Raw genomic sequence first — 94,003 nt, forward strand, 5'->3', positions numbered from 1 at the left:
CCGGCCATGACCCTCACCGACCGCGAGTACCAGCGCCTGCGCGACATCGGCATCGCGATCATCCGCGAGGTCGGCGTCGACACCGGCGGCTGCAACATCCAGTTCGCGGTGAACCCCGAGGACGGCCGGATCATCGTCATCGAGATGAACCCGCGCGTCTCCCGCTCCTCCGCGCTCGCCTCGAAGGCCACCGGCTTCCCGATCGCCAAGATCGCCGCGAAGCTCGCCGTCGGCTACACGCTCGACGAGATCCCCAACGACATCACCGAGCAGACCCCGGCCTCCTTCGAGCCGACCCTCGACTACGTCGTCGTCAAGGCCCCCCGCTTCGCCTTCGAGAAGTTCCCCTCCGCCGACTCCACCCTCACCACGACCATGAAGTCGGTCGGCGAGGCCATGGCGATCGGCCGCAACTTCACCGAGGCCTTCCAGAAGGCGCTGCGCTCCCTGGAGAAGAAGGGCAGCCAGTTCGACTTCGCCGGGCCCACCGGCGACAAGGACGCGCTGCTCCGCCTCGCCGAGCGCCCCACCGACGGCCGCGTCAACACCGTCATGGCCGCGATCCGCGCCGGGGCGACGCCCGAGGAGGTCTTCGACCACACCCGGATCGACCCCTGGTTCGTCGACCAGCTCTTCCTCCTCAAGGAGGTCGCCGACGAACTCGCCGGAGCCCCCGAGCTGACCCGCGAACTCCTCGCCGAGGCCAAGCACCACGGCTTCTCCGACCAGCAGATCGCCGCCGTGCGCGGCCTGCGCGAGGACGTCGTACGGGAGGTCCGCCACGCCCTCGCGCTGCGGCCCGTGTACAAGACCGTCGACACCTGCGCCGCCGAGTTCGCCGCGCGGACCCCGTACTTCTACTCCTCCTACGACGAGGAGAGCGAGGTCGCGCCGCGCGAGAAGCCCGCCGTGATCATCCTCGGCTCGGGCCCCAACCGCATCGGTCAAGGCATCGAGTTCGACTACTCCTGCGTCCACGCCTCCTTCGCGCTCAGCGAGGCCGGCTACGAGACCGTCATGGTCAACTGCAACCCCGAGACCGTCTCCACCGACTACGACACCTCCGACCGGCTCTACTTCGAGCCGCTCACCCTGGAGGACGTCCTGGAGATCGTCCACGCCGAGCAGCAGGCCGGGCCCGTCGCCGGTGTCCTCGTCCAGCTGGGCGGGCAGACCCCGCTCGGCCTCGCGCAGGCGCTCAAGGACAACGGCGTGCCCATCGTCGGCACCTCGCCCGAGGCGATCGACGCCGCCGAGGACCGCGGCGCCTTCGGCCGCGTCCTCGCCGAGGCCGGGCTGCCCGCCCCCAAGCACGGCACCGCGACGACCTTCGCCGGGGCCAAGGCCATCGCCGACGAGATCGGCTACCCCGTCCTGGTCCGGCCCTCGTACGTGCTCGGCGGGCGCGGCATGGAGATCGTCTACGACGAGACCCGGCTCGCCTCGTACATCGAGGAGTCCACCGAGATCAGCCCCTCGCGCCCGGTCCTCGTCGACCGCTTCCTCGACGACACCATCGAGATCGACGTCGACGCGCTCTACGACGGCGAGGAGCTGTACCTCGGCGGCGTCATGGAGCACATCGAGGAGGCCGGCATCCACTCCGGCGACTCGGCGTGCGCCCTGCCGCCCATCACGCTTGGCGGCTACGACATCAAGCGGCTGCGCACCTCGACCGAGGCGATCGCCAGGGGCGTCGGCGTGCGCGGGCTCATCAACATCCAGTTCGCGCTCTCCGGCGACATCCTCTACGTCCTGGAGGCCAACCCGCGCGCCTCGCGGACCGTGCCCTTCACCTCGAAGGCCACCGCCGTACCGCTCGCGAAGGCCGCCGCGCGCATCTCGCTCGGCGCCACCGTCGCCGAACTGCGCGCCGAAGGCATCCTCCCCGCCACCGGGGACGGCGGCACGCTGCCGCTGGACGCGCCGATCTCCGTCAAGGAGGCCGTCATGCCCTGGTCGCGCTTCCGCGACACCTCGGGGCGCGGCGTGGACACCGTCCTCGGCCCGGAGATGCGCTCGACCGGCGAGGTCATGGGCATCGACGCCGTCTTCGGCAGCGCGTACGCGAAGTCGCAGGCCGGCGCGTACGGGCCGCTGCCCCTCAAGGGCCGTGCGTTCATCTCGGTCGCCAACCGCGACAAGCGCGCGATGATCTTCCCCGCCCGCGAGCTCGCCCAGCGCGGCTTCGAACTGCTCGCGACCTCCGGCACCGCCGAGGTCCTCCAGCGCCACGGCATCCCCGCGACCGTCGTGCGCAAGCAGTACGAGGGCGAGGGCCCGGCCGGCGAGAAGACGATCGTCCAGCTCATCCACGAGGGCGGCGTCGACCTCATCGTCAACACGCCCTACGGCACCAGCGGCCGGCTCGACGGCTACGAGATCCGCACCGCCGCCGTCGCGCGCGCCGTGCCCTGCCTCACCACGGTCCAGGCGCTCGCCGCCGCCGTCCAGGGCATCGAGGCGCTCGGCAGGGGCACGACGGGCGTCGCCTCGCTCCAGGAGCACGCGGAGCGCCTGACGGCGGCCCGCGAGGAGTCGTAGGCCCCTGAAGCGGTACGAGGGGGACATCGTTTTTCGGGCGGTGTCCCCCTCTCCATGCCCGCCCCCCCCGCAAGCCGCCAGCCCCACGCCCCGACGCCAGCCGCCCCGCCGACCCGGACGGACTCCCGTGTACGCACTCTTCTTCCGCCTCCTCTTCCGGCGCATGGACCCCGAACGCGCCCACCACCTCGCCTTCCGCTGGATTCGCCTCGCCGCGCGCGTCCCGGTCCTGCGCACCTTCGCCGCCGCCGTGCTCGACCCGCACCCGGAGAACCTGCGCACCGAGGCCCTCGGCCTGCGCCTGCACAGCCCCTTCGGCCTCGCCGCGGGCTTCGACAAGAACGCCGTCGGCATCGACGGCATGGCGATGCTCGGCTTCGACCACGTCGAGATCGGCACCGTCACCGCCGAGCCCCAGCCCGGCAACCCGAAGAAGCGCCTCTTCCGCCTCGTCGCCGACCGCGCCGTCATCAACCGCATGGGCTTCAACAACGAGGGCTCCGCCGCCGTCGCCGCGCGTCTCGCCTCGCGCCGCCCCGTCCTGCGCACGACGGTCGGCGTCAACATCGGCAAGACCAAGGTCGTCCCCGAGGCGGAGGCCGTCGCCGACTACGTCGCCTCCACGCGCCGCCTCGCCGTCCACGCCGACTACCTCGTCGTCAACGTCTCCTCGCCCAACACCCCCGGCCTGCGCAACCTCCAGGCCACCGAGGCGCTGCGCCCGCTGCTCGGCGCGGTGCGCGCCGAGGCGGACCGGGCGGTCCCGGACCGCCACGTGCCGCTCCTCGTCAAGATCGCCCCCGACCTCGCGGACGAGGACGTCGACGCCGTCGCCGACCTCGCCGTCGAACTCGGCCTCGACGGCATCATCGCGACCAACACGACGATCGCCCGCGAGGGCCTCGGCCTGCGCTCCGCGCCCGCCCTCGTCCAGGAGACCGGCGGCCTGTCGGGCGCCCCGGTCAAAGCCCGCTCCCTGGAGGTCCTGCGGCGGCTGTACGCGCGGGTCGGCGACCGCCTCGTGCTGATCGGCGTGGGCGGCGTCGACACGGCCGACGACGCCTGGGAACGCGTCCTCGCCGGAGCGACCCTCGTCCAGGGCTACACCGCGTTCCTCTACCGGGGCCCCTTCTGGGCCCGGGGCATCAAGAAGGGCCTCGCGGCGCGCCTCGCCGCGAGCCCGTACGCCACGCTCGCCGAAGCGGTGGGCGCCGACACCCGGAAGGCCCGCGCATGACCACCCCCGAGCCCTTCGGCGCGCGCCTGCGCCGCGCCATGGACACCCGCGGCGCGCTGTGCGCGGGCATCGACCCGCACGCCGCGCTCCTGCGCGAGTGGGGCCTGAACGACGACATCGCGGGCCTGGAGCGCTTCACGCACACCGTCGTCGAGGCCCTCGCGGACCGCGTCGCCGTCCTCAAGCCGCAGTCCGCCTTCTTCGAGCGCTTCGGCTCGCGCGGCCTCGCCGTGCTGGAGCGCGCCGTCGCCGACGCGCGCGCCGCCGGGGCCCTCGTGCTGCTCGACGCCAAGCGCGGCGACATCGGCTCCACGATGGCCGCCTACGCCGCGACCTACCTCGACCCCGCCTCGCCGCTCTTCTCGGACGCCGTCACCGTCTCGCCCTACCTCGGCTTCGGCTCGCTGCGCCCCGCGCTCGACGCCGCCGCCGAGGCAGGCGCCAGTGTCTTCGTTCTCGCGCTCACCTCCAACCCCGAGGGCGCCGAGGTGCAGGGCGCGCGCGCGGCGGACGGCCGCAGCCTCGCGCAGGTGATGCTCGACCACCTCGCGGCCGAGAACGCCGGGGCGAGCCCGCTCGGCTCCTGCGGCGCGGTGGTCGGCGCGACCCTCGGCCGCACGGAGGCGGACCTCGCGATCAACGGACCGCTCCTCGCCCCCGGCATCGGCGCCCAGGGCGCGACCCCCGCCGACCTCCCCGCGCTCTTCGGCGCACAGGCGCGGAACGTCGTGCCGAGCGTGAGCCGCGGCATCCTGCGGGCGGGGCCCTCGGTGGCCGGTCTGCGCGAGGCGGCGGAACGGCTCACCGACGAGATCCGGACAGCTCTCGCCTGAGACGGGGCGGGGCGCACGCGGGTACGGGCGCGGGCGGGCCCGTACCCGCGCCGCCGCGCGAGGGAGGGCGCGCGGGGGCGGGGGGAGGGGCGCGGGGCGTGCGCCACGCACCCTCCGGGCCCTGCGACTTCGGCGCCGAGGCCCCGAATTCCGCAGCCGGAGCCTCGGACTCCGGTCCCGGCGCCAGGAAATCTTGGCGTCACACCCCGAAAAGTGACATGTTTTGCCCTAAATATCCCCGCCAACCTCAGCTGACCTGGACTTTTCCGCTGTTCTCGCTGACTCGGGCCCCTTGTGCCGCTAGTCTCCGTCGAGAGCGGACGAGCGCCGATTCCGGTTCGCCTGCTCACCCGGTGGTGAGACCGCCCGCGGTCGCACCGGTCCGTATCCGACAAGTTCGACATCCGAGGTGACGTAGGCGTGGCTCTTCCGCCCCTTACCCCTGAACAGCGCGCAGCCGCGCTCGAAAAGGCCGCCGCGGCTCGCCGGGAGCGGGCCGAGGTCAAGAACCGGCTCAAGCACTCCGGTGCCTCCCTCCACGAGGTCATCAAGCAGGGTCAGGAGAACGACGTCATCGGCAAGATGAAGGTCTCCGCCCTCCTTGAGTCGCTTCCCGGCGTCGGCAAGGTCCGCGCCAACCAGATCATGGAGCGTCTCGGCATCTCCAAGAGCCGTCGCGTGCGGGGTCTCGGCTCCAACCAGATCGCTTCCCTGGAGCGCGAGTTCGGCAGCACCGCGGCCTGAGCGCGGCGGAGTGCCGGGGGCCCAGGTCCCCGGCACTCCGGCACCTCCGTCCCCGGCATCCGGCCGGGACTGGAATAATCGCTTCATGGCTGCTTCAACCCCGGGGACGTCCCCCGCAGTACCCCCGGACGCTCGTCCACGGCTGACCGTGCTCTCAGGCCCCTCCGGGGTCGGCAAGAGCACGGTCGTCGCGCACCTGCGCAAGGAACACCCCGAGATCTGGCTCTCCGTCTCGGCCACGACCCGCAGGCCCCGCCCCGGGGAGCAGCACGGGGTGCAGTACTTCTTCGTCTCGGACGAGGAGTTCGACAAGCTCGTCGCCAACGGTGAGCTGCTCGAATGGGCCGAATTCGCGGGCAACCGCTACGGCACCCCGCGCGCCGCCGTCACGGAGCGCCTGGAGCGCGGCGAACCGGTGCTCCTGGAGATCGACCTCCAGGGCGCCCGCCTCGTGCGCGCCTCCATGCCCGAGGCCCGGCTCGTCTTCCTCGCCCCGCCCAGCTGGGAGGAACTCGTCCGCCGCCTCACCGGGCGCGGCACCGAGGAGCCGGAGGTCATCGAGCGCCGGCTCGCCGCCGCCCGGGTCGAACTCGCCGCGGAATCCGAGTTCGACGTGACCCTCGTCAACACGGCGGTCGAGGACGTCTCCCGCGAGCTGCTAGCCTTGACATCCGTCTCATAATTTTCTTTTCCCCCCGTCGGAAGGCAGAGCGTGTCCTCTTCCATCACCACGCCCGAGGGCATCATCAACCCGCCGATCGACGAGCTGCTCGAAGCCACGGACTCGAAGTACAGCCTCGTGATCTACGCGGCCAAGCGTGCTCGCCAGATCAACGCGTACTACTCCCAGCTCGGCGAGGGCCTGCTGGAGTACGTCGGCCCGCTCGTGGACACCCACGTCCACGAGAAGCCGCTCTCGATCGCTCTCCGCGAGATCAACGCGGGCCTGCTCACCTCCGAGGCCACGGAGAACCCGGTCCAGTGAGCCCCAGGCCCTCCGGCACCGACCGGACGGCCGTCCACCACGGGCCCGGCAGCACCGCTGCCGGGCCCGTGGTGTGTGATGGGTGAAGAGTGATCAGGCGGCGCGCACACCCGGCGCGCCGCGATCAGGTGGTGCGCTCCTGGACGCGTACCCGACCGAGCCGGGAGTGAGCGGTGACGAAGCCGAGGGTCGTGCTGGGCGTGAGCGGCGGGATCGCCGCGTACAAGGCCTGTGAGCTGCTGCGGCGGCTCACCGAGACCGGCCACGAGGTACGGGTCGTGCCGACCGAGGCCGCCCTGCACTTCGTCGGCGCCGCCACCTGGGCGGCCCTGTCCGGGCAGCCGGTGAGCACCGAGGTGTGGGAGAGCGTCCACGAGGTCCCGCACGTCCGCCTCGGCCAGGAGGCCGATCTCGTGATCGTCGCGCCCGCCACGACCGACCTGCTCGCGAAGGCCGCGCACGGCCTCGCCGACGACCTCCTCACCAACACCCTCCTCACCGCCCGCTGCCCCGTCGTCCTCGCCCCCGCGATGCACACCGAGATGTGGGAGCACGCGGCGACGCGGGAGAACGTCGCGACGCTGCGCCGCCGCGGCGTCCACGTCATCGAGCCCGCCTCCGGCCGCCTCACCGGCGCCGACACCGGCAAGGGCCGCTTCCCCGACCCGGCCGAGATCTTCGCGTACTGCCGCCAGGTCCTCGCCCGCCCCGACGCGCCCCAGGACCTCGCCGGACGGCACGTCCTCATCAGCGCGGGCGGCACCCGCGAGGCCCTCGACCCGGTCCGCTTCCTCGGCAACCGCTCCTCGGGCAAGCAGGGCTACGCGCTCGCGCGGACCGCCGCCGCGCGCGGCGCCCGCGTCACGCTCGTCGCCGCGAACACCGCGCTCGCCGCGCCCGCGGGCGTCGACGTCGTGCCCGTGTCGAGCACCGCCGAACTGCGCGAGGCGCTGCTCGCGGCCGTTCCCGACGCGGACGCCGTCGTGATGGCCGCCGCCGTCGCCGACTTCCGCCCCGCCACGTACGCCCCGGGGAAGATCAAGAAGAAGGACGACGCCGAGCCCGAGCCGCTCGCCCTCGTGCGCAACCCCGACATCCTCGCCGAGCTGTCCGCCGACCGCGCCCGCGCGGGCCAGGTCGTCGTCGGCTTCGCCGCCGAGACCGACGACGTCCTCGCGCACGGACGCGCCAAGCTCGCCCGCAAGGGCTGCGACCTCCTCGTGGTCAACGAGGTCGGTGAGTCGAAGACCTTCGGGGCCGAGTCCAGCGAGGCCGTCGTCCTCGGCGCCGACGGCAGCGAGACCCCTGTCCCGTACGGGCCGAAGGAGGGCCTGGCGCACACGGTGTGGGACCTCGTGGCCGCCCGGCTGGCGTAAGGGCGGCCCATGGGCCTCGTGTCGCGGTCGTGCGACAGGCGCCCGCCGAATGCGGCGCGGCCCCTGGCGCCCCGCGCGCCCGGCACCCGACAATGCCCCGACGACGCGGTGCCGCAGATCACAGCGCTCCCGAAAGGCGAGACACCCCGACCGGCGGCAACGCGTGACCGATAAACTGGCGGGGAACCGTCCCGGGTGCAGCTCCCGGACGGTTCACCCATGATCAGCCAGCAGCCGCTGCAACCCCAGGGAGCGTTGTGTCCCGTCGCCTGTTCACCTCGGAGTCCGTCACCGAGGGGCACCCCGACAAGATCGCTGACCAGATCAGCGACACCATTCTGGACGCCTTGCTGCGCGAGGACCCCACCTCGCGCGTCGCTGTCGAGACCCTCATCACCACCGGTCTCGTGCACGTGGCCGGGGAGGTGACCACCAAGGCGTACGCCCCGATCGCCCAGCTCGTGCGCGAGAAGATCCTGGAGATCGGCTACGACTCCTCGAAGAAGGGCTTCGACGGCGCCTCCTGCGGCGTCTCCGTCTCGATCGGCTCCCAGTCGCCCGACATCGCGCAGGGCGTCGACACCGCCTACGAGAGCCGCGTCGAGGCCTCCGCCGCGGGCGAGGGAATCGACGAGCTGGACCGGCAGGGCGCCGGGGACCAGGGCCTCATGTTCGGCTACGCGTGCGACGAGACCCCCGACCTCATGCCGCTCCCGATCCACCTCGCGCACCGCCTCTCGCGGCGGCTCTCCGAGGTGCGCAAGAACGGGACCATCCCCTACCTGCGTCCCGACGGCAAGACCCAGGTCACCATCGAGTACGACGGCGACAAGGCCGTCCGTCTCGACACCGTGGTCGTCTCCTCGCAGCACGCCTCCGACATCGACCTCGACCAGCTCCTCACCCCGGACATCCGCGAGTTCGTCGTGGAGCCCGAGTTGAAGGCGCTCCTCGACGACGGCATCAAGCTGGAGACCGAGGGCTACCGCCTCCTCGTCAACCCGACCGGGCGCTTCGAGATCGGCGGCCCCATGGGCGACGCCGGGCTCACCGGACGCAAGATCATCATCGACACGTACGGCGGCATGGCCCGCCACGGCGGTGGCGCCTTCTCCGGCAAGGACCCGTCCAAGGTCGACCGCTCGGCCGCCTACGCGATGCGCTGGGTCGCGAAGAACGTCGTCGCCGCCGGTCTCGCCGCGCGCTGCGAGGTCCAGGTCGCCTACGCGATCGGCAAGGCCGAGCCCGTCGGTCTCTTCGTCGAGACCTTCGGCACCGCCAAGACCGAGGTCGAGAAGATCGAGCAGGCCATCGCCGAGGTCTTCGACCTCCGCCCGGCCGCGATCATCCGCGACCTCGACCTCCTCCGCCCGATCTACTCCAAGACCGCCGCCTACGGCCACTTCGGCCGCCCGGAGCCGGAGTTCACCTGGGAGAAGACCGACCGCGTGGACGCCCTGCGGAAGGCCGCGGGCCTCTAGGCGACGCCGCTTCGGCCGTACGCGGCCCGGCTCCCCCGCTCCGGCGGGGGACCCGGGCCGCTCGGCCGTCCGGGCGATCCACATGTCCGAGGGGTCTGGTACATCTGAAGGCGTGAGCAGTGACGATCAGCCGAACGGGGCGGAGCAGCTGGCCCTGATCCGGGAGAGCGTGCGCAAGGCACGGCCGCCCAGGGCCAAGCCGCGTACGTGGCGGGATGCCGCCATGGCGGAGCGGCTGCCGGTCGCCCGCGTCCTCGTCAACAAGGGCGTCGTCCACCTCGACCGCACCTTCGACTACGCCGTGCCCGCCGAACTCGACGCCGAGGCCCTTCCCGGGGTGCGCGTGCGCGTGCGGTTCGGGGCCGGCAAGGGGCAGGTACGGGGCGGGCGCAGGGAGGGCGGGGGACTCGTCGACGGGTTCCTCGTCGAGCGCGTCGCCACCTCCGACTACCAAGGCCCCCTCGCCGCGCTCGCCCAGGTCGTCTCGCCCGAGCCCGTCCTGTCACCCCCGCTCCTCACGCTCGCCCGCCAGGTCGCCGAGCGCTACGCGGGCAGCCTCGCCGACGTCCTCCAGCTCGCCGTCCCCCCACGGCACGCGAAGGCGGAGGCCGTCGCCTCGTCCGCCGCGCCGCCCCCGCCCCCCGCGCCGGGGCCCGGCAGCTGGGAGCGCTACCCGCAGGGCCCCGGCTTCCTCACGGCCCTCGCGCACGGCGAGTCCCCGCGCGCGGTATGGACCGCGCTGCCGGGACCCCAGTGGGCCGAGGAGCTGGCCCGCGCCGTCGCGGCGACCCTCGCCTCGGGGCGCGGCGCCCTCGTCGTCCTCCCCGACGGCCGCTGCACCGCCCGCCTCGACGCCGCCCTCACCGCACTCGTCGGCCCCGGGCAGCACGCCGTGCTCACCGCCGACACCGGGCCCGAACAGCGGTACCGCTCCTGGCTCGCCGTCCACCGCGGCGCCGTGCGCGCCGCGATCGGCACCCGCGCCGCGATGTTCGCCCCCGTACGCGACCTCGGCCTCGTCGCGCTCTGGGAGGACGGCGACAGCGGTCACAGCGAGGACCACGCGCCCCAGCCGCACGCGCGCGAAGTCCTCGTGCTCCGGGCGACCCGCGAGGCGGGCGCCGAGGGAGCGCCCGCTCCCGCCTTCCTGCTCGGCTCCGTCGGCTGCACCGTCGAGGCCGCCCAGCTCGTACGGAGCGGCTGGGCCCACCCGCTCGCCGCCCCCCGCGAGACCACCCGCGCCCTCGCCCCCCGCGTGCGCACCATCGGCGACACCGAGGTGGCCCGCGACCCGGCGGCCCGCGCGGCGCGGCTGCCCTCGCTCGCCTGGGAGACCGCGCGCGAAGGGCTGCGGCACGGCCCGGTGCTCGTCCAGGTGCCCCGCCGCGGCTACGCACCACGGCTCGCCTGCGACCGCTGCCGCGAGCCGGCCCGCTGCCGCCACTGCTCCGGCCCCCTGGAGGCCCCCGACGCCGAGCGGCTCACGTGCGGCTGGTGCGGACGCACCGAAACGGGCTGGCACTGCGCGGCGTGCGGCGGCGGCCGGCTGCGCGCGCGGGTCGTCGGCGCGCGCCGCACCGCTGAGGAACTGGGGCGGGCCTTCCCCGCGGTCCCGGTGCGGACCTCGGGGCGCGAGCAGGTGCTCGACACCGTGCCCGGCGGCCCCGCGCTCGTCGTCTCGACACCGGGGGCCGAGCCGGTCGCCGAGGGCGGGTACGCGGCGGCGCTGCTCCTCGACGGCTGGGCGCAGCTCGCGCGGCCCGATCTGCGCGCCGAGGAGGAGGCGCTGCGCCGCTGGCTGGGCGCGGCGGCGCTGGTACGGGGACAGGGCGCGGGCGGCACCGTCGTGGTCGTCGCCGAGCCGGCCCTGCGGCCCGTGCAGGCCCTCGTCCGCTGGGACCCCGTGGGGCACGCGCTGCGCGAGCTGGAGGAGCGGGCCGAGCGGCACTTCCCGCCCGTCTCGCGCATGGCGGCCGTCTCGGGGCCGCCCGCCGCGGTCTCCGCCTTCCTCGCCGAGGCCGAACTGCCCCCCGAGGCCGAGATCCTGGGCCCTGTGCCGCTGCCCGTCACCCCACCGGGCCGACCGCGACGCCCGGGCGGCCCGCCGCCGGGGGAGCAGTGGAACCGGGCCCTCGTCCGGGTCCCGCTCGGCGGCGGCACCCGCCTCGCGCAGGCGCTCAAGGCCGCCCGCGCGGCCCGCACGGCGCGGCGGGGCGCCGGGGCGGAACAGGTGCTCGTGCGGATCGACCCGCCCGACATCGGCTGAGCCCCTTCCCCCGGGTCCGAGGGGGGAAGGGGCTCAGGGGTGCGGCCTGGGGCGGGGGCTATGCCTGTCGCGGGCCGGGGAGCGCCTTCGGGCGCGGCTCCTCGCGCACGTCCTGGCGCGACGCCGTCGGCTGCGTCGGCATGGTACGTGCGGCGGGAACGGTGGGCGTCGCCGCGCGCTCCGGTACGGCGGCGGTGCTTCGCTCGGGGCGCTCCTCGGCGGGGGCCTGGGCCGGGTTGGCCCGGCGTGTCCCGTACCTGCGGTGCACGGCCTGCTTCGTCACCCCGAGCGCCGAGCCCACGGCGTCCCAGGAGAAGCCGAGGGAGCGGTCGAAGTCGACGGCGGCGGTCACGAGGCTCTCGACGCTGTCCCGCAGCTCCTGGGCGAGCCGCACGGTCGGGGCGGGAGCGCGCCCGTAGACCACGAAACCGGTGGAGGGTCCCGTGCGGCGCGGACGGTAGACGTTGCCGAGCTGGGCGGTGAGCGTGCGGAGCGCGTCCACCTGCCTGCGGACCCGCTCGATGTCCCGTACCAACAGGTGCAGGCTGGCCCGTGCCTGGGCGTCGTGGGTGGCGTGGTCGGCCATGTGCAAGCCTCTCGAACCGGCGTTGACGGGCCCGCTGGCCCGCATCGGACTGTGAGAAAAGGACTGCTGAGACTGAGGGGACGCCGTCCTGGGCGGGTCGTCGCGTCCGCCCACGGTCAACGCTGCTTTGACAACGCGCCGCGCCGGAAGGGGTCACGGGGGAGGGCGCGGGACCTCGCCGCGCGCGCTCCCCGCGAACCACGAGTGCGCGGGGAATTGCGGACGTTTCGTCAGCATGTGCGGGGTTTGAGGTCCGTACGGGGCGAGCGCCCCCGGCCGCCCGCCGCGCCGGTGCCTAGGATGGGGGCTCTTGTCGGGCCGGGGTGTGAGGGAAGTTCAGGATTCATGAGGCTTGTGTTCGCAGGGACGCCGGAGGTCGCCGTACCCGCGCTCGACGCGCTGATCGCTTCGGAGCGCCACGAGGTGGTGGCCGTCGTGACCCGCCCCGACGCGCCCGCCGGGCGCGGGCGGCGGCTCGTGGCGAGCCCCGTCGCGCAGCGCGCCGAGGAGGCCGGGATCGAGATCCTGCGGCCCGCGAAGCCGCGCGAGGAGTCCTTCCTCGACCGGCTGCGCGAGATCGCCCCCGACTGCTGCCCCGTCGTCGCCTACGGGGCGCTGCTGCCCCGCGTCGCGCTCGACGTGCCGGCGCACGGCTGGGTCAACCTGCACTTCTCGCTCCTGCCCGCCTGGCGCGGTGCCGCGCCAGTGCAGCACGCCGTCCTCGCGGGCGACGAGATCACCGGGGCCTCCACCTTCCTCATCGAGGAGGGCCTCGACTCCGGACCCGTCTACGGCACCGTGACCGAGACCGTCCGCCCCACCGATACGAGCGGCGACCTCCTCACGCGCCTCGCCTTCGCGGGCTCCGGGCTCCTCGCCGCCACGATGGACGGCATCGAGGACGGCAGCCTCAAGTCGGTGCCGCAGCCCGCCGACGGCGTCTCGCTCGCCCCCAAGCTCACCGTCGAGGACGCCCGCGTCGACTGGACGGCGCCCGCGCTGCGCGTCGACCGCGTCGTGCGCGGTTGCACCCCGGCCCCGGGGCCCTGGACCCTCTTCCGCGGCGAACGCCTCAAGCTCGTCTCGCTCACGCTCGCGCCCGAGGTTCCGCACCTCGCGCCGGGCGAGATCCGCGCGGGCAAGAACAGCGTGCACGTCGGCACGGGTTCGCACCCCGTGGAGCTCGGCTGGGTGCAGCCGCAGGGCAAGAAGCCGATGCGGGCGGCGGATTGGGCGCGGGGTGTCCGGTTGGCGGTGGGGGACCGGGTCGGGGGCTGACGGGTGGCGTCCGGCCCGTCGGAGGGGCTGATCGTTCGCGGATCAGCGGCACCTTCCCGCCCCGTACCCTGGGGGCAGTTTCTTTTTCGGGTGGGCCCGTAGGGGCCTCACCGCACGCAGTGGAGCAAGCACCTTTGAACGACCAGCCTGTGGCCGCCACCGACAGCGGTCCCCGCCGGGGCAAGGGCCGCCCGCACCGGGCGCCGCGCAAGGACCCCGTCCGCGTCCTCGCCTTCGACGCCCTGCGCGCCGTCGACGAGCGCGACGCCTACGCCAACCTCGTCCTGCCCGCGCTCCTGCGCGAGGCCCGCGAGAAGGGCGGCTTCGACGCCCGCGACGCCGCGCTCGCCACCGAACTCGTCTACGGGACCCTGCGCGGGCGCGGCACGTACGACGCGATCATCGCCGCGTGCGTGGACCGCCCGCTGCGCGAGGTCGACCCGCCCGTGCTCGACGTGCTCAGCCTCGGCGCCCACCAGCTCCTCGGCACCCGCATCCCCACCCACGCCGCCGTCTCGGCCACCGTCGAACTCGCCCGCGTCGTCCTCGGCGACGGCCGCTCGCGCTTCGTCAACGCCGTCCTGCGCCGCATCTCCCGCAACGACCTCGACGCCTGGCTCGCCGAGGTCGCCCCGCCCTTCGAGGACGACCCCGAGGAGCACCTCTCCGTCGTCCACTCCCACCCGCGCTGGGTCGTCTCCGCGCTGTGGGACTCGCTCGGCGGCCCGCGCGGCGGCATCGAGGACCTCCTGACCGCCGACAACGAGCGCCCCGAGGTCACCCTCGTGGCGCGCCCGGGCCGCACCGACGCCGAGGCGCTGCTCGACTCGCTCGGCGAGGAGCGCGCGCTCCCGGGGCGCTGGTCCCCGTACGCCGTCCGGCTCACCGAGGGCGGCGAGCCGGGCGCGGTGCCCGCCGTGCGCGACGGCGAGGCCGGGGTCCAGGACGAGGGCAGCCAACTCGTCGCCCTCGCCCTCGCCAAGGCCCCCGTCGAAGGCCGCGACGCACTCTGGCTCGACGCCTGCGCGGGTCCCGGCGGTAAGGCCGCGCTCCTCGCCGGGCTCGCCGCCCAGCGCGGCGCGCGTCTCGTCGCCGCGGAGAAGCAGCCGCACCGCGCCGGGCTCGTCGCCCGCGCCCTCGCGGGGACCCCGGGCCCGTACCAGGTCGTCACCGCCGACGGCACCCGCCCGCCGTGGCGCCCGGAGACCTTCGACCGCGTCCTCGTCGACGTGCCCTGCACCGGGCTCGGCGCCCTGCGCCGTCGCCCCGAGGCCCGCTGGCGCCGTCGCCCCGAGGACCTCGACGGCTTCGCGCCGCTCCAGCGCGGCCTGCTCCACGAGGCGCTGCGCTCCGTGCGGGTCGGCGGCGTCGTGGGTTACGCGACCTGCTCGCCGCACCTCGCCGAGACCCGTGCCGTCGTCGCCGACGTCCTCGACGAGTGGGACGGCGTCGAACTGCTCGACGCCCCCGCGCTGCTGCCCGAGGTCCCGCTCACGGGCGAGGGCCCCGACCTCCAGCTCTGGCCGCACGTGCACGGCACGGACGCGATGTACCTGGCGCTGCTGCGGCGCACGGCGTAGTCGCGTCGCCCGGGCTCAGCGCCTCGTCTCGTACCTGCTCAGGACCACGCCCCCGGGGAACGTCCGCGTCTCGACCAGGTCCAGGCCGACCCAGCCGTCGAGCGCGGTGAAAAACGGCGTGCCGCCGCCCACCAGGACCGGGTGGGCGGCGATCACGTACTCGTCGATCAGCCCGGCGCGCAGGGCCGCCCCGGCGAGCGTCGCGCCGCCGATGCTCAGGAAGCCGCCGTCCCCGGCCTTGAGCCGGGCGATCTCGGCGACCGCGTCGCCGGTGACCAGGCGGGCGTTCCCGCTGACCTCGCCGATCGTCGAGGAGAACACGACCCTCGGCGTGTCCCGCCAGGCCCGTGCGAACTCGATCTCCGCCTCGGTGGCCTCGGGCCGCTGGTCGGCGGTGGGCCAGTAGGAGCTCATCGTCTCCCACAGCTTGCGCCCGTACAGCGACAGGCCGCTCGCCCGCTCGTGGTCGAGCCACCACTGGAACAGTTCGTCGCTCGGCGGTCCGCTCCAGCCGATGTCGTCGCCCACCGCCGAGATGTAGCCGTCCAGGGTGAGATTCATGCCGTAGATCAGTTTCCGCATGGCCAGGCCTTTCCGTGCGCGGGTGTCCGGCATCGAAGACCAGCCTGACGCGGGAAACCCATCGGCGCGCGACCCCGGCTCACCGGCGAAGCGGCACAAGAAGGGCCCGGGTGTGAGCCAGGGCACGAAACCATGGCAGGCTTGGGCCATGGCCGTGCAGATCAACCCCAGCATCCTGTCCGCGGACTTCGCGCGCCTCGCCGAGGAAGCGAAGGCAGTCGAGGGCGCCGACTGGCTCCACGTGGACGTCATGGACAACCACTTCGTCCCGAACCTGACCCTCGGCACCCCGATCGTCGAGGCGCTCGCGAAGGCCACGGACACGCCGCTGGACTGCCACCTGATGATCGAGGAGCCCGACCGCTGGGCGCCCGCCTACGTCGAGGCGGGCGCGGGCTCGGTCACCTTCCACGCCGAGGCCGCCGCCGCACCGGTCCGCCTCGCCCGGGAGATCCGGGCCAAGGGCGCCCGCGCCTCCATGGCGCTCAAGCCCGCCACCCCCGTGGAACAGTACGAGGACCTGCTCCCCGAGCTGGACATGCTGCTGATCATGACGGTCGAGCCGGGCTTCGGCGGGCAGGCGTTCCTCGACATCATGCTGCCCAAGATCCGCCGCACCCGTCAGCTCGTCGCCAAGCACGGCCTCGACCTCTGGGTGCAGGTCGACGGCGGCGTCTCGGCCGAGACCGTCGAGCGCTGCGCCGAGGCGGGCGCCGACGTCTTCGTCGCGGGGTCCGCCGTCTACGGGGCGAAGGACCCGGCCGCGGCGGTACGGGGCCTGCGCGGGCAGGCCGAGACGGCGCACGCGAGGGCCGGGTGGGCCACGGGGGCCTGAGCCGCGCGAGACACCGGTCCCCGCGCACGGGGACCGGCCGCGAGAGGGCCCGGACGGGGAACCGGGCCGCGAGAGGCCCGGGCGGCAACCGGGCCGCGAGAGGAGAGCCGTCCGGGACCGCACCCCAGACACCGTGCCCGGGACCGCACACCCGGACACAGAGGGAGACAAGGAGCCGCCCGGGACCGATCCGGGCGGACACCGGGATACGACTGGGCATCGGCTCCGTGAACCGGAGGCCGCGGGGCTGAGCACGCACCGTCGCGTCTGCGAGGATGAACGGCGAGTCCGGAGTATGTACAGCAGTGAGGAGAGCGCCGTGTCCGCGACGTCGGCGGGTCGGGCAGCCATGCGGATGGGACCCGCAGAGCTGGTCCAGGCGGCGGCCATGGCCCGCCGCTTCTACCTGGAGGGCAAGTCCAAGATCCAGATCGCCGAGGAGTTCGGCGTCAGCCGCTTCAAGGTGGCCCGGGTCCTGGAGACCGCCCTCGACCGGGATCTCGTCCGCATCGAGATCCGCGTCCCCGCCGAGCTCGACGCCGAGCGCTCGGACGCCCTGCGGGCTCGCTACGGGCTGCGGCACGCCGTCGTCGTCGAGTCACCGGCCGAGGCCGACGACTCGCCCGACCCGGAGAACCTCGGCGAGGTCGCCGCCGACCTCCTCGGCGAACTCGTCCACGAGGGCGACGTCCTCGGCCTCGCCTGGGGCCGCTCCACCATCCACATGGCGACCGCGCTGCACACGCTGCCCCCGTGCACCGTCGTGCAGCTCACCGGGGTCTACGACGCGGGCACCGCCGAGCGCGGCTCCGTCGAGGCGGTCCGGCGCGCCGCGCAGGTCTCCGGCGGCGAGGCGCACCCCATCTACGCGCCGATGCTGCTGCCCGACCCGGCGACCGCCGCCGCGCTGCGCAGCCAGACCGGCATCTCGCGGGCCTTCGACTACTTCGACAAGGTCACCGTCGCCGCCGTCTCGATCGGCTCCTGGGAACCGGGCGTCTCGACCGTGCACGACATGCTCGGCGAGGAGGAGCGCCGCCACTACGCCTCGCTCGGCGTCGCGGCGGAGATGTCCGCGCACCTCTTCGACGCGCGCGGGCGGCGCGTGGGCCGCGACCTCGGCGAGCGGTGCATCACCGTCGAGCCGGAGCGGCTGCGGCGCATCCCCGAGGTCGTCGCGATCGCGGGCGGGCACCGCAAGGCGGCGGCGATCGACGCCGTGCTGCGCTCGGGGCTCGTGACGAGCCTCGTCACGGACACGGCCGCCGCCGACTACCTCCTCACGGCGGGCGAGCAGCCCCGCCCGGCACTCGACCGGGCGGACCCGGACGACTGAGGCCTCCGCGGGCGGAACGGAAGCCGGTCACCCCCCGGGGCGGCCGGCTTCCCGCGTACGGCCCCCGTACCGGCTTCCCGCGCGCCCCGCCCCTCGTACGAACCCACCACGCCGTTGTCCGCATGCCGCCCCCGCCTTCGGGGAAAGCTCCACATTCGGTGGCCGTCATTGGTCAGTGCCCCCTCTGATCAGCGAGGATGGACAGAGGAGCCACTGCCCGGCCACCACGCACTGCGCATACTCCCCACCCCGCCGACCACTGTCGGCAGCGGACGAACAGCAGGTGAGAGAGCCAGAATGCGATTCCTCAACGACCTCGGGCCGAGCCACGACCTCACGTACGACGACGTCTTCATGGTCCCGCGCCGTTCGGCGGTCGGCTCCCGCATGGCCGTGGACCTCGCGGCCCCCGACGGGACCGGTACGACGATCCCCCTCGTCGTCGCGAACATGACCGCGATCGCGGGCCGCCGCATGGCCGAGACCGTCGCCCGGCGCGGCGGTCTCACCGTCATCCCGCAGGACATCCCGATCGAGGTCGTCGCCGACGTCACCTCCTGGGTCAAGCGGCGGCACCTCGTCCTGGACACCCCGATCGTCCTCGAACCCCACCAGACCGTGGGCGAGGCCCTGTCGCTGCTGCCCAAGCGCGCGCACAACGCCGGGGTCGTCGTGGACGCCGAACGCCGCCCCGTCGGCGTCGTCACCGACCAGGACCTCAGCGGCGTCGACCGCTTCACGCAGCTCTCCGAGGTCATGTCCCGCGATCTGCTCCTGCTGGACGACGGCATCGCCCCGCGCGACGCCTTCCACAAGCTGGACGCCGCCAACCGGCGCTACGCGCCCGCCGTCGACACCGAGGGCCGCCTCACCGGCATCCTCACCCGCACGGGCGCCCTGCGCGCCACCCTCTACACGCCGAACACCGACGCCTCGGGCCGGCTGCGCGTCGCCGCCGCCGTGGGCATCAACGGCGACGTCGCGGGGAAGGCCAAGCAGCTCCTGGACGCCGGGGTCGACACGCTCGTCGTCGACACCGCGCACGGTCACCAGGAGTCGATGATCGCCGCGCTGCGTGCCGTGCGCGCCCTGGACCCGCGGGTCCCGATCGTCGCGGGCAACATCGTCGCGGCCGAGGGCGTGCGCGACCTCGTCGAGGCCGGCGCCGACATCATCAAGGTCGGCGTGGGCCCGGGCGCGATGTGCACGACGCGGATGGCGACGGGCGTCGGCCGCCCGCAGTTCTCCGCCGTGCTCGAATGCGCCACCGAGGCCGCCAAGTACGGCCGCCACGTGTGGGCGGACGGCGGTGTCCGCCACCCGCGCGACGTCGCCATGGCCCTCGCGGCCGGCGCCTCCAACGTCATGATCGGCTCCTGGTTCGCCGGTACGTACGAGTCCCCGGGCGACCTCCAGCAGGCCGCCGACGGGCGCCTGTACAAGGAGTCCTTCGGCATGGCCTCGGCGCGCGCCGTGCGCAACCGCACCTCCGAGGAATCGGCCTACGACCGCGCTCGCAAGGCGCTCTTCGAGGAAGGCATCTCGACCTCGCGGATGTTCCTCGACCCGGCACGGCCCGGCGTCGAGGACCTCATCGACTCGATCATCGCCGGGGTCCGCTCCGCCTTCACCTACGCGGGCGCCGCCACCCTCGCCGAGTTCGCCGAGCGTGCCGTCGTCGGCATCCAGAGCGCGGCCGGCTACGCGGAGGGCAAGCCGCTCCACTCCAGCTGGAGCTGAGGCGCGGGGCGTACGGGGACGGGGCGGCTCTCGGCGCGAGGGCCGCCCCGTCCCCGTACCGCCTTCACGCCACCTCGGAGCTCCCGCGCCGCCAGCGGGCCTCCACGCGCTTGCCCTCGGGGAGCGGCAGGACGCTCACCCCGCCCGCCAGTTTCTGCACCAGGTGCCAGCCGAAGCCGCCGCCGCCCGCGAGGTCCGGGGCGCGGGGCACCGGCGGGGCGCTGCTCGTGTCCTCCACGCCGACCCGCAGCTCCCCGTGGTACGCCCACAGCGACAGCCGCCAGGGGCCCTCGGTGTGGCGCGAGGCGTTCGCGACGAGTTCGGCGACGACGAGGACGACCGCTTCGACGTCCGCCCACGGGCACACCCCGGCGACGAATCCGCTCGCGGCCTCCCTGGCCGCCGCACTGCTCACGTGCGAGCCCTCCAGAACGAGCAGGCGCGGCGTCGCGGGCATCAGCAGCCGGTCCCTGGGAGCAGCACTTCGTCCAGGCCGGTCATCCGCAGCAGCCGCGCGACCATCGGGGAGACCTCGGTGACGGCGAGTTCGCCGCCCCGCGAGAGCACCCCCCGGCGTATGGCGAGCAGCGCGCCGATGCCGCCCGAGTCGAGGTAGCCGACGCGCGAGAGATCGAGCAGGAACCGCCGCCCCGGCTTCGCCGCGACCCCGTCGAGCGCCCCGCGCAGGCGGCCCTCGGTCTCGTAGTCGAGCACCCCGTCGATCTCGACGAGGACCCGCTCGGGGCGTTCGCTCAGCGCGACCCGCAGACGCGAGGGGCCCTCCGCGACGGGCGCTTCGGCGCAGAGGACTTCGGCCGGGGACGCTGTGGTGGAGGGCGTCTCAGTGAAGGGCGCTCCGGTGAAGGGCGCTCCGGTGAAGGGCGCTCCGGCGGTGGGCGCTCCCGCGAAGGGCGCCTCGCCGGAGAGTGCGGGCTTCCGCCGTGTGCCGACGGGGTCGGGCACGTCGGCCACCGGCTCCGTGCCGGCGAGGGGGTCGTTCATGCGCCGGTCCTCCGGACGGTCAGGGCGAGGGTGTCGTCGGGGTGCAGGATCACCGTGTGCATCTCGGCGGCGAGCGCTCCGGGGACCTCCTCGGTGGGCAGCCCCCGGTGCCGCGCGGCGGCGAGGGCGAGGCGGCGCTCGCCGTCGCGCGGGTCGCGGCGCGACTCGGTGAGGCCGTCCGTGTAGAGGACGAGCAGGTCCCCGGGACCGAGCGCGTCCTCGCGCACCCGCTCGCTGCCCGGCAGCGGATAGCCGATGCCCCTGCCCCGCACCTCCAGGTACTCCGTCGCGCCGCCCGCCCGCGCCACGAGCGCGGGTGGATGGCTGCCGTTCGCGATCCGCACGACACCCGTCACCGGGTCGATCCGCACGAGCTGCACCGTCGCCATCAGCTCGCGGTCGAAGGGGAGCAGGATCTCGTCGGTGCGGCCCACGATCTGGCCGAGGGGGTGGCCCTCCAGGGCCAGGGTGCGCACCGCGTGCGTCACGTTGAGCGCGCTGCGGGTACTCGTCACGCCGTGCCCCAGCGCGTCCACGACCGTGATGTGGACAGTGCCGTCCGGCAGCCGGAACCAGTCGTAGAGGTCGCCCCCGGTCGGCGCGTCCGTGTCGGCGGGCGCGTAGTGGATCGCCATCTCCAGTCCGGGGACGGCGACCGGCGGCGGGCGCAGCGCGTCCTCCAGCTCGCGCAGCGTCTGCCCGTGCGCCCGGCGCAGCTGCTCGTCGCGCTCCTCCAGCTGTACGTAGAGGGCGAGGACCCCGCTGTTCGTCTCGGCCAGCTCCTGCGTGAGCCGCTGCCGGTCGTCGGTCAGTTCGGCGATCCGCGCCCGCGCCTCGCGCAGCTCCTCGGCGAGCAGCTCGCGCGCGCTCCCCTCGCTCGCCTGGCCGTCCTCCTCGCAGGGGCGGACGAGGCGCCAGCGGGCCCCGCGTCCCGCGGGTTCGGGCGGCAGCGCCGGGGTCTCGTCGGGGGCGAGCGCGGCGGGGCGCAGCTCGACCGTCAGTTCGCGCGCCCCGCGCCGCGTCGCGAGCGTCACGCTGCGTCCTTCGCGCAGCGGAGGCCCGGCGACCGCGGCGACCGACTGCGTGAGCCTGCCGCGCAGCTCCACGGGCAGCCGCCACTCCTGGGCGAGCAGCCGCAGGGCGTCCTCCAGGTCCGGCAGCGAGCGGTGCGTGGAGCGCGGGCCCGGGACGGCGCGCCGCGAGGCCGGGACCCGGGCCCGGGTGCCGGTCGTGTGTCTTTCGCCGCCGCTCGTCTCGCTCACCCTCTCGTTCACCCGTCTTCCCTCATGGGGACAGAACCAGGTCAGCGGATACCCCGCGCCCTCGTGTCCATGCTCCCACCTTCCGGGGGTCGCGGAGCGCCTTCGGCGGCAAGCCGCCCCCGGGCCCGTACCGTCCCCCTGCGCGCGTGCGCCCGCGTCCCCACCCGAGGAGAGCCCCGTGCCCCTGCCCGATGCCACCGCCCTGGCCCGCCGCACGCCCGTCGACCGGCTCGGCGGGGACGACAGCGGGCTGCGCCGCTCGCTGGGCCTGTGGCAGCTCACCATGATCAGCGTCGGCGCCACGCTCGGCACAGGCATCTTCGTCGTGCTCGGCGAGGCGGTGCCCAAGGCCGGTCCCGCCGTCGTCGTCTCGTTCGTCCTCGCCGGGTTCACGGCGCTCTTCTCCGCGCTGAGCTACGCGGAACTCGCGGGCGCCATCCCCGTCGCCGGTTCCTCGTACACCTACGCCTACGCGACGCTCGGGGAGCTGGTCGCCTGGGTCTGCGGCTGGTGCCTGATCCTGGAGTACGGGGTCTCGGTCGCCGCCGTCGCGGTCGGCTGGGGCCAGTACGTCAACGAGTTCCTCGACGGCACGCTCGGCGTCACGCTCCCCGCCGCGCTCTCGGCGCCCCCGGGCGACGGCGGCGTCGTCAACGTCGCCGCGCTCGCCGTCGTCCTCCTCGCCCTCGCCTTCCTCCTCGGCGGCGCCCGCGAGTCGGCGCGCGCCAACACCGTCATGGTGTGCGTCAAGATCGCCGCGCTCCTGCTCTTCTGCGGCATCGGCGTCACGGGCTTCCGCTCGGCGCACTTCGCGGACTTCGCCCCGTACGGCGTCAGCGGGGTCAGCGCGGCGGCGGGCACGCTCTTCTTCTCGTACATCGGCTTCGACGCGGCGTCGACGGCGGGCGAGGAGGCGCGCGACGCGCGGCGCGACCTGCCGCGCGCGATCATCCTCTCGCTCGGGCTCGTCACGGCGCTGTACGTCCTCGTGGCGTTCGTCGCCGTGGGGGCGCGGCCCTGGCGGGACTTCGCGGGCTCGGAGGCGAGCCTCGCGGGGATCACGCGCGACCTCACGGGGCAGGACGTGTGGCCCGTCCTGCTCTCGCTGGGCGCCGTCGTCGCCATCGCCTCCGTCGTCCTCACGGTGCTGTACGGGCAGACCCGCATCCTCTTCGCGATGTCCCGCGACGGCCTGATCCCCCGCATCTTCTCGCGCGTCCACGCCGCGAGCGGCACCCCGCGCGTGTGCACCCTGCTCGTCGCCGCCTTCTGCGGGCTGCTCGCCGCCGTCGTCCCGCTCGGTCAGCTCGCCGACGCCACGAGCATCGGTACGCTCTTCGCCTTCGGGCTCGTCAACGTCGCCGTCGTCGTGCTGCGCCGGATCAGACCCGGGATGCGGCGCACGTTCCGGGTCCCCTTCTCGCCCCTCCTGCCCGCCGTCGGGCTGGGGCTGTGCCTGTGGCTGATGACGAGCCTGTCGCCCGTGACCTGGCTCGTCTTCGGCTGCTGGATGGTCCTGGGGCTCGTGGTCTACTTCGGGTACGGCGTCCGGCACTCCCGGCTCGCCGCCGACACGCCCCCCGGGAAGAAGTGAACGAAGCACGGTGCTGGACGAACTCGACGAACGGATTGTGCGCGAGCTGACCTCGGACGCGCGGCGCAGCTACGCCGACATCGGCCAGCGCGTGGGGCTCTCGGCCCCCGCCGTCAAACGCCGCGTCGACCGGCTGCGGGCGAGCGGCGCGATCCAGGGCTTCACGGTGCGCGTCGATCCCGCCGTACGGGGGCGGCGCACCGAGGGCCTCATCGAGCTGTACTGCCGGCGGCAGACGACGCCCGAGATGATCCGCAAGGGCCTCGAAGGCTACGCGGAGATCGTCTCGGCCTCGACCGTGACCGGCGAGGCCGACGCCGTCGTGCAGGTCTTCGCCGCGGACATGGAGCACTTCGAGCGGGTGCTGGAGCGGATCGCGGGGGAGCCCTTCGTCGAGCGGACCAAGTCCGTGCTCGTGCTCTCGCCGCTGCTGCGCCGCGCGGGCTGAGGGCCGTTCGCGGCCTCTTTTCGGGGGGTTTTGTTCACTCTCGGACCATTAATGCGCGCCTGCGCCGGTATGGGCGCGCAAGGTGGTCGGGAGATGATCACCAAGCCTCGTTCCGCTCTTGTCTCCGCCGCCGCGGTCCTCGTGGTGGCGGCCGTCGTGCTGGGTCTCGCGCTGTCCGGGGCCTTCGACGGCGGCGGAGGCGGGAACCGCGAGACCGGGAGCGAGAGCGCCGCGAGCACCCCGCCCCCCGCCGCCGCCGCGCTGCGCCCCCGCTTCGTGAGCCGCGCGCGGTGGGGCGCCGATCCGCACCTGCTCGACCAGAAGCCGCACTACGCGGACTCCGTGCACGCCATCGTCATCCACCACACCGACACGCCCAACGGCTACTCCTGCGCCGACAGCGCCTCCTACGTCCGCGACATCTACCAGGCCCACGCGAGCGCCCGTGGCTGGGGCGACATCGGCTACAACTTCCTCGTCGACCGCTGCGGCACGATCTTCGAGGGCCGGCTCGGCGGCGTCGACAGACCGGTCATCGGCGCGCACACGGTCGGCCTCAACAAGGGCACGACGGGGATCGCCGCGATCGGCACGTACACCGCCGGAGTCCCCGTGCCCGCGCCCATGCGGCGCTCGATCGAGCGGATCATCGCCTGGAAGCTCGGCCTCACCGAGATCAGCCCGGCGGCCCGCACCCAGCTCGTCTCCACCAACAGCGAGTCCCGCTTCCCGAAGGACACCTCCGTCAACCTCCCCACCGTCCTCGGCCACATCGAGGCGTACGAGACGGACTGTCCCGGGCAGGCGCTCATGGACCTGCTGCCGGAGTTCCGGCGGGCCGCGGCCAAGCTCCAGGGCAAGGCGAAACTCCTCGCGGCGCGGCGTGCCTCGCGCAGCCCGGAGACCGCGGACCGGGGGCAGGACGGCGTCCCCGGGCCCCCGATGGAACCGCGCCGGGAGCCCGGCGCAACGAATCACCGCTCAGGGGCCCGCAGACGCAAGATCCTGCTGTGATGACGGCGGTGATGGTGTCTTGTTGCGCCGGGGCGGGCGCCCGTAGCGTCTAGGCGTCCCGGCACCTTTTCCCGCAAGGCCCCGCATGTCCCCCTCCGTCCCGCCCGCCCCACCGCTGCGCCTGGCGCTCGCCCAGTCCTCGGGCACCCCCGGCGACGTCCGCGCCAACCTCGACGCGCTCGACGCGCTCGCGGCCCGCGCCGCGGCGTCCGGCGCGCACCTCCTTATCGCGCCCGAGCTGTTCCTGAGCGGGTACGCGCCCGAGCACCGTTCTCCCGCAGCGGGTGTCGCGGGCAGCCGCTACGAGCCCGACGCGCCCCCGCTGGCCGCCCTCGCCCTGGAGCGGGCCGAAGCCGCGGCGGAACTCGGCGCCCTCGCCCGCCGCCACGGCCTCGCCGTCCTCGCCGGCTACCCCGAGCGCGCCGGCTCGGCCACGTACAACTCCGCGCTCCTCGTCGGCCCGGACGGCGCCCCGCTCGCCGCGTACCGCAAGACGCACCTCTACGGCCCCTACGAGCGGGACGTCTTCACGGCGGGGGACCGCGCCGTCGTGCAGGCGGAGCTGCGCGGGGTCCGGCTCGGGGTGCTGATCTGCTACGACGTCGAGTTCCCCGAGAACGTGCGGGCGCACGCCGACGCCGGCACCGAGGTGCTGCTCGTGCCGACCGCGCTGCTCGCCCCGTACGACTTCGTCGCCCGCTCCCTCGTGCCCGTGCGCGCCTTCGAGAGCCAGCTCTACGTGGCGTACGTGAACCGCACCGGGCCCGAGGGCGGCTTCGACTTCGTCGGGCTCAGCTGCCTCGCCGCCCCCGACGGGACCACACCCGCCCGAGCCGGGGCCGGGCCCGAACTGCTGCTCGCCGAGGCCGATCCGGCCCTCCTCGCCGCCTCTCGCACGGCCAACCCGTACCTCGCCGACCGGCGCACGGACCTGTACCGCTGACCCCTCGCATCACCCCTGGGAGCCCCCGCATGACCTCCACCGTGCCCACCGCCGTGCCCGGCGGCGACGCGCGCCCGCCCATCACCATGTGCGGCCCGGACTTCCCCTTCCCCTACGACGAACACCTCGCGCACCCCGCCGGGCTCGGCCAGGTCCCCGCCACCGAGCACGGCACCGAGGTCGCCGTCATCGGCGGCGGCCTCTCCGGGCTCGTCACCGCCTACGAGCTGATGAAGATGGGCCTGCGCCCCGTCGTGTACGAGGCCGACCAGCTCGGCGGCCGCCTGCGCACCGTCGGCTTCGAGGGCTGCGACCCGGAACTCACCGCCGAACTCGGCGCGATGCGCTTCCCGCCCTCCTCCACCGCGCTCCAGCACTACATCGACCTCGTCGGCCTGGAGACGGAGGACTTCCCCAACCCCCTCGCGCCCGTCACGCCGTCCACCGTCGTCGACCTCAAGGGCGAGTCGCACTACGCGCGCACCATCGAGGACCTGCCGCAGGTCTACCGCGACGTCGCCGAGGCCTGGCGCCGCTGCCTGGAGGACGGTGCCGACTACACCGCGATGAACGAGGCGCTGCGCACCCGCGACATCCCGCGCGTCCGCGAGCTGTGGGGGCGGCTCGTACGGGAACTGGACGACCAGACCTTCTACGGCTTCCTCTGCCAGTCACCGGCCTTCGCCTCCTTCCGGCACCGCGAGATCTTCGGGCAGGTCGGCTTCGGCACGGGCGGCTGGGACACCGACTTCCCCAACTCGATCCTGGAGATCCTCCGCGTCGTCTACACCGAGGCCGACGACCACCACCGGGGCATCAAGGGCGGCAGCCAGCAACTTCCGCTGCGGCTGTGGGAGCGCGAGCCGGACAAACTCGTGCACTGGCCGCGCGGCACCTCGCTCTCCTCGCTGCACGCCGGCACACCGCGCCCCGCCGTCACCCGGCTGCACCGCACGGCGGGCAACAGGATCACGGTGACCGACGCGGACGGGCGCATCCGCACGTACAAGGCAGCCGTCTTCACCGCGCAGTCCTGGATGCTGCTCTCCCAGATCGCCTGCGACGACGACCTGTTCCCGATCGACCACTGGACGGCGATCGAGCGCACCCACTACATGGAGTCCAGCAAGCTCTTCGTGCCCGTCGACCGCCCGTTCTGGAAGGACAAGGACCCGGTGACGGGGCGCGACGTCATGTCGATGACGCTCACCGACCGCATGACGCGCGGCACCTACCTCCTCGACAACGGCCCCGACCGCCCGGCCGCGATCTGCCTCTCGTACACGTGGTGCGACGACAGCCTCAAGTGGCTGCCGCTGAGCGCCCACGCGCGCATGGAGGTCATGCTGAAGTCGCTCGGCGAGATCTACCCGAACCTCGACATCCGGGGGCACGTCATCGGCGACCCGGTGACCGTCTCCTGGGAGGACGAGCCCTATTTCATGGGCGCCTTCAAGGCGAACCTGCCCGGCCACTACCGCTACCAGCGCCGCCTGTTCACGCACTTCGCGCAGGAGCACCTGCCCGCCGACCGCCGGGGCCTCTTCCTCGCGGGCGACGACATCTCCTGGACGGCGGGCTGGGCGGAGGGCGCGGTGCAGACGGCGCTCAACGCGGTGTGGGGCGTCATGCACCACCTCGGCGGCGGCACGGACCCGACGAACCCGGGCCCCGGCGACCGCTTCGGGGAACTGGCCCCGGTGGAACTGCCGGAGGACTGACCCCGTCCGGTGGCCGGGGGCGTCATCGCGGCTGTGCGGGGACGCGTCGCGGCCGTGCGGGGACGAGGGGAGTCACCAGCAGCCGTCCCACCAGCCCCACCCCTTCGTCCAGCCTCGCGCGCAGCTCCTCGGCCACCTCCGTCCGCTCCCGTACCGCCCACAGGGCCCGCGCGGCGACCCACGCCGCGCTCCGCGCCCGCTCGATGCTCCACGCGCCCGCCAGGTGCGTGAGCGGCTCGGCGCGTTCGAGGAGGTCGGGGCCCGGCATGAGGTCCTCGCGCACGCGTTCCTCCAGCGTCGCGAGCAGGTCGCCCACCTGATCGAACTCGTCGCGCAGGTCCTCGGGAGCGCAGGCGAGCGTACGGCAGGTGTCCACGACGGCGAGCGCGAGATCGTGCCCGATGTGCGCGTTGACGCCGCACAGCGCGAACTGCACGGGACGTACCCCCCGATGGTCGCGGGCGTGCAGGAGCGGTCGCCAGCAGGCGGGGACGCGGCCACCCCGCTCGAAGGTCTCGACGGCGCTGAGGTACCGCTCGGCGAAGAGCACGTCGAGCGTCACGGCGGCCCGCCGGTCGGGGAATCCGCCCCGGTCCACGAGGTGCCCGACCTCCTCGGTGACGCGTGTGTAGAGGCGGTGGAAGACGGCGACGCCGTCCCGCTCCGGCCACGGGGAGCCGAGGCCGCGCATCCGGGCGAGGACACCGTCCACTCCCTCGTCGACGCGGCGCGCGGCGCCGTCGAACACTTCGGTCGGCTGCTGCGAGTGGCCCATGGGAGCAGGCTCCCAGCCCTAGCCTGTGGCGCGTGCCGCCGTGCCGGGCACGTCCCCGCATCGGGGGACACGGGGGACAGGGGCGCGGCGGGGGAGGAGCACACGTGGGCGGGAACCGGGCGAGGCACCGGGCGGCGGGGAAGGGGTTCTTCGCGGGGCGCGGGGCACGGGAGGGTACGGGGCGGGGCGGACCCGCGTCCGGCGCGCGCACCGGGTCCTCGCGCGATACGCCGGCGCTCCTGCGCGGCGCGATGGTCACCGCCGCCTCGTGCGTCGTCCTCGCGGGCGGCCTGACAGGCCTGCTCACGGCGGGCGGCGGCAAGGACGGCGGCGAGCGCGTGGCCACCGCCCCCGCGCCCTCGCTCGCCCCCGCGCCCTCGTCCCCCGCGGCGGCCACGCCGTCCCCTGACGTCCCGCCCTCGCCGCGTACGACGCCACGGTCGTCCGCCGCGTCCCGTACTCCCGCTGCGGGCCCCTCGTCCCTCCCGGGAGCGCCCACGACGCCCGCGGGCCCGGACGGCGACGGCAAGGGCCGCGGGAGCCGCACGGGAGCCGGGAGCGGGACGGAGGCGGGGTCCGGCGCGGGCGCGGGGAAGCTCTTCCGCTTCCCCGACTCGCAGGTGGCCGACTGGGTCGACGCCCACCCCGGCGACCCGCGCGCCGACGCCATCGAGGACGGCATCGCGCGCCACCCCGCCGCCGTCTGGTTCGCGGACCACGGCCCGGGGACGATCACCGCGCGCGTCGCCGCCGTGACGTCCGCCGCCGTCCGCGCGGACGCCGTGCCGGTCCTCGTCGCGTACGACGTGCCCGACCGCGACTGCGGCGGCGCCTCGCGGGGCGGGGCACCCGATCTCGCGGCGTACGACGACTGGATCACCCGCTTCGCGCGCGGCCTCGGCGAGGGCGAGAACATCGTGATACTCGAACCCGACGCGATCGCCCAGTCGGATTGCCTCCCGGCCGCGGACCGCGCCGCCCGCTTCGCCTCGCTGGAGCGCGCCGCGCGCGTGCTCAAGGCCGCCGGGCCCCGTACCCGCGTCTACTTCGACGCCGGGCACTCCGGCTGGCTGGCACCCGGCCGCGCCGCCGCCCTCCTGCGCCAGGCGGGCGCGGCACGCGCCGGGGACGGTGTCTTCACCAACGTCTCCAACTTCCACCGCACCAGCGACGAGAGGGCCTACGCCCGCGCCGTGCTCGACGCGCTCGGCGGTCCCCCCGGCCTCGGCGCCGTCGTCGACACGAGCCGCAACGGCAACGGTGCCCCGCCCGGCGGCGCGTGGTGCGACCCGGCCGGACGCGCCCTCGGCACCCCGCCGACGCTGCGCACGGGGCAGGCGCGCATCGACGCCTACCTGTGGGTGAAGCTCCCCGGCGAGTCCGACGGCTGCTCGGCGGCCCCGGGCACCTTCAGCCCGGAGGCGGCCTACGCGCTCCTGCGCGGGTGAGAACGGGCCCGGGACGGACGGCGGCCCCGTACGAGATCCCGTACGGGGCCGTGCGCCACGCCCGCTCTACTCGCCCTTGCGGGCGTCGGCGGACTGCCCGTCGCCCGCCTCCGACGTGTCGTACGACGACGTTCCCGAGTCGAGCAGCGGCTCCTGCGTCTTGAGGTGGGCCGGGGCGAGGGCCCGCAGCGCGTGGTAGCCGGTGATGACCACGAGCGTGCCGAGCGCGATACCGCTCAGCTCGAAGTTGTCCGAGATCTTCAGCGAGACACCGCCGACGCCGATGATGATGCCCGCCGCCGTCGGCACGAGGTTGAGCGGATTGCGCAGGTCCACCTTGGCGCTGAGCCAGATCTGCGCGCCGAGCAGCCCGATCATGCCGTACAGGATGACGGTGATCCCGCCGAGCACCCCGCCGGGGACCGCGGCGACGACCGCGCCGAACTTGGGGCACAGGCCGAAGAGGAGCGCGAAGCCGGCCGCCGCCCAGTACGCCGCCGTCGAGTAGACGCGCGTCGCGGCCATGACGCCGATGTTCTCGGAGTACGTCGTGTTCGGCGGGCCGCCCACGGCGGTCGAGAGCATCGAGCCGAAGCCGTCCGCCGAGATCGCCGTGCCGAGCTTGTCGTCCAGGTTCTCGCCCGTCATCTCGCCGACCGCCTTGACGTGCCCCGCGTTCTCCGCGATGAGCGCGATCACGACGGGCAGCGCCACGAGGATCGCCGACCACTGGAAGTGCGGGCCGTGGAAGTCGGGCAGCCCGATCCAGTCGGCCTTGCCGACCGCGTCCAGGTTCAGCCGCCAGTGGTCGACGGTCTTGCCGCTGCCGTCCGCCGAGTGGATACGGCCGAAGATCCGGTCGAAGCCCCAGGAGAGGACGTACCCGAAGACGAGCCCGAGGAAGATCGCGATCCGCGACCAGAAGCCGCGCAGGCACACGACCGCGAGTCCCGTGAAGAGCATCGTGAGCAGCGCGACCCACTGGTCCTGCGGCCAGTACGTGGACGCCGTGACGGGGGCCAGGTTGAAGCCGATGAGCATCACGACGGCGCCCGTCACCACCGGCGGCATCGCCGCATGGATGATCCGCGCCCCGAAGTGCCGCACCGCGAGCCCGACGAGGAAGAGCAGCACGCCGACGGCGAAGACCGCGCCCGTCACGACCGCGCTGGAGCCGCCCTGGGCCCGGATCACCGCCGCCACGCCGACGAAGGAGAGGGAGCAGCCGAGGTAGCTCGGCACCTTTCCGCGTGTCGCGAGCAGGAAGATCGCCGTCGAGACGCCGGACATCATGATGGCGAGGTTCGGGTCGAGGCCCATGAGGACCGGGGCGACGAACGACGCGCCGAACATCGCGACGACGTGCTGCGCGCCGAGCCCGATCGTGCGCGGCCAGCTCAGCCGTTCGTCCGGCCGGACCACCGCACCCGGGGCCGGGGTCCGCCCGTCCCCGTGCAGTTTCCAGCGCACGCCGAAGTCCATGTGTCCCGCTCCTCGTCGCCTCAGCCCCCGCCGGTGCACGAGCCGGACACGCGACGGACCGCACGGATGTTCCCGTACTGGATTCCGGCACATGTTAATGGCAGGTAAGGATGGCTTCGCGCCAGGCGCGGTACGCGGCGCGGGGGCCCGAGGGGAGCGGGGGAGGCGGCGGAGAGTGGCGGAGGGGAGGCCGCTCGGGTGCGTTCGTCCCGGTAAACCCCCTGGTGGAGAGCCACTTGTCCCTGCTTACGATGAAGTGTTCGATTCCCTGGCAGAACAGGCACCCCCGCATGTCGCTCGCAGCCCCCGCCCCGGCCGAAACCAGTTCCCTCCCGTACGGGGTGCTCGTCCCTTCGTACGTGCACTTCGACGACCTCGACGCGCTCGGCCTGCTCCACAACGGCCGTTACCCGCTCCTCGTCGAACGGGCCTGGACGGCGTACTGGCGCGAGCACGGGCTGGAGTACCGCGGCGACTGGCACGAGGCGGCGGACGCCTGCAACGCCGTCCGCGAGTTCACTATCGGCTACGAGAGCCCCGTCACCCTCACCGGCGAGTACGCCGTCCACCTCTGGCTCGACCGTCTCGGCACGACCGGCCTCACCTACGGCTTCCGCTACTGCTCGACGGACGGCACCCGCACCCACGCCCGCGGCCACCGCGTCCTGGTCCGCCTCGACCCCGACACGCTGCGCCCCCGCCCGTGGAGCGAGGACTTCCGCACGAAGGCGCGGGGGCTGCTGCGGGCGGCCTGAGCGGTGCGGGGCGCGGGTGTGGGGTCAGGTACGGGGGCGGGGCGGCGCGCTCCGCGCGAAGTCCGCCCCGCCCCCGTAGCCCCGGCTGCCTCAGCTCTTGCCGCCCGCCGCCCGCAGGACGTTCGCGCCGGTCACGAGGCCGAAGGCGAGGACCGTCACCAGGACGAAGGAGCCGACCAGGCTCGTCGCGTCGGCGACCACGCCGATCGCCGAGGGGGCGATGAGCCCCGCGGTGTAGGTGATCGTGGCGACGCCCGCGATCGCCTGGCTCGGGTTCGGGCCGCTGCGCCCGGCGGCGGCGAAGCACAGCGGCACCACGACCGCGATCCCCAGACCCATGAGCGCGAAGCCGCCCATCGCCGCCACCGGATTCCCCGCGAGGACCACGAGCAGGCCGCCCGCTGTGGCCATCACCCCGCCGGTCCGCACCACGCGCTTCGCGCCGAAGCGGTCCACGAGCCCGTCCCCCGCGAAGCGCGCGAGCGCCATCGTCGCGGTGAACGCCGTCGTGGAGGCGGCGGCGATCCCGGCCGACGTGTCGAGTTCGCCGTGCAGGAAGACCGCCGACCAGTCCAGGCTGGCCCCCTCCGCGAAGACCGCGCAAAAGCCGATCGCGCCGATGAGCAGCGCCGAGCGGGGCGGCAGCGCGAAGCGGGGCGGCGCCGGCTCGTCCGCCTCGCTGCGCAGGTCGAGGACCCACCGGCACAGCACGAGCCCCGCCGCCGTCAGTACGAGCGCCGTCACGAGGTGGTGCAGCCGCGCGTCCGAGCCCAGGTGCGCCGCGAGCGTCCCCGCCGCCGAGCCCAGCAGCGCCCCCGTGCTCCACATGCCGTGCAGCCCGGACATGATCGACTTGCCCCAGCGGTTCTCCGTCTCGACACCGAGCGCGTTCATCGCGACGTCCGACATGCCCGAGCAGGCCCCGTACACGAAGAGCGCGAGGCACAGGACCGCGAGGTTCGGCGCGAGCGAGGGCAGCACGAGCGCGAGCGTCCACCCGGCGAGCAGGAGCCGCAGCGCCCTCCGCGAGCCCAGGCGGTGGCTGACGCGGCCCGCGAGCGGCATCGCGAGCGCCGCGCCGAGGGCGGGGAAGGCGAGCGCGAGACCGAGCTGACCGGCCCCGATGTCCGCGTGGTCCTTGATCCAGGGCACGCGGGTCGCGAAGGAACCCGTCACGCTCCCGTGCACGCAGAAGACCGCGGCGATCGCCCAGCGCGCGCGCCGCACCGCCCCCCGGTCGAAGCCGCCGACCGGGACGACGCCCGCGCCCCCGGCCGCCGCCACGGCGGCGCCCGTGGCCCGCTCTCCCGCCGTCTCGCTCATGTGGCCCCTCCCGCACCGCGCCGCACCGCTGGTGCGGAGGGCTGTCGAACACTTCCTGTGTGCCAGGCTTGAAACTATCAGGAAGCCTTCCTGATAGTGAATGATTATGATGCAGGCCGACCCGCGAGGGAAGGGGGACCAGCCCGTGACCACCTCGACCGCCTCGACACCCGTACCGGACCTGCCCGGAGAGGCGAAGCGCCCCGCGCCCGCCTCGCCCAGTACCGCCCGCGCCCTCAACGACCGGCTCGCGCTGCGCCTCCTCCAGGAGCACGGCCCGCTCACCGCCGCCCGCCTCAAGGAACTCACCGGGCTCTCCCGCCCGAGCGTCGCCGACCTCGTCGAGCGGCTCGGGGCCGCCGGGCTCATCGAGGTCGTCGGCGCCTCGGAACAGCGCAGACGCGGCCCCAACGCGCGGATCTACGGGATCGTCGCGGACCGCGCCCACCTCGCCGGGCTCGACGTGCGCACCCACAGCGTCTCCGTCCTCGTCACCGACCTGCTCGGCGCGACCCTCGCCGAGGCCTCCGCGCCGATCGACCCCGCCGCGAGCACCGGGGGTGCCGTGGCCCGCGCGGTGGACCTCCTCGCGGACACGGCGGCCCGCGCGGGGGTCCCCGAGCTGCGTGCCGTGGGCGTCGGCGCGCCCGGACTCGTCACGCCGGGCACGGGCGAACTGCGCGACAGCACGGGGCTGCCGCCCTGGCACCGCGCGCTCGTGCCCGTCCTGCGGGAGCGCTTCGCGGGCACCGTCCTCGTCGAGAACGAGACCAACCTCGCCGCCGTCGCGGAACTGCGCGCCGGAGCGGCACGCGATCGCGACACCTTCGTGCTCCTGTGGCTCGGCCACGGCGTCGGCGCGGCGGTCGTGCTCGACGGCGCGCTGCGCCGGGGCGCCTCGGGGGGTACGGGTGAGATCGGCTTCCTCCCCGTCCCCGGCACGCGGGCGCTCCCCGGGCGGGACAGCTGCGAGGGCGGCTTCCACTCCCTCGCCTCTTCGGCCGCGATCGAGGAACTCGCCGCGCAACACGACCTCGTGGCCGACGCGGCCCCGCACGAGCCACCCGCCGCGGCACTCGTGCGGCGCGCGGTCCGCGACGCGGAGGCGCGGGACGCGACGGTACGGGCAGCGGCCGGCGCCTTCCTCGACGCGCTCGCCGATCACCTGGTCCTCGGCGCCGCCTCCGTCGTCGCGATCCTCGACCCCGGCCGCGTCCTGCTCGGCGGCGAGACGGGCCGCGCGGGCGGTACGCACCTGGCCGCCCGCGTGGAGACCCGCCTCGCCGGCCTGACCCCGCTCGCGACGGAGGTGCGCGCGACGGCGCTCGGGGGAGGGGCGGTCCTGCGCGGGGCGCTACTGATGGCGCTGGACCACGCGCAGGAGGAGCTGTTCGGGGGGTGACGCGGCGCACGGCGGGGCGCTGATCCGGCGATGTGGGCGGGCACTCTCTCACGTGTGGGGCGGGGGTGCTGCCCCGGGGAAAATCGCGCCACTCCTTCGGGTGAGAGGAGTGACGGGTTTCCGGGAGTTATCCACAGATGGGGCGGATCGGGTGGGGGAGGGGGGCGGGTTGGGGGAGGATGGTATTGGGGTCGCCCCCCGGGAGGGAGGGGGCTGTCCCGCGCCCCCCGTCAGCTCACCCCCTCCACCCCCAACTGCCCCACCAAATACCCCAGTTTCTCCGGATTCAGCACCGCCCTGATCTGCGTGATCCCCTCCGCCCCGCCCGAGACCTCCAGGACTCCGCCGAGCCGCCCGTCCGCGAAGAAAAGCAGCGCGGGCGACCCGTTGATCTGCGCGGGCCGGAACTCCGCTCCCACGAGCCACTTCTCCAGCGCCATCCGGACCAGCCCCGCCACCGGTTCGCGGCCCACCACGATCTTCCGGGCCGCGGGCACCCTGCCGCCGCCGTCCGACCACCAGCTCACGTCCTCGGCGAGCAGCGACACCAGCTCGCTCACGTCGCCCGCGCGCGAGGCGGCGAGGAACGTCTCCACGAGGGCCCGCTGCCGCTCGCTCTCCACCGCGTACCGGGCGCGCTCCTCCGCGAGCCTCGCCCGCGCGCGCCGCAGGTGCTGGCGGGCGCCCGGCTCGGAGAGGCCGAGGATCGCGGCGATCTCCCGGTGGCCGTAGCCGAAGGCGTTGTGCAGCACGTACACCGCGCGCTCCGGCGGGCTCAGCCGTTCGAGCAGGAGCAGCAGCGCCGAGGACACCTCCTCGCGCTGCTCGGCGCTCTCCATCGGCCCGAGCGCCCCGCCCGAGGTCAGCACCGGCTCCGGCAGCCACGGGCCCACGTACCGCTCCCGCCGTACCCGCGCGGAGTCGAGGACGGTGAGGCACAGGCGCGTCACCGTCGTGGTGAGCCAAGCGGCGGGCGTCCGTACCGCCGCGCGATCCGTGCCCGCCCAGCGCAGGTACGCGTCCTGCACCACGTCCTCGGCCTCCTGCGCCGAGCCCAGCATCCGGTAGGCGAGCCCGAACAACCGCGGCCGCTCCGTCTCGAACTCCCGTACAGAATCCGTGCTCACAGCGCACAGCGTGCCACCGCGCGGACCCCCGTGTCCCGTAATCCCGATCTCGCTGTGAGTCATCCCACCCCGCGCACCTCTTCCCGGCGTGGCACACTGGTGCGCGTACCAGCAACAGCGCACTCCGGGGTCGGTGTAATTCCGAACCGGCGGTAACAGTCCGCGACCCGCTCGCTTCCAGTGAGCGGTTGACCAGGTGGAATTCCTGGACCGACGGTGAAAGTCCGGATGGGAGGCAGTGCGCGGCGGGTCGCACGCAGCAGTGCGCCGCCGTAGGCCGGGCCGTCGTCTTTTCGGCGTCCCCCGGTCCGCGTCCGGCGTTCCCTGTGCCCGTGTGCGCCCGTACCAAGCCTGTCCTCGCGACAGCGCCCCGGAGTCCGTGCCCGAGAGGCAGGAGGACCCGGTGGCCACCGCAGCCGAAACCGCCGCCATGCGCGAGGCGATCGCCCTCGCCGCCCGCGGCCTCGGCCGCACCCGCCCCAACCCCGTCGTCGGCTGCGTCGTGCTCGACGCCTCCGGCGAGGTCGTGGGCAGCGGGTGGCACCAGCGCGCGGGCGGGCCGCACGCCGAGATCCACGCGCTGCGCGCGGCGGGGGAGCGGGCCCGGGGCGGCACCGCGCTCGTCACCCTCGAACCCTGCGACCACACCGGCCGGACGGGCCCCTGCTCCCGCGCCCTGATCGAGGCCGGAGTCCGCCGCGTCGTCTACGCCGTCGCCGACCCCACCGACCAGGCCACCGGCGGTGCCGACACCCTCCGCGCCGCGGGCGTCGACGTCGCGCACGGGCTCCTTCAGGCCGAGGCCGCCGATGTCAACGCCGCCTGGCTCACCGCCGCCCGCCTCGGCCGCCCGCACGTCACCTGGAAGTACGCCGCGAGCCTCGACGGCCGCACCGCCGCCGCCGACGGCACGAGCCGCTGGATCACCTCGCCCGAGGCCCGCGCCGACGTCCACCGCCTGCGCGCCACCTGCGACGCCGTCCTCGTCGGCTCCGGCACCGCCCGCACCGACGACCCCCACCTCGCCGTCCGCGGCATCCCCGAGGCGCCCCAGCCGCTGCGCGTCGTCCTCGACACCGAGGGCACGGCGGTACGGAGCGGAGCGCGGGTCCTCGACGACGCCGCGCCCACTCTGATCGCCCTCGCCGACGACGCCCCGACGCCCGCGCACGAGGCCGAACTGCTGCGCCTGCCGCGCGCCGCGCACGGCGGGCTCGACCTCACCGCGCTCCTCGCCGCGCTGTACGCCCGCGACGTGCGCGGCGTCCTCCTGGAGGGCGGCGCACGGCTCGCCGGGTCCTTCGTCGCCGCCGGGTACACCGACCGCGTCGTCGGCTACCTCGCCCCCGTCCTGCTCGGCGCCGGGCCCGCCGTCCTCACCGAGGCGGGAATCCCCACCCTCGCCGCCGCGTTGCGGCTCGACGTACGCGACAGCACGCGGCTCGGGCCCGACCTGCGGATCACCGCCGTTCCCACCACCGCACCCAAGGAGCGCTGAAGTGTTCACCGGAATCGTCGAAGAACTGGGTGAAGTCGTCGCCGTCGAGGAACTCGCCGACGCCTCCCGCTTCCGGCTGCGCGGCCCCGTCGTCACCGAGGGTGCCCGCCACGGCGACTCCATCGCCGTCAACGGCGTCTGTCTCACCGTCGTCGAGCACGAGGGCACCGAGTTCACCGCCGACGTCATGGCCGAGACGCTCAAGCGCTCCAGCCTCGGCGCCCTCGCCCCCGGCTCCCGCGTCAACCTCGAACGCCCCACCCCGGTCGGCGGCCGCCTCGGCGGGCACATCGTGCAGGGACACGTCGACGGAACCGGGACGATCCTGCGCCGCGAGCCCTCCGAGCACTGGGAACTCGTCACCGTCTCGCTGCCGGGCGACCTCGCGCGCTACGTCGTCGAGAAGGGCTCCATCACCGTCGACGGCATCAGCCTCACCGTCGTCGACGCCACCGACGACACCTTCAGCGTGAGCCTCATCCCGACCACCCTCGCCCTCACCACGCTCGGCCTCAAGCAGCCCGGTGCCCCCGTCAACCTGGAGGTCGACGTCCTCGCGAAGTACGTCGAGCGGATGCTCCGGTACGGGACAGCCCCCGAACAGCCCGCACAGGAGGGGTGATGGTCGACCAGCTCAACGCCGAGGCGTTCACGCTCTTCGGACAGCACGTCATCTGGTCCGACGCGGTCGGCAACACGATCGGCCTGCTCGCCCTCGCCCTCGGCTGGCGCCGCTCGGTGTGGACCTGGCCCGCCCAGTTCCTCTCCGGCGTCGTCCTCGTCGCCGCCTACCTCTCGGCGCACCTCAGCGGAGGCGTCGGCAAACAGCTCCTCGTCATCGTCGTCGCCCTGTGGGGCTGGCGGCAGTGGACGAAGGGCCGCCAGGAGGCGCAGGACGGCACCCTCGCCGTGCGCTTCGCCACCTGGCGCGAACGCGGACTCCTCCTCGGCGGCACCGCGCTCGGCACCCTCGCGGTCGGCGGCCTCTTCGTCGCCGTGCCCGACCTCTCCTGGAACCCCTGGCCGGACGCCTACATCTTCGTCGGCACCCTCGCCGCGATGCTCGCCCAGGCCAAGGGCCTCGTCGAGTTCTGGGCCGCCTGGCTGCTCGTCGACGTCGTCGGCGTCCCGCTCGCCTTCACCAGCGGGCTCGCCTTCTCCGGCCTCGTCTACGTGATCTATCTCGCGCTCGTCCTGTGGGGCCTGCGCGACTGGTGGCTGCGCTCCCGTACGCACGCGGCCCCGGAAGTCGCCCCGGAAGGAGCCCCCGCATGAGCGGCACCCACGAACCCACGCCCGGCAGCACCCCCTGGACACCCCACGAGGGCCCCTGGCCGCACGACGAGGAACTCTCCCTCGCCCTCGACCCCGTCGCCCAGGCCGTCGCGGACATCGCCGCGGGCCGCCCCGTCGTCGTCGTCGACGACGAGGACCGCGAGAACGAGGGCGACCTCGTCCTCGCCGCCGAGAAGGCGACCCCCGAGATCGTCGCCTTCATGATGAGCGAGTGCCGCGGCCTCATCTGCGCCCCCCTCGAAGGCCCCGAACTCGACCGCCTCGACCTGCCCCAGATGGTCCGCCGCAACACCGAGTCCATGGGCACCGCCTTCACCGTCTCCGTCGACGCGACCCGCGAGCACGGCGTCACCACCGGTATCTCCGCCGCCGACCGCGCCACGACCCTGCGCCTCCTCGCCACCGCGAGCAGCGAGCCCGACGACTTCGTCCGCCCCGGACACGTCTTCCCGCTCCGCGCCCGCCCCGGCGGCGTCCTCACGCGCGACGGCCACACCGAGGCAGCCGTCGACCTCGCCCGCCTCGCCGGACTGCGCCCCGCGGGCGCCATCGTCGAGATCGCGGGCGAGGACGGCGTCATGCTGCGCCTGCCCGAACTCGTCCCCTTCGCCCGCAAGCACGGGCTGAGCATCATCTCGATCGCCGACCTCATCGCCTACCGCCGCGCCACCGAGGCCGCGCCCCTGGAGGCCGAACCCGCAGTGCGCCGCGAGGCGGAGGTGCGCCTGCCCACGGCGTACGGGGACTTCACCGCGTACGGCTACCGCGCCACCGCCGACGGCGTCGAGCACGTGGCCCTCGTCCACGGCGACATCGGCGACGGCGAGAACGTCCTCGTCCGCGTCCACTCCGAGTGCCTCACCGGGGACGTCTTCGGCTCGCTGCGCTGCGACTGCGGCCCGCAGCTCGAAGCCTCCATGCGACGCGTCACCGAAGAGGGCCGCGGCGTCGTCGTCTACCTGCGCGGCCACGAGGGGCGCGGCATCGGGCTGCTCTCCAAGCTGCGCGCGTACGAACTCCAGGAGCGCGGCCGCGACACCCTCGACGCCAACCTGGAACTCGGCCTGCCCGCCGACGCCCGCGACTACGGCGCGGGGGCGCGCATCCTCGACGACCTCGGCGTCCGCTCGCTGCGGCTGCTCACCAACAACCCCGACAAGAGCGAGGCGCTGGCCCACCACGGCCTCTCCGTCCTCGCCCGCGAACCCATGCCCGTCCAGGCCGGCGAGTACAACCTCCGCTACCTGCGCACCAAGCGGGACCGCATGGGCCACGACCTGCCCTGGCTCGACCAGGCCCCGGCCACCTGCGCCCAGCAGTGACCGGACACCCCTCCACCCGAACCCAACTACCGAGGAGCAGCGCGTGAGCGGTAAAGGCGCACCCGAGCTGAACGTCAAGAACTGCGGCGACCTCCGCGTCGCCGTCATCGCCTCGCAGTGGCACGAGCAGATCATGAAGGGCCTCACGGACGGCGCCCTGCGCGCGCTCGCCGAGCTCGGCATCAGCGAGCCGACGCTGCTCCGCGTCCCCGGCAGCTTCGAACTCCCCGTCGCAGCCAAGGCGATGGCCTCGCGCGGCTACGACGCCGTCGTCGCTCTCGGCGTCGTCCTGCGCGGCGGCACCCCGCACTTCGAGTACGTGTGCCAGGGCGTCACCCAGGGCCTCACCCAGGTCGCCGTCGACACCGGCGTCCCCGTCGGCTTCGGCGTCCTCACCGTCGACACCGAGGAGCAGGCTCTCGACCGCGCGGGCCTGCCCGGCTCCACCGAGGACAAGGGCCACGAGGCCGTCACCGCGGCGGTCGCCACCGCGACCGTGCTGCGCGGCGTCGTCGAGCCCTGGCGCTGAGCCCCCGCACACCCGTACCCGGACGTTCGCGTCCGCATGATGAGAGACGGCGGCCCCGGCTTCGCTCCGGGGCCGCCGCGGCGCGTATGGTGAGGAAACCATGTCCCAGAAGACCTTCGAAGAGCTGTTCTCCGAGCTCCAGCACAAGGCCGCGCACGCCGACCCGGCCACCTCCCGCACCGCCGAACTGGTGGAGAAGGGGGTCCATGCCATCGGCAAGAAGGTCGTCGAGGAGGCCGCCGAGGTCTGGATGGCCGCCGAGCACGAGAGCAAGGACGCCGCCGCCGAGGAGATCTCCCAGCTCCTCTACCACGTGCAGGTCATGATGGTCGCGCGCGGCATCTCCCTCGACGAGGTCTACGCGCACCTCTGAGCCGTACCCGCGCTCCCTCCTCGCGCACAGCCCCTCGCGCCCCGCGCGAGAGCGGGCCCCCTTGTCCGTCACCCCAGATCCGTCACCCACAGAAGGACGTCCCCGTCATGCTGCGCATCGCCCTGCCCAACAAGGGTTCCCTCGCCGGACCTGCGTCGGCGATGCTCCATGAGGCCGGCTACCGCCAGCGCACCGAGCAGAAGGAACTCGTCCTGGTCGACCCGGCCAACGAGGTCGAGTTCTTCTACCTGCGCCCCCGCGACATCGCCCTCTACGTGAGTTCGGGCCGCCTCGACATCGGCATCACCGGTCGCGACCTCCTGCTGGACTCGGGCGCCGACGCCGAGGAGATCCTGCCGCTCGGCTTCGCCCGCTCCACCTTCCGCTTCGCGACCCGCCCCGGCACCGCGAAGGGCCCCGAGGACTTCCCCGGGCTCACCATCGCGACCTCGTACGAGGGCATCGTCGCCAAGCACCTCGAAGAGGCCGGGATCGACGCCTCCGTGGTCCACCTCGACGGCGCCGTCGAGACCGCCGTCGAACTCGGCGTCGCCCAGGTCATCGCCGACGTCGTCGAGACCGGCACCTCACTGCGCAACGCGGGCCTCGAAGTCATCGGCGAACCGATCCTCACCTCCGAGGCCGTCGTCATCCGCCGCAAGGGCGCGGAGACCGACGACGCGCGCGTGGGCCGCTTCCTGCGCCGCCTCCAGGGCGTCCTCGTCGCCCGCAGCTACGTGATGATGGACTACGACTGCCGCGTCGAGCACCTGGAGCAGGCCGTCGCGCTGACGCCCGGCCTGGAGTCGCCGACCGTCTCGCCGCTGCACCACGAGGGATGGGTGGCGGTACGGGCCATGGTGCCGACCAAGGGCGCGCAGCAGGTGATGGACGACCTGTACGGGCTCGGCGCGCGGGCCATCCTGACGACGGCGATTCACGCCTGCCGGCTGTAGCGGCACGAGGGCGGGACCGTATGCCGGTTCACGCCTGCCGGCTGTAGCGGCACGACGGCGGGACCGTATGCTCGCAGCGCCACCTCCTTCCTTGAAAGACGAGTGCCCCGCATGAGCGCCCCCGCCGACCTCCCCCCGCTCCCGGCGACCTTCCGTCCCTCCCTCACCCGCGGGATTCTCATCGGGTGCGGCATCGGGATCTTCGTCGTCATCACGGCGGTCGCCTTCCTGCTCGGGATCGGCGGCGGGGAGGCGGCGAGCTTCGTGCTCACCGCCGCCCTGCTCGCCGGGGTGTGCTTCCTGCTCGCGCGGCCCAAGATCGTCGTCTCCGCCGAGGGCGTCACCGTCGTGAACCTCACCACGCGCCGTACCCTCGGCTGGGCGCAGATCGTCCGGGTGACGCTGCGCGGCGGCGACCCCTGGGCCTTCCTCGACCTCAGCGACGGCACCAGCCTGCCCGTACTCGGCATCCAGCCCGGTCTCGCCCGCGAGAAGGCCGTCGCCGACGCCAGGGCCCTCAGCGCGCTCGTGGACGCGCACGCCCCCGTACACGACTGAGCGCCCCGACCGCGCGCCGCACGGCGGCCCGGCGCGATCCGGGCCCTTGGGCCTGCCCGGCACGGCCGCATCGTGATTAATCTGGTAGGGCAGCACACGCCGAGTGCCGCCGCCCCCCGCGCCCCTTCCGGCACGGGTGACCCATCGAATAGAGGAGTGAACCTCTCCGGCAATGGACGGATCGTCCGGTAGTACTTGCGCCGCCCCCTTCCCTCACGGCACGGAGGCGGCGGTATGACCACATCGCTGCTGCTCCTCGGGGCGGCTTTCCTGCTCATCCTCGCCAACGGCTTCTTCGTCGCCGCCGAGTTCGGGCTCGTCACCGTGGAACGCGCCGAGGCCGAGCGCGCCGCCGAGGCCGGGGACCGCCGGGCCGGCGCCGTCGCCCGCTCCCTGAAGGAACTCTCCTTCCAGCTCTCCGGCACCCAGCTCGGCATCACCGTCACCTCGCTCGTCGTCGGCATGCTCGCCGAACCGGCGCTCGCCGACCTCCTCGAAGAACCCCTCACCGCCCTCGGCCTGCCCGAGGCCGCCGCGCCGGGGGTCTGCGTCGTGCTCGGCATGCTCCTCGCCTCCGCCGTGCAGATGGTCATCGGCGAGCTGGTCCCGAAGAACTGGGCCGTCGCCAAGCCGCTCCAGGTCGCGCGCTTCGTCGCCGGACCGCAGTACGCCTTCGCGCGGCTGCTCCGCCCCGTGATCGCGCTCCTGAACACCGCCGCGAACGCCCTCGTACGGCGCTTCGGCGTCGAGCCGGCCGACGAGATGGCCTCCGCCCGCACCCCGGGCGAACTCGTCTCCCTCGCCCGCCACTCGGCGCTCGCCGGGGCCCTGGAGAAGGACACCGCCGACCTCTTCGTGCGCACCCTCTCGCTGGAGGACCTCACCGCCCAGCAGGTCATGACCCCGCGCGTGAAGCTGAGCACCCTCCAGTCCTCCGCGACCGCGGAGGACGTCGTCAACCTCACCCGCGCCACGGGCCTCTCGCGCTTCCCGGTCTACCGCGAGCGCATCGACGAGATCACCGGCACCGTGCACCTCAAGGACGCGCTCGCCGTGCCCTCCCACCAACGGCTGCGCACCCCGGTCAGCCGCATCTCGCGCACCCCGCTGCGCGTCCCCGAGACGATGCCCGTGCGCACGCTGCTCGCGCTGCTGCGCACCGAGGAGCCGATGGCCGTCGTCATCGACGAGTACGGCGGCACCGCCGGGGTCGTCACCCTGGAGGACATCATCGAGGAGGTCGTCGGCGAGGTGCGCGACGAGCACGACGGGCAGGACCTGCCCGAACTCGCGGCGCTCCCCGCCGAGGAGGGCCGTCCCGCCTGGGAGGCGGACGGCGGCATCCGCGTCGACCAGCTCCGCGCCATCGGCCTCGACGTCCCCGAGGGCCCGTACGAGACGGTCGCGGGCCTCGTCGCCGACCTGCTCGGCCGCATCCCGGCCCCCGGCGACCGCGCCGAGCTGCCGGGCTGGCGGCTCGACGTGCGCCAGGTCGGCCACTACCGCGCCGAGCGCGTCCGCCTCGTGCGCACCGCGCCGGTCCTGGAGGCGGCCCGATGAGCGTGCTGCAACTCCTCCTCGCCGCCGTCCTGATCCTCGCCAACGGCTTCTTCGTCGGCGCCGAGTTCGCCCTTGTCTCCGTACGGCGCAGCCAGATCGAGCCCCTCGCGGCGGACTCCGCGCGCGCCCGCCGGGTCCTGCACGGCCTCGAACACCTGCCGAAGATGATGGCGGCGGCCCAGTTCGGGATCACGCTGTGCTCCCTGACCCTCGGCGCCGTCGCCGAGCCGACCGTCGCGCACCTCCTGGAGCCGGTCTTCACCGCCGTGCACCTGCCCGAAGGGCTCGTGCACCCGCTCGGCTACGTCATCGCGCTGCTCCTCGTCGTCTTCCTCCACCTCGTCATCGGCGAGATGGTCCCGAAGAACCTCGCGATGGCCGCGCCCGAGAAGGCCGCGCTGTGGTTCGGGCCCGGGCTCATCGCCTTCGCCCGCGTCTGCGGCCCCGTCACCCTCTTCCTCGCCGCCTGCGCCAGGCTCGTCCTGCGCGCCTTCCGCGTCGAGCCGAAGGACGAGGTCGAGGCCGTCTTCACGAGCGACCAGCTCAGCCACCTCGTCGAGGACGCCGGGCAGGCGGGACTGCTCGACGCGGAGGCCCAGGAACGCCTGGAGGACGCCCTCGAACTCGGTACCCGTCCCGTCACCGACGTCCTCCTCGACCGTTCCCGGCTCGTCACCGTCGATCCCGCCGTCACCCCGCGCCGCATCGAGGAGCTGACCGTCGCCACCGGCTACAGCCGCTTCCCCGTCCTCGGCACGGGCGGCGTCTTCATGGGGTACCTGCACGTCAAGGACGTACTCGATCTCGACGAGCCCGACCGCGCCGTCCCGCAGCGCCTGTGGCACCGCATGATCACGCTGCGCGCGGAGCTGCCGCTCGACGACGCCCTCACCGTGATGCGCCGCGCCGCGACGCACCTCGCGCAGGTCGCCGACGCGAGCGGCCGGGTCCTCGGCCTCGTCACCCTGGAGGACGCGCTCGAACTCCTCGTCGGCGAGGTCACCGACCCGGCCCACCGGCTCCCCGAGCCGGCGCCCGCGCGCCCCCGCGTGCAGGTCGAGCCCGTCACGGTCCAGCGCCAGCCCCGCCCCGGCGAGGAGGCACTGACCAGCTAGGCCCCGGTCCCGCACGGTGTGCCGCCGTTCCCGGACCGGGGCGGCGGCACACGGGTGTCCGGGCCTCAGAAGTCGTCCTCGGGCGTCGGCTCGTGCGGCCCCGGGCTGCGTCCCGACAGCACTTCCCCGTACGCCTGCATCAGGTCCGGCAGGCGCAGCGTCGCGAGGTCGTCACGGCTCGGCGGATCCGGGTAGCCCATCAGGCGCAGGTCGCGGTAGGCACAGGACTTCTCGTACAGCGTGCGCAGGAAGCGGCCGTTGCCCAACTCGTCGATCCAGCCCTCCTCGACGACGTGCCCCGCGATCGAGGCCAGCTCCTCGCGCGCCTCCTCGTCCCAGCGGTCCCCGTTCGCGCCCGCGAGCACCTCACCGATCCGGGTCAGCTCCGCCGGGCGGTACGAGGGGAAGTCGACGCGGCTCGTGAAGCGCGAGCCGAGCCCCGGATTGGCGGCGAGGAGCCGGTCCATGCCCTCCGGGTACCCGGCGAGGATCACCACGAGGTGCCCCCGGTTGTCCTCCGCGCGCTTGAGGAGCACTTGCAGCGCCTCGTCCCCGTACGCGTCCCCGCGCCCGTACCCGGAGTTGGAGAGGCTGTACGCCTCGTCCACGAAGAGGACCCCGCCGAGGGCCGAGTCGATCAGCTCGTTCGCCTTGACCGCCGTCTGCCCCAGGTACTCGCCCACGAGGTCGGAGCGCTGCGCCTCCACGAGATGGTCCCCGCCGAGCAGCCCCAGCGCGTAGAAGACCCGCCCCAGGATGCGCGCGACCGTCGTCTTCCCCGTGCCCGAAGGGCCCGAGAAGATGAAGTGCCGCTTCGGCGGCTGCACCGGCAGGCCCTGTTCCGCGCGCAGCCGCGCCATGTTCAACTGCGCGGAAAGCGCCCGCACCTGACGCTTCACCGGTTCCAGGCCGACCATCTGCTCCAGCTCGGCGAGCGCCGCCTCCAGGAGCGCGGGGTCGGCGGGACCGGCCGGCATCCGCTGGGGGCCCGGCTGGACGGGCAGCACCGCCTTCTCCCGTACGTCGTCGGCGGGACCGCCCGCCGGGGGCTCCCCGCCCAGGCGCGGCGGCTCGGCCGCCGCCGGCTCCGGGCCGAAGAGCGGCTCGCCGCCCCCATCGCGCGCCGCCGCCGTGTCCTGGCCCGCACCGCCCAGGCTCACCGCCGCGTAGTCGAGCGGCGAGGCGAGGTCCTGGAAACCATCGCCCTCGGAGATCGCCGCGAGCCGCGCCGAGGTGTCCATGAACCCCGCGTCGACCCGGTGCACCGCCCGGTACAGCGGCAGCGCCGCCGCGCTGCGACCGCTGCCTTCGCGGGCCCGCGCCAGCCAGTACCGCAACTCCTTGCGCTGCGGCTGCTCGCTGCGGCAGCGCATGAGCGCCGCCGAGAGCAGCGGCTCCGCCTGCCCGTACATCTCCAGGCGGACCCGCGCCATTCCGCCGAAGAGCCCCGCCTCGATGCCCAGGAGCGGGTCGTCGAGCAAGGGATCGGTGTGGCGGGCCAGTTGCTCCCAGTCCTTCACGAGATAGGCGCGGCAGGCGTGCAGGAAGCGCACCTGCCGGTCGCTCTCGGGCGGCGGGAGCGCGCCGAGCGCCCGGTCGAGGTCGGGGACGTGGCGTCCGTCGAGCCAGTGCGAGGCGTGCGCGAGCAGCAGATCGCGGGTCGTCTCCAGGACCGGCTGCACCCACCAGCCCAGCCAGTACCAGGAGTTGAGCGGGCGCCGGTGCCTGGCCCGCTGCTCGCCGAACCGGTCGCGGTGCTGGAACATGCGCAGCAGCGCGGCCGGGGTGTCGATGCGCAGGGCGTGCAGGCCGAGCCAGCCGTCCGCCATGCCGGGATCGAGGCGCACCGCCGTGCGGAACTCCTCCTCCGCCTGCGGATACGCGCCCATCGTGTAGGCGTCAACGCCGCGCAACCAGGCGAGATCGGCCGGGCCCGGTGCGCCGTGCGTGCCGAAGTCCATCACGTCCCCCACAAACCGTGCCCCCGTGGCCTTGCCGCCGGACCCGTCGTCGGCCGCGCGGCCGAATCGCCGCGCCGCGAGCGGCTCTTGCTCCCCCGTGCGGATGCCGCCCGCCAGGGGACGGGCCGCACTGCGGCATCGTACCTGCGGGGACGTGCCCGGCCGAAGGGTGTCGCGGGCGCCGCGGAGGCAGCGCCGGGCGCACGGGGCGCACGGGGAGGCGTCCACGTACGGTTACTCGTCGTGAGTGGACGAATGCGCCAAGCGGGGTCAAAGCGGGGGGTGCGGGACAGAACGAAGCCCCCGGTCACGGGGGAACAACCGGGGGCTTCGTGTCTGCGGTGCGGCCCGCCGGGCCGCACACCGTGAACGTAAGACCAGGGCGGGCCCCGGGTCAAGACGCTCCGGGGAAGTCACGGGGGCTGCTTTCGGCTTCTTTCCGCTTCGTCGGCGGGAGTTGACGCTGCGTCACCAAAGAGGGGGTCGCGTGCTCCGTCCCGGCTCACTTCCGCAGCACGTACCCCTCGCCGCACTGCCGTACCAGCGCGTCCGCGAAGGGGCGCGAGGGATCGGCGCGGAAGTGCGCGGCCTCTGCCGGTTCCCACTCGTCCCAGAAGTCCGCGAGGTCAGGACCGTCCCTTTCGCGCCCGCGTTCCCAGGCCGCCCCACTGGCCAGATCCATCCACCACAGCAGCGAGAGCCACGGCCGTAGCGCCCGCCGCCCCGCCCCGACCCCCTCCACGAGCACGACGGGCGCCGGGGCGGCGGTACGCGTGCGTCCGGGGCGGCGCGCGTGCCAGTCGTACGGCCGGAAGACGGCGGCCTCCCCGTGCGCGAAGGGTTCGAGCACCTGCGCGGCGAAGCGCCCCGTCCAGCCGAAGAAGCGCTCGTGCGAGGCGAAGTCGTCCAGGCGCAGCACGGGCGCCCCGCCGAGGGCCTCGGCGACCCCGCGCGCGAGGGTCGACTTGCCCGAGCCCGCGTGCCCGTCGATCCCGACGAGCCGCACCGGTCCGCAGGACGGGGCGAGGCCGCGCAGGCGCTCCGCGAGCGCGGCCGCGCTGACGGCGCCGCCGGGGACCGGGGACGTGGGCTCGGACGGCATCGCCGTCTCGTCCTGGGCGTTCACGGCGGCAAGCCTACGGGGAGCGCGCGCCGGGGCGTACACGCTCCACCACCCGCCTCGGGCGGCTCGCGCACCACTCCCCGGGCAACCCGGGCGCCGGACCGTCCGTTCCGCCGCTCGGAGCAGCCCCGTCCCCCTCAGAGGTCCAGGCCAATATTGGTGCCCGCACCCGCCCCGGAAAAGCTGGTCCGGAGGGCCCCCGGGGGCGATAGTGGCCCCTGACGTGCACCTGTCCGGCCGGGCCTTCCCCAGCACCGCGCCCGTACGGCGGACCGCACCGCCCACCGAGATGGACCCACACAGATGGGGGACCCCCGCCCATGACCGGCTCCACATCCCGTCGCACCGTCCTCACCGCGGCCGTCGCCGCCGCCGCGGGCGCCGCCGCGGCAGGCCCCGCCCTCGCCGCCCCCCGCACCGGCGGCGGCCACCACACCGCCCCCGCCGCGAGAACGGCCGAGTACCACGGCTTCACGAGCGCCGCCGACTGGCGCGCGGGCCGCGCCGAGGGCGTCCGCGTCCTCGCCGGGCGCCGCACCGGCCTCACCCTCGCCCACGCCATCGGGGAGCGCGACTACGCCGACCCCCACCTGAAGACCACGACGCGCTTCGAGTACGCGCGCTGGACCTCGCCACGCCACCGCCTCACGGTCCCCGCCACCGAGGTCATCGCCTCCTGGAACGCCCACACCCCCACCGGCACCTGGATCGAGGTGGAGCTCTCGGGCACCTACTCGGACGGTGCCGAGACCCCCTGGTACGTCATGGGCCGCTGGACCGCCGGGGACGACCCCGAGCAGGACATCCGCCGCACCTCCGTCGACGACCAGGGCGATGGCCGCAGCAGCGTGTGGACCGACACCTTCGCCATCGACGACGCGGCCTCCGGGCTCCGCCTCGCCTCGTACCGCCTGCGCCTGAGCCTCTACCGCCGCCCCGGCACCCGGTCCGCACCCACCGTCCGGCGGCTCGGCGCCATGGGCTCCGACGTCCCGGACCGCTACACCGTCCCCGCCTCCACGCCCGGCCTCGTGGCCGAACTCCCCGTCCCGCGCTACTCCCAGGAGATCCACGCCGGGCAGTACCCGCAGTACGACAACGGCGGCGAGGCGTGGTGCAGCCCCACCTCCTCGCAGATGATCATCGAGTACTGGGGCCGCGAGCCGAGCGCCGAACAGCTGGCCTGGGTCGACCCCTCCTACGCCGACCCGCAGGTGTGCCACGCGGCCCGGCAGACCTTCGACTACCAGTACGACGGCTGCGGCAACTGGCCCTTCAACGCCGCCTACGCCGCGACGTACCCCGGCCTCCAGGGCGTCGTCACCCGCCTCGGCTCGCTCACCGACATCGAGACCCTCGTCGCCGCCGGCATCCCGGTCATCACCTCGCAGTCGTTCCTCAAGACCGAGCTGACCGGCGCCGGGTACGGCACCTCGGGGCACCTCATGACGGTCATCGGCTTCACCGCCGACGGCGACGTCATCGCCAACGACCCCGCCTCGCCGAGCGACCCGGCGGTCCGCCGCGTCTACCAGCGCGCCGAGTGGGAGACGATCTGGCTCAGGACCAAGCGCAAGACCGCCACGGGCGCCGACGCGAGCGGCACGGGCGGCGTCTGCTACCTCTACTTCCCCGCCGAGCCGAGCCCGCGCCAGCGCCGGGCCCTCGCGGCGGTGGGGGTGCGCTGAACCAACTCGCGCCGGTACGGGGCGCGCCGCGCCGGGCGCGCCCCGTACCCGGGCCCCCACCGCGCCCGCGCGTACGCAGGTTCCACCCCGCCCCGGGCCCCCGTGACGTGCGGCGATTCTTCCGGCATACTGCCACCGCCCGGCCCGCCCCCGCCCGTTTCGACGGCGGGGGTGACGCACCCCTGCGGGACCCGGAGCGGCGCGTACGGCCCGGGCACCCACGAGGCAGCGCCGCCTCCACCCCCGGTGAGCGCTGCCCGCGCCCCACAGGGAGGGATGACACGCATGCCCGCAGAGATCCGGCGGTCCGTGGAACGGGACCTGCCCAGCGAGGAGTCCAGGGAGCTGATCGCTCTCGTGCGCGACATCGCGCGCAAGGAGATCGCCCCGCACGCGGCGGCCGAGGAGGAGAGCGGCACCTTCCCGCGCGCCGCCTTCCGCCTCCTGTCCGATGCCGGGCTCCTCGGTCTGCCCTACGCCGCCGAGTACGGCGGCGGTGAGCAGCCCTACACCGTCTACCTCCAGGCCCTCGAAGAACTCGCCGCCGCCCGCCTCACCGTGGGCGTCGGCGTCAGCGTGCACGTCCTGTCCTGCCACGCCCTCGCCGCGCACGGCACGAAGGAGCAGCGCGCCGCCTGGCTCCCCGGCATGCTCAGCGGCGGCCTGCTCGGCTCGTACTGCCTCTCCGAGCCCACGGCGGGCTCCGACGCCGCCGCGCTCGGCACGAAGGCCGTCCGGGACGGCGAGGACTGGGTCCTGACCGGTACGAAGGCGTGGATCACCCACGGCGGCGTCTCGGACTTCTGCACCGTCCTCGCGCGCAGCGGCGGCCCCGGTGCCAAGGGCGTCACCGCCTACCTCGTCCCGGCCGACGCGCCCGGCCTGAGCGCGGCCCCTCCCGAGCGGAAGATGGGCCTCAAGGGCTCCCCGACCGCGCAACTCCACTTCGACGGCGTACGGGTCGGCGACGAGCGCCGCATCGGCGCGGAGGGCGAGGGCTTCTCGCTCGCGCTCGACGCCCTCGACGCGGGCCGCCTCGGCATCGCGGCCTGCGCGGTCGGCCTCGCCCAGGCGGCGCTCGACGCGGCAGTCGACTGGGCCGCCGAGCGCCGCCAGTTCGGGCACCCCATCGGCGACTTCCAGGGCCTGCGCTTCCTCCTCGCCGACATGGCCACCGCCGTCGAGGCCGGGCGCGCCCTCTACCTCGCCGCGGCACGCCGCAAGGACGCCGGGCTGCCCTACACGCGGCAGGCGGCGATGGCGAAGCTGCTCTGCACCGACAACGCCATGAAGGTCACCACCGACGCCGTGCAGGTCTTCGGCGGCTACGGCTACACGAGCGACTTCCCCGTCGAGCGCTACCTGCGCGAGGCGAAGGTGCTCCAGATCGTCGAGGGCACCAACCAGGTGCAGCGCATGGTCATCGGCCGCCACCTGCTCGGTCCCGAGGCCCGCTGAACCAGGGCGCGGGCGGGGCCGCGAGGCGCTCCCACTCCGGGTCCCCGCGCAGCGGGAGCGTCGCCCCGCGCTCCGCCCAGCGGGCGAGCAGGGCGCGGTAGAGGGGCGGGTCCTGGCCCTCGGGCTCCCCGGCGCGGGGTCCCTGGGGCCGCGAACCGCCGTGCCGCCGCGGGCGCTGAGGGCTCTGCGGGCTGTGCTGCGGGTACGTGTCGTGCCGAACCGATTCTTCACGGTCCGGCGGGGCCGGGTCGGCGCGTACCCAGGCGCCCGCGCGCGGGGGCCGCGGAGCATCCGCGCGCGGCGGGCGGGGCTCGCCGGTACGGGGTCTCGCACTCTCACGTGACGCGCTCTCACGTGACGCGCTCTCACGTGACGCGCTCTCGCGCGCTGGGGCGAGCAGCGCGTAGCCATGGGTCGGCGCCTCCGGCTGACGGCGCCGCCCGGTGGGCTGTTCCAGGGGCGGGGGAGGGGACGTCATGCCCGGCCCAACGCGGGGCGCGCGGGCGGGTCACCGGGGTGGCGGTTCGCGCATCCGTTCTGGCCGTGCCCGGGGAACCCGGCGGGAGCCCCGGGCAGGACGTCTCGCCCCGGCGGTGCGGCGCCGGGGCCTTCGAGCGCGAGAGGTGCGGGGTGTGCGGGCTCAGGCGGCCCGGTGGTACGTGCTCAGCGGGCGGCGGGGCGCCTTGATGGGACGCGAGCCGGGGCCGCCGACGTGCGAGAAGGGCTGCGTGCGCCAGTCCAGGCCCTGCGGGAGCGTCAGGAGCACCCCGATCTCCTGCTCCTCGGCGCCGCCCTCGTCGGCCGGGCGGGCACTCGCGGCGGCGCGACCCGTACCGGCGCAGACGGTGAGCCCGAAGGGGTTCCACGGCGAGGCGCACAGCGCGTGCTCCGGCAGGACGTCCTCGTCCGCGAGCAGCGCGATGGGCTGGGCGCAGTCCGGGCACACGACCCGGTAGATCTCGAAGGTGTCGTACGCGTCGAACTCGTCCTCCTCGGCGGACTCGACGGGTTCGACGCCCTCCGGGGCCGGCGGCTCGGCGAGCTGACGGCGGGCGGCACGGGCGCGGCTGGACCGCTTGGGATTCTGCATTCGGGTTTCTCCCCCTCGGGTGGGCCGACAAGGCGCTGCGACCTCGACCACAGCAAGCACTTCCCCCGGGCCCCGCCCGGTAATCGCGACACCTGTGCGGACACGGCTCCCCCGGTGTGGTCTTCGTCACACGAGGGTGTGAACGTGGGGGTGCGGAGGCGTTCGGGGGGCGTACGGGGGCACGCGTGCCCGCGCTGTCCACGGTGCGAGACGAGAACCCCGCGCCTGTCCAGGTCCTGTCCCGGGCGGTAGGTTCAGCGGCATGGAGGACCTTGACCGGCAGATCGTGCGGTTGCTCGTCGCTGACGGGCGGATGAGCTACACCGATTTGGGCAAGGCCACGGGCCTGTCCACCTCGGCGGTGCACCAGCGGGTGCGGCGGCTCGAACAACGGGGCGTCATCCGGGGGTACGCGGCCGTCGTCGACCCGGAGGCCGTCGGCCTCGCCATGACGGCGTTCATCTCCGTCAAGCCCTTCGACCCCTCGGCCCCCGACGACATCGCCGAACGCCTCGCGCCCGTCGAGGAGATCGAGGCGTGCCACAGCGTCGCCGGTGACGAGAACTACATCCTCAAGGTCCGCGTCCAGAGCCCCCACGACCTGGAGAACCTCCTCGCCCGGGTCCGTTCCCTGGCAGGTGTCTCCACCCGCACGACGGTCGTCCTCTCCACCCCGTACGAGTCCAGGCCCCCGCACATCTGACACGTGCTCCGCCGCGGGCGTTCCTTCCGCGGGGCGGAACGGGTGGGCACGGCGCAACCCCGGCGGGCGGCGTCCCGGAGGGCCGCCCCGCCGCACCCGCTCCCCACGCGCCACACTGTCCCCATGAACCGCACGACACCCCCGCCACCCCCCACCGTCCTGCTCCGCGGTGGCGAGGTGCACAGCCCCGCCGACCCCTTCGCGACCGCCATGGTCGTCGAACGCGGTCACGTCGCCTGGGTCGGCTCCGAAGGCGCGGCGGACGCCTTCGCGGACGGCGTCGACGAGGTCGTCCACCTCGAAGGCGCCCTCGTCACCCCGGCGTTCGTGGACGCGCACGTGCACGCGACCGGCACCGGACTCGCCCTCACCGGGCTCGACCTGAGCGAGGCCACGAGCCTGGAGGAGGCGCTCGACCGCGTCGCGGCGTACGCCCGTACCCGTGCCGGGGACCGCGTCCTGCTCGGCCACGGCTGGGACGCGGCGCGCTGGCCCGGCGGCCGTCCCCCGAGCCGCGCCGAACTCGACCGCGCCACGGGGGGCCGCCCGCTCTACCTCTCGCGGATCGACGTGCACTCCGCGCAGGTCACGACCGCGCTCCTCGGCCTCGTCCCGCACGCGGCGGGCCTGCGCGGCTACGACCCCGAGGCACCCCTCACCGCCGACGCGCACCACGCCGTCCGCGCGGCCGCGTACGGCGCCGTGACGCCCGCGCTGCGCGAGGAGGCGCAGCGCACCGCGCTCGCGCACGCGGCCTCGCGCGGCATCGGGCAGGTCCACGAGTGCGGGGGCCCGGAGATCTCGGACGAGGAGGACTTCACGGGTCTGCTGCGCCTCGCGGAGGAGGGCGACGGCCCGCGCGTCGTCGGCTACTGGGCCGAGGCGGTCGCGGGCGAGCGGGACGCGGAGCGGGTCCGCGCCCTCGGCGCGCGCGGCGCCGCGGGCGACCTCTTCGCCGACGGCGCGCTCGGCTCGCACACCGCGTGCCTGCACACGCCGTACGAGGACGGGGCGAGCGGCCACCGCGGCACCCCCTACCTCGACGCCGAGGCCGTCGCCGAGCACGTCACGGCGTGCACCGAGGCCGGGCTCCAGGCCGGTTTCCACGCGATCGGGGACGCGGCGCTCGGCGCGGTCGTCGCGGGCTTCAACGCGGCGGCCGAGAAGACGGGCCTGGATCGGGTGCGGGCGCTGCGCCACCGAGTGGAGCACGCCGAGATGCTCGACGCCGAGGCGATCGCGGCCTTCGCCGAACTCGGCCTCACCGCTTCCGTGCAGCCGGCCTTCGACGCGCTGTGGGGCGGCGAGGACGGCATGTACGCGGCGCGGCTCGGCGCGGAGCGGGCCCGCACCCTCAATCCCTTCGCGGCCCTCCTGCGGGCCGGTGTCCCCCTCGCCCTCGGCTCGGACGCCCCGGTGACCCCGCTCGACCCCTGGGGCACCGTGCGGGCCGCAGCCTTCCACCACACGCCCGAGCACCGCGTCTCGGTACGGGCCGCCTTCACCGCCCACACCCGCGGTGGCTGGCGCGCGGCGGGCCGCGACGACGCGGGCACCCTGGTCCCCGGTGCCCCCGCGGACTACGCCGTCTGGCGGACCGGCGCCCTCGTCGTGCAGGCCCCCGACGACCGTGTCGCCCGCTGGTCCACGGACCCCCGCTCGGGCACCCCCGGCCTGCCCGACCTCACCCCGGACACCCCCCTTCCCGAGTGCCTCGTGACGGTCGTCGGGGGCCGGGAGGTCTTCCGGGCCGGGGCCTGAGGGCACGGCGGGGCCGTCCGGGTGGACCCGGGGCGGCGCGTACGGCCGCTGGGGTGATGTGCCCCGGTGCCCGTACGGGCCTGAGTCCGCAGGCCCCACCGGCCCCCGGGGGCCCCGGGGCTCGCCGCTGACCTGCGGGATCGCGCGACACTCCGCCCCGGGCCCCGGGCCACGGGTGTTGACAGGGTGCGGCGGTCGGCGGGTAGGTTCGGCCGGGTCCACCACCGGACAACCGATCGGCGACGTCCCGCGCATCCGCTGGGCGCGACTGGGCCACGGGGGGAACGCGCCGGAGTTCCTCCCCACGCGAGCCAGGTCCAGCGTCCGCGTCCACCGGACACGGGAACGATTCGTACGAGGAAGGGGTCCCTCCCCGCCAGCGGCGTGGGGGACGGTGTGACCCGGGTGGGGCCCGGCCGCTCAGTAGACAACGGTTCACGGTCGATCCGCAGCCAGCGGGTCCCTGGCCGGCCCGAAGGGCGCCGGGCCCTCATCCGCAGCGCTCCCGCACGCCTCGCGTCAGCCTCCGCCCGCACATCCCCCGGACGTGTGGTCGTCGTATCCCGTCCCCGCCTCCCCGTGTCGCCGCCGTGGCCACGCCCGCCGGTATGGGCAACTAAGGTGGTCACTCGCACGGATCGGCACGTAAGGGGCAGCAGTGAACGCAGGCGAGGGTCTGCCGGGCAGCCGGAACGGACAGCGCCCGCCGCTGGGCGAGGCACTGGTGATCATCCCGACGTACAACGAGGCGGAGAACGTCCGCACGATCGTCGGCCGCGTCCGCAAGGCGGTGCCCGAGGCGCACGTCCTCGTCGCGGACGACAACAGCCCGGACGGCACCGGGGCCCTCGCCGACGAACTCGCCGCCGAGGACACCCACGTCCAGGTACTGCACCGCAAGGGCAAGGAAGGGCTCGGCGCCGCCTACCTCGCCGGTTTCGCCTGGGGCCTCGACCACGGCTTCGACGTCCTCGTCGAGATGGACGCGGACGGCTCGCACCAGCCGGAGGAGCTTCCCCGGCTCCTGACCGCCCTGCGCGACGCCGACCTCGTCCTCGGCTCCCGCTGGATCGCGGGCGGTCGCGTGGTCAACTGGCCCAAGTCCCGCGAACTCCTCTCGCGCGGGGGCTCCACGTACTCCCGCTTCCTCCTCGACGTCCCGCTGCGCGACGTCACGGGCGGCTTCCGCGCCTTCCGCGCCGCGACCCTGCGCGGCCTCGGCCTCGCGGACGTCGACTCCCAGGGCTACTGCTTCCAGGTCGACCTGGCCCGCCGCGCCGTCCGCTCCGGCTACCGCGTCGTCGAGGTCCCCATCACCTTCGTCGAACGCGAACTCGGCAACAGCAAGATGAGCCGCAACATCGTCGCCGAGGCCCTGTGGCGGGTGACGGCCTGGGGAGTCACCTCCCGCGTCGACAAGGCGCTCGGAAGGGTGAAGCCGGCTGCTTCCGAGACGGGGAGATCAAGCCCCTCCGGCGTTTGAGGAGCGGGGCCCGGGGCGGAGCCCCGCGAGGCCACCCCGGCGCAAGGTGACCCCACGGCAAGGCCCGACCCACCCCCGCGCCCCCCGCAAGGGCACACTGGACGTATGACGCCCAGCACACCCCCGCCCCCCGCCAAACGCAGTGGTTTGCGCAGATGGCTCCCCCTAGGGGTCGCCGCCTGGATCGTGATCGAGATCTGGCTGCTGATCCTCGTCGGCGAGGCGGCCGGCGGCCTCGTGGTCCTCGCGCTGCTCGCCGCCGGGATCATCGGCGGCGGCGCGGTCGTCAAGCGTGCGGGCCGCCGCGCCTTCGGAGCGCTCACCCAGACCCTTCAGCAGCCTCCCACCGCGGCGGCCCCCCAGAACCGCGCCGAGGGCAACGGTTTCCTCATGCTCGCCGGGCTGCTCCTCATGATCCCCGGGCTGCTCTCGGACGTCGCCGGGCTCGCCCTCCTCGTCCCCGGCGTACGGGGCGCGCTCTCGCGCCGCGTCGAGCGCACGATGCAGCGCAAGCTCGACGAGGCGACGGGCGGCGCCTTCGGCACCGCGTACACCCGGGCCCGTACCCAGCGTCCCGACGGCAAGGTCGTCCAGGGCGAGGTCGTCCGCGAGGACACCCCCGCCAAGCCGCACGACGAGGACGAGGGCCCGCGCCCGCCCCTCACCCCCTGACCGCCGGGAGCACGGCGAAAGGCCGTGGGCCGGACACCGAGAAGGTGTCCGGCCCACGGCCTTCGCTTTATCGCGTGCGACCAGCCGACCGAGGACTCAGGCGGACTTACGGCTGTCGCGGGGGTGCACCGCGATGTTCATCGCACCGGAGCGCAGGACGGCCAGGCGCTCGGCCAGGACCTCCTCCAGCTCCTCCCGCGTACGCCGCTCCATGAGCATGTCCCAGTGCGTGCGCGCGGGCTTGGTCTTCTTCTCCTCCGGCCCGTCCCCGTCGACAAGGAGTGCCTGCGCACCGCACACCTTGCACTCCCACTCCGCGGGGATCTCCGCCTCGACCGAGAACGGCATCTCGAAGCGGTGTCCGTTCTGGCATGCGTATTCGACGGCCTGGCGCGGGGCCAGGTCGATGCCGCGGTCCGTCTCGTAGCTGGTCACCACAAGGCGTGTGCCGCGAAGCGCTCGCTCACTCATGAATCGTGCCTCCCGGGCTTGCTCGCCCACAGGACAGTCGTCGCTGTCGTCGTCATCCGGTCAACGTCCGGTCGGCGGTGAAGATTCCCGTGCAGGGTCAAAGCGTCGCCGTCGTAGCCGCCCCATTTCTACCCACCAGTGCCCGCTTTGTCACATCTGGCGACGTACGCACCGAAAATCTCGGGCTGTCTTCGCTGTTCAGAGGCGCAGGAACGGTACATCCGGATGGTCAAACGCGTACACTACCGCCCTTCGTGCCCGCGCGCGAAATCCGCGTGGTCCGTCCGGATCGCCCTTCGCGCGGACCGTTCCCCTGCTCGCCCGACGGATCGCCGGCGCTCACGTGAGGGATCGCGCCCGGCCCTCCACGCCCTCGGGGACGGTGTTCCCCGCCTCGCGCATTCCACGCGCGAGCGGCACCCGCAGCAGTACGCCGAAACCGAGCACGAAGAAGACCACCAGCGAGATGATCGCGTCCCGGTAGCTCCCCGTGACCTGGTAGGTGAGCCCGAAGAGGAGCGGGCCGAGCCAGCTCATGCCGCGATCGCTCATCTCGTACGCGGAGAAGTACTCGGCCTCCTTGCCCGCGGGCACCAGGTGGGAGAAGAGCGAGCGGGAGAGCGCCTGGCTGCCGCCCATGATCAGCCCGATGCCCGCGGCGAGGACGAAGAACCACACCGGGACCCCCGCGGGCAGGAAGTAGCCGCAGGCGACGATGACGGTCCAGGCGCCGAGCGAGGCGAGCACCGTCCGTTTCGTCCCGTACCGCAGCGCGAGCCGCCCCATCCCGAGCGCCCCGGCCACGGCGAGCACCTGCACGAGCAGGATCGCCACGATCAGCGTCGACTGGCTCAGCCCCAGCTCCTCGGAGCCGAAGACGGACGCCTGCGAGATGACCGTCTGGATGCCGTCGTTGTAGAGGAGATAGGCGAGCAGGAACCACAGCGTGACCGGGCGGCCGCGCATGTCCTTGAGCGTGGCACCGAGCTGGCGCCAGCTCCCGCCGACGACTCCCGCGCCCGGCAGCGCGGCCGGGCGCTCGCGCAGCCGCCGCAGCGGGACGAGCGTGAACACGCCCCACCACAGGCCCGCCGACGACAGACAGATGCGCACCGCCGTCGACTCGCTCACGCCGAAGGAGTCGTGCCCGAGGTAGAGGACGAGATCGAGGACGAGGACGAGCGCCCCCGCCGCGTAGCCGAAGGCCCAGCCGCGCGAGGAGACCGCGTCGCGCTCGTCCGGCGCGGCTATCTGGGGCAGGAAGGCGTTGTAGACGACCGTCGAGACCGCGATCGAGGCGTTCGCGACGACGAGCAGCACCCCGCCGAGCAGATACCGGTCCCCGTCCAGGAGGAACATCCCCGCCGTCGCCGCCGCGCCGAGATAGGCGGCGGCCCCGAGCAGCGGCTTCTTGCGGCCCGTACGGTCGGCGAGCGCGCCCGCGAGCGGCATGACGAGGACGGAGACGATCACCGAGAGCGAGACGCTGTACGCGAAGAAGGAGCCCGCGCGCACCGGCAGGCCCAGCGGGTGCACGTATCCGTCCGCGTCGGCCGCGCTCTTCGCCACCTCGGTGAGGTACGGGCCGAGGAAGACGGTGAGCACGCTCGTCGAGTACACCGAGCAGGCCCAGTCGTAGAAGTACCAGCCGCGCTGCTCCCGTTTGCGCGCCGCCGCCTCGTCCCCCGCCCCCGTGGCGATCGCCGCCCCCGCGGTCTGTGCGCCCATCCCGCTCCCTCGCCTCGTCCCGCGCGCGCCGCTCAGGCTCCCGGCCACCGCCCCCGGGCCCGCAGCACCGTGCGCAGTGCCTCGATGTGGTCGGTCATGATGCCATCAACACCGAGGTCCAGGAGCCGTTCCATCTCCGCCTCCTCGTTCACCGTCCACACGTGCACCTGGAGCCCCCGGGCGTGCGCGCTCCGGACGAAGGCGCGGTCGACGACGGTCAGCCGCCCGTGCCGTACGGGCACCTGCGCGGCGAGCGCGCCGCGCGGCGGGACGCAGGGCAGGCCCCAGGACCGCAGGCGCAGCGCGAGCGCGCCCCCGGTGCCGAGCGAGGTGGCGAGCCGGGGCCCCGCGAGGCGCCGCGCCCGCGCGGTGCGCCGCTCGCTGAACGAGCCGAGGCAGACCCGGTTCCAGGCGTCCCGGCGCCGGACCAGTTCGATGAGCGGCCGGAGCGCGGACTCGGTCTTGACGTCCACGTTCCAGCGCGCTCGCGGGAAGGCGTCCAGGAGGTCCGCGAAGCGCGGTACCCGCTCCGTGCCGCCCACGCGCGCCTCGCGCACCGCCGCCCACGGCAGTTCCGCGAGCGCGCCGCAGCGGTCCGTCACGCGGTCGAGCGTCGCGTCGTGGAAGGCGAGCAGTTCCCCGTCGGCCGTCGTGTGGACGTCCGTCTCCAGGTACGTGTAACCGAGGCCGACCGCCCGGCGGAACGCCGTCTCCGTGTTCTCCAGGCCGTCCGCCGCGCCGCCGCGGTGGGCGAAGGCGAGGGGGAGGGGATGGTCGAGGAACGGGTGCGGGGGAGGGGCCGGCTTGTTCACGCGCGCAGTATGGCACCGCGCGCGATCATGCCCGCGCGGGGTCCGGGGGCGGGACGGGGCGGGCGGCGGGAAGCGCGAAGACGCCGAGGAAGAACTGCGCGAGGGGGCCGATCGTCAGCGCGTACAGGACGGTGCCGAACCCGAGCGTCCCGCCGAGCGCGACGCCGACGAGACCCACCGCGACCTCCACGAAGGTCCGGCACAGCCGCAGCGAGCGGCCCGTGCGCCGGTGCAGCCCGGTCATCAGCCCGTCGCGCGGGCCGGGTCCGAACCGCGCCGAGATGTAGAGGCCGGTCGCCGCGCCGTTGAGCAGGACCCCCGCGAGCAGCAGCCCGACCCGCGCGGGCCAGGAGTGCGCGGAGGGCAGCACGGCGAGCGTTCCGTCCATCGAGAGGCCGACGAGGAAGACGTTCGACACGGTGCCGAGCCCGGGACGCTGGCGCAGCGGCCACCACAGCAGCAGCACGAGCGCCCCGACGATGATCGCCACCGTCCCGATGCTCAGCCCCGTGTGCCGGGATATCCCCTGGTGGAAGAGGTTCCACGGCTCGACGCCGAGGCCCGCGAGGACCAGGAGGCCGTCGCTGAAGCCGAAGAGGAGCAGCCCCGCGTAGAGATGGACGAGACGGCGCGGCAGCGAGGCGGCGGTCCCCGGCGCGGTAGCGGTGGTCATGAGGCCCCCGGGAGGTCGGAGTGGACTGATACGTGTCACCCTGGAAGCCGCACAGGTGCCCTCGACAGGGCCAATCGGAGAGAAGTGGACTGATTTCGATGGCGGAGCGGGGTATCGCGGTCATTCGCCCGGCCCAGTTGGCCCGGCTGCTCGCCTCGCAGCGAGCCACGGAGGGCGGAGGCGGCGACGCGACGAGGACGGGGACCGGCGCGGGAACGGGGACCGGGATCGCGGGGGCGACCCGGACCGAGGCGTCCGGGAGCGCCGGTCGGACCGGCCGGGAGCGTGCCCGGCACACCCCCGCCTACCAGGCCCTCGCCGACGGCATCAGGGTCCTCGTCCTGGAGGGCAGGGTCCCGGTCGGCGCCCGGTTGCCCGCCGAGCGGGAACTCGCGACGGCACTCGCCGTCAGCCGCACCACCGTCGCCACCGCCTTCGAGACGCTGCGCGAGGCCGGCTTCCTGGAGTCCCGCCGCGGCGCGGGCAGCTGGATCGCCTTCCCCGCCGGGGCCCCGCTCCCCGCGCGCGGACTCGGCCCGCTGCCCCCCGAGCGCGCCGGGCAGCTCATCGATCTCGGGTACGCGTCCCTGCCCGCGCCCGAGCCCTGGCTCACCCGGGCCGTGCGCGGCGCGACGGAGGCCCTGCCGCCGTACGCCCTGACCCACGGCGACTACCCGGCGGGGCTGCCCGCGCTGCGGCAGACGCTCGCCGAGCGCTACACGGCGCGCGGGGTCCCGACGATGCCCGAGCAGATCATGGTCACCACCGGAGCGATGGGCGCGACCGACGCGATCATCAGCCTCTTCGCGCCGCGCGGCGAACGCGTCGCCGTCGAGTCCCCGAGCTACGCCAACATCCTCCAGCTCCTGCGGGACGCGGGCGCCCGCCTCGTCCCGGTCGCGATGACCGAGGGGATCGGCGGCTGGGACGTGGCGCGCTGGCGGCAGGTGCTGCGCGAATCGGTGCCCCGGCTCGCGTACGTCGTGGCCGACTTCCACAACCCGACGGGGGCGCTCGCCGACGAGGAGAGCCGGCGCGCGCTCACCACAGCGGCGCGCGCGGCGGGCACGGTGCTGCTCGTCGACGAGACGATGGCCGAACTGCGGCTCGACGCCGACCTTGACGCGCCGGGCGCGATGCCCCGGCCGGTGTGCGCCTTCGACCCGGCGGGCTCGACGGTCATCACGGTCGGCTCGGCGAGCAAGGCGTTCTGGGCGGGGCTGCGGATCGGCTGGGTGCGGGCCGCGCCCGAGACGATCCGCCGGCTCGTCGCGGCGCGCGCGTACGCCGACCTCGGCACCCCCGTACTCGAACAGCTCGCCCTCAACTGGCTCCTCACGACGGGCGGCTGGGAGGAAGCGGTCGCGCTGCGCCGCGCGCAGGCGGCGGCGAACCGCGAGGCGCTCGTCACGGCGATCCGCGACCGGCTGCCCGACTGGGAGTTCGCGGTCCCGCGCGGTGGCCTCACCCTGTGGGTGCGCGCGGGCGGCCTCTCCGGCTCGCGCATCGCGGCGGCGGGCGAGGAGGCGGGCGTACGGGTCCCCTCGGGCCCCCGCTTCGGCGTCGACGGCGCCTTCGAGGGCTACCTCCGCCTCCCCTTCACCATCGGCGGCTCCCTCGCCGCGGAAGCCGCCGACCGCCTGGCCCACGCGACGGCCCTCGTCCGCGCTGGCGCGGGGGCGCACACGGCGGTGCAGCGGGGTCTCATCGCCTGAACGGGTGCCGCGGGGCGGGGAGCGCCGAGCGGTGCGACGCGGGGAGTGCCGTACCGCGAGGGCGAGGGTCTTGCTCAGGCCTCCGCCACCGACACCCGCACCGGCCGCGTCGTCGGCTCCTCGCACTCCCCGCTCTCCTCGGCCGCGCCCGCCGTCCCGACCGCGCCCGCCGTCCCGACCGCGCCCGCCGTCTCGACGGGGACCTCCTCGCCCGCGGGGCCCGCCTGCTTCGCGAGGTTCGAGCCGCCGCGCCGGGGGAGGAGCGCGAGGACCGCCTCGCGGTGCGTGTCGGCCGCCGAGTCGTCGTACGGATCGGGGGTCGCCGGGACCTGGAGGCGCAGGACGGGGCCCGTGCCCAGGCGGGCGTACCCGCGCCCGGGGGGCAGCTCGGCCGCCGGGGTGGACTGCGGGGCAGCGCCGAGGATCTCCGCCGCCTGCCGGGCACTCGCCGGGGCGAGCACGACGCGCGCCTTCGCGTACTGGGCGACCACCGGGTCGAGCCCGTCGACGCAGTCGTACTGCTCGGCCACGACGACCGTCACCTGTGCCGCCCTGCCGTGCCGCAGCGGTACGCGCAGGTGGCTCTGCGGGTCGGCGAGCCCCTCCGCGCGGGCCAGATGTCCGAGCACGGCGGGCCGGTCGACAAGCACCCACAGCGGCCGGCGCACGTCCTCGGGCGGCGCCTCGCCCGCCTGCCGCGCCCGGTTCGCGGCGACGAGCCTGCGCTCCGTCTCGCCGGCCGCCCACTCCAGGGCGCCCAGCGCCCCCGTGAGCCCGCACTCGACCCCGAGCACCCCGTCGCGTCCCACGAAGCACGTGTAGTCACCGGTCCCGCCGCCGTCCACGACGAGCACGTCACCCCCGCGCAGCGCCTGGAGCGCCACCGCGCGCAGCAGCGTGCTCGTCCCGCTCCCGGGGCGCCCGACGACCAGGAGGTGCGGCTCGGGAGCGCGCGTACCGGTGCGCCACACCACGGGCGGCACGTCGAGCGCGGCGCCCCCCGCGTCCACGAGCGGCACCGTGCGCCGCACCGCGAGCGCGTCGGTGAGCCCGAGCACCACCTCGCCGGGGCTCGTCACGAAGGGCTGCGCGGGGATGTCGGTGGGCAGCGGCGGGAGCGCCGTGAGCGTGAGCCGGTTCGCCTCCTCGTCCCAGGCGAAGTGGTACTCGCGGCCCCGCCCGCACTTCGCGTGCAGCAGCCGTTCGACCCGCGCGCGCGACTCCGGGTCCCCGTCCGTGAAGTACGCCGGGTAGGCGACGGTGAGCGCCGCGAGCCGCCCGTGCTCGTCGAAGCCGAAATCGCTGAGCGCCCGCGCCCACTCGCCGCCGTGCGCGTAGAGCGGCTCGGGAGCCTCGGGCACGGCGAAGTACGGGACGAGCGCCTCGTACAGCGAGGCGAGCCGCGCCGCCTGCTCCTCGCTCGGACCGCTCTCCTCGGTCGCGGCCGCTCGGTCGCGGCCGAGCCACGCGGCGGCGGTGAGCACGGCGGCGAGCGCGGAGACGGGCCCGTACGGCGCGAGCGCCACGGCGAGGACGGCCGCGGCGATGAGGAAGAGCAGCGCCCCGCGCCGCTCCCTGGGCGTCGCGGTCCACCGGCGCCGCCCTGCGGCGAGGAGCCGGACCAGGCCCCGGGACAGGATGATCAGGGGACGCAGCACGTCGGAGGCGCCGTCCGCCGCCGAACGTGCCAGGTCCCGGCCGCGCGCGAGGGACGCGCCGCCGTCGCGGAGGATGCGGGGGAGTGGTCGCCGTGCCACGTCGGTCTCCTGGAGAGTCGTACGAACAGCTGCCGGGCCCGCGCACGGGACCCGGGCCGTGCGCGGCGCCGCGCACGGGGAACACGCCGGGACCTGGGCCCCGGCGTGCGGGATCGGGCGCGGCGCCCTCAGAACTTCAGGCCGCCGAGGAGCGAGGCGAGGCTCGCGCCCCCGGCCTTGATGCTCGGGGCGATCGCCGTACCGGCGAGATAGAAGCCGAAGAGGGCGCACACGACCATGTGCAGCGGCTTCAGGCCGTCCTTCCGGCAGAACAGGAAGACGATGATGCCGAGCAGGATGACGCCGGAGATGGACAGGATCATGAGGTTCTCCTGGTTGAGGGGACAGTCACCATGAGTTCTTCCAGGCTCACAGCATGTATCTATACGACAAAAGGTGCAAATGAGTGATCAAGCGCTCATTTCGTCTTTATGTCGCGCGTGGTTCCCCCTACCCCGGCCCCCGCCCCGCCCCTCTACGCCTCTGATCGCGCGCCTCGCCGGTCCGCCGTCGATCTTTGCCCGGCGCCCCCCGGCTCGTGTACGCCTGAGGGCAGTACGCTGGCGATTCACCCGGACGGCGGCTGGGCCCGCCGGGCCGGGTGAGCTGCCCTGTCCCCTCCCCCTCCCGCAAGGCGGCCCTCCCGTGAACCCCACTCCCGGAACGACCCAGGACGAACAGCCGGAGCGCCCGGATACCCCCGACCCCGAGGTCGTGGAACTCGCCACGCGCCTCTTCGGCCTCGCCCGTTCCGGCGACTCGGAAGCGCTCGCCGCCTACGTCGACGCGGGCGTCCCGGTGAACCTCGCCAACGACAAGGGCGACACGCTCCTCATGCTCGCCGCCTACCACGGCCACGCCGAGACGGTCCGCGCCCTCCTGGAGCGCGGCGCCGAGCCCGACCGCCCCAACGACCGCCACCAGACCCCGCTCGCGGGGGCGGTCTTCAAGGGCGAGGACGAGGTCATGGAGGCGCTCCTCGCGGCCGGCGCCGACCCCCGCGCCGGCAGCCCCTCGGCCGTCGACACGGCCAGGATCTTCGAGAAGCACACGCTCCTCGCCCGCTTCGGAGCGGTCTAGAGGCGCGGCGCTCGTTCCCGCGTCACGGGTGGGGCCCGCGTGGCACATGAGACGCCCGCCCCTCCCGGGGCCACCCCCGCGGCCCCCCGCGCACGGCCCCCGTGTCAACGCCCGCCCCACCGCTCCCACCTGCGCGAACACCCGAAATCAGAGGGTGCTTCCACGCGTTTTGTCCCCCCGCCGTAAATGCGCTCGCCTGAGCATCGACGCCTGAGCCATCATGGCCACATGGTTCGGTTCCGGACGCCACGGGAAGAAGTGGCCCACCGCCCGGGCCGCGCAAAGGCCCGCTCCGGGCCACCGATCGAGAGGCAGAGGAAGATGGCTGAGCGCAAGCGGCACACGACGGGTCCACGGACGTGTCGGCGCCACAGGTGACCGTCCGCCCCCCGTTCGTACCCACAGCTTGATGTGAGGCCCCTGTCATGTTCGATCCGGTCATAGCGCCCAGCGGTACCCTGCTCGGCCTGCTCCAGCGCGGGCGCGGCGACGGCACCCTGCACGCCCTCACCGCCCCCCGCGAGGAAGCGCTCGCCGCCCTCGACACGTGCGTCCGTCAGGACCCGCGCGGCGACTGGCACCTGGAGAACCGCTCCCTCTACTACGCACGCCTCTACCGCGAACTCGACGGCCCGCTCGACGGCATCGAGGACCACCTCTTCGGCGCCGACGACCTCCTCGACCCCGAGGAGTCCCGCACCGGACTCGCCCTCGCCGTCCTCGGCCATCTCGGCTCCTACGGACGCCCCGAGGCCCTCGCCCTGCTGCGCCGGTACGTGGCGAGCGGCGCCAACTGGGCCTGGGCACTCGACGAACTCGCCGTCCGCGAGGACGACCACGCCCTGCGCGCTCTCGCCGCGCCCGTGCTCGCCCGCTTCCCCGAGACCCCCGAGGGCGAGGCCGAACTCACCGCCGCCGCGCGCGGCGCCTACGAGCCGCGCCCCTGGCACCTGTGGGCCTGCGACCCCGGCTCCCCGCACGCCGGGCGCGTGCGCGCCGCTCTCGAACGCGGCTCCTTCGACCGCTGGCAGCGACAACTGACCCCCACCGGCCCACGGCCCGGCTGGAGCGTCCCCGAGATCCTCGACTGGGCCCGGCGCGGCCTGGAGGAGAACGGGACCGACCTGCACGCCCCGGCCGCCCGCTGCCTCGCCGCCGTCGCCGGACCCGAGGACCGCGAACTGCTCCTCGCCACGGCACGCGAGGGCGCCGACGCGCCGCGCCTGGCCGCGCTGCGCCACCTGCGCGACAGCGGAGAGCCGCTCGCCCTCGACCTCCTCGCCGAAGCCACCGCGAGCACCTCCTCGCTCGTCGCCGACACCGCGGCGGCGCTCTTCGAGGGCACCGCCTCCGTCGCCGCCGTCGAGCGCGCCCGCGAGTTCGCCCGCGCCCCGGGCAGGCTCGGCGCCGCCGCTGGGCGCCTGCTCGCCCTGCGCGGCGCGACCCGCGACACCCACCTCGTCCTCACCGCGCTGCGCACCGCCGTACGCGACCAGGGCACGGCGGACCCCGCTCTCGCCCCGCTGCTCGACGGCTCCGGCCGGCTCGGCATCGTCTGCGCCGCTCCCGTCGTCCGCCACGTCTACCGCGAGACCTCCTCCTCGCACCTGCGGGGCCGCGCCGCCCGCGCCCTCGCCGCCATCGACCCCCGCTTCGCGGCCGGCTTCGCCGTCGAATGCCTGTGGGACTGCGAGGAGTCCACCCGCGAACTCGGCGCCCTCCACGCCGAGACCGCCGACAGCCGCGTCGTCACCCAGCTCCGCCGCCTCGCCGCCGACCCGGCCGAGGAGGACGAGGTGCAGACAGCGGTACGCGGCCGCATCGGCCCGGACACGGCGGCGGCGTGAGGGACTCCGCGGGGCTCGCCTTCGCCGCCCCCGCCGACACGGCGAAAGTGCCGCGCGTGCTCGATGGGGCCGCCGCCCGGGATGCGGAAGCACCCAGCACCGTCCCCCTCGCCTTCGACGACTCGCCGTGGACCGGCGGCCCCGCCCGCGCCGCTCCGCCGAGGGACTCGGCGCCACGTACACCCGACCGCGGGCGTCCGACGAGAGGCGCGGCCGCACCCACCACGGCGACGTACCCGTAGGCGGGGCGCCGGGTCGACGCGCCGACGAGCGCCCGATCACCCGGGCGAGCCACCGCGCACCGCACCTCGCGCCCCCGCCCACCCCGTCAACTCGCGCACCAGCCCCTGCGCGTCGCGCGTCACGCTGATCTCCGCACCGCCCCGTACCCGCTCGCGCCGCACCACCTCGTACCGCCCGTCCCCGAGCCGGCTCACGGCGGCCCACCACCGCGGATCGGGCTCCTCGGGCGCGAGCACGACGAAGCCGCTCCGCGCCCCTTCGAGCCCGCTGACCATCCGGAACAGCGCCTCCTCCGAGGGATCGTCGACGCGCCCGCTCCCACTGACGGCCCGGTACTGCCCCACACCCATGACTGCCCCCTCCGACCTGCCCGATCCGGTTGCGCCGAGCATGGCACGAGGGTCTGACAGCGACGCGGACGGCGGGGATCGGCGTGCACGGAGAGCGAGCCCGCGCCGCATCAAGCCCCGTGCCCCCGGCCCGCAACCCCCCGGCCACGACCGGGCGTCCCCCTTCCATGAAGGACGGCCACCGACCACCCGGGAGAGCACGTGGCGAAGAAGGACCGGACGACGGAAGCGGCGAGCGAGAAGGACCGCGAGAAGTGGATGGCGCGCTTCCAGGTGCGGCTGGCCAGGCAGCCGGGCGTGGACCGGGCGGTCGTGCTCCGGGCGGTCGAGGAGGTCACGACCCACTGCGCCACGACGGGTGAGCACCCGCGGACCGCCTTCGGCGAACCGGACCCCTACGCCGAGCAGACCGCCGCGCGGCTGGTGCCGAAGGACCGCGCGGCGCGCGCCAGGCGCCGCGACGCCGTCGTGGACGCGGTCGGCACCGTGCTCGCGAAGGCGGGGGACCTCGCCGGTCTGTGACCGGCGGTCGCGCCCGCCGGGGCCCGGAGCAGGGGCCCCGCGCCCGGCCCGGCCCGCGGCGCGTGCCGCCCCCGTCCGAGTGATCCGCCCCCGGCCGCAGGCGTCGTTGCCCCGCCCCGCTCTCCTCCCGCGCCAGGGTGGCGGACGTTCGCGGCGAAAGGGCGGTGCACGGTGGCGGAGAGCCCAGCAGACAGCGGCGGAGCGGGGGCGCGGCCGGGGCCGCCCGGGATTCCGCCCGCGCTGGTCAACGACGGCGAGGCACTGGAGATCGAGGCGCGCGGGCTGCGGGCGCGCGGGCCGCTCGGGACCGTCTTCCAGGGGGTGAACCTCCTGGCGCGCCCCGCCGGACTCACCGTCGTCGCCGGTCAGGGAGGTACGGGGCGTACGAGCCTGCTCCTCGCGCTCGGCGGCCGCTTCCGCACCAGCGGCGGCACCGTCACGGCGCGGCTCGGCGACACGCCCGTCGACCCGCTCCGGCACTCGGCCCTCGCCCGCGCCACGCCCGGCGTCGACCTCGTACCGCAGTGGACGGCCCACGAGCACCGGGCCGAACGCGCGGCCACCACACGCACGTTCAGCACGGCGGCCCTCGAAGCGGCCGGGGAACTCCTCGACTGCGCACCCCAAGCCCGCACCGTCGTGGGGCGGCTTCCCGCGCGCGACCGGCTGCTCTTCGCCGTCGCCCTCGCCGTCGCCGAGCGCCGGCCGGCCGTCCTCGTGGACGACGTGGACGCGGGGCTCGGCGGCACCGACCTGCGCGAGGTGTGGCTGCGACTCGCCCGGCTCGCCGAGGCCGGGATCACCGTGCTCGCCACCGCCGCCGCACCCCCGCCCCCCGACTGGGCGGTCCCGGTCGCCGCGTACACCACCCTGTCCCCGAGGACCGCGGCCGCCGACGTCGCGAGGAGGCCGTGATGCGCGTCCTGCGCCTCGCCCAGCTCGAATTCCGCCGCTTCCGGGGCCCGCTCTCCCGCCTCGTGCCGTGGGTGCTCGCGCTCGTCCCGCTGCTCTACGGCTCGCTCTACCTGTGGTCCAACTGGGACCCGTACGGACTCCTGCACCGCGTCCCCGTCGCCATCGTCAACGAGGACAAGCCCGTCGAGGTCCAGGGCCGCACCGTCGACGGTGGCGCACGCATCGTCCGCGCCGTGCGCGAGAGCGGCAGCTTCGACTGGCACACGAGCGACGCCGCCACCGCCCACGACAAGCTGAGGAGCGGCGACTACTTCTTCACCGTCACCGTCCCGCGCGGCTTCAGCGCCGACCTCGCCAGCAGCCTGAGCCAGAAACCACGCCGCGCCACCGTCCACCTCGAACTCAACGACGCCAACGGCTTCATCATCGGCAAAGCCGCCGACCAGGCACGCCTCGAACTCCAGAACCAGCTGTCCGCCGCCGCCCAGGAGGTCGAACTGCGGCAGGTCTTCGGACAGGGCAAGGAGCTCAAGGACGGACTCGACAAGTCGGCGGCATCCGCGAAGGAACTCGCGGGCGAGGCGGGAGACCCGGCAACGACCGGACCGGGCCTCCAGAAGCTCTCCCGGCAACTCGCCCGACTCTCCTCCGCCGTCCCCCAGGCCCCGCAGGGCCAGGCCGCGAAGGACCAGGCACGGCTCCTCGCCTCGCCCGTCGACGTCACCTCCGCCAACCTCCACCCCGCACACCTCTACGGGCGCGGCATGACCCCCTTCTTCTTCTCCATCGCGCTCTGGGTCTTCGGCCTCGTCGGCTACCTCGTGCTGCGTCCCTACAACCCGCGCGCCGTCGACGAGGGCAGACCCGCGACCGCGACTCTCGCGGGCTGGCTGCCCACCGCCCTCCTCGGCGTCCTCGGGGGCCTCGTCCTGTACGCGGTCGTCCAGCTCGGCCTGGACCTCGACGCCGAGCACCCCTGGCTCCTCGTCGCCCTCGTGACCGTCGCCGCGCTCTCCTTCGTCGCCCTCGCCCAGTTCTTCCGCACCCTGCTCGGCTCCACGGGCGACCTCGTCCTCCTCGTCCTGTTGATGCTCCAGCTCACCTCGTGCGGCGGCCTCTACCCCGTCGAGACCACCCCCGCCTTCTTCCGCGCCCTGCACCCCGCCATGCCCATGACCTACCTCGTCGACGGCCTCCGCGTCACCATCTCCGGCGGCCAGGGCTCCACCCTGGGCCTCTCCTTCGGCGTCCTGGCGGCGTACGGGGGCGCGGCGTTGCTCGCGACGGGACTCGTCCTGGCGCGGCGGAGGCGCTGGAGCATGAGCCGGCTGAAGCCGGAGATCCAGTTCTGAGGGGGCGAACATCCCGCGCACACCAGGAATCGCGCGCACGCCAGAACCAAGCCCCTCTGGGGCACCTCCCGGCCGAAGGCTGGGGAAGATTGAGGAGCGGGGCCCGGGGCGGAGCCCCGAAACCGGCCCACCGGGCGAAACGGTAACTTCCACACAACGCCCCGCGATACGCCGTTGTCCGCCCCACCCTCTACGCTGTTCCCCGTGACCTCGCCCGCCCACCCCGACCCCCCTTCCCCGCAGCTCAGCGCGGCCCCCCGCCCCGCTCCGGGCCCCGCCGCCGACGAAGGACTCGCGCGTCGCCTGCGCGCCCTCGCCTGCACCGCGCCCCTGCACGACCTCGACACCCGCAAGGCCAACCTCGCGGGCGAGTACACGCGGTACGCGATGGCCGAGGTCGCCCTCGCCGCGATCGATCTCGTCACCCTCCACATGGACTTCGACACGGGCGCGGACCACGAACAGATAGTGGCGAGACTCCTGCCGCGGGTCGGCGCCCAGGCCCCCGGCCGTCCCGTCGCCGAGCACGAACGGGTCGCCCGCTGGGTCCTGGAGAACCTCATCAACGTTGGCAGCGCCGACCGCGGTTTCCGCGCCGTCTACGGCACCTTCGCGCCCGACGGCAGCTACGTGCGCCGCGACTACGACTTCAAGCTCATCGAGGAGGTCCCCGCAGCCGGCGGCACCGTCTTCCTGCGCGCCACCGACGAAGCGGTCAACGTCCTCGTCGGCGCACTCGACACGGACGTCACGAGCGCGCAGATCGCCGCCGAGGTCAAGCTGGAGGTCCTCATCAGCAGGGGCCGCCTCGCCGACGCCCAACTCGCCGCCGAACAGGCCCGCTACCGCACCGTCCAGTACGCCGAATCGCTGCGCCGCGCCCTGGAGTCCACGCGCCGCGACGTCCGGGCCGTGGACTGGCTGCACACCGTCCCCGACCTCATCGACGAAGCGCTCGGCCACGTCGCCGACCGCTACCGGCACGAGAACGCGATCCTCACCAACATCCGCAAGGCCCGCGACGAGTCCGAGGAGCCCGAGAACAAGCGCCGCGCCGCCGAACTCGTCGACATCGTCAAGGACTGCATCCGCCGTCACACCCAGCTCCAGTCCCGCCTCCTCGAAGCGGGCCCGCTCTTCCGCGCCGAGCAGGACCGGCAAGCCTTCGCCGACCACTCGGGACGCCCGGGGCTCGACCTGTACGGGCAGCTCCTCGCGCCGGTCATCGCCCTCCCCGTCGAGGACGCGCTGCGCGTCACGGACGCGTGGTTCGCCCGCGGTACGGGGCTGCGCACCCCCGGGGCCGTACGCGTCGGCGACCTCGTCGAACTGCTGCTCACCCCGCCCGCCGAGCGCGAGCACCTCGGCGCCGAACTGCCAGAACCCGACCTCGTGGCGACCCCGGACGACAGCCGCTTCAGCGAGGAACAACTCGCCCTCGCCACCGAACTGCTCCGCCTGGAGCCCGAGGCCCCGCGCCGGCTCTCCGGGCTGCTCGCCGAGGCCCGCGGAAAGGCCCGCGAGAACGGCGGCGGCGACCACGAGGCACGGGAGCTCGCGCGCCTCGTCACCCTCCTCGCCTTCCACGCCGCGAGCCCACCGGTGGGCACCGCGCACCGCCAGGGCGAGCCGGGAGTTCTGTTCGCAGTGGACGACGGCACCGCACTCGACGACCCCGACTTCGGCGGCGCCGACCTCATCGTCGGCACGGCCCTCCTCGAGGCCGCCGGCGCGGCGACGGAGGCCGCGCCATGAGCGGCGGCGTGCGTACGGGCCGCGCCGCGGCCCCCGCCCGTACCCGTACCTCCCCCGCGCACCGAGCCGCCGGGCGCCCCGCAGCCCCGTCCCCGAAGGAAGCACGACCGTGACCGAGTACGCCGCAGAACCCCCGTACGGCGAGGAGCAGGCCGCCGAGCCGCGCTCCACGGCGGCAGCGCCTGTCACCCCGGCCGACGCCGCCGACGCGGCCCGGCTCGTCGCCTTCGGCCTCCAGCCCAAGCTCCAGGCCGCCCGCGACGGCGAGTACACCGCGCTGCTGCGCCGCTACCGCGAGGACCCCGCCTTCGCGCGCCTCGCCGACGCCGTCGCCACCGGGCTCGGCCTCGTCGTCCTCGAAGTCTCCGAGCGCGCCGGGATGGCCACCGCCGCGGCCGAGGACTCCGTCTTCGCCGTCCGCATGGGCGAGTACGCGCGCCGCGCCTCCACCGACACCGCCGACCGCTTCCTCCACGGCCTCGCCCACCTCAGCGTCGCCGCACTCGCCTTCCCCCGGCCCGAGGACCTCGCCGACGACGGCTACATCGGACGCATCAGCGTCAACGGCGTCGACGCCTTCGTCCGCCAGGCCTGCCGCCGCATCGAGGAACGCGCCGAACTCGCGGGCGAGAACACCGACCCCGCCACCGAGGCGCCGGGCCTCGAAGCCGCCTGGCGGGTCTGGGCGCGGCGCAGCGCCACGGGCGCCACCAAGGACGCCCGCCGCCTCGCGGGGTCCACGACCGGCATCGTCGCCAAAGCGGTCGGCTTCCTCACCGACTCCGGCTTCCTCCACCGCACCGGGGACGACGGCGGCGGCACCTACCGCACCACGCCGCGCTACCAGCTCCAGGTGCGCGACCTCGCGGGCGGCGCCGCGATGGCCGAACTCCTCGAACTCGGCGTCGTACCCGTCGGCGACGGCAGCCCGAGCCTCCTCCCCGCCGAGAACACGGACGACCTCGACCTCGTCGCGGACGCGGGACTCCCCTTCCACGGGTGACGTGCCGCCCCGCGTCGCGGCGGCGGCCCGGCCACCGCCGCCGGGCGGCCGCCCACTCCGCCACGTCACGCCGTCCGCCGACCGGGTTGTTCATGACCGCCCGATCCCGGCCGATACTTCCCTTGTCGCCACTCCACCGCTGCCGAAAGTCCGCACCATGTACGAGCTGTCCCGGGTCCGCCTCTACTCGATCGGCCCCGCCGGGGCCCGGTACGCCGACACCGTGCTCGATCTGCGCTCGGTCGGCGCCCCGGTCCCCGAACCCGCACCGGCCCAGGCGGAGTTCTTCGCGGACGAACCGAGCGGACCGCCCCGCAGGCCCGCCCCCGCCGGGGTCCTCTTCCTGGAGAACGGCGGCGGCAAGTCCGTCCTGCTCAAGCTGATCTTCTCGGTCATGCTCCCCGGTCACCGCAACACGCTCGGCGGCGCCAGCTCCGGCGTGCTCCGCAAGTTCCTGCTCGCCGAGGACTGCGGCCACGTCGTCCTGGAGTGGCAGCACACGCGGACCGGTGAGTGCGTCGTCGTCGGCAAGGTCAGCGAGTGGCGCGGCCGCCAGGTCTCCAACGACCCCCGCAAGTTCGCCGAGGCGTGGTACTCCTTCCGGCCGGGCCCGGGACTCAGCCTCGACTCGCTGCCCGTCGCGGAGTCCAACGCCGTCCGCCCGATCGCGGAGGGCATCTCCGCCGCGCGCGGTCGCCGCCGCACCATGAAGGGCTTCAGGGACGCGCTCGTCGAGGCCGGGAAGTTCTACACCCACCTCGACGTGCACTGGGAGGAGACCCACGAGCGCTGGACCGAACACCTCGGAGAACTCGGCCTCGATCCCGAACTGTTCCGCTACCAGCGCGAGATGAACGCCGACGAGGGCGAGGCCGCGGGACTCTTCGCCGTCAAGAAGGACTCCGACTTCACCGACCTCCTCCTGCGCGCCGTCACCGACACCCGCGACACGGACGGACTCGCGGACCTCGTCCACAACTTCGGCGGCAAGCTCGGCCGCCGCTCCGAACTCCTCGCCGAACGCGACTTCACCGCGGGCTCCGTCGACCTCCTCGGCCGCATCGTCGACGCCACCGCGCACCGCGAACGCGCCCGCGACATCCACGGCGCCGCCGCCCGCCGCGCCCGCGCGCTCGGCCGCCGCCTCGCGGCGCGCGCCGCCGGCGAACGCACCCGCTCCGCAGAGCTGTCGGACCGGCTCGACGCCGCCGCCGAAGCCGTCACCGAGGCGGGCACCGCCCGCGACCGCGCCGCCCTCGTCGCCGCCGAACTCGCCTACCGGCACGCCTCGCTCGCCCTCGCCGCCGGGGAGAAGGCCGCCACGGCACAGCGCCGCGAACTCACCGAGGCTCGCACCCTGCACTCCGCGTGGCAGGCCGCCGAGACCGTGCTGCGCGCCCGCGCCGCCGCCGACCGCTCGGCGCGCGTCGCCACCGCCATCCGCGAGGCGGAGCGCGACGCCGCCCCCGCCCTCGCCGCCCGCGCGGCCGCCGCCGCCGACCTCGTCCGCGCCCTCCAGGACGCCGCCGAACGCGCCGAGAACCACGCGGCCGAGGAGGAGGAGCGCTCCGCGCACCTCCAGTCGGCGGGTGAGAGCGCCCACCGCGACGCCACCTCGGCGGCCACCGACGCCCAACGCGCCCGCAGCGACGCCGGGCACCTGCGCCAGCGCCTCGCCGAGGTCGAGCAGGAGACGGAGGAGGCCGTACGGGCCGGCTGGCTCGACGGCTCCTCGCCCGACGCCGACCCGGCCCGCGCCGCGCTCGCCGCGAGCGACGCCGAGAAGGAGGCCACCGCCGCCTGGGCCGAGGCCCGCCGGCGCGCGGCCCGCGCGTCCGACGAGGCCGCCGAAGCGGCCCGTACCGCCTCCCAGGCCGAACTCACCGCCGCCCGCGCCTCCGACGCGGCCCGCGCCGCCGAACTCGCCCACCAGGCCGAGTACGCCACCGCCGCGCGCCTCGCCCACGAGGACCGCCTCGCCGCCCTGCTCGGACTCCCCACCACGAGCGGCACCGCGGTGCCCCAGCAGCGCGGCCCCGGCAGCGGCACGGGCGCGGACGACGGGACAGGCGCCGACCCCCTCGCGGACGCCGGGCACAGCACCCCCGCCGGTCTCGACGCCGAGACCCTCGACCAGAGCGCGGAGGCCCTGCGCACCCTCCTCGACGACGCCGTCACCGAGGCCGAACGCCGCCTCTTCGCCCTGCGCACGGCCGCCCAGGACGACGCCCGCATCCTTGGCGCCCTCGGCGACGGCGGCCTCCTGCCCCCGGGCCCCGACGTCCTCGCCACCGTCGAATACCTCGGCGAACAGGGCATCCCCGCGCTGCCCGGCTGGCGCTACCTCGCCCAGTCCGTCGACCCCGCCGAGCACAACCGCGTCCTCGCGGCCCGCCCCGAACTCGTCGACGGCGTCGTCATCACCGACCCCGCCACCCACCGCCGCGCCCGCGAAGTCCTCGCCCGGGCCGCCCTGCTGCCCCGCTCCACCGTCGCCGTCGGCACCACCTCGGCCCTCCTCGCCCCCGCCCCGGAGAACGCGGACGCGGAGGAGTCCGTCTTCCTCGTCCCGCCGAACCCGGCGATGCACGACGAACACGCGGCCGACGAGGAGCGGCAGCAACTGCGGGCCCGCGCCACCGCCCGCGAGGAGGAGATCCGCACCCTCGCGGCCCGCCTCGGCAAGGACCGCGAACTCGGCGCCCGGCTCGGCTCCTGGCGCTCCGGCTGCCCCGCGGGACGGCTCACCGAACTCGGTACGGCGGCGGCGGAAGCCCGTACGGCTGCGGCCGAGGCCGCCGCGGTGCTCGAAGAAGCCCGCGCCCGCCGGGCCGAGACCGAGGAGACGGCGAGCGCCGCCGCCGTCGCCCGCGAGGAACGCGGCGAGGCCGCACAGCGCGCCCGCCGCACCGCCGACGCCCTCGCCGGCCTCGCTCACCGCCTGCGCGAACGCGGCCGCTGGACCAGCCGCCTGCGCGAACTGGCCGAAGAGGCCACCGAGTCCGAGGCCCGCGCCCAGACCTGCCTCGAACGCGCCCGCGCCGCCGACGAGGACCGCCGCGCCGCGCAGCGCGCCGCCGACGACGCCCGCCGCACGGCCCGCGCCCTGCGCGCCGAACGCGCCGAGATCGCCGGCGCGCCCGAAGAACTGCCCGCGCCCTCCGACGAGGCCCGCAGCGCCGCCCTGCCCACCCTGCGCGAGGCCTACCGCGCCGCATCGCAGCTCTACGAGAAGGTCGGCGTCGGCGCCGACCTCCGCGCCGAACAGGCCCGCGCCGAGAGCGAGGAGACCTCCGCCCTCGCCGAACTCGAACGCCTCAGCAACAAGGTCCGCACCCGCGCCTCCGGCCTCCTCGAAGGCCCCGACGGCGCCGACGGCCCCTCACGGCAGGCCGCCGCCGGGCGCGCCGAGGAACTCGTGCAGATGCTGGAGGCCCGCGCCAACGCCGCGAGCGAACAGCTCGGCCGGCTGCGCGGCGAGGCCGAACGCCTCGCGCCCGAGGAGGGCGAGGCCCACACCGCGCTCCCCGAAGACCTCGTCCCCGCCGACGCCGAGCAGGCCCAGACCCTCCTGCGCACCGCGAGCACCGAACTCGCCGCCCGCACCGAGGCCCTGGAAGCCGCCCGCGCGACCCACACCGCCCTCGGCCACGACCACCGCGCGGCGGAGGAGGCGGCAGCGGGATTCGAGGAGACCACGACGCTCCTGCGCGACCTGCTCCGCGACAACCTCGCCCGCGAGACCACCGAACCCGAGCCCGGCACCCCGGCCCCCGAAGAGCCCGAGCCCTTCGCGGGGACGCTCACGGAGGCCCGCGGCGCCACCGCCGAGGCCCGCCGCTCACTGCGCGGCTGCGCCGCCGACCTGACGGCGGCCGAGACCGCCGTCCGCGAGGCGAGCGACATCCTCGTACGGCACGCCAACTCCACGCGCTACGAGCAGGTACGCACCCCCGCGCGCCAGCAGATCCGGGAACTGCCCGCCGCCGCGCTGCCCGAGCACGCCGCCCGCTGGGCCGAGGCGTTCGCGCCGCGCCTGCGGGTGCTCACCGACGAGCTGGAACAGCTCGAACGCAACCGCGACTCGATCGTCGACCGCCTGCGCGGCCTCGTGGAGTCCTCGCTCGCCACCCTCCGCGCCGCCCAGCGCCTCTCCCGCCTCCCCGAAGGGCTGGGGGAGTGGTCCGGGCAGGAGTTCCTGCGCATCCGCTTCGAGGAACCCGACCACGCGAGCCTCACCGAACGGCTCGGCGAGGTCATCGACGAGGCCACCCGCGCCGCCGTCCGCAAGAACGCCGACCTGCGCCGCGACGGCATGAGCCTGCTCCTGCGCGGCGTACAGGCGGCCCTCCAGCCGCGCGGCATCGCCGTCGAGATCCTCAAACCGGACGCGGTGCTGCGCGCCGAACGCGTCCCCGTGGGGCAGATGGGCGACGTCTTCTCGGGCGGTCAGCTGCTCACCGCGGCGATCGCGCTGTACTGCACGATGGCGGCGCTGCGCTCCAACGACCGGGGCCACGACAGGCGCCGCCACGCGGGCACGCTCTTCCTGGACAACCCGATCGGTCGCGCCAACGCCACGTACCTCCTGGAACTCCAGCGGGCCGTGGCCGACGCGCTCGGCGTCCAGCTCCTCTACACGACCGGGCTGTTCGACACGACGGCGCTCTCCGAGTTCCCGCTCGTCATCCGGCTGCGCAACGACGCGGACCTGCGGGCCGGGCTGAAGTACATCAGCGTCGAGGAGCACCTGCGCCCCGGGCTGCCGAAGGAACCGGACGCCGAGGGCGTGCACGCGCAGATCCAGGCCACGCGCTTCTTCGAGCGCCCGCAGGAACCGCAGGAACCCGCCGCGCCCCAGGCCCCCGCCGGGCACGCCGGATCTCAGGCCGCCGCCGCGTCCGTCCCGCGCCCGGCCGCCCCGGAGGCGGAACGCGGGGAGCGGCCCGTGTCCTGAGCGGGGACGCCGGGCCGGGCTGGCGGCGCGGTCGCGGTACGGGGGGTGGGGGCCTCGGTGACGGAGCGCCGCTCCGCCCGTGCCGCGAGCTTCGCCGCCTTCAGCGCCTGGCGCCGCTCCCTGCGCAACTGCCGCGCGGTGCTGCCCGGCTGGGACACGACTCCGTTGCGCTGCACCCACACCTGCCGGGTGACCCACACGTCGAGGACGCCCCACGTCGCCACCACCGTGCTCGCCACACTGCTCAGCACCATCGGGAAGGCGAGCCAGGAACCCGCGAGCGTGCACAGGAAGGCGGTCACCGCCTGGCACAGCGTCAGCGCCACGATGATGACGGCCCGGACCGCCGAGGTGCGCACCGCGTCCGGCAGCCGACGCCGTACCGCGGGCTCCTCCCTCCACAAGGAGTCCCGGCGCACCGCCTCACGCCGCCGCCGGGCGAATTCCGCGTCCTGTGCCGCCTCCTCGCCGTACTCCTCGATGCTCCACTGCGGCAGCGGGGTCTCCCAGGCGGCCGGCTCCCCGGCGGCGGCGCGTTCCGCCGTCCGCCTCTCGTCCTCGGTACCGCGCTCCACGATGCTCATCACGCAGCCAACTCCCCACCACTCGCCGAACGGACCACCACCCGGGGGACACGAGCGGCTCTCCTTCTCGCTGCCCGCCCCACGCCGCTTTAGTCGGCCCCGTGCGGCCGCACACGCGCGCGGGACCGCGGACCCGGCCCGCTTCCCACCCGTACAGACGAAGAAGCACCCACGAGGGTTTCCTCCCCTCGCCCCCGATTGACCCCTGATCCGCCGGAATTCACCGGCCCGTCCCACGATGCCCCCGCGCGTACCGTCCGCGCCGCTCCCGCTCCCGGGGGTGAAACCCGCCCCGTACCCGCTCAACAAGAAAACTATCCGGACATGTCTTCGAGTTGTAGCTGAGGCAGTAGTAGAGTCACGCCGATTCACGAGGCACGCGCACGCCCCCGCGGGGGCCGCCCGTGGACGCTCGCGCTCACCGGCGCGGACGGCCCCGGGAGCAGTGGGCGCCGACCCGTCCACCGGCGGTGGACGAAGAGCTTCGGGATCGGCCGACGGGGACACCACAGGGGGACGACACCATGCGCTTTCGCGGGAAATCGATCCGCCGGAAGATCGTGGCCCTGCTGCTCGTACCCCTCCTCTCGCTCGGCGTGGTCTGGGCCTACGCGACCGTCATCAGCGGGCAGGAGGCGTACCAGGTCCTCGGCGTGAGCCAGCTCATCGACCGGGCGGGCCAGCCCGTCAAGGAAGCGACCCGCGCCCTCCAGCAGGAGCGCACCCGCACCCTCGTCTACCTCGCCGACCCGCGTGGCTCCGACGTCTTCTCGGCGATGCGCCGCAGCTACTCCGCCACCGACGAAGCGGCCGGGAAAGTCCGCGACGTCGCCCGCGACAACGGCCTCCGCAACCGCATGAACGCCACCTCGCGCCGCGAACTCGACGCCGTCGTCGACTCCTTCACCGATCTGACGGCCCTGCGCCGCAGCGCCGAGGACAACCGCCTCTCGCGCACCTCCGCCCTCAAGCTCTACTCCGACCTCGTCGACCCCTGCTTCGGCTTCCTCACCGACCTGCGCTCCGTGAAGGACGTCGCGCTCGACAAGCGGGGCCGCGGCGTCGTCGGCGTCGACCGCGCCCGCGAACTCCTCACCCAGGAGGACGCCGTGGTGAGCGCCGCCCTCACCGGGCACCGCCTCGGCCGCGACGAGATCCAGAAGGTCTCCGACCTCATCGCCCAGCGCGAACTGCTCTACGACACCAACCTCGCCCTGCTGCCCGCCGACGAGCGCAAGGACTTCGAGCAGTACTGGAAGAAGCAGAGCACCTCCGTCCTCACCGACGCCGAGTACGGCGTCAGCCAGTCGACACCGAGCGCCGTCGCCGTCGTCGACGCCGCCACCTGGACCAAGGCGGCGAAGAACGTCCTCGCCGACCTCGCCTCCCGCGACGACGAGATGGAGACCGCCTACCGCGACGCCGTGACCCCGTACGCGCACGGCGTCCTGCTCCGCACCGGCGTCGCGGGCTTCCTCGGCCTCGTCGCGCTGCTCCTCTCCCTCTACCTCTCGGTCCGCATCGGCCGCTCCCTCGTCCGCGATCTCTCCGGACTGCGCCGCCGCGCCAACGAGACCGCCGGGGTCCGCCTGCCCGAGGTCATGCGCAGGCTCGCGGCGGGGGAGGAGATCGACATCGAGACCGAGGCACCGCGCCTCGCCCACGAACGTGACGAGATGGGACAGGTCGCCCTGGCGCTGGAGACCCTCCAGCGCGCCGCCGTCGAGGCCGCCGTGCGCCAGGCCGATATGCGCAAGGGCGTCTCCGAGGTCTTCGTCAACCTCGCCCGCCGCAGCCAGGTCCTGCTCCACAAGCAGCTCACCCTGCTCGACACGATGGAACGCCGCACCGAGGACACCGACGAACTCGCCGACCTCTTCCGCCTCGACCACCTCACGACCCGCATGCGCCGCCACGCCGAGGGCCTCGTCATCCTCTCCGGCGCCGCCCCGGCCCGCCAGTGGCGCCGCCCCGTGCCGCTCATGGACGTCGTGCGCGCCGCGGTCTCCGAGGTGGAGGACTACGAACGCGTCGAGGTGCGCCGGCTGCCCCGCGTCGCCGTCACGGGCGCGGCCGTCGGCGACCTCACCCACCTGCTCGCCGAACTCATGGAGAACGCCGCCGTGTTCTCGCCGCCGCACACCGCCGTGCAGGTGCTCGGCGAACGCGTCGGCCAGGGTTTCCTCCTGGAGATCCACGACCGCGGCCTCGGCATGACCAAGGAGGCGCTTCTCGCGGCGAACCAACGCCTCGCCGAGACGCCCGAGTTCGAGCTCTCCGATACCGACAGGCTCGGTCTCTTCGTCGTGAGCCGCATCGCCCGCCGCCAGGGCGTCAAGGTCTCGCTCCAGCCCTCCCCGTACGGCGGCACGACCGCCGTCGTCGTCCTGCCGGAGAAGGTCCTCACCGACGTGCCGGGGACCGACGGCACGGGTTTCCCCGCCGTCTCCCCGGACGGGCCCGTCGAGTTGGAGGCCCCCGTCGCGGCGCCCGGGCGTACGGCGGTACGGGAGCCGGTGCCCGCGGGCGCCGACGAGGGCCCGCGCGGCCCGCTCACCCAGCTCGGCGCGCTGCCCCGCCGCCCGGTCCCCAAGCTCGTCACCTCGCACGGCCGCCCGGTCGGCGACCACGCGCGGGACGAAGACCCCGAACCCGACGCCGAGCACAGCCGCCCCGCCCCGGCCCCGGGCCCGCTCCCGGCCCGCCGCCCCCGCACGCGGACCGGCGAGCGGGCCGATGGCACCTCCGGCGACAGGCAGGGCGCGAGGACGGCACCGGTGAGCTCGGCCGAGTCCACGAGCGTGGAGGCACAGGACGTACCGAACGCGCCGGACGCGTCCAGTACGCCGGCCACCTCTGGCACGCCCGACACGGCCGGTACATCTGTTACGTCCGGTACAGCCGCTACGTCCCGCCCGGATGAGGGCGGTGCGGGTAGGGGGGCGCGGTCAGCCCCCGCCGCGGGCCCCACGGGCCTGCCCCGTCGCGTACGCCAGGCAAGCCTCGCCCGTCAGTTGCGCGAGCAGCCCGGGCCGAGCGCACCCACCGGGCCCGAACCGGAGCGGGACGCGGACGCCGTACGGACCCGGATGGCCTCGCTCCAGCGCGGCTGGCGCCGGGGCCGCGAGGAAGAAGCCGCGGCGGACGAGCGACCCGGCTGGGCCGCCCGCGCCACCGAGGACGAGGACGGACCGGAAGCCACCGGGCCCGCCCCGCACAGCACAGCGCAAGGAAACACTCCGGAAAGGGACGGTCGATGACTGCGCCAAGGACCGCCGCGTCAACTCCGGGAGCCCCCGGCGGCACCCACGAACTCAACTGGCTGCTCGACGACCTCGTCGCCCGGGTCGCCAGCATCCGCAAGGCGATCATCCTCTCCAGCGACGGCCTGCCCACCGGGATGTCCGAGGACATCAGCCGCGAGGACAGCGAACACCTCGCGGCGGTCGCCTCCGGCTTCCACAGCCTCGCGAAGGGCGTCGGACGCCACTTCGACGCCGGCAGCGTCCGGCAGACACTCGTCGAACTCGACGACGCCTTCCTCTTCGTCTCGGCGGCGGGCGACGGAAGCTGCCTCGCGGTCCTCGCCGGACCCGACGCGGACATCGGCCAGATCGCCTACGAGATGACACTCCTCGTCAAGCGGGTCGGCGTCCACCTCGGCCAGGCCCCCCGCACCGACATCTCCGCCGGGGGATAGAGGCAGGCCATGATGAGCGACGCCGGTCACGAGACAGCCCGCTGGTACGACGACGAGGCAGGACCCGTCGTACGCCCGTACGCCATGACCCGGGGCCGCACGAGCGCCACCGGCGGCCACCGGCTCGACCTCATCGCCCTCGTCTCCGCCGTTCCGCCCCCCGGTGCCCCCGGTCCGGGCGGACCGGCCGGGACGGGGGCACCCGCCGAAACACGCGGAAGGGCGGCGGAGACCGGCAAGCAGGCCGGTACGGCCGCGGACGAGGTGACGAGTGGCGCGGGTACGGGGGGCGCGGGTACCGGTGGCGCGCGCACGGACGAGCCCGCGGCGCCCGCCGCCCCGCCCTGGCTCCTTCCGCCCGAGCAGGACGCCCTGCTGACCCCCGAACACGTCGAGATCCTCGCCCTGTGCGGCGGCGCCCCGCAGTCCGTCGCCGAGATCGCCGCGGGACTGGACCTCGCCATCGGCGTCGTGCGCGTCCTCGTCAGCGACCTCGCCGAAGCCGAACTCGTCACGATCACCCGCCCCGTACCCCCCGCCGAACTCCCCGACGAGAGCGTGCTGCGGGACGTCATCGAAGGACTGCGCGCCCTGTGAGGGAGCGGCGCCCCACCGCCGCCTCGCGCACCCCCTGTCCACACCGAACCCCCACGCCCGCCACCCGGCGGGGCCGCAGGAGAAGAGACCGAATGAACGCCCTCAGTGGCCGGCCCGACCGGCCGCTCACCCTCAAACTCCTGGTCGCCGGGGGCTTCGGGGTCGGCAAGACGACCCTCGTCGGTGCGGTCAGCGAGATCAGGCCGCTGCGCACCGAGGAGGTCCTCACCGAGGCATCCCGCCCGGTGGACGACATGCGCGGGGTCGAGCAGAAGCGCACCACCACGGTCGCGATGGACTTCGGCCGCATCACGCTGCGCGAGGAACTCGTCCTCTACCTCTTCGGGACCCCGGGCCAGGACCGCTTCTGGTTCCTCTGGGACGAACTCGCCCAGGGCGCGCTCGGCGCCGTCGTCCTCGTCGACACCCGCCGGCTCGCGGACTCCTTCGCCGCCATCGACTACTTCGAGCGGCGCGGCATCCCCTTCGTCGTCGCCGTCAACCGCTTCGACGGAGCCGAGGACCACCCGCTCGCCGAGATCCGCGCCGCTCTCGATCTCGACCCGCACGTCCCCCTCGTGCCCTGCGACGCCCGCGCACGCGACTCCGTCAAGGCCGTCCTCATCGAGGTCGTCGAACACGCCCGTCGCCACGCCATGGCCGGGCGCGAGAGCCGGACCGCCCACTGATCCGCACCGGGCGAAACGAGCCAGGGACGTGCCGTGACAACCCTTCAGGAGCCGGTCGAACGGTGCTCCGCGAGCCACTTCCGCGCGATCTCGCCGAGTTCGGCGTCCCGCCCGGCGAGCATCATCCGGATCATCGCCGCATCGCCCCGCAGCGACCACGCCGGGTGGCCGAAGGTCGCCGGGTTGTTCCGCTCGATGAGGAAGTGCGCCGGCCAAGCGGTCCCGTAGCCGATCACGGGCAGCGCGGCGAGGTACTTGACCCGCCCCCGCGCCAGCCCGTACGCACTCACCGCGAGCCCCGTCAGCGTGCCCGTCAGGTGCACCCAGCGGGTCGCCGCCTTGGAGTGCATGGCCACGTAGTACGGCCAGAACTCCTCGTAGCTCCCGAACTCCTGTGCCTCGTCGCTCATACCGGGCACGGTAACGGCTCCCCGGGCCGTACGGAACGTCCCCGCTCGTATGCGATCCGCGGGCGCCCTCTGGGAATCCCGCGCCCCCACTGCTAAACCCGTACCCCATGAGACGACGCACCCCCACAGCGCTCCGCTCCCTCCGTTCCCTCCCCGCTCTCCTCCTCGCCGTCCTCCTCTCTCTCACCGTCACCACGCCCACCGCCCAGGCATCCCAGACCTCCCGCGCTCCCCACCGCGACCCCAAAGCCCCCGCCTCCTTCGTCGAACTCCGCGACATCGATTCCACGATCATCGAAGACATCCGCTACGCCACCCCGCACAACTTCACCGGCGTCCCCGTCACCGGCTACGCCCAGCCGCTGTGCCTCCTCACCCGCTCCACGGCCGAGGCGCTCCACCGCGCTCAGCGCCAACTCCTGCGCCGGGGCTACTCGCTGAAGGTGTACGACTGCTTTCGCCCCCAGCGCGCCGTCGACCACTTCGCCCGCTGGGCCGAGGACCTCTCGGACCAGCGCATGAAGGCGGAGTTCTACCCGCGCGTCGACAAGACCCGCCTCTTCGCCGACGGTTACATCGCGGAGAAGTCCGGCCACAGCCGCGGCTCGACCCTCGACCTCAGCTTCGTCCGCCTCCCCGCGCACCCCACCCGCCCCTACGTCCCCGGCGAGACGCTCACCTCCTGCTACGGCCCCAAGTCCGAGCGCTTCCCCGACATGGCCGTCGACACTGGCACCGGCTTCGACTGCTTCGACACCCTCGCGCACACTGACGACCCGCGAATCACCGGTATCCAGCGCGCCCACCGCGAGCTCCTCACCACCACCCTGGAGCACGAGGGCTTCACCAACCTCCCCGAGGAGTGGTGGCACTTCACCCACCAGCCCGAGCAGTACCCCGACACCTACTTCGACTTCCCCGTCTCCCGCCACTCCCTGACCTCCCGCCACTGACACCTCCTCATCTCGCTGGGCCCGCCGGACCCTCCCCCTGTCACCCTCACCCCAGAGATCGGATAAAGTCCGCGCGTGTCCCGGACCCACTCCCACCCCGACGGCTCCGCCGATGCCCCGGCCCCCGCCGGTCCGCGGCCCTACTCGCACTGTTCGAGCTGCGGAGCCCCCTACGCCGAGGCGCGCTCCTGGCCGCGCACCTGCGCCGTCTGCGGAGCCACCGCCTACGGCAACCCGCTGCCGGTCGCGGTCGCCCTCCAGCCCGTGTACGACCGCGCCGGCACCGGACTGGTCGTCATCACACGCGCCATCGAACCCGCCAAGGGCACGGTCGCCCTCCCCGGCGGCTTCGTCGACCACGGCGAGGACTGGCGCCACGCCGTCGTACGCGAACTCCGCGAGGAGACCGGCATCGACGCGGAGCCCCGGGACGTCCGCCTCGCCGACGCCCTCAGCTCCCCGGACGGCCACCTCCTCCTCTTCGGCGTCCTGCCGACCCGCCCCGCCGCCGAACTCCCCAGCTCCGTCCCCACCGACGAGACCGACGGCCGCCACATCCTGCGCGAACCGGCCCGCCTCGGCTTCCCGCTCCACACCGTCGCCGTCAGAGCCTGGTTCGAGGGCCGCTACCAGTAACGCCACCCGCTCACCCAGGCCGCGCGCTCACGCAGGCCACCCGTTCACGCAGGCCACCCGTTCACGCAGGCCACCCGTTCACGCAGTTCGCGCGCTCACCCAGGCCACCCGCTCACCCAGGCCCCACCGGCTCCGCGGCCCCCAAGCCCCGCACCCGCACCGGCCGCCCCGCACCCCCCACTCCGCCCGGCCTCACGCCCGGCCCGCCGCTCCGCTCCACGACCACCTCCCCGTTGACCCCCAGCCTGCTCGTGTACCGCTCCACGAGGGGAGGCGACCAGCCTCCGCCCTCGTCGGGGATGTACAACCCCGCCCCGGGCCCGCTCTCCGGCAGCGGTGCCCACACCTCAAGAACCGTCCCGCCCGCCTCCCGCACCGGGACCACCGCTCCCGCACGGACCAGGACCGGGACCCGGTCGAGCGGCGCCGCGACCTCGACAGTGCTCTCCCCCTCGTACACCACCTCCGTTGCCGTGTCGTACCACTGCCCCTTCGGCAGCCGTACCCGCCTGCTCCGCGCCCCCGGCTCGCACACCGGCGCCACCAGGAGCGACTCGCCCACCAGGAAGGCGTCACCCACCCCGCGCAGCGCCCGGTCCTCCGGCGTGAACCACCACACCGGGCGTACCCATGGACCACCCCACAAGCCCGCGTGCCGCGCCAGTGTCGTCCAATAAGGTCCCCACCGCTCGCGCCCGCCCGACGCGGACCCTCCCGCCCCCTCTCCTTCCTCCCAGCCACCCCACGGCAGCCATCGCGTCAACTGATCCCACCGCACCACCCACTCCGCCTCCGCGCCTTCGGCCGCCGCCCGCGCCTCGGACGCCCGCGCCTCGGACGCCCGCACCCTCGACGCCCGCGCCTCGGCCCGCCGCACCTCCCCTCCACGCGCACCCCGCGCACCGCCCTCCGCCCCTCGCGCTTCCGGACCGCAGAACGGCACCCCGCACAGCCCCAGCCCCAGCACCCGCCCCACCGTGCGCGGCAACTCCGCCCAGTCGCCCACCTCGGGACCTGGCAGGAGCACCCCGCCGTACCGCTGCTGCCCGGCCCACACACCCGCCGCCAGCTGCAAAGGCCGTTCGCCCGGAAAGGCCCCGCGCAATGAGTTGAACACAGCCCGGGCCCTGCACAGTTCCAGAACGCCATCCATTCCTTCGAACGAGTGAACGAAGCCGTGCCGTCCCTGACCGGCGAGCCCCACGTACCGTTCACCCTCCCGTGTCCGTACCCCCGAATCCGTCCACAACGGCACCTCGGGACCCGCGTCCCGGCCCGCGCCCCCGCCGAACCACCGATCCCACCCGGCCTCCCCGCCGAACCACCGAGCCCACCCCGCGTCCCCGCCGAACCACCGCCCCCGCCCCGCGGCCGGGAGCACCTCCACCGCACCGGGCCCGCCCCCGCCCCGTACCCGCACGATCTCCCGCCCACCGCCGCCGAGCGCGTCCCCCGGCGGCGGCACCGGAGCCCCCGTCAGCGACGCCCAGCCGTAGGCGAGCCGCTGGGGCGAGCCGACCACCACCCAGGAGCGCACCGGGCCACCGCTCATCCGCAGCTCCGCGACCCCCGCCCGGTCGTGCCCCGACCCCGCGCCCTCCCGGCCGGGCCGCAGCAGCCATTCCCCCGTCTCCTCCGCGTCGTGGAAGACGAGATGACACCCCGCGTCCGCCTGCACCACCTGCACCGGCATCCGCAGACCGGGCCGCACCCCGCCCACCGTGTACGCGCCCTCCACCAGGACCGCGCCGTCCCGCCCCGCGCCCAGGAACACGGCGTCGGCGGCCACCTCGGCGCGCGACACCCAGCGCCCCCCGCTCCGCACCGATCCCGCCGCCTCCCACCACCGCGGCGGCGACTGCCTGCGCAGCACCACACCACCGGGGGTCCGCACCTCCACGGTGCCGTCCCGCGCCACCGTCAGACCGAGCCGCTCCGAGACGAGCCGCACCCCTCCCTCGGTGTCCGGCTCCAGCACGACCCGCTCGTCCGGCGCCACCGCCTCCGTACCCGATACGGCGTACGACGGCATCGGCGCGGCACCGTCCCAGCCCAGGAAGAGCGCCCCGCGCACCGTCACCCGCACGTACAGCTCCGAGCGCGCGAACCGCACCAGGCCGCCACCCGGGGCGGGCTCCAGCGCCGTCAGCGCCCCCGGCACCCGCGCCCGCACCGGCGCCACGGCGCCCCCGCGCCACGCCACGCGCCCGGCCCGCACCCACCGCCGCGCGACCGCACGCGACACCGCGCCGGGCCGGCCGCCACCGGCGCCGTCTCCCCGCGTCGCCGTCAGCCAACGCACCAGGTCACGAGGGATCATGACGCAAGAGTGTCATCCACTCGGCCGACCGGTGACCTCGTTCGACGGCCGTTCACCCAGACGTCCTCCCCACGCCACCCACCGCTCGCCGAGCGCCCCGCAAACCCCGCGCGTCCACGCCCGGAGCCCCGCTCCCGACCGGCCGGCGAACCGGCCACGCGGAGCATTCGCCCCGCACCCGAGCACACCGGATCTCTCCTGTCCATGTCTGCCGACCCCCCTTCCCACCAGCCCCTCACCCCTCCCTCACCCTGGTGCCGACGCCGGGTCCGTGGCATCGTCCTTCGCAGCGCCCGGTCCGCAGGCCCGGCGGCAGTCCGCCGAGGCCAGTACCCGGGACCCTCACCGACCCTGCGCGGCACAGCCGCCGCGCAGCGCCCCTTGGAGCCGCCCCGTGAGCACCGCAGCCCAGCCGCCCCAGCCCCTGTGGAAACCAGGACAGGAGCGCGCGGCGAGCGCCGCCGTCACCCGGTTCCAGACCTGGGCGGCCGAGCACCACGGAGCCCCCGCCGAGGGCGGCTACCCGGCCTTGCACCGCTGGTCGGTCGAGCACCTCGACACCTTCTGGCAGGCCGTCGCCGAGTGGTTCGACGTCCGCTTCTCGACGCCGTACGAGGAAGTGCTCGCCGACCGCTCGATGCCCGGCGCCCGCTGGTTCACCGGCTCCCGCCTCAACTACGCGGAACACGCCCTGCGCACCGCCGAGGACCCCTTCCTCGCGGGCGAGGCCGCCCTCCTGCACGTCGACGAGACCCACGGCCCCGAACCGATGACCTGGGCCGAACTGCGCCGACAGGTCGGCTCCCTCGCCGCGGCGCTGCGCGCGCGAGGCGTCCGGCCGGGCGACCGGGTGAGCGGCTACCTGCCGAACGTCCCGCAGGCGATCGTCTCCGTCCTCGCCACCGCCGCCGTCGGCGCCGTCTGGACCTCCTGCGCCCCCGACTTCGGCGCCCGCAGCGTCCTCGACCGCTTCCGCCAGGTCGAACCCGTCGTCCTCATCGCCGTCGACGGCTACCGCTACGGAGGCAAGGAACACGACCGTACGGACGTGGTCGCCGAACTGCGCGCCGAACTCCCCACCGTCCGCACCTTCGTCCACGTCCCGCTCCTCGGCACCCCCGCCCCCGAGGGCGCCGAGACCTGGGCCGACGTCGTCGCGGGCGATGAGGCCCCCGTCTTCGAACAGGTGCCCTTCGACCACCCCCTGTGGGTCCTCTACTCCTCCGGCACCACGGGGCTGCCGAAGGCGATCGTGCAGTCCCAGGGCGGCATCCTCGTCGAACACCTCAAGCAGCTCGGGCTGCACTGCGACCTCAGCACCAGCGACCGCTTCTTCTGGTACACCTCCACCGGCTGGATGATGTGGAACTTCCTCGTCTCCGGCCTCCTGACCGGCTCGACCCTCGTCCTGTACGACGGCAGTCCGGGCTTCCCGGACACGGCCGCCCAGTGGCGCGTCGCCGAGACCACCGGCGCGACCCTCTTCGGGACCTCCGCGGCCTACGTGATGGCCTCGCGCAAGGCCGGCCTGCACCCCGCCCGCGACTTCGACCTCAGCCGCGTCCGCTGCGTCGCCACCACCGGTTCCCCCCTGCCCCCGGACGGCTTCCGCTGGCTCCACGACGAGGCGGGAGAGGACGTGTGGATCGCCTCCGTCAGCGGCGGCACCGACGTGTGCAGCTGCTTCGCCGGAGCCGTCCCCACCCTCCCCGTGCACATCGGGGAACTCCAGGCCCCCGCGCTCGGCGTCGACCTCCAGGCCTGGGGCCCCGAGGGCGAGCCGCTCGTCGACGAGGTCGGCGAACTCGTCGTCACCCGCCCCATGCCCTCCATGCCCATCCGCTTCTGGAACGACCCGGACGGCAGCCGGTACCACGACAGCTACTTCGACACCTACCCCGGCGTCTGGCGGCACGGCGACTGGATCACCCTGACCGGACACGGCTCCGTCATCATCCACGGCCGCTCGGACTCGACCCTCAACCGCGGCGGCGTCCGCATGGGCTCCGCGGACATCTACGAGGTCGTCGAACGCCTCCCGGAGATCCGCGAATCGCTCGTCATCGGCGTCGAACAGCCCGACGGCGGCTACTGGATGCCCCTCTTCGTCCAGCTCGCCGAGGGCGCCGTACTCGACGACGCCCTGCGCACCCGGCTCGCCACCGCACTGCGCACCGAGCTGTCCCCGCGCCACGTACCGGACGAGGTCATCGAGGTACGGGCGATCCCGCACACCCTCACCGGCAAGCGCCTGGAGGTCCCCGTCAAGCGACTGCTTCAGGGAACCCCTCTGGAGAAGGCAGTCAACCCCGGCTCTGTTGACGATCTGGAACTCCTGCGGGGCTACGAACGTTTGGGGCGGGCACACTCCTGAATCCCTCGCCGCCGCCCCGGACCCGTCCCGAGGCGGCGGCGTCGCGACGGTTGTCCGGGGGCGTTGTCAGTGCCGTCGCCTACGGTGTGCGATCAAGTGAGGACACTCCGTGAGGGAGTGCCTCGATGACGCCTCAGGAGGCCCCCATGGCCCGCCAGCACACCGCCCCCCGCCACGACCGCCGCGGCCTGCGGCTCGACCGCATCGACCGTGAGCTGATCGGCGCCCTCGCCCTCCTCGCGGAGGAAGAGGACTACCACCGCATGACCCGCTACGGCGCCCCCCGCTTCCGCGACCACGCGCAGTACCTCGACTCGGCCGACGCCGTCCTCAGATCCCGTACGACCGAGGGCCGCCGAACCCGTGTCGGTCTCCTCGACCCCGAGGAATACGTGGCCTTCTGCGCCGGCTCGGGACTCGACCCGGGCAGCGCGGAGAGCCGCCACCGCTTCACCGAACACCTCGTCGAGACCGGCGCGACCCTCCCGTACGAGGGCCGCCCCCTCGCCGACCTCCTGCCCGACCTAGCCCATCTCGCCCTGCGCCGGGCCACCTTCGCCTACGCGGGCGAACTCCTCGACGCCGCGGGACGCTGCGCGGACTGCGGCGAGAGCCTCGCGAGAGCCGCCTTCGACCGGGCCTCGGAACTGCTCACGGCGGCCTGCCACGCCCTCGGCGCGGGCCGCCACCACCTGGTGTGCAGTACCAGCACGGAAGCCGGCCCCCTGCTCGCCGAATTCGACATCGACACGAGCCCGGGCACCTGGCCGCACCCGGAGGAGTCGGCGGCCCTGGACCTCACCACCGTCCTCGCCGCCGCACTCGCGGCGGGCCTGCCCTGCGGACTCGTGGCCCGCACGAGCGGACCGGACACCTGCGACGCGGTGCGGGGCTGGCGCTTGCGCGAGCACACCCTGCGCCCCCTCACCGCCGCCGAGGTCTTCGACGCCTACTGCACGGACACGGAGACCGGCGAGCCCATCCCGCCGGAGCCGGGCGTCGACTACCGTGCGGCGCCCGTTCTGACGCCGCCCCGCACCCCCCATCACGAGCACGGCCAGGACGGGGAGGACGCGCAGGAGTAACCCGTCGGCCCGCAGCCGAAGTGAGCGAAGGCTCTCCGGCGGACGCCTACTCGCCGGAGAGCACGGCTCCCGCCGCCCGTCGCGCCTCCTCGGCCCCGTCCTCGGCCCGCGCCGCGCCCGCAGCCCGCTCGCACTGGGCGCGCGTGTACTTGGCGAGCGTGGAACGGACGTAGGGGAGCGCGGTGGGGCTCATCGACAAGGAGGTGACGCCGAGCCCTGTCAGCACACACGCGAGAAGCGGATCGGCCGCGGCCTCGCCGCACACCCCGCACGTCTTCCCCGCTTCGGCCGCCGCCCGGGCGGCGGAGGCGATCAGGTCGAGCAGCGCGGGCTGCCACGGGTCCTGCCAGCGGGCCACGGCGCCCACCTGCCGGTCCGCCGCGAAGGTGTACTGGGCGAGATCGTTGGTGCCGAGCGAGACGAACTCGACCTCTCGCAGGATCGCCCCGGTCCGCAGCGCCGCGGCGGGAATCTCCACCATGGCCCCGGACTTCGCGTGCAGCCCCGCCGCCCGGCACGCCTCGGCGAAGGCCCGCGCGTCCGCCCGGTCGGCCACCATCGGGGCCATGACCTCCAGGTGCACGGGGAGCCCGTCAGCCGCGCGCGCCAGCGCGGTCAGCTGGTCCCGCAGCACCTCGGGACGGTCGAGGAGCGCCCGCAGCCCCCGCACGCCCAGCGCGGGGTTGGGCTCTTCGGAGGGATGGAGGAACGCCAGCGGCTTGTCCGCCCCCGCGTCCAGGACCCGGACCACGACCCGCCGGTCGGGGAACGCCTCCAGTACGGAGCGGTAGACCTCCGTCTGCTGTTCCACGGAGGGCGCCCGCTCGCTGTCGTCGAGATAGAGGAACTCGGTACGGAACAGCCCCACCCCCTCCGCACCGGCCTCGATGGCGGCGGCGACGTCGGAGGGGCCCCCGATATTGGCGAGCAGCGGCACCCGGTGGCCGTCCGAGGTGACCCCGGGACCCGTGCTCGCCGCGAGGGCCGCCTTTCGCTCGGCGGCAAGGGCCTCCAACTCCTCGCGCTTGCGTGCCCCCGGGGACACGAACACCTCCCCGGCGCTTCCGTCCACGGCCACCGTGGTCCCTTCGGCGAGCTGCGTCGCACCGGGGAGCGCCACGACGGCCGGCACCCCGAGGGCGCGGGCGAGGATGGCGCTGTGGCTCGTGGGGCCGCCCTCCTCGGTGATGAAGCCGAGTACGAGGGTCGGGTCGAGCAGCGCCGTGTCGGCGGGCGCGAGGTCGCGCGCGACGAGCACGTACGGCTCGTCGCTGTCGGGAACACCGGGCATCGGCACACCGAGGAGCCGCGCCACGATGCGGTTGCGCACGTCGTCGAGGTCGGCGACGCGCCCGGCGAGGTATTCGCCGGCTCCGGCGAGCAGGGCGCGGTAGGAGGCGAAGGCATCGTAGACGGCGCGTTCCGCCGTGGAGCCGACGGCGATCCTCCGCTCGACATCGGCGAGGAGCTCGGGGTCCTGGGCCATGAGCGACTGGGCCTCCAGGACGTCCTGCGCCTCACCCCCGGCGAGGTGCCCGCGCGCGGTCAGGTCGGCTGCGACGGCGTCCATGGACTGCCGCGCCCGCCCCTGCTCGCGCTCGGCCTCCTCCTCGGGGATCTGTTTCGCCGGCGGTTCGAGTACCGCCGTGCCCATGTGCCGTACCGCGCCGATCGCCACCCCGTGGCTCACTCCGACGCCCCGCAGCCTCGTCTCCATGCTCACTGTCTCCGCTCGCTCGGGTTCCGTGCCCGTTCCCTGTCCGTACCGCCTCGCGGCCGTCACTCCCAGCCGAAGAGCGTGTCGCCGGGCTGTACGGCGTCGCTCTCCCGTACATCGGAGAGCGCGTCCATCGTCGCTTCAAGGGCGATGACGGGACAGACCGGGGACTTCCCCTTCGCTTCGACGGCCGAGGGGTCCCAGCGCACGAGCGCCTGCCCCCGCCGGACGGTGTCCCCCTTGCTGACGAGCAACTCGAAGCCTTCACCGTTGAGCTGCACGGTGTCGATGCCGAGGTGGGTCAGGACCCCGTGGCCCTGCTCGTCGACCACGACGTAGGCGTGCGGGTGGAGGGAGACGAGGACGCCGTCGACGGGGGCGACCGCCTCGATCGGCTTCCGCTCGGGGTCGACGGCCGTCCCCGGGCCGACCATGGCACCGGAGAAGACCGGATCGGGCACGTTCGCGAGTCCGATGGCGGTACCAGCAAGCGGTGAGGTCACGAGGGTCATGACTTGCCTCCCTGGGCGGCGAGGTCCTGGGCCGCCCCACTGGGCGGGAACGGCACGGAGATCGTCAGACTAAGTCACCTTCTGTGCTGTTTTGAGTGGGCCGTGCCGAGGGGTCTGTGTGAGGGCACCACGGAATCGATTTGCACCCGTAGGGAGCAGAGCTGTACAGTCGTCATCCTGCCTGGGACCGGGCACGCCTCGCGGGGCGGCAGTTCCAGGTAATCCGACGAAGTCGAATCCCTTTCTTTCCGGCGGGGAACCCTCATGTCCGAGGGCCCGGTCAGGAGAGAGAAAAGGACCTGATAGAGTCGGAGACGCCGAAAGGGAAACGGAAAGGCCGAAAGGCCGGGCCGGGAACCGGAAAGCACCGAGGAAATCGGGCCCGAGAGAGTCTGATAGAG

Annotated in this window: 79 protein-coding genes and 1 riboswitch (1 of these 80 running past the window's edge); of the genes, 55 read left to right on the top strand and 24 right to left on the bottom strand. The window is 74.4% G+C overall.

Annotated elements, in window-relative coordinates; all coding sequences use genetic code 11:
* The 9 genes from carB to ACIP4O_RS21935 form a co-directional block, all read left to right on the top strand.
* On the top strand, nt 1–2,544 hold the 3' portion of the coding sequence (gene carB, locus ACIP4O_RS21895) for a carbamoyl-phosphate synthase large subunit (protein WP_361328026.1). Its footprint begins 771 nt before the window's first position; 2,544 of the gene's 3,315 nt are visible here — the last part of the coding sequence; its start codon lies beyond the left edge, outside the window; it ends in the stop codon at nt 2,542–2,544.
* Between the two features lie 127 nt (nt 2,545–2,671).
* Nucleotides 2,672–3,781 carry a quinone-dependent dihydroorotate dehydrogenase gene (locus ACIP4O_RS21900; protein ID WP_401576688.1) on the top strand — a complete coding sequence of 370 codons (1,110 nt, stop codon included), beginning with the start codon at nt 2,672–2,674 and terminating at the stop codon, nt 3,779–3,781.
* Nucleotides 3,778–4,614, top strand: a complete 837-nt coding sequence (pyrF, locus tag ACIP4O_RS21905) for an orotidine-5'-phosphate decarboxylase (RefSeq protein WP_401576689.1) — start codon at nt 3,778–3,780, stop codon at nt 4,612–4,614. Before ACIP4O_RS21900 ends, pyrF begins: the two co-directional genes overlap by 4 nt.
* Before the next feature lie 420 nt (nt 4,615–5,034).
* Nucleotides 5,035–5,358, top strand: coding sequence for an integration host factor (locus ACIP4O_RS21910; protein ID WP_007829338.1), 324 nt, complete (start codon nt 5,035–5,037; stop codon nt 5,356–5,358).
* Between the two features lie 85 nt (nt 5,359–5,443).
* Entirely contained in the window at nt 5,444–6,040 is a 597-nt protein-coding gene (gene gmk, locus ACIP4O_RS21915) for a guanylate kinase (protein WP_009063391.1), read from the top strand.
* A gap of 30 nt (nt 6,041–6,070) precedes the next feature.
* Nucleotides 6,071–6,343 (top strand): DNA-directed RNA polymerase subunit omega, encoded by a 273-nt coding sequence (gene rpoZ / locus ACIP4O_RS21920; RefSeq protein WP_008748975.1) that lies wholly within the window; start codon nt 6,071–6,073, stop codon nt 6,341–6,343.
* A gap of 173 nt (nt 6,344–6,516) precedes the next feature.
* Entirely contained in the window at nt 6,517–7,719 is a 1,203-nt protein-coding gene (gene coaBC, locus ACIP4O_RS21925) for a bifunctional phosphopantothenoylcysteine decarboxylase/phosphopantothenate--cysteine ligase CoaBC (protein ID WP_401576691.1), read from the top strand.
* A gap of 257 nt (nt 7,720–7,976) precedes the next feature.
* Nucleotides 7,977–9,200 carry a methionine adenosyltransferase gene (gene metK / locus ACIP4O_RS21930; RefSeq protein ID WP_401576693.1) on the top strand — a complete coding sequence of 408 codons (1,224 nt, stop codon included), beginning with the start codon at nt 7,977–7,979 and terminating at the stop codon, nt 9,198–9,200.
* 82 nt (nt 9,201–9,282) lie between these two features.
* Entirely contained in the window at nt 9,283–11,466 is a 2,184-nt protein-coding gene (locus tag ACIP4O_RS21935; protein ID WP_401576695.1) for a primosomal protein N', read from the top strand.
* Nucleotides 11,467–11,524: 58 nt separating this feature from the next.
* On the opposite strand, the gene ACIP4O_RS21940 is transcribed toward ACIP4O_RS21935, so the two are convergent.
* Entirely contained in the window at nt 11,525–12,052 is a 528-nt protein-coding gene (locus ACIP4O_RS21940) for a hypothetical protein (RefSeq protein ID WP_401576697.1), read from the bottom strand.
* Between the two features lie 345 nt (nt 12,053–12,397).
* Here ACIP4O_RS21940 and fmt point away from each other — a divergent pair, with 345 nt between their 5' ends.
* Both fmt and ACIP4O_RS21950 read left to right on the top strand, forming a co-directional pair.
* The gene (gene fmt / locus ACIP4O_RS21945; protein ID WP_401576699.1) at nt 12,398–13,330 is read left to right on the top strand and encodes a methionyl-tRNA formyltransferase; all 933 of its coding nucleotides are present in this window, start codon (nt 12,398–12,400) and stop codon (nt 13,328–13,330) included.
* A gap of 134 nt (nt 13,331–13,464) precedes the next feature.
* Complete coding sequence (locus ACIP4O_RS21950; RefSeq protein WP_401576701.1) at nt 13,465–14,910, top strand: RsmB/NOP family class I SAM-dependent RNA methyltransferase; 1,446 nt, start codon at nt 13,465–13,467, stop codon at nt 14,908–14,910.
* Nucleotides 14,911–14,925: 15 nt separating this feature from the next.
* Here ACIP4O_RS21950 and ACIP4O_RS21955 read toward each other — a convergent pair whose 3' ends face one another.
* On the bottom strand, nt 14,926–15,492 hold the full coding sequence (locus tag ACIP4O_RS21955; RefSeq protein ID WP_401576703.1) for a dihydrofolate reductase family protein: 567 nt from the start codon (nt 15,490–15,492) through the stop codon (nt 14,926–14,928).
* Nucleotides 15,493–15,640: 148 nt separating this feature from the next.
* On the opposite strand from ACIP4O_RS21955, the gene rpe reads away from it, so the two are divergent.
* The 3 genes from rpe (at nt 15,641) to ACIP4O_RS21970 (ending at nt 19,403) form a co-directional block, all read left to right on the top strand.
* Nucleotides 15,641–16,327 (top strand): ribulose-phosphate 3-epimerase, encoded by a 687-nt coding sequence (gene rpe / locus ACIP4O_RS21960; RefSeq protein ID WP_361328061.1) that lies wholly within the window; start codon nt 15,641–15,643, stop codon nt 16,325–16,327.
* Between the two features lie 295 nt (nt 16,328–16,622).
* Nucleotides 16,623–17,663: a sugar-binding transcriptional regulator gene (locus ACIP4O_RS21965; RefSeq protein WP_401576706.1), complete on the top strand. Its 1,041-nt coding sequence runs from the start codon at nt 16,623–16,625 to the stop codon at nt 17,661–17,663.
* A gap of 297 nt (nt 17,664–17,960) precedes the next feature.
* Entirely contained in the window at nt 17,961–19,403 is a 1,443-nt protein-coding gene (locus ACIP4O_RS21970; RefSeq protein ID WP_361328067.1) for a GuaB1 family IMP dehydrogenase-related protein, read from the top strand.
* Between the two features lie 64 nt (nt 19,404–19,467).
* Here ACIP4O_RS21970 and ACIP4O_RS21975 read toward each other — a convergent pair whose 3' ends face one another.
* From ACIP4O_RS21975 to ACIP4O_RS21985, 3 genes are read right to left on the bottom strand one after another with little or no spacing between them, the layout of a single operon-like run.
* Nucleotides 19,468–19,860, bottom strand: a complete 393-nt coding sequence (locus tag ACIP4O_RS21975) for an ATP-binding protein (protein ID WP_401576708.1) — start codon at nt 19,858–19,860, stop codon at nt 19,468–19,470.
* Nucleotides 19,860–20,405 carry an STAS domain-containing protein gene (locus ACIP4O_RS21980; protein ID WP_401576710.1) on the bottom strand — a complete coding sequence of 182 codons (546 nt, stop codon included), beginning with the start codon at nt 20,403–20,405 and terminating at the stop codon, nt 19,860–19,862. The genes ACIP4O_RS21975 and ACIP4O_RS21980 overlap by 1 nt, the downstream gene beginning before the upstream one ends.
* The gene (locus tag ACIP4O_RS21985) at nt 20,402–21,679 is read right to left on the bottom strand and encodes a PP2C family protein-serine/threonine phosphatase (RefSeq protein ID WP_401576712.1); all 1,278 of its coding nucleotides are present in this window, start codon (nt 21,677–21,679) and stop codon (nt 20,402–20,404) included. The genes ACIP4O_RS21980 and ACIP4O_RS21985 overlap by 4 nt, the downstream gene beginning before the upstream one ends.
* A 166-nt stretch (nt 21,680–21,845) precedes the next feature.
* Here ACIP4O_RS21985 and ACIP4O_RS21990 point away from each other — a divergent pair, with 166 nt between their 5' ends.
* From ACIP4O_RS21990 to ACIP4O_RS22010, 5 genes are all read left to right on the top strand, one after another.
* A complete protein-coding gene (locus ACIP4O_RS21990) occupies nt 21,846–23,261 on the top strand; it encodes an amino acid permease (protein WP_401576714.1) in 1,416 nt (471 codons plus the stop codon).
* A gap of 10 nt (nt 23,262–23,271) precedes the next feature.
* On the top strand, nt 23,272–23,709 hold the full coding sequence (locus ACIP4O_RS21995; RefSeq protein ID WP_164287029.1) for an Lrp/AsnC family transcriptional regulator: 438 nt from the start codon (nt 23,272–23,274) through the stop codon (nt 23,707–23,709).
* 93 nt (nt 23,710–23,802) lie between these two features.
* A complete protein-coding gene (locus ACIP4O_RS22000; RefSeq protein WP_401576716.1) occupies nt 23,803–24,723 on the top strand; it encodes a peptidoglycan recognition protein in 921 nt (306 codons plus the stop codon).
* Nucleotides 24,724–24,808: 85 nt separating this feature from the next.
* Complete coding sequence (locus tag ACIP4O_RS22005) at nt 24,809–25,666, top strand: carbon-nitrogen hydrolase family protein (RefSeq protein ID WP_401576718.1); 858 nt, start codon at nt 24,809–24,811, stop codon at nt 25,664–25,666.
* Between the two features lie 29 nt (nt 25,667–25,695).
* Nucleotides 25,696–27,387 carry a flavin monoamine oxidase family protein gene (locus tag ACIP4O_RS22010; protein WP_401576719.1) on the top strand — a complete coding sequence of 564 codons (1,692 nt, stop codon included), beginning with the start codon at nt 25,696–25,698 and terminating at the stop codon, nt 27,385–27,387.
* Nucleotides 27,388–27,409: 22 nt separating this feature from the next.
* On the opposite strand, the gene ACIP4O_RS22015 is transcribed toward ACIP4O_RS22010, so the two are convergent.
* Nucleotides 27,410–28,162 (bottom strand): DUF5995 family protein, encoded by a 753-nt coding sequence (locus tag ACIP4O_RS22015; protein ID WP_401576721.1) that lies wholly within the window; start codon nt 28,160–28,162, stop codon nt 27,410–27,412.
* Between the two features lie 251 nt (nt 28,163–28,413).
* On the opposite strand from ACIP4O_RS22015, the gene ACIP4O_RS22020 reads away from it, so the two are divergent.
* On the top strand, nt 28,414–29,610 hold the full coding sequence (locus ACIP4O_RS22020; protein ID WP_401576834.1) for a glycoside hydrolase family 6 protein: 1,197 nt from the start codon (nt 28,414–28,416) through the stop codon (nt 29,608–29,610).
* Nucleotides 29,611–29,676: 66 nt separating this feature from the next.
* On the opposite strand, the gene ACIP4O_RS22025 is transcribed toward ACIP4O_RS22020, so the two are convergent.
* Nucleotides 29,677–31,092, bottom strand: coding sequence for a uracil-xanthine permease family protein (locus ACIP4O_RS22025; RefSeq protein WP_401576724.1), 1,416 nt, complete (start codon nt 31,090–31,092; stop codon nt 29,677–29,679).
* Nucleotides 31,093–31,382: 290 nt separating this feature from the next.
* Between ACIP4O_RS22025 and ACIP4O_RS22030 the strand changes: the two genes are divergently transcribed.
* Complete coding sequence (locus ACIP4O_RS22030) at nt 31,383–31,847, top strand: acyl-CoA thioesterase (RefSeq protein WP_401576726.1); 465 nt, start codon at nt 31,383–31,385, stop codon at nt 31,845–31,847.
* Nucleotides 31,848–31,937: 90 nt separating this feature from the next.
* Here the strand turns inward: ACIP4O_RS22030 and ACIP4O_RS22035 are convergent, their stop codons facing one another.
* On the bottom strand, nt 31,938–33,170 hold the full coding sequence (locus ACIP4O_RS22035; RefSeq protein WP_401576728.1) for an MFS transporter: 1,233 nt from the start codon (nt 33,168–33,170) through the stop codon (nt 31,938–31,940).
* Between the two features lie 106 nt (nt 33,171–33,276).
* Here ACIP4O_RS22035 and ACIP4O_RS22040 point away from each other — a divergent pair, with 106 nt between their 5' ends.
* On the top strand, nt 33,277–34,572 hold the full coding sequence (locus ACIP4O_RS22040; RefSeq protein WP_401576730.1) for an ROK family transcriptional regulator: 1,296 nt from the start codon (nt 33,277–33,279) through the stop codon (nt 34,570–34,572).
* 230 nt (nt 34,573–34,802) lie between these two features.
* On the opposite strand, the gene ACIP4O_RS22045 is transcribed toward ACIP4O_RS22040, so the two are convergent.
* Nucleotides 34,803–35,699 carry an RNA polymerase sigma-70 factor gene (locus tag ACIP4O_RS22045; protein ID WP_401576732.1) on the bottom strand — a complete coding sequence of 299 codons (897 nt, stop codon included), beginning with the start codon at nt 35,697–35,699 and terminating at the stop codon, nt 34,803–34,805.
* 115 nt (nt 35,700–35,814) lie between these two features.
* A riboswitch (FMN riboswitch) is annotated at nt 35,815–35,945 on the top strand.
* Nucleotides 35,946–36,102: 157 nt separating this feature from the next.
* Here ACIP4O_RS22045 and ribD point away from each other — a divergent pair.
* The 10 genes from ribD (at nt 36,103) to ACIP4O_RS22095 (ending at nt 44,906) form a co-directional block, all read left to right on the top strand.
* Nucleotides 36,103–37,197, top strand: a complete 1,095-nt coding sequence (ribD, locus tag ACIP4O_RS22050; RefSeq protein ID WP_401576734.1) for a bifunctional diaminohydroxyphosphoribosylaminopyrimidine deaminase/5-amino-6-(5-phosphoribosylamino)uracil reductase RibD — start codon at nt 36,103–36,105, stop codon at nt 37,195–37,197.
* Between the two features lies 1 nt (nt 37,198).
* The gene (locus tag ACIP4O_RS22055; protein ID WP_361328113.1) at nt 37,199–37,819 is read left to right on the top strand and encodes a riboflavin synthase; all 621 of its coding nucleotides are present in this window, start codon (nt 37,199–37,201) and stop codon (nt 37,817–37,819) included.
* Nucleotides 37,819–38,472: a nicotinamide mononucleotide transporter family protein gene (locus ACIP4O_RS22060; RefSeq protein WP_361328116.1), complete on the top strand. Its 654-nt coding sequence runs from the start codon at nt 37,819–37,821 to the stop codon at nt 38,470–38,472. The genes ACIP4O_RS22055 and ACIP4O_RS22060 overlap by 1 nt, the downstream gene beginning before the upstream one ends.
* A complete protein-coding gene (locus ACIP4O_RS22065) occupies nt 38,469–39,815 on the top strand; it encodes a bifunctional 3,4-dihydroxy-2-butanone-4-phosphate synthase/GTP cyclohydrolase II (RefSeq protein WP_401576737.1) in 1,347 nt (448 codons plus the stop codon). The genes ACIP4O_RS22060 and ACIP4O_RS22065 overlap by 4 nt, the downstream gene beginning before the upstream one ends.
* Nucleotides 39,816–39,858: 43 nt before the next feature.
* Entirely contained in the window at nt 39,859–40,344 is a 486-nt protein-coding gene (gene ribH, locus ACIP4O_RS22070) for a 6,7-dimethyl-8-ribityllumazine synthase (RefSeq protein ID WP_009063338.1), read from the top strand.
* A 100-nt stretch (nt 40,345–40,444) separates the two neighbouring features.
* Nucleotides 40,445–40,717, top strand: coding sequence for a phosphoribosyl-ATP diphosphatase (locus ACIP4O_RS22075; protein WP_008749003.1), 273 nt, complete (start codon nt 40,445–40,447; stop codon nt 40,715–40,717).
* A 107-nt stretch (nt 40,718–40,824) separates the two neighbouring features.
* Complete coding sequence (gene hisG / locus ACIP4O_RS22080) at nt 40,825–41,673, top strand: ATP phosphoribosyltransferase (protein ID WP_401576739.1); 849 nt, start codon at nt 40,825–40,827, stop codon at nt 41,671–41,673.
* A 111-nt stretch (nt 41,674–41,784) separates the two neighbouring features.
* The gene (locus ACIP4O_RS22085; protein ID WP_401576741.1) at nt 41,785–42,231 is read left to right on the top strand and encodes a PH domain-containing protein; all 447 of its coding nucleotides are present in this window, start codon (nt 41,785–41,787) and stop codon (nt 42,229–42,231) included.
* A 234-nt stretch (nt 42,232–42,465) separates the two neighbouring features.
* Nucleotides 42,466–43,791 (top strand): hemolysin family protein, encoded by a 1,326-nt coding sequence (locus tag ACIP4O_RS22090; protein ID WP_361328130.1) that lies wholly within the window; start codon nt 42,466–42,468, stop codon nt 43,789–43,791.
* Nucleotides 43,788–44,906, top strand: coding sequence for a hemolysin family protein (locus ACIP4O_RS22095; RefSeq protein ID WP_401576743.1), 1,119 nt, complete (start codon nt 43,788–43,790; stop codon nt 44,904–44,906). The genes ACIP4O_RS22090 and ACIP4O_RS22095 overlap by 4 nt, the downstream gene beginning before the upstream one ends.
* A gap of 65 nt (nt 44,907–44,971) precedes the next feature.
* Here ACIP4O_RS22095 and ACIP4O_RS22100 read toward each other — a convergent pair whose 3' ends face one another.
* Both ACIP4O_RS22100 and ACIP4O_RS22105 read right to left on the bottom strand, forming a co-directional pair.
* Nucleotides 44,972–46,867, bottom strand: a complete 1,896-nt coding sequence (locus tag ACIP4O_RS22100) for an AAA family ATPase (RefSeq protein ID WP_401576745.1) — start codon at nt 46,865–46,867, stop codon at nt 44,972–44,974.
* A gap of 502 nt (nt 46,868–47,369) precedes the next feature.
* Entirely contained in the window at nt 47,370–47,993 is a 624-nt protein-coding gene (locus ACIP4O_RS22105; RefSeq protein ID WP_401576746.1) for a uridine kinase, read from the bottom strand.
* A gap of 317 nt (nt 47,994–48,310) precedes the next feature.
* Between ACIP4O_RS22105 and ACIP4O_RS22110 the strand changes: the two genes are divergently transcribed.
* Both ACIP4O_RS22110 and ACIP4O_RS22115 read left to right on the top strand, forming a co-directional pair.
* A complete protein-coding gene (locus ACIP4O_RS22110) occupies nt 48,311–49,678 on the top strand; it encodes a peptidase C39 family protein (RefSeq protein ID WP_401576748.1) in 1,368 nt (455 codons plus the stop codon).
* Nucleotides 49,679–49,963: 285 nt separating this feature from the next.
* Entirely contained in the window at nt 49,964–51,136 is a 1,173-nt protein-coding gene (locus tag ACIP4O_RS22115) for an acyl-CoA dehydrogenase family protein (protein WP_401576750.1), read from the top strand.
* A 640-nt stretch (nt 51,137–51,776) separates the two neighbouring features.
* Here ACIP4O_RS22115 and ACIP4O_RS22120 read toward each other — a convergent pair.
* Nucleotides 51,777–52,226 (bottom strand): hypothetical protein, encoded by a 450-nt coding sequence (locus ACIP4O_RS22120; protein ID WP_401576752.1) that lies wholly within the window; start codon nt 52,224–52,226, stop codon nt 51,777–51,779.
* 262 nt (nt 52,227–52,488) lie between these two features.
* Here ACIP4O_RS22120 and ACIP4O_RS22125 point away from each other — a divergent pair, with 262 nt between their 5' ends.
* The 4 genes from ACIP4O_RS22125 to fxsA all read left to right on the top strand — a co-directional run bounded on the left by ACIP4O_RS22125 (nt 52,489) and on the right by fxsA (nt 56,845).
* Complete coding sequence (locus ACIP4O_RS22125) at nt 52,489–52,929, top strand: Lrp/AsnC family transcriptional regulator (RefSeq protein ID WP_030996590.1); 441 nt, start codon at nt 52,489–52,491, stop codon at nt 52,927–52,929.
* 123 nt (nt 52,930–53,052) lie between these two features.
* Complete coding sequence (locus ACIP4O_RS22130; protein WP_401576755.1) at nt 53,053–54,690, top strand: amidohydrolase; 1,638 nt, start codon at nt 53,053–53,055, stop codon at nt 54,688–54,690.
* Nucleotides 54,691–55,348: 658 nt separating this feature from the next.
* A complete protein-coding gene (locus ACIP4O_RS22135) occupies nt 55,349–56,173 on the top strand; it encodes a polyprenol monophosphomannose synthase (RefSeq protein WP_401576757.1) in 825 nt (274 codons plus the stop codon).
* 105 nt (nt 56,174–56,278) lie between these two features.
* A complete protein-coding gene (fxsA, locus tag ACIP4O_RS22140) occupies nt 56,279–56,845 on the top strand; it encodes an FxsA family membrane protein (RefSeq protein ID WP_401576759.1) in 567 nt (188 codons plus the stop codon).
* A gap of 96 nt (nt 56,846–56,941) precedes the next feature.
* Here fxsA and ACIP4O_RS22145 read toward each other — a convergent pair whose 3' ends face one another.
* The 4 genes from ACIP4O_RS22145 to ACIP4O_RS22160 form a co-directional block, all read right to left on the bottom strand.
* Complete coding sequence (locus ACIP4O_RS22145) at nt 56,942–57,316, bottom strand: RNA polymerase-binding protein RbpA (protein ID WP_008749015.1); 375 nt, start codon at nt 57,314–57,316, stop codon at nt 56,942–56,944.
* A 339-nt stretch (nt 57,317–57,655) separates the two neighbouring features.
* Nucleotides 57,656–59,044, bottom strand: coding sequence for an MFS transporter (locus tag ACIP4O_RS22150; protein ID WP_401576761.1), 1,389 nt, complete (start codon nt 59,042–59,044; stop codon nt 57,656–57,658).
* Nucleotides 59,045–59,076: 32 nt separating this feature from the next.
* The gene (locus ACIP4O_RS22155; protein ID WP_401576763.1) at nt 59,077–59,856 is read right to left on the bottom strand and encodes a glycerophosphodiester phosphodiesterase; all 780 of its coding nucleotides are present in this window, start codon (nt 59,854–59,856) and stop codon (nt 59,077–59,079) included.
* A gap of 25 nt (nt 59,857–59,881) precedes the next feature.
* Nucleotides 59,882–60,529, bottom strand: coding sequence for a YitT family protein (locus tag ACIP4O_RS22160; RefSeq protein WP_401576765.1), 648 nt, complete (start codon nt 60,527–60,529; stop codon nt 59,882–59,884).
* 98 nt (nt 60,530–60,627) lie between these two features.
* Between ACIP4O_RS22160 and ACIP4O_RS22165 the strand changes: the two genes are divergently transcribed.
* Nucleotides 60,628–62,244 (top strand): PLP-dependent aminotransferase family protein, encoded by a 1,617-nt coding sequence (locus ACIP4O_RS22165; protein WP_401576767.1) that lies wholly within the window; start codon nt 60,628–60,630, stop codon nt 62,242–62,244.
* 74 nt (nt 62,245–62,318) lie between these two features.
* Here ACIP4O_RS22165 and ACIP4O_RS22170 read toward each other — a convergent pair whose 3' ends face one another.
* Nucleotides 62,319–64,001, bottom strand: coding sequence for a hypothetical protein (locus tag ACIP4O_RS22170; RefSeq protein ID WP_401576768.1), 1,683 nt, complete (start codon nt 63,999–64,001; stop codon nt 62,319–62,321).
* Between the two features lie 128 nt (nt 64,002–64,129).
* On the bottom strand, nt 64,130–64,324 hold the full coding sequence (locus ACIP4O_RS22175) for a hypothetical protein (RefSeq protein WP_037871955.1): 195 nt from the start codon (nt 64,322–64,324) through the stop codon (nt 64,130–64,132).
* A 322-nt stretch (nt 64,325–64,646) separates the two neighbouring features.
* Here ACIP4O_RS22175 and ACIP4O_RS22180 point away from each other — a divergent pair, with 322 nt between their 5' ends.
* Both ACIP4O_RS22180 and ACIP4O_RS22185 read left to right on the top strand, forming a co-directional pair.
* The gene (locus ACIP4O_RS22180; protein ID WP_401576771.1) at nt 64,647–65,081 is read left to right on the top strand and encodes an ankyrin repeat domain-containing protein; all 435 of its coding nucleotides are present in this window, start codon (nt 64,647–64,649) and stop codon (nt 65,079–65,081) included.
* 425 nt (nt 65,082–65,506) lie between these two features.
* On the top strand, nt 65,507–66,928 hold the full coding sequence (locus ACIP4O_RS22185; protein ID WP_401576772.1) for a HEAT repeat domain-containing protein: 1,422 nt from the start codon (nt 65,507–65,509) through the stop codon (nt 66,926–66,928).
* Nucleotides 66,929–67,206: 278 nt separating this feature from the next.
* Here the strand turns inward: ACIP4O_RS22185 and ACIP4O_RS22190 are convergent, their stop codons facing one another.
* Nucleotides 67,207–67,521: a hypothetical protein gene (locus ACIP4O_RS22190; protein WP_401576774.1), complete on the bottom strand. Its 315-nt coding sequence runs from the start codon at nt 67,519–67,521 to the stop codon at nt 67,207–67,209.
* A 201-nt stretch (nt 67,522–67,722) separates the two neighbouring features.
* Here ACIP4O_RS22190 and ACIP4O_RS22195 point away from each other — a divergent pair, with 201 nt between their 5' ends.
* From ACIP4O_RS22195 to ACIP4O_RS22220, 6 genes are all read left to right on the top strand, one after another.
* Nucleotides 67,723–68,043, top strand: a complete 321-nt coding sequence (locus ACIP4O_RS22195; RefSeq protein ID WP_401576776.1) for a hypothetical protein — start codon at nt 67,723–67,725, stop codon at nt 68,041–68,043.
* Nucleotides 68,044–68,214: 171 nt separating this feature from the next.
* Entirely contained in the window at nt 68,215–68,958 is a 744-nt protein-coding gene (locus ACIP4O_RS22200) for an ABC transporter ATP-binding protein (RefSeq protein ID WP_401576778.1), read from the top strand.
* Entirely contained in the window at nt 68,958–70,310 is a 1,353-nt protein-coding gene (locus ACIP4O_RS22205; RefSeq protein WP_401576780.1) for a YhgE/Pip domain-containing protein, read from the top strand. The genes ACIP4O_RS22200 and ACIP4O_RS22205 overlap by 1 nt, the downstream gene beginning before the upstream one ends.
* Nucleotides 70,311–70,514: 204 nt before the next feature.
* Nucleotides 70,515–72,065: a hypothetical protein gene (locus ACIP4O_RS22210; protein ID WP_401576782.1), complete on the top strand. Its 1,551-nt coding sequence runs from the start codon at nt 70,515–70,517 to the stop codon at nt 72,063–72,065.
* A 109-nt stretch (nt 72,066–72,174) separates the two neighbouring features.
* The gene (locus ACIP4O_RS22215; protein WP_401576784.1) at nt 72,175–73,068 is read left to right on the top strand and encodes a hypothetical protein; all 894 of its coding nucleotides are present in this window, start codon (nt 72,175–72,177) and stop codon (nt 73,066–73,068) included.
* A gap of 157 nt (nt 73,069–73,225) precedes the next feature.
* Complete coding sequence (locus tag ACIP4O_RS22220; protein WP_401576786.1) at nt 73,226–78,025, top strand: hypothetical protein; 4,800 nt, start codon at nt 73,226–73,228, stop codon at nt 78,023–78,025.
* On the opposite strand, the gene ACIP4O_RS22225 is transcribed toward ACIP4O_RS22220, so the two are convergent.
* Complete coding sequence (locus ACIP4O_RS22225) at nt 77,953–78,609, bottom strand: hypothetical protein (RefSeq protein WP_401576788.1); 657 nt, start codon at nt 78,607–78,609, stop codon at nt 77,953–77,955. The genes ACIP4O_RS22220 and ACIP4O_RS22225 overlap by 73 nt on opposite strands.
* A gap of 524 nt (nt 78,610–79,133) precedes the next feature.
* On the opposite strand from ACIP4O_RS22225, the gene ACIP4O_RS22230 reads away from it, so the two are divergent.
* From ACIP4O_RS22230 to ACIP4O_RS22245, 4 genes are all read left to right on the top strand, one after another.
* Nucleotides 79,134–81,869, top strand: coding sequence for a nitrate- and nitrite sensing domain-containing protein (locus tag ACIP4O_RS22230; RefSeq protein WP_401576790.1), 2,736 nt, complete (start codon nt 79,134–79,136; stop codon nt 81,867–81,869).
* Entirely contained in the window at nt 81,866–82,309 is a 444-nt protein-coding gene (locus ACIP4O_RS22235) for a roadblock/LC7 domain-containing protein (protein WP_010277239.1), read from the top strand. The genes ACIP4O_RS22230 and ACIP4O_RS22235 overlap by 4 nt, the downstream gene beginning before the upstream one ends.
* 12 nt (nt 82,310–82,321) lie before the next feature.
* Complete coding sequence (locus ACIP4O_RS22240) at nt 82,322–82,906, top strand: DUF742 domain-containing protein (RefSeq protein ID WP_401576836.1); 585 nt, start codon at nt 82,322–82,324, stop codon at nt 82,904–82,906.
* Between the two features lie 92 nt (nt 82,907–82,998).
* Complete coding sequence (locus ACIP4O_RS22245) at nt 82,999–83,595, top strand: GTP-binding protein (RefSeq protein ID WP_401576792.1); 597 nt, start codon at nt 82,999–83,001, stop codon at nt 83,593–83,595.
* 44 nt (nt 83,596–83,639) lie between these two features.
* Here ACIP4O_RS22245 and ACIP4O_RS22250 read toward each other — a convergent pair whose 3' ends face one another.
* Entirely contained in the window at nt 83,640–84,005 is a 366-nt protein-coding gene (locus ACIP4O_RS22250; RefSeq protein ID WP_361334680.1) for a DUF962 domain-containing protein, read from the bottom strand.
* Nucleotides 84,006–84,112: 107 nt separating this feature from the next.
* Between ACIP4O_RS22250 and ACIP4O_RS22255 the strand changes: the two genes are divergently transcribed.
* A complete protein-coding gene (locus ACIP4O_RS22255; protein ID WP_401576795.1) occupies nt 84,113–84,958 on the top strand; it encodes a M15 family metallopeptidase in 846 nt (281 codons plus the stop codon).
* Between the two features lie 75 nt (nt 84,959–85,033).
* Nucleotides 85,034–85,594: an NUDIX domain-containing protein gene (locus ACIP4O_RS22260; protein WP_401576796.1), complete on the top strand. Its 561-nt coding sequence runs from the start codon at nt 85,034–85,036 to the stop codon at nt 85,592–85,594.
* Nucleotides 85,595–85,706: 112 nt separating this feature from the next.
* Here ACIP4O_RS22260 and ACIP4O_RS22265 read toward each other — a convergent pair whose 3' ends face one another.
* Nucleotides 85,707–87,914: a TIM-barrel domain-containing protein gene (locus ACIP4O_RS22265; protein ID WP_401576798.1), complete on the bottom strand. Its 2,208-nt coding sequence runs from the start codon at nt 87,912–87,914 to the stop codon at nt 85,707–85,709.
* 394 nt (nt 87,915–88,308) lie between these two features.
* Between ACIP4O_RS22265 and ACIP4O_RS22270 the strand changes: the two genes are divergently transcribed.
* Both ACIP4O_RS22270 and ACIP4O_RS22275 read left to right on the top strand, forming a co-directional pair.
* Nucleotides 88,309–90,288, top strand: coding sequence for an acetoacetate--CoA ligase (locus ACIP4O_RS22270; RefSeq protein ID WP_401576799.1), 1,980 nt, complete (start codon nt 88,309–88,311; stop codon nt 90,286–90,288).
* A gap of 146 nt (nt 90,289–90,434) precedes the next feature.
* Complete coding sequence (locus ACIP4O_RS22275) at nt 90,435–91,373, top strand: hypothetical protein (RefSeq protein ID WP_401576838.1); 939 nt, start codon at nt 90,435–90,437, stop codon at nt 91,371–91,373.
* A gap of 46 nt (nt 91,374–91,419) precedes the next feature.
* Here ACIP4O_RS22275 and ptsP read toward each other — a convergent pair whose 3' ends face one another.
* Together ptsP and ACIP4O_RS22285 are read right to left on the bottom strand one after the other, a co-directional pair.
* Nucleotides 91,420–93,090, bottom strand: a complete 1,671-nt coding sequence (gene ptsP / locus ACIP4O_RS22280) for a phosphoenolpyruvate--protein phosphotransferase (RefSeq protein WP_401576801.1) — start codon at nt 93,088–93,090, stop codon at nt 91,420–91,422.
* 62 nt (nt 93,091–93,152) lie between these two features.
* The gene (locus ACIP4O_RS22285; RefSeq protein WP_361334663.1) at nt 93,153–93,602 is read right to left on the bottom strand and encodes a PTS glucose transporter subunit IIA; all 450 of its coding nucleotides are present in this window, start codon (nt 93,600–93,602) and stop codon (nt 93,153–93,155) included.
* Nucleotides 93,603–94,003 lie beyond the last annotated feature (401 nt).

The sequence above is a fragment of the Streptomyces sp. NPDC088923 genome, from assembly GCF_044749745.1.
Classification (GTDB): Bacteria; Actinomycetota; Actinomycetes; order Streptomycetales; family Streptomycetaceae; genus Streptomyces.

Bases quoted from the DNA above. Each gene is read 5' to 3' on its own strand.
- ACIP4O_RS22075 (WP_008749003.1), top strand. From the start codon at position 40,445: ATGTCCCAGAAGACCTTCGAAGAGCTGTTCTCCGAGCTCCAGCACAAG.
- ACIP4O_RS22285 (WP_361334663.1), bottom strand. From the start codon at position 93,602: ATGACCCTCGTGACCTCACCGCTTGCTGGTACCGCCATCGGACTCGCG.
- ACIP4O_RS22100 (WP_401576745.1), bottom strand. From the start codon at position 46,867: ATGGACTTCGGCACGCACGGCGCACCGGGCCCGGCCGATCTCGCCTGG.
- ACIP4O_RS22030 (WP_401576726.1), top strand. From the start codon at position 31,383: ATGTCGCTCGCAGCCCCCGCCCCGGCCGAAACCAGTTCCCTCCCGTAC.
- ACIP4O_RS22165 (WP_401576767.1), top strand. From the start codon at position 60,628: ATGGCGGAGCGGGGTATCGCGGTCATTCGCCCGGCCCAGTTGGCCCGG.
- hisG (WP_401576739.1), top strand. From the start codon at position 40,825: ATGCTGCGCATCGCCCTGCCCAACAAGGGTTCCCTCGCCGGACCTGCG.
- ACIP4O_RS22250 (WP_361334680.1), bottom strand. From the start codon at position 84,005: ATGAGCGACGAGGCACAGGAGTTCGGGAGCTACGAGGAGTTCTGGCCG.
- ACIP4O_RS22145 (WP_008749015.1), bottom strand. From the start codon at position 57,316: ATGAGTGAGCGAGCGCTTCGCGGCACACGCCTTGTGGTGACCAGCTAC.
- ACIP4O_RS22150 (WP_401576761.1), bottom strand. From the start codon at position 59,044: ATGGGCGCACAGACCGCGGGGGCGGCGATCGCCACGGGGGCGGGGGAC.
- ACIP4O_RS22090 (WP_361328130.1), top strand. From the start codon at position 42,466: ATGACCACATCGCTGCTGCTCCTCGGGGCGGCTTTCCTGCTCATCCTC.
- ACIP4O_RS22005 (WP_401576718.1), top strand. From the start codon at position 24,809: ATGTCCCCCTCCGTCCCGCCCGCCCCACCGCTGCGCCTGGCGCTCGCC.
- ACIP4O_RS22015 (WP_401576721.1), bottom strand. From the start codon at position 28,162: ATGGGCCACTCGCAGCAGCCGACCGAAGTGTTCGACGGCGCCGCGCGC.
- ACIP4O_RS21935 (WP_401576695.1), top strand. From the start codon at position 9,283: ATGTCCGAGGGGTCTGGTACATCTGAAGGCGTGAGCAGTGACGATCAG.
- ACIP4O_RS22220 (WP_401576786.1), top strand. From the start codon at position 73,226: ATGTACGAGCTGTCCCGGGTCCGCCTCTACTCGATCGGCCCCGCCGGG.
- ACIP4O_RS22265 (WP_401576798.1), bottom strand. From the start codon at position 87,914: ATGATCCCTCGTGACCTGGTGCGTTGGCTGACGGCGACGCGGGGAGAC.
- ACIP4O_RS22190 (WP_401576774.1), bottom strand. From the start codon at position 67,521: ATGGGTGTGGGGCAGTACCGGGCCGTCAGTGGGAGCGGGCGCGTCGAC.
- fxsA (WP_401576759.1), top strand. From the start codon at position 56,279: ATGACGCCCAGCACACCCCCGCCCCCCGCCAAACGCAGTGGTTTGCGC.
- ACIP4O_RS22115 (WP_401576750.1), top strand. From the start codon at position 49,964: ATGCCCGCAGAGATCCGGCGGTCCGTGGAACGGGACCTGCCCAGCGAG.
- ACIP4O_RS22040 (WP_401576730.1), top strand. From the start codon at position 33,277: ATGATGCAGGCCGACCCGCGAGGGAAGGGGGACCAGCCCGTGACCACC.
- fmt (WP_401576699.1), top strand. From the start codon at position 12,398: ATGAGGCTTGTGTTCGCAGGGACGCCGGAGGTCGCCGTACCCGCGCTC.
- ACIP4O_RS22095 (WP_401576743.1), top strand. From the start codon at position 43,788: ATGAGCGTGCTGCAACTCCTCCTCGCCGCCGTCCTGATCCTCGCCAAC.
- ACIP4O_RS22230 (WP_401576790.1), top strand. From the start codon at position 79,134: ATGCGCTTTCGCGGGAAATCGATCCGCCGGAAGATCGTGGCCCTGCTG.
- ACIP4O_RS21975 (WP_401576708.1), bottom strand. From the start codon at position 19,860: ATGCCCGCGACGCCGCGCCTGCTCGTTCTGGAGGGCTCGCACGTGAGC.
- ACIP4O_RS22065 (WP_401576737.1), top strand. From the start codon at position 38,469: ATGAGCGGCACCCACGAACCCACGCCCGGCAGCACCCCCTGGACACCC.
- ACIP4O_RS22120 (WP_401576752.1), bottom strand. From the start codon at position 52,226: ATGCAGAATCCCAAGCGGTCCAGCCGCGCCCGTGCCGCCCGCCGTCAG.
- pyrF (WP_401576689.1), top strand. From the start codon at position 3,778: ATGACCACCCCCGAGCCCTTCGGCGCGCGCCTGCGCCGCGCCATGGAC.
- ACIP4O_RS21955 (WP_401576703.1), bottom strand. From the start codon at position 15,492: ATGCGGAAACTGATCTACGGCATGAATCTCACCCTGGACGGCTACATC.
- ACIP4O_RS22275 (WP_401576838.1), top strand. From the start codon at position 90,435: ATGGCCCGCCAGCACACCGCCCCCCGCCACGACCGCCGCGGCCTGCGG.
- ACIP4O_RS22025 (WP_401576724.1), bottom strand. From the start codon at position 31,092: ATGGACTTCGGCGTGCGCTGGAAACTGCACGGGGACGGGCGGACCCCG.
- gmk (WP_009063391.1), top strand. From the start codon at position 5,444: ATGGCTGCTTCAACCCCGGGGACGTCCCCCGCAGTACCCCCGGACGCT.
- ACIP4O_RS22125 (WP_030996590.1), top strand. From the start codon at position 52,489: ATGGAGGACCTTGACCGGCAGATCGTGCGGTTGCTCGTCGCTGACGGG.
- ACIP4O_RS22085 (WP_401576741.1), top strand. From the start codon at position 41,785: ATGAGCGCCCCCGCCGACCTCCCCCCGCTCCCGGCGACCTTCCGTCCC.
- ACIP4O_RS22185 (WP_401576772.1), top strand. From the start codon at position 65,507: ATGTTCGATCCGGTCATAGCGCCCAGCGGTACCCTGCTCGGCCTGCTC.
- ACIP4O_RS22175 (WP_037871955.1), bottom strand. From the start codon at position 64,324: ATGATCCTGTCCATCTCCGGCGTCATCCTGCTCGGCATCATCGTCTTC.
- ACIP4O_RS22060 (WP_361328116.1), top strand. From the start codon at position 37,819: ATGGTCGACCAGCTCAACGCCGAGGCGTTCACGCTCTTCGGACAGCAC.
- ACIP4O_RS22130 (WP_401576755.1), top strand. From the start codon at position 53,053: ATGAACCGCACGACACCCCCGCCACCCCCCACCGTCCTGCTCCGCGGT.
- ACIP4O_RS21965 (WP_401576706.1), top strand. From the start codon at position 16,623: ATGTACAGCAGTGAGGAGAGCGCCGTGTCCGCGACGTCGGCGGGTCGG.
- ACIP4O_RS22110 (WP_401576748.1), top strand. From the start codon at position 48,311: ATGACCGGCTCCACATCCCGTCGCACCGTCCTCACCGCGGCCGTCGCC.
- ACIP4O_RS22255 (WP_401576795.1), top strand. From the start codon at position 84,113: ATGAGACGACGCACCCCCACAGCGCTCCGCTCCCTCCGTTCCCTCCCC.
- ACIP4O_RS22245 (WP_401576792.1), top strand. From the start codon at position 82,999: ATGAACGCCCTCAGTGGCCGGCCCGACCGGCCGCTCACCCTCAAACTC.
- rpe (WP_361328061.1), top strand. From the start codon at position 15,641: ATGGCCGTGCAGATCAACCCCAGCATCCTGTCCGCGGACTTCGCGCGC.
- ACIP4O_RS22240 (WP_401576836.1), top strand. From the start codon at position 82,322: ATGAGCGACGCCGGTCACGAGACAGCCCGCTGGTACGACGACGAGGCA.
- ACIP4O_RS22000 (WP_401576716.1), top strand. From the start codon at position 23,803: ATGATCACCAAGCCTCGTTCCGCTCTTGTCTCCGCCGCCGCGGTCCTC.
- ACIP4O_RS22010 (WP_401576719.1), top strand. From the start codon at position 25,696: ATGACCTCCACCGTGCCCACCGCCGTGCCCGGCGGCGACGCGCGCCCG.
- ACIP4O_RS21980 (WP_401576710.1), bottom strand. From the start codon at position 20,405: ATGAACGACCCCCTCGCCGGCACGGAGCCGGTGGCCGACGTGCCCGAC.
- ACIP4O_RS22225 (WP_401576788.1), bottom strand. From the start codon at position 78,609: ATGAGCATCGTGGAGCGCGGTACCGAGGACGAGAGGCGGACGGCGGAA.
- ACIP4O_RS22160 (WP_401576765.1), bottom strand. From the start codon at position 60,529: ATGACCACCGCTACCGCGCCGGGGACCGCCGCCTCGCTGCCGCGCCGT.
- ACIP4O_RS21940 (WP_401576697.1), bottom strand. From the start codon at position 12,052: ATGGCCGACCACGCCACCCACGACGCCCAGGCACGGGCCAGCCTGCAC.
- ACIP4O_RS22035 (WP_401576728.1), bottom strand. From the start codon at position 33,170: ATGAGCGAGACGGCGGGAGAGCGGGCCACGGGCGCCGCCGTGGCGGCG.
- ACIP4O_RS22205 (WP_401576780.1), top strand. From the start codon at position 68,958: ATGCGCGTCCTGCGCCTCGCCCAGCTCGAATTCCGCCGCTTCCGGGGC.
- ACIP4O_RS22020 (WP_401576834.1), top strand. From the start codon at position 28,414: ATGGTCACCGCCGCCTCGTGCGTCGTCCTCGCGGGCGGCCTGACAGGC.
- ACIP4O_RS21970 (WP_361328067.1), top strand. From the start codon at position 17,961: ATGCGATTCCTCAACGACCTCGGGCCGAGCCACGACCTCACGTACGAC.
- ACIP4O_RS22235 (WP_010277239.1), top strand. From the start codon at position 81,866: ATGACTGCGCCAAGGACCGCCGCGTCAACTCCGGGAGCCCCCGGCGGC.
- ptsP (WP_401576801.1), bottom strand. From the start codon at position 93,090: ATGGAGACGAGGCTGCGGGGCGTCGGAGTGAGCCACGGGGTGGCGATC.